This window comes from Arsenicicoccus dermatophilus, from assembly GCF_046267915.1.
In the GTDB taxonomy this organism is placed as follows: Bacteria; Actinomycetota; Actinomycetes; order Actinomycetales; family Dermatophilaceae; genus Arsenicicoccus; species Arsenicicoccus dermatophilus_A.
In genome coordinates this window covers 1,354,714-1,465,870 of the sequence record NZ_CP176520.1, presented here as the reverse complement: position 1 = coordinate 1,465,870, position 111,157 = coordinate 1,354,714, and the positions used below count along the sequence as shown (strand labels likewise).

108 protein-coding genes and 2 pseudogenes (1 of these 110 cut by a window edge) are annotated in these 111,157 nt (G+C 73.1%); 48 read left to right on the top strand and 62 right to left on the bottom strand.

The genetic code is table 11. The features are described from left to right. A protein-coding gene (gene dnaG / locus ACK2IS_RS07200) for a DNA primase (protein ID WP_409485460.1) crosses the window boundary here: on the bottom strand, positions 1-1,251 show its 5' portion. Its footprint begins 651 nt before the window's first position; only the first 1,251 of its 1,902 coding nucleotides appear in the window; the start codon lies at positions 1,249-1,251; the stop codon falls past the left edge of the window. A 109-nt stretch (positions 1,252-1,360) separates the two neighbouring features. Next, positions 1,361-2,605, bottom strand: coding sequence for a deoxyguanosinetriphosphate triphosphohydrolase (locus ACK2IS_RS07195; protein WP_409485459.1), 1,245 nt, complete (start codon positions 2,603-2,605; stop codon positions 1,361-1,363). Positions 2,606-2,699: 94 nt separating this feature from the next. On the opposite strand from ACK2IS_RS07195, the gene ACK2IS_RS07190 reads away from it, so the two are divergent. Next, complete coding sequence (locus ACK2IS_RS07190; protein WP_409485458.1) at positions 2,700-3,560, top strand: sulfurtransferase; 861 nt, start codon at positions 2,700-2,702, stop codon at positions 3,558-3,560. Between the two features lie 50 nt (positions 3,561-3,610). Here ACK2IS_RS07190 and dusB read toward each other — a convergent pair whose 3' ends face one another. From dusB to ACK2IS_RS07165, 5 genes are all read right to left on the bottom strand, one after another. Continuing rightward, a complete protein-coding gene (gene dusB / locus ACK2IS_RS07185; RefSeq protein ID WP_409485457.1) occupies positions 3,611-4,798 on the bottom strand; it encodes a tRNA dihydrouridine synthase DusB in 1,188 nt (395 codons plus the stop codon). Positions 4,799-4,808: 10 nt separating this feature from the next. Then, positions 4,809-5,471 carry a phosphatase PAP2 family protein gene (locus ACK2IS_RS07180; protein WP_409485456.1) on the bottom strand — a complete coding sequence of 221 codons (663 nt, stop codon included), beginning with the start codon at positions 5,469-5,471 and terminating at the stop codon, positions 4,809-4,811. 10 nt (positions 5,472-5,481) lie between these two features. Then, entirely contained in the window at positions 5,482-5,619 is a 138-nt protein-coding gene (locus ACK2IS_RS07175; RefSeq protein ID WP_409485455.1) for a hypothetical protein, read from the bottom strand. Between the two features lie 345 nt (positions 5,620-5,964). Continuing rightward, positions 5,965-7,095 (bottom strand): CE1758 family FMN-dependent luciferase-like monooxygenase, encoded by a 1,131-nt coding sequence (locus ACK2IS_RS07170; RefSeq protein WP_409485454.1) that lies wholly within the window; start codon positions 7,093-7,095, stop codon positions 5,965-5,967. Positions 7,096-7,241: 146 nt separating this feature from the next. After that, positions 7,242-7,502 (bottom strand): DUF2277 family protein, encoded by a 261-nt coding sequence (locus tag ACK2IS_RS07165; protein ID WP_409485453.1) that lies wholly within the window; start codon positions 7,500-7,502, stop codon positions 7,242-7,244. Between the two features lie 140 nt (positions 7,503-7,642). Here ACK2IS_RS07165 and ACK2IS_RS07160 point away from each other — a divergent pair, with 140 nt between their 5' ends. The 3 genes from ACK2IS_RS07160 to ACK2IS_RS07150 all read left to right on the top strand — a co-directional run bounded on the left by ACK2IS_RS07160 (position 7,643) and on the right by ACK2IS_RS07150 (position 10,741). After that, positions 7,643-7,939 carry a DUF6703 family protein gene (locus tag ACK2IS_RS07160; protein ID WP_409485452.1) on the top strand — a complete coding sequence of 99 codons (297 nt, stop codon included), beginning with the start codon at positions 7,643-7,645 and terminating at the stop codon, positions 7,937-7,939. Between the two features lie 118 nt (positions 7,940-8,057). Then, the gene (locus tag ACK2IS_RS07155; protein ID WP_409485451.1) at positions 8,058-9,560 is read left to right on the top strand and encodes a sodium:solute symporter family transporter; all 1,503 of its coding nucleotides are present in this window, start codon (positions 8,058-8,060) and stop codon (positions 9,558-9,560) included. After that, positions 9,557-10,741: an aminotransferase class I/II-fold pyridoxal phosphate-dependent enzyme gene (locus tag ACK2IS_RS07150; protein WP_409485450.1), complete on the top strand. Its 1,185-nt coding sequence runs from the start codon at positions 9,557-9,559 to the stop codon at positions 10,739-10,741. Before ACK2IS_RS07155 ends, ACK2IS_RS07150 begins: the two co-directional genes overlap by 4 nt. A 30-nt stretch (positions 10,742-10,771) precedes the next feature. Here ACK2IS_RS07150 and map read toward each other — a convergent pair whose 3' ends face one another. The 4 genes from map to recO all read right to left on the bottom strand — a co-directional run bounded on the left by map (position 10,772) and on the right by recO (position 14,775). After that, entirely contained in the window at positions 10,772-11,548 is a 777-nt protein-coding gene (gene map, locus ACK2IS_RS07145; RefSeq protein WP_409485449.1) for a type I methionyl aminopeptidase, read from the bottom strand. A 92-nt stretch (positions 11,549-11,640) separates the two neighbouring features. Continuing rightward, positions 11,641-13,065 (bottom strand): argininosuccinate synthase, encoded by a 1,425-nt coding sequence (gene argG, locus ACK2IS_RS07140; RefSeq protein WP_409485448.1) that lies wholly within the window; start codon positions 13,063-13,065, stop codon positions 11,641-11,643. 101 nt (positions 13,066-13,166) lie between these two features. Beyond that, entirely contained in the window at positions 13,167-13,982 is an 816-nt protein-coding gene (locus ACK2IS_RS07135; protein ID WP_409485447.1) for an isoprenyl transferase, read from the bottom strand. Between the two features lie 64 nt (positions 13,983-14,046). Further along, on the bottom strand, positions 14,047-14,775 hold the full coding sequence (gene recO, locus ACK2IS_RS07130; RefSeq protein WP_409485446.1) for a DNA repair protein RecO: 729 nt from the start codon (positions 14,773-14,775) through the stop codon (positions 14,047-14,049). Between the two features lie 143 nt (positions 14,776-14,918). On the opposite strand from recO, the gene ACK2IS_RS07125 reads away from it, so the two are divergent. Both ACK2IS_RS07125 and ACK2IS_RS07120 read left to right on the top strand, forming a co-directional pair. Beyond that, a complete protein-coding gene (locus ACK2IS_RS07125) occupies positions 14,919-15,545 on the top strand; it encodes an alpha-ketoglutarate-dependent dioxygenase AlkB (RefSeq protein ID WP_409485445.1) in 627 nt (208 codons plus the stop codon). A 167-nt stretch (positions 15,546-15,712) separates the two neighbouring features. Next, the gene (locus tag ACK2IS_RS07120) at positions 15,713-17,248 is read left to right on the top strand and encodes a cellulase family glycosylhydrolase (protein ID WP_409485444.1); all 1,536 of its coding nucleotides are present in this window, start codon (positions 15,713-15,715) and stop codon (positions 17,246-17,248) included. A gap of 477 nt (positions 17,249-17,725) precedes the next feature. Here ACK2IS_RS07120 and ACK2IS_RS07115 read toward each other — a convergent pair whose 3' ends face one another. Beyond that, positions 17,726-18,154, bottom strand: a complete 429-nt coding sequence (locus ACK2IS_RS07115) for an O-methyltransferase (protein ID WP_409485443.1) — start codon at positions 18,152-18,154, stop codon at positions 17,726-17,728. A gap of 54 nt (positions 18,155-18,208) precedes the next feature. Between ACK2IS_RS07115 and ACK2IS_RS07110 the strand changes: the two genes are divergently transcribed. Both ACK2IS_RS07110 and ACK2IS_RS07105 read left to right on the top strand, forming a co-directional pair. Beyond that, the gene (locus ACK2IS_RS07110) at positions 18,209-18,454 is read left to right on the top strand and encodes a ribbon-helix-helix protein, CopG family (protein ID WP_409485442.1); all 246 of its coding nucleotides are present in this window, start codon (positions 18,209-18,211) and stop codon (positions 18,452-18,454) included. Further along, positions 18,451-18,693: pseudogene (locus ACK2IS_RS07105) on the top strand (toxin). Before ACK2IS_RS07110 ends, ACK2IS_RS07105 begins: the two are co-directional and overlap by 4 nt. Positions 18,694-18,839: 146 nt before the next feature. Here ACK2IS_RS07105 and ACK2IS_RS07100 read toward each other — a convergent pair. The 4 genes from ACK2IS_RS07100 to leuA all read right to left on the bottom strand — a co-directional run bounded on the left by ACK2IS_RS07100 (position 18,840) and on the right by leuA (position 22,602). Then, positions 18,840-19,136 carry a class I SAM-dependent methyltransferase gene (locus tag ACK2IS_RS07100; RefSeq protein ID WP_409485441.1) on the bottom strand — a complete coding sequence of 99 codons (297 nt, stop codon included), beginning with the start codon at positions 19,134-19,136 and terminating at the stop codon, positions 18,840-18,842. A 128-nt stretch (positions 19,137-19,264) separates the two neighbouring features. After that, complete coding sequence (locus ACK2IS_RS07095) at positions 19,265-20,467, bottom strand: type II toxin-antitoxin system HipA family toxin (protein WP_409485440.1); 1,203 nt, start codon at positions 20,465-20,467, stop codon at positions 19,265-19,267. Continuing rightward, positions 20,464-20,775 carry a helix-turn-helix domain-containing protein gene (locus tag ACK2IS_RS07090; RefSeq protein ID WP_409485439.1) on the bottom strand — a complete coding sequence of 104 codons (312 nt, stop codon included), beginning with the start codon at positions 20,773-20,775 and terminating at the stop codon, positions 20,464-20,466. Before ACK2IS_RS07090 ends, ACK2IS_RS07095 begins: the two co-directional genes overlap by 4 nt. A 105-nt stretch (positions 20,776-20,880) precedes the next feature. Then, complete coding sequence (gene leuA, locus ACK2IS_RS07085) at positions 20,881-22,602, bottom strand: 2-isopropylmalate synthase (RefSeq protein ID WP_409485438.1); 1,722 nt, start codon at positions 22,600-22,602, stop codon at positions 20,881-20,883. 295 nt (positions 22,603-22,897) lie between these two features. Between leuA and ACK2IS_RS07080 the strand changes: the two genes are divergently transcribed. Beyond that, the gene (locus tag ACK2IS_RS07080; protein WP_409485437.1) at positions 22,898-24,076 is read left to right on the top strand and encodes a M4 family metallopeptidase; all 1,179 of its coding nucleotides are present in this window, start codon (positions 22,898-22,900) and stop codon (positions 24,074-24,076) included. A 27-nt stretch (positions 24,077-24,103) separates the two neighbouring features. Here the strand turns inward: ACK2IS_RS07080 and ACK2IS_RS07075 are convergent, their stop codons facing one another. The 3 genes from ACK2IS_RS07075 to ACK2IS_RS07065 are packed head-to-tail and all read right to left on the bottom strand — an operon-like array spanning position 24,104 to position 26,888. Further along, the gene (locus tag ACK2IS_RS07075) at positions 24,104-24,922 is read right to left on the bottom strand and encodes a hypothetical protein (protein ID WP_409485436.1); all 819 of its coding nucleotides are present in this window, start codon (positions 24,920-24,922) and stop codon (positions 24,104-24,106) included. Continuing rightward, positions 24,922-26,595, bottom strand: coding sequence for a hypothetical protein (locus tag ACK2IS_RS07070; RefSeq protein WP_409485435.1), 1,674 nt, complete (start codon positions 26,593-26,595; stop codon positions 24,922-24,924). The genes ACK2IS_RS07075 and ACK2IS_RS07070 overlap by 1 nt, the downstream gene beginning before the upstream one ends. Continuing rightward, on the bottom strand, positions 26,595-26,888 hold the full coding sequence (locus ACK2IS_RS07065) for a hypothetical protein (RefSeq protein WP_409485434.1): 294 nt from the start codon (positions 26,886-26,888) through the stop codon (positions 26,595-26,597). The genes ACK2IS_RS07070 and ACK2IS_RS07065 overlap by 1 nt, the downstream gene beginning before the upstream one ends. A 173-nt stretch (positions 26,889-27,061) precedes the next feature. Here ACK2IS_RS07065 and ACK2IS_RS07060 point away from each other — a divergent pair, with 173 nt between their 5' ends. Next, on the top strand, positions 27,062-27,523 hold the full coding sequence (locus ACK2IS_RS07060; protein WP_409485433.1) for a hypothetical protein: 462 nt from the start codon (positions 27,062-27,064) through the stop codon (positions 27,521-27,523). Between the two features lie 77 nt (positions 27,524-27,600). Here the strand turns inward: ACK2IS_RS07060 and era are convergent, their stop codons facing one another. From era to ACK2IS_RS07035, 5 genes are read right to left on the bottom strand one after another with little or no spacing between them, the layout of a single operon-like run. Beyond that, positions 27,601-28,515 (bottom strand): GTPase Era, encoded by a 915-nt coding sequence (gene era / locus ACK2IS_RS07055; protein ID WP_409485432.1) that lies wholly within the window; start codon positions 28,513-28,515, stop codon positions 27,601-27,603. Then, the gene (locus ACK2IS_RS07050; protein ID WP_409485431.1) at positions 28,512-29,885 is read right to left on the bottom strand and encodes a hemolysin family protein; all 1,374 of its coding nucleotides are present in this window, start codon (positions 29,883-29,885) and stop codon (positions 28,512-28,514) included. Before ACK2IS_RS07050 ends, era begins: the two co-directional genes overlap by 4 nt. Before the next feature lie 4 nt (positions 29,886-29,889). After that, positions 29,890-30,351 carry an rRNA maturation RNase YbeY gene (ybeY, locus tag ACK2IS_RS07045; RefSeq protein ID WP_409485430.1) on the bottom strand — a complete coding sequence of 154 codons (462 nt, stop codon included), beginning with the start codon at positions 30,349-30,351 and terminating at the stop codon, positions 29,890-29,892. Next, positions 30,348-31,481: a PhoH family protein gene (locus ACK2IS_RS07040; RefSeq protein ID WP_409485429.1), complete on the bottom strand. Its 1,134-nt coding sequence runs from the start codon at positions 31,479-31,481 to the stop codon at positions 30,348-30,350. The genes ybeY and ACK2IS_RS07040 overlap by 4 nt, the downstream gene beginning before the upstream one ends. A gap of 50 nt (positions 31,482-31,531) precedes the next feature. After that, positions 31,532-31,906 carry a histidine triad nucleotide-binding protein gene (locus ACK2IS_RS07035; RefSeq protein WP_409485428.1) on the bottom strand — a complete coding sequence of 125 codons (375 nt, stop codon included), beginning with the start codon at positions 31,904-31,906 and terminating at the stop codon, positions 31,532-31,534. Between the two features lie 133 nt (positions 31,907-32,039). Between ACK2IS_RS07035 and ACK2IS_RS07030 the strand changes: the two genes are divergently transcribed. After that, a complete protein-coding gene (locus ACK2IS_RS07030; protein ID WP_409485427.1) occupies positions 32,040-32,927 on the top strand; it encodes a Gmad2 immunoglobulin-like domain-containing protein in 888 nt (295 codons plus the stop codon). 20 nt (positions 32,928-32,947) lie between these two features. On the opposite strand, the gene ACK2IS_RS07025 is transcribed toward ACK2IS_RS07030, so the two are convergent. Then, a complete protein-coding gene (locus ACK2IS_RS07025; RefSeq protein ID WP_409485426.1) occupies positions 32,948-34,198 on the bottom strand; it encodes an MFS transporter in 1,251 nt (416 codons plus the stop codon). A gap of 150 nt (positions 34,199-34,348) precedes the next feature. Here ACK2IS_RS07025 and ACK2IS_RS07020 point away from each other — a divergent pair, with 150 nt between their 5' ends. Then, the gene (locus tag ACK2IS_RS07020) at positions 34,349-34,945 is read left to right on the top strand and encodes a transposase (RefSeq protein WP_409485425.1); all 597 of its coding nucleotides are present in this window, start codon (positions 34,349-34,351) and stop codon (positions 34,943-34,945) included. Positions 34,946-35,084: 139 nt separating this feature from the next. Then, positions 35,085-35,372 (top strand): annotated as a pseudogene (locus ACK2IS_RS07015) (integrase core domain-containing protein); the annotation flags it as partial. Between the two features lie 483 nt (positions 35,373-35,855). Here the strand turns inward: ACK2IS_RS07015 and ACK2IS_RS07010 are convergent. The 3 genes from ACK2IS_RS07010 to hrcA all read right to left on the bottom strand — a co-directional run bounded on the left by ACK2IS_RS07010 (position 35,856) and on the right by hrcA (position 38,850). Next, a complete protein-coding gene (locus ACK2IS_RS07010; protein ID WP_409485424.1) occupies positions 35,856-36,596 on the bottom strand; it encodes a 16S rRNA (uracil(1498)-N(3))-methyltransferase in 741 nt (246 codons plus the stop codon). Between the two features lies 1 nt (position 36,597). Then, a complete protein-coding gene (gene dnaJ, locus ACK2IS_RS07005; RefSeq protein WP_409485423.1) occupies positions 36,598-37,725 on the bottom strand; it encodes a molecular chaperone DnaJ in 1,128 nt (375 codons plus the stop codon). Between the two features lie 75 nt (positions 37,726-37,800). Further along, entirely contained in the window at positions 37,801-38,850 is a 1,050-nt protein-coding gene (gene hrcA / locus ACK2IS_RS07000) for a heat-inducible transcriptional repressor HrcA (protein WP_409485422.1), read from the bottom strand. A 148-nt stretch (positions 38,851-38,998) separates the two neighbouring features. Between hrcA and ACK2IS_RS06995 the strand changes: the two genes are divergently transcribed. From ACK2IS_RS06995 to nadC, 5 genes are all read left to right on the top strand, one after another. After that, the gene (locus ACK2IS_RS06995) at positions 38,999-39,880 is read left to right on the top strand and encodes a DUF3097 domain-containing protein (protein WP_409485421.1); all 882 of its coding nucleotides are present in this window, start codon (positions 38,999-39,001) and stop codon (positions 39,878-39,880) included. A gap of 3 nt (positions 39,881-39,883) precedes the next feature. Continuing rightward, the gene (locus tag ACK2IS_RS06990; RefSeq protein ID WP_409485420.1) at positions 39,884-40,927 is read left to right on the top strand and encodes an NUDIX hydrolase; all 1,044 of its coding nucleotides are present in this window, start codon (positions 39,884-39,886) and stop codon (positions 40,925-40,927) included. Between the two features lie 154 nt (positions 40,928-41,081). Then, complete coding sequence (gene nadA / locus ACK2IS_RS06985; protein WP_409485419.1) at positions 41,082-42,059, top strand: quinolinate synthase NadA; 978 nt, start codon at positions 41,082-41,084, stop codon at positions 42,057-42,059. Position 42,060: 1 nt separating this feature from the next. Then, entirely contained in the window at positions 42,061-43,593 is a 1,533-nt protein-coding gene (locus tag ACK2IS_RS06980; RefSeq protein ID WP_409485418.1) for an L-aspartate oxidase, read from the top strand. Continuing rightward, positions 43,590-44,435 carry a carboxylating nicotinate-nucleotide diphosphorylase gene (gene nadC, locus ACK2IS_RS06975; protein WP_409485417.1) on the top strand — a complete coding sequence of 282 codons (846 nt, stop codon included), beginning with the start codon at positions 43,590-43,592 and terminating at the stop codon, positions 44,433-44,435. Before ACK2IS_RS06980 ends, nadC begins: the two co-directional genes overlap by 4 nt. Positions 44,436-44,519: 84 nt before the next feature. Here nadC and ACK2IS_RS06970 read toward each other — a convergent pair whose 3' ends face one another. Further along, entirely contained in the window at positions 44,520-45,011 is a 492-nt protein-coding gene (locus ACK2IS_RS06970) for a DUF4870 domain-containing protein (protein ID WP_409485416.1), read from the bottom strand. Between the two features lie 174 nt (positions 45,012-45,185). Beyond that, the gene (gene hemW / locus ACK2IS_RS06965; RefSeq protein ID WP_409485415.1) at positions 45,186-46,412 is read right to left on the bottom strand and encodes a radical SAM family heme chaperone HemW; all 1,227 of its coding nucleotides are present in this window, start codon (positions 46,410-46,412) and stop codon (positions 45,186-45,188) included. A 255-nt stretch (positions 46,413-46,667) separates the two neighbouring features. Here hemW and ACK2IS_RS06960 point away from each other — a divergent pair, with 255 nt between their 5' ends. From ACK2IS_RS06960 to ACK2IS_RS06935, 6 genes are all read left to right on the top strand, one after another. Further along, positions 46,668-48,221 (top strand): peptide MFS transporter, encoded by a 1,554-nt coding sequence (locus tag ACK2IS_RS06960; protein WP_409485414.1) that lies wholly within the window; start codon positions 46,668-46,670, stop codon positions 48,219-48,221. A gap of 95 nt (positions 48,222-48,316) precedes the next feature. Continuing rightward, positions 48,317-48,721 (top strand): hypothetical protein, encoded by a 405-nt coding sequence (locus ACK2IS_RS06955; RefSeq protein ID WP_409485413.1) that lies wholly within the window; start codon positions 48,317-48,319, stop codon positions 48,719-48,721. A 6-nt stretch (positions 48,722-48,727) separates the two neighbouring features. Beyond that, on the top strand, positions 48,728-49,453 hold the full coding sequence (locus ACK2IS_RS06950; protein WP_409485412.1) for an ABC transporter ATP-binding protein: 726 nt from the start codon (positions 48,728-48,730) through the stop codon (positions 49,451-49,453). Beyond that, positions 49,450-50,757 carry a hypothetical protein gene (locus ACK2IS_RS06945; RefSeq protein WP_409485411.1) on the top strand — a complete coding sequence of 436 codons (1,308 nt, stop codon included), beginning with the start codon at positions 49,450-49,452 and terminating at the stop codon, positions 50,755-50,757. The genes ACK2IS_RS06950 and ACK2IS_RS06945 overlap by 4 nt, the downstream gene beginning before the upstream one ends. 110 nt (positions 50,758-50,867) lie before the next feature. Continuing rightward, positions 50,868-51,374 carry a hypothetical protein gene (locus ACK2IS_RS06940; RefSeq protein WP_409485410.1) on the top strand — a complete coding sequence of 169 codons (507 nt, stop codon included), beginning with the start codon at positions 50,868-50,870 and terminating at the stop codon, positions 51,372-51,374. A gap of 192 nt (positions 51,375-51,566) precedes the next feature. Next, positions 51,567-52,517: an endonuclease/exonuclease/phosphatase family protein gene (locus ACK2IS_RS06935; RefSeq protein WP_409485409.1), complete on the top strand. Its 951-nt coding sequence runs from the start codon at positions 51,567-51,569 to the stop codon at positions 52,515-52,517. Positions 52,518-52,526: 9 nt separating this feature from the next. On the opposite strand, the gene ACK2IS_RS06930 is transcribed toward ACK2IS_RS06935, so the two are convergent. Beyond that, positions 52,527-53,543 (bottom strand): YeiH family protein, encoded by a 1,017-nt coding sequence (locus ACK2IS_RS06930; RefSeq protein WP_409485408.1) that lies wholly within the window; start codon positions 53,541-53,543, stop codon positions 52,527-52,529. Positions 53,544-53,744: 201 nt separating this feature from the next. On the opposite strand from ACK2IS_RS06930, the gene ACK2IS_RS06925 reads away from it, so the two are divergent. Together ACK2IS_RS06925 and ACK2IS_RS06920 are read left to right on the top strand one after the other, a co-directional pair. Continuing rightward, the gene (locus ACK2IS_RS06925; RefSeq protein ID WP_409485407.1) at positions 53,745-54,599 is read left to right on the top strand and encodes a GNAT family N-acetyltransferase; all 855 of its coding nucleotides are present in this window, start codon (positions 53,745-53,747) and stop codon (positions 54,597-54,599) included. A gap of 36 nt (positions 54,600-54,635) precedes the next feature. Next, a complete protein-coding gene (locus ACK2IS_RS06920) occupies positions 54,636-55,625 on the top strand; it encodes a GNAT family N-acetyltransferase (RefSeq protein ID WP_409485406.1) in 990 nt (329 codons plus the stop codon). Between the two features lie 34 nt (positions 55,626-55,659). Here ACK2IS_RS06920 and ACK2IS_RS06915 read toward each other — a convergent pair whose 3' ends face one another. Next, the gene (locus tag ACK2IS_RS06915; RefSeq protein WP_409485405.1) at positions 55,660-56,025 is read right to left on the bottom strand and encodes a DUF4440 domain-containing protein; all 366 of its coding nucleotides are present in this window, start codon (positions 56,023-56,025) and stop codon (positions 55,660-55,662) included. Positions 56,026-56,230: 205 nt separating this feature from the next. On the opposite strand from ACK2IS_RS06915, the gene ACK2IS_RS06910 reads away from it, so the two are divergent. Further along, positions 56,231-56,602 (top strand): PadR family transcriptional regulator, encoded by a 372-nt coding sequence (locus ACK2IS_RS06910; protein ID WP_409485404.1) that lies wholly within the window; start codon positions 56,231-56,233, stop codon positions 56,600-56,602. Continuing rightward, positions 56,599-57,681: a hypothetical protein gene (locus ACK2IS_RS06905; protein WP_409485403.1), complete on the top strand. Its 1,083-nt coding sequence runs from the start codon at positions 56,599-56,601 to the stop codon at positions 57,679-57,681. Before ACK2IS_RS06910 ends, ACK2IS_RS06905 begins: the two co-directional genes overlap by 4 nt. A gap of 37 nt (positions 57,682-57,718) precedes the next feature. Here the strand turns inward: ACK2IS_RS06905 and ACK2IS_RS06900 are convergent, their stop codons facing one another. The 3 genes from ACK2IS_RS06900 to lepA all read right to left on the bottom strand — a co-directional run bounded on the left by ACK2IS_RS06900 (position 57,719) and on the right by lepA (position 61,176). Next, entirely contained in the window at positions 57,719-58,453 is a 735-nt protein-coding gene (locus ACK2IS_RS06900) for a DUF429 domain-containing protein (RefSeq protein ID WP_409485402.1), read from the bottom strand. Positions 58,454-58,549: 96 nt separating this feature from the next. Beyond that, positions 58,550-59,332 carry a tRNA (guanosine(46)-N7)-methyltransferase TrmB gene (gene trmB / locus ACK2IS_RS06895; protein WP_409485401.1) on the bottom strand — a complete coding sequence of 261 codons (783 nt, stop codon included), beginning with the start codon at positions 59,330-59,332 and terminating at the stop codon, positions 58,550-58,552. Then, positions 59,329-61,176, bottom strand: coding sequence for a translation elongation factor 4 (gene lepA, locus ACK2IS_RS06890; RefSeq protein WP_409485400.1), 1,848 nt, complete (start codon positions 61,174-61,176; stop codon positions 59,329-59,331). The genes trmB and lepA overlap by 4 nt, the downstream gene beginning before the upstream one ends. Positions 61,177-61,518: 342 nt before the next feature. On the opposite strand from lepA, the gene ACK2IS_RS06885 reads away from it, so the two are divergent. After that, complete coding sequence (locus ACK2IS_RS06885; protein ID WP_409485399.1) at positions 61,519-62,037, top strand: type II toxin-antitoxin system PemK/MazF family toxin; 519 nt, start codon at positions 61,519-61,521, stop codon at positions 62,035-62,037. 88 nt (positions 62,038-62,125) lie between these two features. Here ACK2IS_RS06885 and rpsT read toward each other — a convergent pair whose 3' ends face one another. Then, on the bottom strand, positions 62,126-62,389 hold the full coding sequence (gene rpsT, locus ACK2IS_RS06880; RefSeq protein ID WP_409485398.1) for a 30S ribosomal protein S20: 264 nt from the start codon (positions 62,387-62,389) through the stop codon (positions 62,126-62,128). A 310-nt stretch (positions 62,390-62,699) separates the two neighbouring features. Here rpsT and ACK2IS_RS06875 point away from each other — a divergent pair, with 310 nt between their 5' ends. Continuing rightward, complete coding sequence (locus ACK2IS_RS06875; RefSeq protein ID WP_409485397.1) at positions 62,700-63,110, top strand: dienelactone hydrolase family protein; 411 nt, start codon at positions 62,700-62,702, stop codon at positions 63,108-63,110. A 57-nt stretch (positions 63,111-63,167) separates the two neighbouring features. On the opposite strand, the gene holA is transcribed toward ACK2IS_RS06875, so the two are convergent. Next, positions 63,168-64,163, bottom strand: a complete 996-nt coding sequence (holA, locus tag ACK2IS_RS06870; RefSeq protein ID WP_409485396.1) for a DNA polymerase III subunit delta — start codon at positions 64,161-64,163, stop codon at positions 63,168-63,170. A 46-nt stretch (positions 64,164-64,209) separates the two neighbouring features. Beyond that, complete coding sequence (locus tag ACK2IS_RS06865; RefSeq protein WP_409485395.1) at positions 64,210-66,471, bottom strand: ATP-dependent DNA helicase; 2,262 nt, start codon at positions 66,469-66,471, stop codon at positions 64,210-64,212. A 300-nt stretch (positions 66,472-66,771) separates the two neighbouring features. On the opposite strand from ACK2IS_RS06865, the gene ACK2IS_RS06860 reads away from it, so the two are divergent. Together ACK2IS_RS06860 and ACK2IS_RS06855 are read left to right on the top strand one after the other, a co-directional pair. After that, positions 66,772-69,366: an AMP-binding protein gene (locus ACK2IS_RS06860; RefSeq protein ID WP_409485394.1), complete on the top strand. Its 2,595-nt coding sequence runs from the start codon at positions 66,772-66,774 to the stop codon at positions 69,364-69,366. Between the two features lie 216 nt (positions 69,367-69,582). Then, positions 69,583-70,506, top strand: a complete 924-nt coding sequence (locus ACK2IS_RS06855; RefSeq protein ID WP_409485393.1) for a GNAT family N-acetyltransferase — start codon at positions 69,583-69,585, stop codon at positions 70,504-70,506. 64 nt (positions 70,507-70,570) lie between these two features. Here the strand turns inward: ACK2IS_RS06855 and ACK2IS_RS06850 are convergent, their stop codons facing one another. From ACK2IS_RS06850 to ACK2IS_RS06840, 3 genes are read right to left on the bottom strand one after another with little or no spacing between them, the layout of a single operon-like run. Further along, positions 70,571-71,101, bottom strand: coding sequence for a hypothetical protein (locus ACK2IS_RS06850; protein WP_409485392.1), 531 nt, complete (start codon positions 71,099-71,101; stop codon positions 70,571-70,573). Further along, positions 71,098-72,207: a GNAT family N-acetyltransferase gene (locus ACK2IS_RS06845; protein WP_409485391.1), complete on the bottom strand. Its 1,110-nt coding sequence runs from the start codon at positions 72,205-72,207 to the stop codon at positions 71,098-71,100. The genes ACK2IS_RS06850 and ACK2IS_RS06845 overlap by 4 nt, the downstream gene beginning before the upstream one ends. Continuing rightward, positions 72,204-73,298, bottom strand: a complete 1,095-nt coding sequence (locus ACK2IS_RS06840; protein WP_409485390.1) for a GNAT family N-acetyltransferase — start codon at positions 73,296-73,298, stop codon at positions 72,204-72,206. Before ACK2IS_RS06840 ends, ACK2IS_RS06845 begins: the two co-directional genes overlap by 4 nt. A gap of 19 nt (positions 73,299-73,317) precedes the next feature. Between ACK2IS_RS06840 and ACK2IS_RS06835 the strand changes: the two genes are divergently transcribed. Beyond that, positions 73,318-73,812, top strand: a complete 495-nt coding sequence (locus ACK2IS_RS06835; protein WP_409485389.1) for a peptidase — start codon at positions 73,318-73,320, stop codon at positions 73,810-73,812. Positions 73,813-73,939: 127 nt separating this feature from the next. Here ACK2IS_RS06835 and hflX read toward each other — a convergent pair whose 3' ends face one another. The 4 genes from hflX to ACK2IS_RS06815 all read right to left on the bottom strand — a co-directional run bounded on the left by hflX (position 73,940) and on the right by ACK2IS_RS06815 (position 78,271). Then, entirely contained in the window at positions 73,940-75,415 is a 1,476-nt protein-coding gene (hflX, locus tag ACK2IS_RS06830; protein WP_409485388.1) for a GTPase HflX, read from the bottom strand. A gap of 145 nt (positions 75,416-75,560) precedes the next feature. Beyond that, positions 75,561-75,986: a hypothetical protein gene (locus tag ACK2IS_RS06825; protein ID WP_409485387.1), complete on the bottom strand. Its 426-nt coding sequence runs from the start codon at positions 75,984-75,986 to the stop codon at positions 75,561-75,563. Between the two features lie 24 nt (positions 75,987-76,010). Continuing rightward, the gene (locus ACK2IS_RS06820) at positions 76,011-76,496 is read right to left on the bottom strand and encodes a DUF1877 family protein (protein WP_409485386.1); all 486 of its coding nucleotides are present in this window, start codon (positions 76,494-76,496) and stop codon (positions 76,011-76,013) included. 215 nt (positions 76,497-76,711) lie between these two features. Then, the gene (locus ACK2IS_RS06815) at positions 76,712-78,271 is read right to left on the bottom strand and encodes an alkaline phosphatase D family protein (protein WP_409485385.1); all 1,560 of its coding nucleotides are present in this window, start codon (positions 78,269-78,271) and stop codon (positions 76,712-76,714) included. Positions 78,272-78,347: 76 nt separating this feature from the next. Between ACK2IS_RS06815 and ACK2IS_RS06810 the strand changes: the two genes are divergently transcribed. Together ACK2IS_RS06810 and ACK2IS_RS06805 are read left to right on the top strand one after the other, a co-directional pair. After that, positions 78,348-79,085, top strand: coding sequence for a histidine phosphatase family protein (locus tag ACK2IS_RS06810; protein WP_409485384.1), 738 nt, complete (start codon positions 78,348-78,350; stop codon positions 79,083-79,085). 65 nt (positions 79,086-79,150) lie between these two features. Next, positions 79,151-79,765 (top strand): class I SAM-dependent methyltransferase, encoded by a 615-nt coding sequence (locus ACK2IS_RS06805; RefSeq protein ID WP_409485383.1) that lies wholly within the window; start codon positions 79,151-79,153, stop codon positions 79,763-79,765. A 94-nt stretch (positions 79,766-79,859) separates the two neighbouring features. Here ACK2IS_RS06805 and ACK2IS_RS06800 read toward each other — a convergent pair whose 3' ends face one another. From ACK2IS_RS06800 to miaA, 5 genes are all read right to left on the bottom strand, one after another. Beyond that, positions 79,860-80,222: a hypothetical protein gene (locus ACK2IS_RS06800; protein WP_409485382.1), complete on the bottom strand. Its 363-nt coding sequence runs from the start codon at positions 80,220-80,222 to the stop codon at positions 79,860-79,862. Between the two features lie 263 nt (positions 80,223-80,485). Next, complete coding sequence (locus ACK2IS_RS06795; RefSeq protein WP_409485381.1) at positions 80,486-80,953, bottom strand: hypothetical protein; 468 nt, start codon at positions 80,951-80,953, stop codon at positions 80,486-80,488. Then, on the bottom strand, positions 80,950-81,507 hold the full coding sequence (locus tag ACK2IS_RS06790; protein WP_409485380.1) for a GTP-binding protein: 558 nt from the start codon (positions 81,505-81,507) through the stop codon (positions 80,950-80,952). Before ACK2IS_RS06790 ends, ACK2IS_RS06795 begins: the two co-directional genes overlap by 4 nt. Before the next feature lie 254 nt (positions 81,508-81,761). Beyond that, on the bottom strand, positions 81,762-82,643 hold the full coding sequence (gene dapF / locus ACK2IS_RS06785; RefSeq protein WP_409485379.1) for a diaminopimelate epimerase: 882 nt from the start codon (positions 82,641-82,643) through the stop codon (positions 81,762-81,764). Then, complete coding sequence (gene miaA / locus ACK2IS_RS06780; protein ID WP_409485378.1) at positions 82,640-83,611, bottom strand: tRNA (adenosine(37)-N6)-dimethylallyltransferase MiaA; 972 nt, start codon at positions 83,609-83,611, stop codon at positions 82,640-82,642. Before miaA ends, dapF begins: the two co-directional genes overlap by 4 nt. Positions 83,612-83,718: 107 nt before the next feature. On the opposite strand from miaA, the gene ACK2IS_RS06775 reads away from it, so the two are divergent. After that, on the top strand, positions 83,719-83,916 hold the full coding sequence (locus tag ACK2IS_RS06775) for an antitoxin (protein WP_409485377.1): 198 nt from the start codon (positions 83,719-83,721) through the stop codon (positions 83,914-83,916). A 153-nt stretch (positions 83,917-84,069) separates the two neighbouring features. After that, on the top strand, positions 84,070-84,273 hold the full coding sequence (locus tag ACK2IS_RS06770; RefSeq protein WP_409485376.1) for a hypothetical protein: 204 nt from the start codon (positions 84,070-84,072) through the stop codon (positions 84,271-84,273). A 93-nt stretch (positions 84,274-84,366) separates the two neighbouring features. Here ACK2IS_RS06770 and miaB read toward each other — a convergent pair whose 3' ends face one another. After that, positions 84,367-85,887: a tRNA (N6-isopentenyl adenosine(37)-C2)-methylthiotransferase MiaB gene (miaB, locus tag ACK2IS_RS06765; protein WP_409485375.1), complete on the bottom strand. Its 1,521-nt coding sequence runs from the start codon at positions 85,885-85,887 to the stop codon at positions 84,367-84,369. A 234-nt stretch (positions 85,888-86,121) separates the two neighbouring features. Between miaB and ACK2IS_RS06760 the strand changes: the two genes are divergently transcribed. Then, the gene (locus ACK2IS_RS06760; protein ID WP_409485647.1) at positions 86,122-87,291 is read left to right on the top strand and encodes an RtcB family protein; all 1,170 of its coding nucleotides are present in this window, start codon (positions 86,122-86,124) and stop codon (positions 87,289-87,291) included. A 151-nt stretch (positions 87,292-87,442) separates the two neighbouring features. Here the strand turns inward: ACK2IS_RS06760 and ACK2IS_RS06755 are convergent, their stop codons facing one another. Then, a complete protein-coding gene (locus ACK2IS_RS06755) occupies positions 87,443-88,681 on the bottom strand; it encodes a trypsin-like serine protease (protein WP_409485374.1) in 1,239 nt (412 codons plus the stop codon). Positions 88,682-88,965: 284 nt separating this feature from the next. Here ACK2IS_RS06755 and ACK2IS_RS06750 point away from each other — a divergent pair, with 284 nt between their 5' ends. Beyond that, complete coding sequence (locus ACK2IS_RS06750; RefSeq protein ID WP_409485373.1) at positions 88,966-89,340, top strand: YccF domain-containing protein; 375 nt, start codon at positions 88,966-88,968, stop codon at positions 89,338-89,340. A 43-nt stretch (positions 89,341-89,383) separates the two neighbouring features. Here the strand turns inward: ACK2IS_RS06750 and ACK2IS_RS06745 are convergent, their stop codons facing one another. The 4 genes from ACK2IS_RS06745 to ACK2IS_RS06730 form a co-directional block, all read right to left on the bottom strand. After that, positions 89,384-89,878 (bottom strand): regulatory protein RecX, encoded by a 495-nt coding sequence (locus ACK2IS_RS06745; protein ID WP_409485372.1) that lies wholly within the window; start codon positions 89,876-89,878, stop codon positions 89,384-89,386. A gap of 653 nt (positions 89,879-90,531) precedes the next feature. Then, positions 90,532-91,617, bottom strand: a complete 1,086-nt coding sequence (gene recA / locus ACK2IS_RS06740; protein ID WP_409485371.1) for a recombinase RecA — start codon at positions 91,615-91,617, stop codon at positions 90,532-90,534. Positions 91,618-91,874: 257 nt separating this feature from the next. Continuing rightward, positions 91,875-92,321, bottom strand: coding sequence for a deoxycytidylate deaminase (locus tag ACK2IS_RS06735; protein ID WP_409485370.1), 447 nt, complete (start codon positions 92,319-92,321; stop codon positions 91,875-91,877). Positions 92,322-92,331: 10 nt separating this feature from the next. Then, positions 92,332-92,568: a DUF3046 domain-containing protein gene (locus tag ACK2IS_RS06730; protein WP_409485369.1), complete on the bottom strand. Its 237-nt coding sequence runs from the start codon at positions 92,566-92,568 to the stop codon at positions 92,332-92,334. Positions 92,569-92,809: 241 nt separating this feature from the next. On the opposite strand from ACK2IS_RS06730, the gene ACK2IS_RS06725 reads away from it, so the two are divergent. The 5 genes from ACK2IS_RS06725 to ACK2IS_RS06705 all read left to right on the top strand — a co-directional run bounded on the left by ACK2IS_RS06725 (position 92,810) and on the right by ACK2IS_RS06705 (position 99,842). Then, complete coding sequence (locus tag ACK2IS_RS06725; RefSeq protein ID WP_409485368.1) at positions 92,810-93,109, top strand: WGxxGxxG family protein; 300 nt, start codon at positions 92,810-92,812, stop codon at positions 93,107-93,109. A gap of 51 nt (positions 93,110-93,160) precedes the next feature. After that, a complete protein-coding gene (locus tag ACK2IS_RS06720; protein ID WP_409485367.1) occupies positions 93,161-93,577 on the top strand; it encodes a WGxxGxxG family protein in 417 nt (138 codons plus the stop codon). Between the two features lie 112 nt (positions 93,578-93,689). Next, positions 93,690-98,558, top strand: a complete 4,869-nt coding sequence (locus tag ACK2IS_RS06715; RefSeq protein WP_409485366.1) for an ATP-dependent helicase — start codon at positions 93,690-93,692, stop codon at positions 98,556-98,558. Positions 98,559-98,622: 64 nt separating this feature from the next. Further along, positions 98,623-99,348: a class I SAM-dependent methyltransferase gene (locus tag ACK2IS_RS06710; RefSeq protein ID WP_409485365.1), complete on the top strand. Its 726-nt coding sequence runs from the start codon at positions 98,623-98,625 to the stop codon at positions 99,346-99,348. A gap of 92 nt (positions 99,349-99,440) precedes the next feature. Continuing rightward, positions 99,441-99,842 (top strand): VOC family protein, encoded by a 402-nt coding sequence (locus ACK2IS_RS06705; RefSeq protein WP_409485364.1) that lies wholly within the window; start codon positions 99,441-99,443, stop codon positions 99,840-99,842. Here the strand turns inward: ACK2IS_RS06705 and ACK2IS_RS06700 are convergent. Then, complete coding sequence (locus ACK2IS_RS06700) at positions 99,824-100,021, bottom strand: hypothetical protein (protein ID WP_409485363.1); 198 nt, start codon at positions 100,019-100,021, stop codon at positions 99,824-99,826. The two genes, ACK2IS_RS06705 and ACK2IS_RS06700, sit on opposite strands and share 19 nt — an antisense overlap. A 54-nt stretch (positions 100,022-100,075) precedes the next feature. On the opposite strand from ACK2IS_RS06700, the gene ACK2IS_RS06695 reads away from it, so the two are divergent. Continuing rightward, entirely contained in the window at positions 100,076-100,933 is an 858-nt protein-coding gene (locus ACK2IS_RS06695) for a DNA-formamidopyrimidine glycosylase family protein (RefSeq protein WP_409485362.1), read from the top strand. A gap of 49 nt (positions 100,934-100,982) precedes the next feature. Here the strand turns inward: ACK2IS_RS06695 and ACK2IS_RS06690 are convergent, their stop codons facing one another. The 4 genes from ACK2IS_RS06690 to rimO all read right to left on the bottom strand — a co-directional run bounded on the left by ACK2IS_RS06690 (position 100,983) and on the right by rimO (position 104,140). After that, positions 100,983-101,294 carry a helix-turn-helix domain-containing protein gene (locus ACK2IS_RS06690; RefSeq protein WP_409485361.1) on the bottom strand — a complete coding sequence of 104 codons (312 nt, stop codon included), beginning with the start codon at positions 101,292-101,294 and terminating at the stop codon, positions 100,983-100,985. Positions 101,295-101,392: 98 nt separating this feature from the next. Then, positions 101,393-101,956 carry a CinA family protein gene (locus ACK2IS_RS06685; RefSeq protein WP_409485360.1) on the bottom strand — a complete coding sequence of 188 codons (564 nt, stop codon included), beginning with the start codon at positions 101,954-101,956 and terminating at the stop codon, positions 101,393-101,395. Then, positions 101,949-102,545 (bottom strand): CDP-diacylglycerol--glycerol-3-phosphate 3-phosphatidyltransferase, encoded by a 597-nt coding sequence (pgsA, locus tag ACK2IS_RS06680; RefSeq protein WP_409485359.1) that lies wholly within the window; start codon positions 102,543-102,545, stop codon positions 101,949-101,951. The genes ACK2IS_RS06685 and pgsA overlap by 8 nt, the downstream gene beginning before the upstream one ends. Beyond that, positions 102,542-104,140, bottom strand: a complete 1,599-nt coding sequence (gene rimO / locus ACK2IS_RS06675) for a 30S ribosomal protein S12 methylthiotransferase RimO (protein ID WP_409485358.1) — start codon at positions 104,138-104,140, stop codon at positions 102,542-102,544. Before rimO ends, pgsA begins: the two co-directional genes overlap by 4 nt. 233 nt (positions 104,141-104,373) lie before the next feature. On the opposite strand from rimO, the gene ACK2IS_RS06670 reads away from it, so the two are divergent. Then, on the top strand, positions 104,374-105,861 hold the full coding sequence (locus ACK2IS_RS06670) for a basic amino acid/polyamine antiporter (protein ID WP_409485357.1): 1,488 nt from the start codon (positions 104,374-104,376) through the stop codon (positions 105,859-105,861). Positions 105,862-105,932: 71 nt separating this feature from the next. Here the strand turns inward: ACK2IS_RS06670 and ACK2IS_RS06665 are convergent, their stop codons facing one another. Further along, on the bottom strand, positions 105,933-108,647 hold the full coding sequence (locus ACK2IS_RS06665; RefSeq protein ID WP_409485356.1) for a DNA translocase FtsK: 2,715 nt from the start codon (positions 108,645-108,647) through the stop codon (positions 105,933-105,935). Between the two features lie 267 nt (positions 108,648-108,914). Between ACK2IS_RS06665 and ACK2IS_RS06660 the strand changes: the two genes are divergently transcribed. Then, complete coding sequence (locus ACK2IS_RS06660) at positions 108,915-110,168, top strand: glycosyltransferase family 4 protein (protein WP_409485355.1); 1,254 nt, start codon at positions 108,915-108,917, stop codon at positions 110,166-110,168. Continuing rightward, the gene (locus ACK2IS_RS06655) at positions 110,165-111,115 is read left to right on the top strand and encodes a DMT family transporter (protein WP_409485354.1); all 951 of its coding nucleotides are present in this window, start codon (positions 110,165-110,167) and stop codon (positions 111,113-111,115) included. Before ACK2IS_RS06660 ends, ACK2IS_RS06655 begins: the two co-directional genes overlap by 4 nt. The last annotated feature ends 42 nt before the right edge of the window (positions 111,116-111,157 follow it).

Sequence of the window (111,157 nt, the reverse complement as noted above, 5' to 3'; positions counted from 1 at the left end):
CGGGCGCAGGCCCTGGTCCCGGATGCTCGCGATGATCGGGGCCGCGGTGCGGGTCGCCATGACCCGACCCTCGGCGGTGCCGAGGTCGAAGCGGGCGATGGTCGTCCGCACCGCGAACTCGAACATCGGCACCGCGTCCTCGACCAGGTGGCGCACCGCCTCGTCGCCCCCGGACTGACGCAGCTCGTTGGGGTCCTGCCCCGCGTCGGCGACGGCCACGAAGGACTGGGAGGCCCACCGCTGGTCCTCGCCGAAGGCTCGCATGGCGGCCTTCTGGCCGGCGGCGTCCCCGTCGAAGGTGAAGATCACCTTGGCCGGCGACTGTCCGGCCTCGTCGCGCAGGATCCGGCGCAGCGTCTTGATGTGGTCGACGCCGAAGGACGTCCCGCAGGTCGCGACGGCGGTCTGGATGCCCGCCAGGTGGCAGGCCATCACGTCGGTGTAGCCCTCGACCACGACGGCCTGCCGGTCCCGCGCCATCGCCCGCTTGGCGAGGTCGAGACCGTAGAGCACCTGGGTCTTCTTGTAGATCGGGGTCTCCGCGGTGTTGAGGTACTTCGCCTCGATCCGGTCGTCGTCGAAGATCCGGCGGGCCCCGAAGCCCACGGTGTCCCCGGTGACGTCCCGGATCGGCCACACCACGCGCCCGCGGAAGCGGTCGTAGGGGCCCCGGCGGCCCTCGACCGCGAGCCCGGAGGTGACGATCTCCTCGTCGGTGAAGCCCTTGGACCGCAGGTGGCCGACCACCGCCTCCCCCGCGCGCGGCGCGTAGCCCACGCCGAAGATCCCGCAGTCCTTGCTCCCGAACCCCTTGGCCCGCAGGAAGTCCCGTCCCGGGCGAGCCTCGGGCAAGGAGAGCAGGGCCTCGGCATACAGCTCGGCCGCGACGCGGTTGGCCTCGACGAGCCGCTGGCGCCTGCCCGCCGGCTCACGCTGGGGAGCCTGCCCGTCCTCGTAGCGCAGCTGCACCCCCACCTGCCCGGCCAGCCGCTCGACCGCCTCGACGAAGGTCAGGTGGTCGACCTCCTGCACGAACCTGATGACGTCGCCGCCGACGCCGCAGCCGAAGCAGTGGTAGGCCCCTACCCCGGGGCGCACGGTGAACGACGGGGTCTTCTCGTCGTGGAAGGGGCACAGTCCCTTGAGCGAGCCCGGGCCGGCGCTGCGCAGCGAGACGTGCTCGCGCACCACGTCCTCGATCGAGGCTCGCTCCTTGACCAGCGCGACGTCCTCGGCCTTGATCAGCGCCACCGGCACCTCCCCTCGTCGCGGCCGAGTCTAGGACGTGTGCCGGGAAGGTCCCGCCCGCCGCACCGCCCGCCCCTGCCCGGCGCCGACCGACGCCCGGACCATGGCACGCTCAGCACCACGCCGCGTGCAGCGCCACCGCCCGGGCGTCGGTGAGGGAGGCGACCTGGTCCACCACGACGCGCAGCCGCTCCCCGTCGTCCCGGGCCGCGAGGTGGTCGGCCCACAGCTCCCGGTCGAGGCGCCCCTCGGGGTCCTGCTGGTAGGCCCGGACCAGCCCGTGCACGATCTCGCGCTCCTCGGCCATCAGGTCCACGCGGGCCCGGGTCGCCATCACGAAGTGAGCCGCCACCGCCTTGAGCACCGCGACCTCGGCGCGCACGTCCTCGGGGACCACCAGGCTCGCGGCGTAGCGCGTCAGCAGGCCGTCGCCGTAGCGCTGCCGGGTCGCCCGCTCGGCGGCTCCGGCGAAACGACCGACCAGGCGGGAGGTGAGGTCCTTGAGCCGGGCGAGGTCGCGCCGCGAGCCGCCGTCGAAGCTCGCGGGCACCAGGTGCGGCGTGACCAGCCGCCAGTAGGCCGACTCCAGCACGCCCGTCCTCAGGTCGGGGGCGTAGCGCTCGCGGGCGATCGGCAGCACCTGTCCCACGGCCTCCCCGGTGTGCAGCTCACGCACGTCCAGACCGCCCGACGCGATCGCGTCCTCCACGTCGTGGACGGAGTAGGCCACGTCGTCGGCCCAGTCCATCGTCTGCGCCTCCAGACAGCGACGGCCCGCGGGCGCGCCCTCGCGCACCCAGGCGAAGGCGTCCAGGTCGTCGGCGTAGACCCCGAACTTGCGGGTGGTAGCGGGATCGCCGCCGCGTGCCCAGGGATACTTCGTGGCCGCGTCCAGGCTGGCCCGGGTGAGGTTGAGGCCCGCCGACCGCTCGGTCCCGGGGTGGAAACGCTTGGCCTCCAGGCGCACCAGGAGTCGGAAGGTCTGGGCGTTGCCCTCGAAGCCCCCGACGTCCGCGGCGATCTCGTCGAGCGCGCTCTCGCCGTTGTGCCCGAAGGGTGGGTGCCCGAGGTCGTGCGCCAGGCAGGCGGTGTCGACCACGTCGGCGTTGCAGCCCAGCGCTCCGCCGAGCTCGCGCCCGATCTGGGCGACCTCCAGGGAGTGGGTCAGCCGGTTGCGCACGAAGTCGCTGCTGCCCGGCCGCACCACCTGGGTCTTGGCGGACAGCCGCCGCAGCGAGGCCGAGTGCACGAGCCGGGCCCGGTCGCGCGCGAAGTCGTCGCGGTCCCCGGACTTCTGGGCCGGGTCCTCGCGGACCCACCGGTGCCGGTCGCGGTCGGCATACCCGTCGCTGATCATCCCTGGCCCCTCGTCGCGCTCACGGTGCCTCTCCCCTCGTCTCGTGCGGACCCTAGCCAGGGGCTCTGACAGACCCCCTGGCTAGGGTGGAGCCATGACCGAGCCGGCTCACCCCCCGCTGATCACCGCCCCCGAGCTCGACCAGGCGCTGCACGCCCCCGAGGGCCACCGCCCCGTGGTGCTGGACGTGCGCTACCAGCTGGGCCGCACGGACGGACCCGAGCAGTTCCGCGCGGGCCACGTCCCCGGCGCGGCCTACCTCTGCCTGGACGACGTGCTCGCCGACCCGCACGTGCCCGGCGTGACCGGGCGCCACCCGCTGCCGAGCCGCGACCGGTTGCAGGCCGGCCTGCGCGCCGCCGGCGTCCGCGCCGACGCAACGGTCGTGGTCTACGACGACTGGCGCTCCATCGCCGCCGCGCGCGCCTGGTGGCTGCTGCGGCACGCGGGCCACCCCGCGGTGAGCGTCCTCGACGGCGGCTGGCGGGCCTGGCAGGACGCCGGGCTGCCCGTCGAGACCGGTGAGGTGACCCCGGAGCCGGGCGACGTCACGGTCGGCGAGCCGGCGCTGACCGTCGTCGACGCCGAGGGCGCGCGGCGGTATGCCGAGAGCGCGACCCTGCTGGACGCGCGCCCGGCCAACCGCTTCCGGGGCGAGGACGAGACCGTCGACCCCGTCGCGGGCCACGTCCCGGGCGCGCTGTCGCTGCCCGCGCTGGAGCTCGTCGACGAGGACGGCCGGTTCCTGCCGCGCGAGGAGCTGCTCGCGGCCTTCCACCGGCGCGACGTCCACGAGGGCGGCACCACCGCGGTCTACTGCGGGTCCGGGGTCCAGGCCTGCCACGTGGCGCTGGCCGCGGCCGCGGTGGGCATCTCGGACGATCTCGCGGTGTATGCCGGTTCGTGGTCGGACTACATCACCGACCCGAGCCGCCCGGTGGCGACCGGCGCGTGATCCCGGCGAGCCGCGGTCGGCTCGACGTCAGCGGGGGCTGCCCCGTGGTCTCAGCCCCCGCTGACGTCGAGCTCGGCCTCGGCGACCAGGCGCTGCTGCTGCTCGTCCAGCTCCGGCGAGTCCAGCCACCCGTCCGGCAGGGCGACCCGCCTGGGTGATCCCGCCCGCCCGCGCGGTCCCTCGGCGGCCGCGCCCGGCCAGGGTTGGATGGCATCCAGGGTGGCGACGAGCTCGTCGAGCGCGGCCAGGGAGTCGACCAGGGCGAGCCGGTGGCGCACGTCGTGCCCGGCGGGGAAACCCTTGAGGTACCACGCGACGTGCTTGCGGATGTCGCGGCAGGCCTTGCCCTCGTCGCCGTAGAACTCCGCCAGATAGCTCGCGTGCCGCCGCATCGTCACCCCCACCTCGCCGAGGGTCGGCGTCGCGCGATAGGTCACGCCCGCGAAGGCCGCCGCGAGGTCGGCGAACAGCCACGGCCGCCCCAGGCAGCCCCGGCCGACGACCACGCCGTCGCAGCCGGTCTCGCGGACCATCCGCACGGCGTCCTCGGCCGACCAGATGTCGCCGTTGCCGAGGACCGGGATGGTGGTGACGTGCTCCTTGAGCCGGGCGATGGTGGACCAGTCGGCCTGGCCGGAGTAGTGCTGGTCGGCGGTGCGGCCGTGCAGCGCGACGGCGGCGGCGCCCTCCTGCTCGGCGATCCGGCCGGCGGCCAGGTAGGTCGTGTGGTCCGCGTCGATGCCCACCCGCATCTTGACGGTGACCGGGATGTCGTGCGGCGCGGCCTCGCGCACCGCGGCGCGCACGATCGCCCGGAACCACTCGGACTTCCAGGGCAGCGCCGCGCCGCCGCCCTTGCGGGTGACCTTGGGCACCGGGCAGCCGAAGTTCATGTCGATGTGGTCGGCGCGGTCCTCGGTGGCGATGATCCGGGCGGCCTGGCCGACGGTGACCGGGTCGACGCCATACAGCTGGATCGCCCGCGGGGCCTCCCCCTCGTCCATCTCGATGAGCTTCATCGTCAGCGGGACGCGCTCGACGAGCGCGCGGGTGGTGATCATCTCCGAGACGAAGAGCTGGGTCGCGCCCGCGGCACCGGCGGCCGCGAGCCCGACGGCGCCGTGCTCGCGGCACAGCCGGCGGAAGGCGCGGTTGGTGATCCCGGCCATGGGGGCCAGGACGACGGGCGACTCGTAGGCGTGACGGCCGATCTGCAGCGGCGGGAGGACAGCGCTCATAGGCCGTCCATCATCTCAGGTGCTCAGGGGGTCGCAGGCGCGGTATGCCGAGGGCACGACGCACGGCCCCGGCGGTCCACGCGCCAAGCAGGGCGCCGACGACCACGTCGCTCGGGTGGTGCATCCCGCGGTAGACGCGGCTGACGCCGACCAAGACGGGCAGGCCACACCGGACGACGTGACCGAGCTCGCGGGAGCCGGGCACGTCGCGGCGGGCGAGGGCGTGGGCGACGGTCAGGTGCATCGCCGTCGTGGCGCCCGTGTGCCCGGAGGGATAGCTTGGCGTCGGCGCCGGCCGGTCCAGCCAGGGCACGTCCGGCCGCGCCCGACCGACGACGTGCGCGGCCGCGACGAAGCAGGCGGTCTCCACGCCGATCGCCGCGAGCGGGGCCGCCGCCTCGCGCCAGGAACCCGTCTCGCGCCGCAGCCAGGCGCCGAACACGATCGCCATGGCGATGGTGCAGGGGGTGTCGGCGTAGGTCGAGGGGACCCAGGTGGCCCGGTCCAGGGCGGGCGTGCGGTGGGCGACGCACCAGCGGTTGAGGGCGTCCTCCTGCGGCCAGCCGCCGAGCGGTCCCTGGACGACCCGGCCGGAGGCGGCGATCACCGCGGTGACCGCCGCTCCGGGGAGCACGACGTGACGGACCCAGGGCTGCAGCGGCGCGAGGTTCACGCCCTGGACCCTAGCCCTGGCCGGCGTGCCCGGCCAGCAGCTGCTCGAAGGGCGTGACCGGCGCGAGCGTGACCCCCGAGGAGCGAGGTGCGGGTCGGTCCTGCTCGCGCTCGGCGAAGCCCGCGACCGAGCCGGACTCGGCGACCACGAGGGCGGCGAGCTCGGAGGCGGCCCGCCGGACCCGACGAGCCAGGTCGGCACCGGCGTCGCCACCGAAGTCCTCGGTCGCGACGAAGACCCCCCGTCGGCACCACGATCAGACCGTCCGCCGCGGAGACCGTCTCCCGGGCGGCGTCCAGGGCGGGCGTGGACATCCCGGTGGTCATCAGGCGGGCGAGGTCGACCGCCAGCTCGCGCACCTCGACGACCTGGACCTCGGCGGCCTCGCCGCGGGCGCTCACCTGCGCCTGCACGGCCGCGGCGAGCTGGTCGGCGAGCAGCCGGGTGGACGAGGGGGTGGACAGTCCTGCGGTGACGACGGCGGTCCTTCTCGTCATACGGTCTGCTCCTCCCGGGTGCGCGCGTTGACCACCTGGTGGTGGGGCGGCTGCGGGCCGGCCGCGACCAGGGACTCGTGGGTGGGCGGCTCGCTCGGGACGCGCGCGGGACGACGGCGGTCCATCTCGGCGCGCAGCACCGGCGCGACCTCCCGCCCGAGGATCTCGACCTGCTCGAGCACGACCTCCAGGGGCAGCCCGGCGTGGTCCATCAGGAAGAGCTGGCGCTGGTAGTGGCCGGCGTAGTCCACCGAGGCGAGGGTGCGCTCGATCACCTGCTCCGGGGTGCCGACGACCAGGGGCGTGGTGGCGGTGAACTCCTCCAGGGAGGGGCCGTGGCCGTAGACCGGCGCGACGTCGAAGTAGGGCCGGAACCTGCGCCGGGCCGCGGCCTCGGTCCCGGCCATGAAGGCCTGGCCGCCGAGCCCCACGATCGCCTGGTCGGCCGAGCCGTGGCCGTGGTGCTCGAAGCGCTGCCGGTAGAGCGCCACCATCTGGGCGGTGTGCTCCGGGTCCCAGAAGATGTGGTTGTGGAAGAAGCCGTCGCCGTAGTACGCCGTCTGCTCGGCGATCTCGGGGCTGCGGATCGACCCGTGCCAGACGAAGGGCGGGGTGCCGTCCAACGGGGCCGGCGTCGAGGTGTAGCCGTGCAGCGGGGTCCGGAACTTCCCCTGCCAGTCGACGACCGGCTCCCGCCACAGCCGCCGCAGCAGGTGATAGCTCTCGACCGCCAGCGGGATCCCCTGGCGGATGTCCTTGCCGGACCACGGGTAGACCGGGCCGGTGTTGCCACGCCCCGTCATCAGATCCACCCGCCCGCCGGCCAGGTGCTGCAGGAAGGCGCAGTCCTCGGCGATCTTCACCGGATCGTTGGTGGTGATCAACGTGGTCGAGGTGGACAGCCGCAGCCGCTCGGTGCGGGCGGCGATGAACGCCAGGTGGGTCGTCGGGCTGGACGGCACGAACGGCGGGTTGTGGTGCTCGCCCGTGGCGAAGACGTCCAGCCCCACCTCCTCGACCTTGAGCGCGATCTGCGTCATCGCGTCGCTGCGCTCGTGCTCGCTCGGGATGTGTCCGGTCAGCGGGTCACGGGTCACGTCGCCAACGGTGAAGATGCCGATCTGCACGGTGGCCTCCTGACTAGTTAATTGAATCTTCAACTAGTCTGGCGCGCGGGCACTCGGAGGCATTCCCCCCGTCAGGATCGACCCCACCCGGATGCCCGATCGGCCCGCCCCGCGGGTGCAGGACAGGCCGATCGAGAGGTGTGTCGTCAGCCGGCGCGCACGACCCGGACGCTCGCCGGCTGCACCCGGGGGGCGGGCACCTCGACCACGGGCGTCTGCAGTTCGTCCATGAGCCGCTGCGTGGCGAGGGCGATCTGGAGCACCGTCGCCTCGAAGACCTCGCGGTGCTCGGCCGGCGGACGCGCGGCCCCGCTGACCACCCGCACGTACTGCAACGCTGCAGCACGGGCCTCGGGCGACGTGGAGTCGAGCTCCGCGTCGTGGAGGGCACGAAGTTGTCTGACCATGTGTCAAGACTGGCACAGGCATCACCACGAAAGGGTCGAATCCCACGAAAAAGTGTCAATCCGCCGGAACCGCCCGACCGGGCGCGGCGTCTGAGGCTGACCGTCCGGGCGCGACGCCACCCTCCCGGTAGGCTCGCGGGGTGTCCGATAAGCCCCCTGTCCTGCGCCGGTCCGTCGAGCGGGCGAGCGCGCCCGTCGCCCACGCCCTGGCGGGCCTGCCCTCCTGGGTCACGACCCTGGCCTGGGTCACGCTCCTGGTGCTCGCCGCGGTCGTGGGCGGACCCGTCGGCTGGGTGCTCCTCGGCCTGGCGGTCGCCTTCGTGGCCTGGCTGCTGTTCCTCGCCTGGCCCTATGCGTCCTTGAACGCCAAGCTGATTCGCGTGGCGGTGCTGCTGGTCGGGGTGGCGGTCGTGGTGGTGCGGCTGCTCCCCCGCTGACCACCGCAGGGGCTCGACCAGGGACTTCGTGATCTCGACACGTGACCCCGGAGGGCGTGGTCGGACCACCCAGGTCTACCCTGGGGGGAACCGAGCGGCACTCAGTGAGGAGTTCCCCATGTCCTTGCCGGCGTTGGACAACGCGGTCATCGCGGCCTACTTCCTGGTGATGATCGGGATCGGCGTCTGGTCGATGCGGATGGCCAACACCCGCGAGGACTACCTCGTCGCCGGGCGGCGGCTCTCCTTCCCGATGTTCTTCGCGTGCATGGCGGCGATGGCCGTCGGCGGCGCCGTCACGGTGGGCGGCACGGGCAAGGGCTACAAGGACGGCATCGCCGGCATGTGGGTCGGCGGCTCGCTCGGGATGGGCCTGATCCTGCTCGGGATGCTCATCAGCTCCAAGCTCAACCGCCTGCGCGCCCTGTCCATCAACGAGGTCATCGAGCGCAACTACGGCCCCACCGCGCGGGTCTTCGGCGCGGTGCTCACGATCATCTACACCGTGGCCCTGTCCGTCGTGCAGGTGGTCGCCATGGGGTCGATCCTGGCGGGCGTCCTCGGCATCGACACCCGGCTGGCGATGGTGTGCGCCGGCCTGGTCGTGGTCTTCTACACCTTCCTGGGCGGGATGTGGTCGGTGACCATGACCGACATCGTCCAGTTCGTCATCAAGACCCTCGGCATCATGCTGATCGCTCCGTTCTTCGTCCTGTCCGACTCCCGCGTGGGCGGACTCGGGGGTCTGATCGACAAGGTGCCCGCCTCGCACTGGGACCTGGGGTCCTACGGCTTCACCGGCACGTTGTACTGGATCCTGCTGTACGTGCCCGGCCTGGTCATCGGGCAGGACATCTGGCAGCGCGTCTTCACCGCCCGCAACGAGCGGATCGCGCGCACCGGCACCCTGGCGGCGGGCATCTACTCGATCCTGTACTCCTTCGCCGCCGTCCTGCTCGGCATGGCCGTCCTCGCGGCCGGCATCAAGGTCAGCAAGCCCGGGCTCGTCTTCGAGACCGGCGTGGTGAGCTTCCTGCCGACCGGCATCGCCGGGCTGCTGCTCGCGGCCGCGATGGCGGCCGCCATGTCGGTCGCGTCCGGCACCATCCTGGCGGCCTCCACGGTGGTCTACAACGACCTCTTCCTGCGCTTCGTCCGCGGCCAGAAGCACGCCGAGGTCGAGGAGGCCACCGTCGACGCGCAGGGGCGAACCCACGCCGCCCACGACGTGTGGATCAACCGCGCGATCGCCCTCGGCATCGGCGTCGTCATCATCGCCCTGGCCGTGGTCATCGAGGACATCTTCAAGGCGCTGGACCTGTCCTACGGATTCCTGTCGGGGTGCGTGTTCATCCCGGTCTTCGCCGCCTTCGTCCTCAAGCGGGTGAGCCCGCGGGCCGGGCTGGTGAGCCTGGCGCTCAGCTTCCTCGCCGTGTCGGCCACCATGATCTACGGCGCGACCAGCGGTGACCCGGACTTCTCCATCGGCGGCAACTACCCGATCATGATGGGCATGGCGGTCGGCCTGGTCAGCTATGTCGTGGTCCATCACCTGGACCACGACAAGATCGTCCCCAACGTCGACCCCGACCTCGCCGACGTCGAGGAGCTGCCCGCATGAGCCAGCCCGACCCGCAGCGGCTGCTGTCCTCGCGCTACCGCGGGGCCGCGTCCACCCCGATGAGCTCGGCGGTGGACCTGGCGAGCCGCTACGACGACGTCATCTCGTTCAGCCTCGGCGACCCCGACCTGACCACGGACGCGGGAGTCATCGACGCGGCGGCCGCCGACGCCAAGGCCGGCCACACGCACTACACCGACACCTACGGCGATCCCGAGCTGCGCGCCGCGGTCCAGCAGATGTATGCCGAGGAGTACGGCCACGAGCGGCCCCTGTCGGACCTGATGATCACCACGAGCGCCTGCCACGGCATGTGGCTCGCCCTGGAGTCGATCCTCGACGACGGCGACGAGGTCGTCATCCACGAGCCCTACTTCACGCCGTACCCGCACCAGATCCGGCTGGCCCGCGGGGTGCCGGTCGCCCTGCCGACCTACGCGCACGAGGACTGGCAGATCGCGCCGGACCGGCTCGAGGCCCGGATCACCCCGCGGACCCGCGCCGTGATCCTCAACTCCCCCACCAACCCCACGGGCGCGGTCTTCACCCGGGCGACCCTCGAGGCGGTCGCGCAGATCGCCCGCCGGCACGACCTGGTGGTCATCGCCGACGACATCTACCCGTTGTACTCCTACGACGAGCCGCACCTGCCGATCGTGACCCTGCCCGGCATGGCCGAGCGGACGATCGTGCTCGGCTCGTTCAGCAAGGACTACGTGATGACCGGGTGGCGCATCGGGTATGCCATCGCCCCGCCCGACGTGGTCCGCACCATGAAGGACGTCAACGAGAACGCCGTCTTCACCGCCCCCGCCATCTCCCAGCGCGCCGCGCTGCACGCCCTGCGACGGCGGCACGAGATCCAGCCGCCGATCAAGGCGCTGTACGCCGAGCGGATGGCCTACGCGTGGGAGCGGGTCCAGGCCACCCCGCACATGTCGGCGGTGCGCCCCCGCGGGTCGATCTACCTGTGGGTCGACGTGTCCGCCACCGGACTGCCGTGCGCCGAGGTGACCGCGCGGATGTTCGAGGAGGCGCACGTGCTGACGATCCCGGGCACGGCCTTCGGCGACTCCTGCGAGGGCTACCTGCGGCTGGCGATGACCGTGCCGGTGGAGCGCTGCGCCGAGGCCTTCGACCGGATCGGGCGGATGAGCATCTTCGGTGGGACCGGCGTCTGAGCCCGTCGGCCGTCCTCGGCGGCCGTGCCGTCAGGCCAGGTGGGACCGGTCGGTCAGCACGAGGGGGCCGTCGGGGGTGATCGCCACCGTGTGCTCGGCATGGGCGGTGCGGCTGCCGTCCGCGCTGCGCAGGGTCCAGCCGTCCGGGTCCTTGACCAGCCGGTCGGTGGTCGCCATCAGCCAGGGCTCGATGGCGACGACCAGCCCGGGACGCAGCACCAGGCCCCGGCCCGCCCGCCCGTCGTTGGGGACGTGCGGCTCGCCGTGCATGGTGCGACCCACCCCGTGCCCGCCGAACTGGGTGTTGACGGCATACCCGGCCTCCCGCGCGACCTGGCCGATCGTCGCGGACAGGTCACCGATCCGGTTGCCCACCTCGGCGACGTCGATGGCGGCCGCGAGCGCCCGCTCGCAGGTCTCGATCAGCCGAAGGTCCTGCGGGGCGGCCTGCCCCACCACGAAGGAGACGGCGCTGTCGGCGACCCAGCCGTCGACCTGCACGGCCAGGTCGAGGGAGACGAGGTCGCCGTCGCGCAGCCGGTAACGGTGCGGAAGGCCGTGCAGGACGGCGTCGTTGACGCTGGTGCAGATGTAGTGCCCGAAGGGCGAGCCGCCGAAGCTCGGGTGGTAGTCGACGTAGCAGGAGACCCCACCCCTCGCCTCGACGAGCTCACGCACCCGCGCGTCGACGTCGAGCAGGTCGGTGCCGACCGTCACCTCCGAGCGCAGGGTGTGCAGCACCTGCGCGACGAAGGCGCCGGCCGGGCGCATGGCCTGCACCTCGGCAGGGGTCTTGTACTCGATCACCGACCCACCATGGCAGAGACGGAGCGCGATCGCTCGATCACGCCCGGTCCGACCTCCGGAGCGAGTCGGCCGGCCCGCAGCGACGGGCAGCCTCAGTCGACCCCCAGCTCGATGGCGGCGTGGTCGAGGGACTCCACGTCCTCGTCCGGCTCGAGATAGGCGTGGTTGCGGGCGATCTGCTCGGCGCCACCGGGGGTGAGCTCGCCCATGAGGCGTCCCTGGGCGACCCCGAGCAGGCCCATCGCGGCATACTGCTCGAGCCTGGCGCGGGAGTCCGCGATGTCCAGGTTGCGCATCGTCAGCTGGCCGATCCGGTCCACGGGCCCGAACGCTGCCCCCTCGGTGCGCTCCATCGACAGCTTGTCCGGGTGGTAGGAGAAGCAGTCCCCGTCGGTGCGCAGGATCGAGTAGTCCTCGCCGCGGCGCAGCCGGACGGTGACCTCGCCGGACACCCCGGACCCGACCCACCGCTGCACCGACTCACGCAGCATCAGCGACTGCGGGTCGAGCCACCGGCCTTCGTACATCAGGCGGCCGAGGCGGCGCCCGAGCTCGTGGTAGGTCTCCAGGGTGTCCTCGTTGTGGATCGCGTTGAGCAGCCGCTCGTAGGCGATGTGGAGCAGCGCCATCCCGGGCGCCTCGTAGATCCCGCGCGACTTGGCCTCGATGACGCGGTTCTCGATCTGGTCGGACATCCCCAGCCCGTGACGCCCCCCGATCGCGTTGGCGGCGAGGACGAGATCGACGTCGCTGTCGAAGGTCTCGCCGTCGATGGCCACCGGGCGCCCGTGCCGGAAGGCCACCGTCACGTCCTCGGCGTCGATCTGCACCGCCGGGTCCCAGAACCTCACCCCCATGATCGGCTCGACCGACTCCAGCCCCACGTCCAGGTGCTCCAGGGTCTTGGCTTCGTGGGTCGCGCCCCAGATGTTGGCGTCGGTGGAGTAGGCCTTCTCCGTGGGGTCACGGTAGGGCAGGTCGCGGGCTCGCAGCCACTGCGACATCTCGTGCCGCCCGCCCAGCTCGTCGACGAACTCCGCGTCGAGCCAAGGCTTGTAGATCTTCAGCGCCGGGTTGGCGAGCAGCCCGTAGCGGTAGAACCGCTCGATGTCGTTGCCCTTGAAGGTCGACCCGTCGCCCCAGACGTTGACCTCGTCCTCGAGCATCGCCCGCACCAGCAGGGTGCCGGTCACGGCCCGACCGAGCGGGGTGGTGTTGAAGTAGTAGCGCCCCGCGGAGCGGATGTGGAAGGCGCCGCAGGTCAGAGCGGCCAACCCCTCCTCCACGAGCTGCGGTCGGCAGTCGACGAGGCGGGCGGCCTCGGCGCCGTAGGCCAGGGCGCGGCCGGGCACCCCGGCGATGTCGGGCTCGTCGGGCTGGCCGATGTCGGCGGTGTAGGTGAAGGGGATCGCACCCTTCTCGCGCATCCAGGCGACGGCGACCGAGGTGTCCAGTCCGCCGGAGAAGGCCAGTCCCACGCGCTGTCCGGCGGGGAGGGAGGTCAGAACCTTGGGCATAGGATCAGCATACAGATTTCTGCATGCCTATGCACATCGTGCGTATGCCGATCCACAGGTCGGCGCCCGCGGGAACCCTTGGGCCACCCCAGACTTGCCGATCAGGCCCCCTGGGTCTTGTCCACCGCCCCGCCATACCGCCGATCGCGCTCTGCATAGATCTGCACCGCGCGCCACAGGTCGCGGCGGTCGAAGTCGGGCCACAGGGTGTCCAGGAAGACCATCTCGGCATAGGCGCTCTGCCACAGCAGGAAGTTGCTCGTCCGCTGCTCCCCCGAGCTGCGCAGGAAGAGGTCCACGTCGGGCATGTCGGGATGGTCCAGGTGCCGGGCGATGGTGCGCTCGTCGATCCCCTTGCTGGACAGCCGCCCCTGCTCCACGAGCTCGGCGATGCGCCGCACGCTGTCGGCGATCTCGGCGCGCCCGCCGTAGTTGACGCAGAAGTACAGCGTGAGGACGGTGTTGTCGCGGGTGAGGTCCTGGGCGTGCTCGAGCTCCTTGACGACGCTCGACCACAGCCGCGGCCGGCGCCCCACCCAGCGCATCCGCACCCCCCACTCGGCGAGCTGGTCGCGGCGCCGGTGGATCACGTCACGGTTGAAGCCCATGAGGAAGCGCACCTCGTCCGGGCTGCGACGCCAGTTCTCGGTGGAGAAGGCATAGGCCGACAGGGTGGGGATGCCCATCTCGATCGCCCCGGCGACCACGTCGAGCAGGCTCGCCTCGCCCGCCTCGTGGCCCTTGGTGCGGGGCAGGCCACGCTGGTTGGCCCACCGGCCGTTGCCGTCCATCACCACGGCGACGTGTCGCGGCACCAGCGCCTGCGGTATGGCGGGCGGGCGCGCCCCGGACGGATGGGCGAAGGGGGCCTTGATCTCGCCTCGGTAGGGCTCGACCTGCGTGCGCCTGCGTGCCACGTGCTGCTCCTCGTCCTCGCTCGTCCCGTCGCGCCCGACCGTCGCCCGGGCCGCTGCGGGCCCATCATGCCCGCTGGACCAGCCGCAACGAACGCACACCCCGCTCCAGGTGCCACTGGACGAAGGCCGCGACCAGCCCGGCCCCCTCCCGGCGGTGGCGCACCTCGCTCGCGTCGGCGCGCCGCCAGTCGCCGTGCAGCAGCGCCGCCAGCAGCTCCATGGTCTGCGGCGACGGCGCCGCGGACCCCGGCGGCCGGCACTCGCGGCAGACCGCGCCGCCCGCCGCCAGGTTGAAGCCCCGGTGCGGCCCCTCGGCCCCGCAGCGGGCGCAGCCGTCGAAGCTCGGTTCCCACCCCGCCGTCGCCACCGCGCGCAGCAGGTAGGCGTCGAGCAGCAGTCCGTGGTCGTGCTCGCCGTTGGCCAGGCTGCGCAGCGCCCCCGCCAGGAGCAGGAACTGCTGCGGGTTGGCCTCGCCCTCGGTCGTCAGCTGGTCGGCGGTCTCCACCATGGCGCTCGCCGCGGTGTAGGCGTCGTAGTCGCGCATGATCGTCTCGGCATAGGCCCCGAGCGTCTCGACCTGGGTGACGGTGTCCAGCGAACGACCCTGGTAGAGCTGGACGTCCACCACCATGAAGGGCTCCAGGCGAGCCCCGAAGCGGGACTTCGTGCGCCGGACCCCCTTGGCCACGCCGCGGATCTTGCCGTGGCGCCGCGAGAGCATGGTGACGATCCGGTCCGCCTCACCCAGCTTGTGGGTGCGCAGGACGATCGCCTGATCCCGGTAGAGCGCCATCGCCCCATCGTCCCACCTCGCACCACCGCCCCTGCCCTCCCGCGCCGCGCCTCCCCCGCCGCCTCGGCTCGACCTGACCGGGGCCTGGCTCGTCGCCCGGATCGTCGAGGCGCGGACCCGTGGTCGCAGATAGCATCGAACACATGATCGGGATGCAGGGATCGCTGCTGGACCTCGGTGACGAGTGCGCTCCTGGGCCGCTCGCCGCGATCGCGCGCACCCCGCTCGCGCACGGCGCCTGGGTCGACCACCTGCCGGGGTGGCTGCAGGGCTCGCAGCAGCTCTTCGACCGGCTGGTCGAGGTGGTGCCCTGGCACGCCGAGCGACGGCAGATGTATGACGCGGAGGTGACCGTCCCCCGCCTGACCACGTACTACGGGACGGGTGAGCCGCTGCCCGATCCGACCCTGGTAGAGCTGCGGGACCGGCTCTCGCGGCACTACCTGCCCGAGCTGGGCGAGCCGCTGACCAGCGCGGGCCTGTGCCTCTATCGCGACGGCGCCGACTCGGTCGCCTGGCACGGCGACACCGTGGGACGCGGGTCGACCCAGGACACCGTCGTGGCGATCGTCTCGGTGGGGGCCGCCCGCACCCTGGCCCTGCGGCCCCGCGGCGGCGGGCCCACCGCGCACCGGTTCTCGCTCGGGCACGGCGACCTCGTGGTGATGGGCGGGTCCTGCCAGCGCACCTGGGAGCACGCCGTCCCCAAGACCTCCCAGGCGGTCGGGCCCCGGATCTCGATCCAGCTCCGGCCGCACGGGGTCCGCTGAGACGGGTCCGCCACCCGGAGGCCCACCGGGACGCAGCGCCATCGCGCATCCCGACCCGAGACACGACGAGCGACCGCGAATCACTGTGCGCAGACAGTGATCTCGGCAGGCGGATCATCTGGTGGCCACGACTTTCCTCCCGGCATACCTGTGAGTAGGGTCCCCCTATGACACGCCCGGCACCCCTTATCGCCCTGGGACTCGCCCTCGCCGCACCAGCCCTCCCGGCCGCGGCCGCCCCTGCGCAGACCCACACCCCGCAGACCGCGACCGGACCCGCCCGGCACCTGGTCTCCACCCGCGCCGGGGAGGTGGAGCGCTGGCAGTCCCACGGCCGCTGGATCGTCGACGGTCAGCGTCGGGTCGTGATCACCCACGGCGTCAACGAGGTGGAGAAGAACGCGCCCTACGCCCCCGACGCCGTCGGCTTCGGCGAGGAGGACGCGGCCTTCCTGCAGCAGCAGGGCTTCACGAGCGTGCGGCTCGGGGTGATCTGGTCCGGCGTGGAGCCGTCCCCGGGCAAGTACGACGACGCCTACCTGCAGCGGATCGAGCGGACCGTCGCCCTGCTGCACGCGCACGGCATCAGCAGCCTGCTCGACTTCCACCAGGACATGGTCAACCCGAAGTTCCAGGGCAACGGGTGGCCGGACTGGGCCGTGCTCGACAAGGGCGCCCCCAACATCGTCAAGGCCGGGTTCCCCGGCAACTACTTCCTCAACGAGGGCGTCAAGAACTCCTACGACTCGTTCTACGACGACGCCCCCGCCGCCGACGGCGTCGGCATCGCCACGCACTTCGCCAAGGCCTGGGGTCACACCGCGGCCCACTTCAAGGACGTCCCGGGGGTCATGGGCTACGACCTCTACAACGAGCCCTTCCCGGGCCACGGCTACCTCGAGTGCCTGGGGGCCAAGGGCTGTCCCAAGGCCGACGGGCGCCTGTCCGCGGTGCAGCAGAAGGCGGTCGACGCGATCCGGGCCGTCGACCCGCGCACCACCGTCTACTACGAGCCGATGCAGTTCTTCAACATCGCCAAGCCCACCCACGTGCGGCTCAAGGGCACCAACCTGGCCCTGTCCTTCCACGACTACTGCGTCAACCAGGCCACGATGCACCGCTACGCAGGCTGCGCCGGCCCGGACGCCACCGTCTTCGCCAACGCCGAGGCCCACGCCACGGCCACCGGGTCCGGCCTGCTCATGACCGAGTTCGGCGCGATCACGGCCCAGGACGTGCTGCGGGCCCAGACCGACCTCGCGGCCAAGAATCTCGTCGGCTGGCAGTACTGGGCCTACACCGGCGGTGACCCGACCACCGCGGGTCCGGGCAACGAGCAGGCCCTCGTCTTCGACCCGCGCAAGGACCCGACCGGGGACAACGTCGACTGGAAGAAGCTCGACGCCATCGCCGTCATCCACCCCGACCGGGTCGCCGGACGCCCCTCGGCCTACGGCTACGACCGCGACAAGGGGATCTTCACGATGACCTGGTCCGCGGTCCGGCCCGACGAGACCGTCGCCGGACCGCAGGACGAGACGACCGTGGTGGTGCCCGAGCGGATCCGGGCGGCGGGCTACACCGTCGAGGCGACCGGGGCGAAGGTGACCTCCCGGCCGGGCGACGCGGTGGTGCGACTGCACCTCGAGCCCGGCGTCAAGGACGCGCGCGTGACGATCACGCGCACCAAGGCCACCCGCTGACCGCGGGCACAGCCCGCACCGGCGGGTGCTGAGGCCGTATGGCGGGAGAAGCGTGGGGGCGTTCGTCTCCCGTCATACGGTCTCGATCTCACAGGGCCGGCGGCAGGGTGGCCGCCACACGGGATCACCCGGCCGCGCGAGCACCACGCGATCCTCGCGCAGAACCTCGCGTGGTTTGCTCACTGGCTGCTCGGCGACGACCTGGACCTCATGCCCGGCCTCGACGGCTGACCCGGGCCGCCACGACCCAGTATGCCGGAGCGCGGCGACTGACAGGTTGATCGGCGACTGACCGATTGCGTGACGACTGACAGGTTGCGTGGCCGCTGCCCTGCGGCAACCGGCCAACGGCCCCGCGCCCGGACAGTCGGCACGGATCGCGTCACCCGCGCCGCTGCCCGAAGGCCTCCGCCGCGCCGATGCCCTGGGCGGTCGCGGCCGGCATACCGCCAGGCGACGCCCCGGGTCACCGACCCGTCAGCGAGATCCTCGGACCCTCGTCGCCAGGAGCAACCCGGCCCCCGTGGGTGCCGTCGCCACCGCGAAGTCGGGGTCCGCGCCCACGAGCGCGATGAAGTCCCGGACCTCCTCGGCGTGGGAGATGACGTTGTCGACGACGAGGGTGCCCCGCCCGGTGAGGCTACGGCGCAGATCGGGCCAGTAGCCGACGTAGGCCGGTCGCTCGGCGTCCAGGAAGATCAGGTCGATCGATGCCGTGGGCAACGCGGCAAGATGGGCGCCGGCATCTGTGGTCACGAGCCGGACGACCTCGTCCAGACCGGCCCGGCCGAGGGTCTCGGCGGCGGCCGCGGTCCGCTGCGGATCGTGTGTGAGCGGGGTCGGCGTCGTTGTAGAGAACCCACAAGACGCCGACCGCGCGGAGTACGGCCATGATCTCGCGGTCATGTCGAGTTGCGGGAGTTCGTTCCCACGGTCGCGATTTTCGTTTACGATTTTGTCATGCGTGAGGACGAGATCACCGACGAGCAGGTCCAGGCCTGGGCCGACGAGGCCGAGGCGGGCTACGACGCGGGGGCCTTGAAGCGTCGTGGGCGCGGTCGCCCGGGGCGAGGAGCAGAGCCCATGCAGGTCGTTGCCGTCCGGTTGAGTACTGACGAGGTGAAGGCACTGGACACCATCGCCGCCCGCGACCAGGTGAGCCGTTCCGAGGTGATCCGTCGGGCGCTGGCCGAGTTCGCGGCGTGAAGATCCATCCCAGCGCCCTCAAGCACGGGGTCGAAGAGGAGGACGCGATCTAGGCTGCCCACTGGGCGCAGTGGATCGAACCGCTGGAGGCTGACGACTGGCCCCATCGCGACCTCCGGCTGGGCTTCGACACCGCGGGTCGGCTGCTCGAGACCGTGGTTCTCACCTTCGAGAGCGGCAACGAGCTGGTCATCCACGCGATGCCGGCGCGCAAGCAGTACTGGGACCTGCTCCCCTAAGAACCGGATCTGCCGCTGGTGGCGAGCTGACGCGCGATACCCGCGGCGCCCACCGCCTTGTAGCAGTACCCCAATCACGGCCCCGTGACTCAGCGGCGCCGGACCGAAAGGTCTGCCTCTTGGGCAGGCGCGGGGCTGTGCTGGCTTTACGGACAGCCGCCTACGTCACCGTCTCGCCCCGGGCGGAAGGGATCGTTGTCGACGCTGGTCAGGTGGGTGCCGAGGTCTCGGGCGCAGTCGGCGAGCCAACAGGTCGAGTACCCGTTGGAGGTGCCGAGCTCCAGGATGGTCCGCGGTCCGGCAGCCCTGGTGACGACGGCGAGGAGCTCCGCCGAGTCGGGCTTGAGGTTGCGCCAGCGTGCCAGGCGGTCGCTGCGGACCCGGTCGGGCTCCACGCAGTCGCGGTAGAAGTCGTCGTGGAAGGTGCGCAGTCGGGCATCCACGGATGTCACGGTAGAGCCGGTGTGCGCGGTCGGCCCGGACTGGGCGCGCTCGTCGCGCGAGTCCCCGCAGGGATCTCGCACGCGGGTCGACGGGTGGTGCGTCTCCTGGCGACAGCCGGGTGCCCGGGTCAATCTGCCCTGGCGAAGGCCGGTGCCATCCGGGCGCGCTCCCGCTCGCCGATGCCGTATGCCGCCGCTGCGCGGTCCCACCCCAGCACCGCGTCCCGCACCTCGCCGAGCACCGTCTCGGCCTCGTCGCGTCCCAGCCGGAAGTAGCCCGCGACGTCCAGCGCGGCCTGCGTCGACCCGCCGTCTCCCAGGTCGGCCACGTCCGTCGCGAACTCCGCCGCGAAGGGTGTCGGGTTGAGGTCGAAGGCCGGGGCGAGCGCCCAGCCCGTGCGCTCGCGCAGGAAGCCGTGGTTGCGCAGGTGGTTGTCGGTGTTGCCGACGAGGATGCCGAAGGCGCACCGCCGCCACAGCTCGCGCAGGTCCTGGACGGGCCGGGGTGACACCTCCTCGACCACCTCGGCGAGGTCGAGCCAGGTGGCCCGGTCGCCGTCGGCGGCCTCGAGCATCGTCATGGCCGAGACATAGCCCACCCGCCGGTCGCCGCGCCGGTCGAACCGCTCGACCACGAGCACGTCCTGTCCGGCGACGGGGATCAGCCGGCTGGGCGGCACGGTGATGCCGGCCGCGGCCGCCAGGTCGAGGGTGACCTTCTCCCAGGCCATGACGTTCCAGTCGTCGTGCAGCGCGGCCGGGAACTTGGCGATACCCACTGCCCCGCCGGGCAGCCTCACGTGGGCCTTGGGACGGGCCCCGCCGAGAGACGAGCCGGCCCCGACGAGCCGTCGCAGGTCGGACAGGTCGGCCTCGTCGGCCAGCACCCGGTCCGCGAGGGACAGCAGCACGCCGAGCTCGGTGAGGACCGGGACCCCCTCCTCGGCGGCAGCCTCGAAGCCGTCATCGGCGAGGCGATAGCGCAGGGCGCCTTGCCGCAGGTCGTCGCGCACCCCGAGGAGGAGGTCGAGCTCTCCCGGCTGGCGTGGGGTCTCGCCGGAGGCCCGGGCCGCCTCGGCGAGGGTGCGCCGCACCAGCGTCCTGCCCCACCGGTCCGGGGCCGAGTCCGCCAGCGCGCCGAAGAGTCGCCCGTGGGAGTGGAAGGCGCCGGCGCGCAGGGGCAGTGCAGGGTCGATCGGGTAGGCGTCCGGCCGCGCGAGGTAGTCGTCGGCATACGCGAAGGAGAAGGACTGTGCCCCACGGCCGGCGTGTGCGTGCAGGGTGCCGACCCGCGTGTCCCGCGCAGCGGACAGCCACACCTCGACGCTCATGACGCCGCCCCCCGCCGCCGTCCTCGGGTGGGCAGGAGCTCCTCGGCGCGCAGGCGACCGATGTCGCTGCGCAGAGGGTCGACCGAGGCGACGAGGTCGTCGAGCACCCCGAGGGCGCGGGCGACCCGGAGCGTGGCCTCCAGCGCGGCGCCCTGCCCGGACTCGATCCGCTTGACGGTGCTGGTCGACACCCCCGCGCGGTCGGCCACCTGCTCGATCGTCAGGCCCTGCAGGGTGCGCCAGCCACGCAGCGAACCACCGATCCGGGCCAGCGCCCGCAGGACGGGGCGGGGCGTGGGGGTCGTCATACGTCGATCCTAGTCGATGGGTCAGATCTGATCCTTTTACCTGGATAACAGATCAGATCTGAGCCATCAGATCATCCACGCCGGAGAGGTCGGACCCCGCGGAGGTCACCGCAGCGCGCGGTTGACCGCCGACACGACCGCCTCGATGGAGGAGCGGACGATGTTCTCGTGCAGGCCGACACCCCACAGGACGCGCTCGCCGACCGCGCACTCGACATAGGACGCCGCCCGGGCGGACTCGCCGGAGCCCATCGCGTGCTCGGCGTAGTCCAGCACCCGCACGTCCACGCCGTGGTCGCCCAGCGCCGACACGAAGGCCGCGATCGGGCCGTTGCCGTGCCCCTCGAGGAGGACCTCGTGGCCGGCGTCGTCGAGCCGGAAGCGCCACGCTCCCCGTCCCTGCTCGTCGCCCTCGTCGCCACGAACCCCCTTGAGCACGAAGCGCCCCCAGTGCCGCTCGGTGGGCAGGTACTCGTCGGCGAAGATCTCCCACAGGGCGTCGGGGGTGACCTCGCCGCCCTGCGTGTCGGTGCGCTGCTGCACGACTCCGCTGAACTCCACCTGCAGCCGGCGGGGCAGGTCCAGCCCGCGCTCGGACTTGAGGATGTAGGCCACGCCGCCCTTGCCGGACTGCGAGTTCACCCGCACCACGGCCTCGTACGACCGGCCGACGTCGTGCGGGTCGATCGGCAGGTAGGGCACACCCCACACGAGGTCGTCCACGCCGCAGGACTTCTCGGCCGCCTCGCGCGCCATCCACTCGAAGCCCTTCTTGATCGCGTCCTGGTGTGACCCGGAGAAGGCCGTGAACACCAGGTCCCCGCCGTACGGATGCCGCTCGTGCACCGGCAGCTGGTTGCAGTGCTCGACCACGGACCGGATCCCCGCCATGTCGGTGAAGTCGATCTGCGGGTCGATGCCCTGGCTGGCGAGGTTCATGCCCAGGGTGACCAGGCAGACGTTGCCGGTGCGCTCGCCGTTGCCGAACAGGCAGCCCTCGATCCGGTCGGCACCCGCGAGACAGCCGAGCTCGGCCGCTGCGACGCCGCTGCCCCGGTCGTTGTGCGGGTGCAGCGAGACCACCAGGCAGTCACGGCGATCCAGGTGTCGGCACATCCACTCCACCGAGTCGGCGTAGGTGTTGGGGGTCGCCATCTCCACCGTCGCGGGCAGGTTGACGATCATCTTGTGGTCGGGGCTCGGGTCGATGACCTCGATGACCTCGTTGCAGACCCGGGCCGCGAACTCCAGCTCGGTGCCGGTGTAGGACTCCGGCGAGTACTCGTAGTAGATCGTGGTCTCGGGCAGGGTCTCCTCGAGCTTCTTGCACAGCCGGGCGCCCTGCAGCGCGATGTCCACGATGCCGTCCTGGTCCAGCCCGAAGACCACCTTGCGCTGCAGCACCGACGTGGAGTTGTAGAAGTGCACGATCGCCTGCCGCGCACCCCGCAGCGCGTCGTAGGTCCGCTCGACGAGGTGGTCGCGGCACTGGGTGAGCACCTGGATGGTCACGTCGTCCGGGACGTGGCCGCCCTCGATCAGCTGGCGGCAGAAGTCGAAGTCGGTCTGGCTGGCGCTGGGGAAACCGACCTCGATCTCCTTGTAGCCCATGGCCACCAGCAGCTGGAACATCCGCAGCTTGCGCTCCGGGCTCATCGGGTCGATGAGGGCCTGGTTGCCGTCGCGCAGGTCGACCGCGCACCACCGCGGCGCCTGGGTCATCACCCGGTCGGGCCAGGTGCGGTCAGGCAGGTCGACCTGGATCTGCTCGTGGAAGGGACGGTACTTGCGGACCGGCATCGGGCTGGGCTGCTGCGGGTGGATCATGCTGTCTCGCCTCTGGGTTCGTCGGACTGGGTGCGGGTCGTCGGGGCGACGACCGGGCAGGACGACCTCCGCGGCGAGGAGCGGCCGTCGTCAGCAGGCCTCGCCGCGGCAGGGAAGGAGCAGCGCTCCGGTCCGCATGTCCACGTCACCGACCGTATGGCGATGCTTTCGCCGAGTCCATCTGCCACGCGGGCTTCCCGCATGGTGGGACGGGGTGCGCCCGGCGGACGGCCCGGGCGAGGCATGACGCGCTCCACCCAGGGCGGCCAGGGGACCGAAGGGTCACACTGGGCGCATGACGACGCGCCCCGTCCCCCCAGGCTTCCCGCGCTGCGGCATCGTCCCGCCGCACCTGCTGCGCCGGATCGCCGCCGACGCCCCCGAGCGGGGCGCCGCGGAGGCCGCCCGCCGCACGATGGCGCTGGACGCCAGCGTGCGGGGCGCCCGGGTGGTCCGCACCTCCCGCCCGGAGCCGCGCCTGCCCGGGGCGATGGGGCTGCGGGAGGGGCGGCACACGCCGAGGACCCCTGGCGCACCGGTCCCCTCCCCGACCCCACCGGCCCCGACCCCGCCTGAGCCGCACCCAGTCCGGGAGATCCACGACGCCGCCCACCTGACCCGGCTGCCTGGCCGGGTGGTGCGCAAGGAGGGCGGCCGGGCCGCCGAGGACGAGTCGGTCGACGAGGCCTACGACGGGCTCGGCGACACCCACCGGCTGCTCGCCGAGGTCTACGGGCGCGACTCGCTGGACGGGCACGGGCTGCACCTGGTCGCGAGCGTGCACTACGACCGCGACTACGACAACGCCTTCTGGGACGGTCAGCAGATGGTCTTCGGCGACGGGGACGGGGTCTACTTCGCCTCGTTCACCGACTGCGTGGAGGTCATCGGGCACGAGCTGACCCACGGGCTCACGCAGTTCACCGCCGGGCTGACCTACGTCGCCCAGTCCGGGGCGCTCAACGAGTCGATCTCGGACGTCTTCGGCGTGCTCACCAAGCAGCACGCCCTCGGGCAGACGGCGGCGGAGGCCGACTGGCTGATCGGCGCGGGCCTGTTCACCGCCAAGGTCCGGGGGATCGCCCTGCGCTCGATGAAGGCACCTGGCACGGCCTACGACGACCCGCACCTGGGCAAGGACCCGCAGCCCGCGAGCATGTCCGGCTACCAGGACCTGTCGCACGACGACGCCGGTGACAACGGTGGCGTCCACGTCAACTCCGGCATCCCCAACCGCGCGTTCCACCTCGTCGCGGACGCGCTGGGCGGCCACGCCTGGGAGCGCGCCGGTCAGATCTGGTGGGACACGCTGCTCGGCGTGAACGGTCCTGCGCTGCCGAAGGACTGCGACTTCGCGACCTTCGCCCGGCACACGCTGACGGCGGCGACCGAGCGGTATGGCGCGCGCTCGCGCGAGGTCGACGCGGTCACCGAGGCCTGGCGCACGGTCGAGGTGACCCCGGCCCGCCCCTGACCGGCCTCAGCGCCGCCCTGACCCGCCTCAGCCCCGGCCGAGCCACCGGCCCATCCGGCGCCCGACCGGCACCCGATCCAGCTCCCGCGCGATCTCGTCGAGGTCCCCGCTCAGCTGGGCCAGCCCCGCGCGGTAGTGCGCCGCGAACCGCTCGTCCTCCTGCGGGACCACCGCAGCCACCTGGGTCACCAGCCGCCGGACCTGTCCGAAGGACGCCCGGTCGAGCCGCAGGTGGGCATACCCGTCGACGTCCTCCAGGTGCTGCACCACCCGCCCGGTCAGCAGCGGCGGGCAGGCGCGTGCCGCCAGCTCGGTGCGGGTGGCGGGCGCCAGTCGGCTGCTGCACGACCGCAGGGCGTCCAGATAGCTCGTCTCCCCCAGCCAGGTGCGCGCGAGGACGAGCAACGACTCGTCCTCCACCCGCGTCAGCTGCACGCCCGCGGCGGCGAGCCCGCAGATCAGGACCTGCAGGGTCACGGCCCAGGCGCCTTCGGCATGGTGGCGGTGCACGAGGTCGGCATACGACCGGTCGAGCCGGGGCGAGAACCTCTCGACGAGCCGGGTGAGCCGCCCGTCGGGCTCGCGCAGACCGGCGACCAGCGGGGCGCCCCGCCTCCCGAGGATCCCGGGCTCGCGCTCGGCCACGTGGGTGGGGCGCAGCTGGCTGGCGAGCACCGTTACCTCACGCAAGTCCCGGCGCAGGTCGGCGGCGTCCTGCGGGAGGGCGCCGAGCCCGTCGACGAGGGCGAGGTGGTCGATCTCGTCGCACACGTCGAGGAGGGTCTCCAGCTCGCGCCCGTCCAGGGTCACGGCCAGGTCGTCGTCGCGGTGGGCGAGCAGCTGCATCAGTGGTCCTTGTCGTGGAGGTGGTCGGTCGGCAACGGCGCCACGAGGACGGACTGCCGCAGGGCGTCGGGGATCTGCAGGGTGTGCGGCCCGGAGGGCGGGGCGGGCGGGTGCGGTGCGGGCAGCGGTGTGCCCATGGCCTTCAGGAGGGGGTGGTCGGCCGCCTGGGCGACGTGGGCGCCGACGAGGTGCTCGGGACGATAGACCGCCTCGTAGCGGTTCCAGGCCTCGTTGCGGGCGAGGTAGAAGGCCTCCTGGTCGGCCAGGGCGGGGGTCGCGGTGCGTGGCCCGTCCGCCGGCCCGCGCTTCGTCACGTCCTCCTTCGCCAGCTTCTCCAGGTAGTGCTCCTTGGTCACCCGGAAGGTCGTGCCCCCGTCGCTGTCCCGGGGATTGGTGATGACGAGGTGGTCGTCGGCGGGCTCGACGGTGATCGACCGGTCCTCGGCCAGGTGCACGGTCGGCTGCGTGTGCCGGGTGTCCTCGACGCGGCGCAGCAGCTCGTCGCTGGACCGGATCTCGGGCATGTCCGGGATCACCCAGCGGTTCTTGCGGGTGTCCCGGCCGAGGACGTGCTTGTCGTACGAGTGGCCCTCGGCGATGCTCCGCCAGAGCCGGCCCTCCTCGCGCGCCGCCTGCCGCTCCAGGCTGCTGAACATGTCGTGCGCGGCCCGCTTGGCGGCGAGGGCGTCCTTCATCACGGTCGACCCGGCCCCGAGCCCGGTAGGGCGGGCCCCGTCGAGATAGCCATAGCTCACGGCGGTGGCGAGCCGGGCCCAGGTGGTGGCCGGCGAGTGCTGCACCGGGATGTCCATGACGTATGGCGTCCCGTCCAGGCTCTCCATCGGCGCGGCCTCGTGCGCCCACTCGTAGGGATGCTCGAAGACCCACCGGGCGAGCTCGTCGTCCTGCGTGGCCAGCAGGACGTCGCGGGCGAGCATCCCCGCGTCGTTGTGGGTGCCGTAGTCGTCGACGGCGTCCGCGAACGCATCGTCCGTCTGGTAGCGCTGCCGCGCGCCCTTGGTCATCGGGCCGACGCCCCACTTGCGCACGTGCTCGGCCACGGTGCCGACCACCTGACGGGCCCGCACCCGCAGGTCCTCGTCGTGAGCCTGGCTGCCCCCGAGCAGCCGGTCCGGCGTCACCGACGGGGCAAGGCCGGGGACGCACTGCGCCCGCACGGTGCCGTCGCCGACACCCTGCAGGGTCACCGCGAGTCGGTGGTCGACGTCCTCGGCCAGGGCGATCAGGGTCGTCAGGTCCGCGCTGAACCGCTGCCGGGTGGTCTCCCGCTCGGCGGGCGACCAGGCATCGGTCGCGGCCTCGGCGCCGGTCCGCAGGTCGACCACCTCGCCGTCGCCCACGAAGGCGAAACCCGCTGAGGCCACGTCGGTCTCGATGCGGCGCAGGTCCGCGGCCACCTGGTCGAGCCGGGCCGCAGCGGCGTCCAGCGCGACCTCGGCGGCCAGCAGCTCGTCGACCCGCTCGCCGATCGCCGCCCGCGCCGAGACCAGCGCCTCGGTCGCGGCGGCGGAGGCCCCGCCGTGCCAGCCGGCGACCTGGCTCCCCAGCCGATCCCGTAGGCCGGTCAGCTGCTCGCCCCTGGCCGCGACCCCGGCGGCCACCTGCCGCACCCCGTCCGGGGACCACCGGCGCAGTGTCTCCAGCGAGGCCATCAGCGTCCACCACCCAGAGCAGCGGTCGCCTCGGCCTCGCACGCCGCGTAGCCGCCCGCAGCCACGCAGAGGCCGGACGCCAGGGACCCGACCCGCCCGGCCACCGCGGTGGTGCGGGCGTCGAGCAGGGCCCCGAGGTCGCCCGCAGCCACACCGGCGAGGCTGCCGGGCAGGGCGCCGGCGACCTCGTCCAGGACGGTGGCCACGCGAGCGGCGGCGAGCTCGTCGGCCAGGGTCCGTGCCGCACGCCCGCTCGCGTCCACCGCGTCGGTGCTCACGCCGTACGCCGTCATGGCCACCTCCCAGGTCAGCGCCCTCCGACGGGGCGGTGACAGCCAGGCTAGGCCGCCGTCAGGAGGTGGCCGTCAGCCCATCCACAGGCCCTGCAAGAGCTCTTGCACCGTCCACAGGCGAGCCGGTCGGAAACTCGCTCGCCGCGGCGCGGCGCACCTGTCAGCCTGCCGACGTGACGCGACACGAACACGTGGAGCTGATGACCGAGTGGGGACTTCGCTTCCCGGTGTGGGGAATCAGCACCGACATCGACCTGATGGGACCTCTCGAGCCGGAGGAGCTCGGCCTCTCCCCCGGTCTCGCGGCTCGCCTGGAGGCGTGGCAGACCTGGTGGACGACCCTCGCCGACTTCGGCCTGGACCAGCCCGAGCCCCAGGACCTGCGCGAACGACTCGCCCTGCGGCGCGAGTGGGCTGCGTGGCGACGGGTGGGACACGAGCTGGCCCGGCAGGTCCGGGCCGAGCTGCCCGGCGTCACCGTGGACCACCCGCCGGTCCGCCGTCGGAGCGTGCGCGGGACCCTCTGGGGCATCGGGTCGTGGGCCCGGCACACGATGCTGCAATGGCTGGGGCGCAGGTGCACCTGCCACCGGGGGCCGGGCTCGCACGCGGAGGACGCCACCGGTGGTGCGTGAGCGTCGACCGCTGGAGCCGGTCCGTGATCTGTCTCGTGCTGCAGCCCGAGGCAGATCGGGAAGGGTGCTGAGCGTGGTCAGAAACCGAGGCGTTGCAGCTGCTTGGGGTCGCGCTGCCAGTCCTTGGCCACCTTGACGTGCAGGTCGAGGTAGACCCGCTGCCCGAGGAGCGCCTCGATCTGGGTGCGCGCGGCGGTGCCGACCTCGCGCAGCCGGGAGCCACCACGGCCGATGATGATGGCCTTCTGGGAGGGGCGCTCGACGAAGACGTTGACGCGCACGTCGATCATCGGCTTGTCGTCGGGCCGGTCCTCGCGGGGCACCATCTCCTCGACGACGACGGCCAGCGAGTGCGGCAGCTCGTCGCGCACGCCCTCGAGGGCGGCCTCGCGCACGAGCTCGGCGATCATCACCTCGTCGGACTCGTCGGACAGGTGGCCCTCGGGATAGAGCGGCGGCGACTCGGGCAGGTGCGACACCAGGATCCGCGCGACGTCGTCGACCTGGTCACCCGCAGTCGCCGAGCACGGCACGATCTCGGTCCAGGCCCCGAGCTGGTCCACGGTGATGAGGTGCTCGGCGAGCCGCTGCCGGTCGACCTTGTCGATCTTGGTGACCAGCGCGACGACGGGGGTGCGTCGTGCCCGCTGCAGCTCGGCGAGCTCGGCCGCGATGAACTGGTCGCCAGGCCCGGGCCGCTGGTCGGCGGGCAGGCAGAAGCCGACCACGTCCACGTCCAGCAGGGTCTCGCGGACCAGGTCGTTGAGCCGCTGGCCGAGGAGGGTGCGCGGCTTGTGCAGGCCGGGGGTGTCGACCAGGACCAGCTGGCCGCCCTCGACGTTGGCGATGCCGCGGATGGTGTGCCGCGTGGTCTGCGGCTTGCTGCTCGTGATCGCGACCTTCTGGCCGACGAGGGCGTTGGTGAGCGTGGACTTGCCGGCGTTGGGCCGGCCCACCAGACAGGCGAACCCGGCGCGGAAGGGGATGCTCATGCGTGCTCCTCGACGTGACGGGTGGCTCCGTGACCCTCGTGACCCGCGCCGTCACCAGCAGGGTCGGCGTGCTCACGCGAGCGCTCAGCCTCCCACACCTCGACCGGCGACGTGGTCTGCGGCAGCCGGCGCACGACGACCGTCGCGATCCGGTGCCGGCGTCCGGCGGGCTTCTCCGCCACCAGCTCCAGACCGAGGAGCTGCACCGTGCACCCGGGGATCGGCACCCGCCCGGAGAGCTTGGCGATCAGGCCGCCGACGGTGTCCACGTCGTCCTCCTCGAGGGCGACGTCGAACTGCGTGGCGAAGTCGTCGACGTGCATGGTGGCCGGGATCCGCACCGTGCCGTCGGCCAGCTCCTCGACACCCTGGGCCTCGCGGTCGTGCTCGTCCGCGATCTCCCCGACGATCTCCTCCAGGACGTCCTCGATGGTGACCAGACCCGCGGTGCCGCCGTACTCGTCCACGACGACCGCCAGGTGCACCTGGTCCTTCTGCATCTCGCGCAGCAGGTCGTCGATGGGCTTGCTGTCGGGGACGAAGGCCATGGGACGCATGACCTCCTCGACGGGCAGCGCCCGAGCGCCGTCGTCGTCGTTGACCCGGCGTGCCACGTCCTTGAAGTAGAGCAGCCCCAGCACGTCGTCGGAGTCCTCGCCCACCACCGGGATCCGCGAGAAGCCCGAGCGCAGGAAGAGCGACATCGCCTTGCCGAGGGTCTTGTCGTGCTCCAGGGTCACCATGTCGGTGCGCGGCACCATCACCTCACGGGCCACGGTGTCGCCCAGCTCGAAGACCGAGTGGATCATCTCCCGCTCGTCGTGCTCGATCACGTCGCTCTCGGTGGCGATGTCCACGAGGTCGCGCAACTCCGCCTCGGAGGCGAAGGGCCCGTCCTGATAACCCTTGCCAGGGGTGACGGCGTTGCCCAGCACGACCATCAGGCGGGTGATCGGTCCCAGGACGCGGCGCAGCCAGACCAGGGCCGGTGCGGCGACGAGCGCCACCGTGCCGGCGTGCTGCCGCCCGAGGGTGCGCGGGGAGACCCCGGTCAGCACGAAGGACGCCACCACCATCAGCGCGATGCTGAGCAGCAGCGGACGCACCGGTCCGTCGACGTGCTCGCCGATGGCGACGGTGATCAGTACGGCCGTGGTGGACTCGGCCACCACCCGCAGGAAGGTCGCCGCCGCGATGTAGCCGGGCTTGTCGGCCACGACCTTGGCCAGGGCCCTTGACCCGGGGCGGCCCTCGGCGACCAGCTCCTCGCCGGTGTGGTGCGACAGCCGCTGCACGGCCGCCTCGACCAGGGCGAGGAAGAATGACAGGAGCAGGGCGAGCAGGGCCCCGACGATCAGCTGGGTGGTCACGGCCTCAGGCCCCGGCCCGACCGCCGAGGTAGCCGCGCAGCAGCCGGCCCTGCAGCTCGAACATCTCCCGCTCCTCGTCCGGCTCGGCGTGGTCGTAGCCGAGCAGGTGCAGCAGCCCGTGGGTGGTCAGCAGCAGCAGCTCCTCCTGGGTGGAGTGGCCCGCCGTCACCGCCTGACGCTCCGCGACCGAGGGGCACAGCACGATGTCGCCGAGGACCCCCTCCTGCAGCCGCTCGCCCTCACGGCCGGGCCGCAGCTCGTCCATCGGGAAGCTCATCACGTCGGTGGGACCCTCGAGATCCATCCACTGCACGTGCAGCCGCTCCATGGCGGCCTCGTCGACCAGGGTGATCGCCAGGTCGGCGCCGCGGTGGACGCGCATCGCGGCATACACGAACTGGGCCAGCGACACCAGGACGCGCTCGTCGACGCGGTGGTCGGTCTCGTTGTGGACGTCGATGCTCATCGGTGGCGGCCTTGCTCCTGGTCGGTATGGCGACGCGGCTCGTCCCGGAGCCGGGGCAGGCCCCGCCCCTGCGGGGCCTCGCTCCGGGCGTGCCGCGCCTCGTCCCACTCGCCGTAGGCCGCGACGATCTCGCCGACCAGGCGGTGGCGGACGACGTCCTGCGGGGTGAGCTCGGCGAAGTGGATGTCCTCCACCCCGTCGAGGATGTCGCGGACGACCCGCAGCCCGGACTGGGTGCCGCCGGGCAGGTCGACCTGGGTGACGTCGCCGGTGACGACGATCCGGGAGCCGAAGCCGAGCCGGGTGAGGAACATCTTCATCTGCTCGGGAGAGGTGTTCTGCGCCTCGTCCAGGATGATGAAGGCGTCGTTGAGGGTGCGACCGCGCATGTAGGCCAGCGGGGCCACCTCGATCGTCCCGCCCGCCATGAGGCGCGGGATCATCTCCGGGTCGAGCATGTCGTGCAGCGCGTCGTAGAGCGGCCGCAGGTAGGGGTCGATCTTGTCGGTGAGGGTGCCTGGCAGGAAGCCGAGCCGCTCCCCTGCCTCGACGGCCGGCCGGGTCAGGATGATCCGGGTGATCTCCTTGGCCTGCAGCGCGGCGACGGCCTTGGCCATCGCGAGGTAGGTCTTGCCGGTGCCGGCCGGGCCGATGCCGAAGACGATGGTGTGGCTGTCGATGGCGTCGACGTACTGCTTCTGCCCCAGCGTCTTGGGCCGGATGGTGCGGCCGCGGGCGGAGATGATGTTGGTGGTCAGCACGTCGGCCGGGCGCACGCTCGCCTGGCTGCGGATCATCGCGATGGACCGCTCGACGGCATCCTTGTTGATCGGCGAGCCCTGCTCGACTACCGCCAGCAGCTCGCCGACCAGGTCCTCGACGATCGCGGCGTCCGAGGACGACCCCTCGAGGCGGATCTGGTTGCCCCGCACGTGGATCTGCAGCTGCGGGAAGGCCCGCTCGACGGTGCGCAGCAGCTCGTCGTTGGGCCCGAGCAGGCTCAGCATCGGCACCGAGGGCGGGATCACGATCGTGTGCTGCCAGGCCTCGCGCGAGGAGGCGTCCGGAGGGGTGGTGGGTGGCTCGAGACCCGCCAGGGCTTGCCGCAGGGCTGGGGTGTGGTCTGTCATCGTCCGATCAGTCTAGAGGGCGGCGTGCCCGGCGGCCGGGAGGACGTCGGTCAGCCGGGCGGCCACTGCAGGGAGCGACCGCCGAGCACGTGCAGGTGCAGGTGGCCGACGCTCTGCTGGGCGTCGCGGCCGGTGTTGGCGACGAGGCGGTAGCCGCTGTCGGCGATCCCCTCGAGCCGGGCGACCTCGCCGGCGGCGAGCACGACCTCGGCCATCAGGGCGGCGTCGGCCCGGGTGGCCGCGACGGCATCGGCGTGGTGGGCCTTGGGGATCACCAGCACGTGGGTCGGGGCCTGCGGCTGGATGTCACGGAAGGCGAGGGTGGTCTCGGTCTCGTGCACGACGTCGCCCGGGATCTCGCCCGCCACGATCTTGCAGAAGAGGCACGCAGGGTCACGATTTGATGCCTTTTGGTGATCGCTCATGTCCTCACCCTAGCGAGGCCGCGCCGTCCAGTCGTCCGAGGCCTCCATCGCCTCTCCCCCGGTGCGCGCCGCCGGGCGGACAGCGGGTGACGGGAGGGGGCGACCAGCGAGATCCCCTGGGGTGGAGGGCGACATGGACATCACGACGACGAGGCGAGCGCTCGCGGCCGCGGCCTGCGCGCTGGCCCTGGGCGGGGTCCCCGCGCTGTCCGCGCAGGCGGTACCGGCGCCCGCTCAGGCTGCACCCGCGCGGTCCGCTGCGGTGACCGCGGCCGCGCCGGCCCTGCCGGTCTACTTCGTGGACCAGGACGGCACCACCTCGCGGGACGCGCGCGGCCGCGCGGTGCCGACGCTGCGTCTCTACCGGGAGTATGTCGCCGCGTCGGCCGGCCTGCGCACGGTCGCGGCCCGGGCGGAGGCCGCCGCGAACGCCGCGACGATCGAGGCCGGGCGTCGCGGCCACGTCAACGCCTGGGGCGAGCGGGTCGTCACCGACGTCCAGGTGCAGCGGGACCGCATCGTGGTCGCCCTCGACGGGCCGACGCGCGCCGTGGACGCCGAGACGGCGCGGGTCGCGGTGGCGCCGGTGGTGTGGACGGTGACAGCGACGGTCGGCAAGGACCTGCCGGCGACCTTCCGCTCGCGCGACGGCAAGGTCGTGGGCCCGGTGATGGCGGGCGGCATGCATCGTCGTGCCTCCGGCCTGGCCCAGCTCAAGGAGCTCGCAGCCGTGTGGGTGGACTCCCCCGGCGCCGGCCAGGTCGTGCCCGCGAGCAAGCCCGTCACCGTCAGCGGGAGCGCCTGCTCGCCCGAGGCGAACGTCGCCTGGCGGTTGACGCGCGGCACGAGCGAGCGCCCCGGCTTCACCACGGCGTCGATCGCGTGCCCGACCCGCGGGTCCTGGCGCGTCGGCCTCGGGAATCTGGCGAGGGGTACCTACCGCTTCGAGGCGTGGGCGCCGGGCTCCGGGGAGGGCCAGGCGCCCGTCGGCCGCGTGGTCCGCACCTTCACCGTCCGCTGAGGCGCACCGCCTGTGGCCGCTCAGCCGCCCGTCTCGGCTGCCGCGGGCCGCGTGCGACTGGTCATCACCGCTGCGACCGCAAGCCACAGCAAGGTTGCCAGGACGAGGCCAGTGCGCGGGTCGTCCTGCACCCCGAGGGCGTAGGCGACGGGCATCCCCAGCACCGTCCCGAGCGCCGCACCCGTGTACGACCAGGACATGACTCGCGCGTACTGCTGGCCGCGGAAGACGTGCTGCCGGGTCGTCTCGAGCGCCACGTTGCGCAGCCGTCCTAGGGTCACGTTCAGCAGGACGAAGGTCCCTGCCAGCAGGAGGGAGGGCCCGACCGCCCAGATCGCCAGGGCGAGCCCGGCGACGTTGGCGGCGGAGGCGAGCGCCGCGCACGGCAGCACCTTCGTGGGCCCGAGCCACCGGGTGGCGGGGCGTGCCGCGAGCGGTCCGATCACCCCGGCGATCCCGAAGGCGAGCAGCAGGACCGTCATGGCACGGCTCGGGTCGATGCCTGACGAGCGGGCTCCCCAGATGATGACCAGGTGCCCGCTGAGGCAGCCGGTGAAGGCCAGCACCACGGCGAGCAGCGGGCTCGACGGGCCGGAGCGCAGCAGGTCGTGGGCGAACTGCCGCCACGGCATGCGCTCCCCGGTGGAGGCGAACTCGGCGGGGTCCTCATCCACCACCGCCCGCATCGGGAAGGTGCGGCGTGCCCGCAGCCGGAAGGCCATGCCGCCGAGCGTGAGGGCGACGTTCCCCATCAGCAGGGCGGTCACGCTCACCCCTGCCAGGAGCGCCCCCAGCGGGGACGCGACCATGGCCACACCCCCCATCCAGGCGTGCAGGGAGGCGTTGAGGTCGAGGGCCTGGTCTGGGTCCTCCTGCGCGACCACCGCCCCGTAGAACTCGTCCGCGATGTCCACCACGGGCAGGGTCAGGGAGGACAGCACCAGGTAGCCGAGCAGCACGGGCACCGCCCACGCGGGTCGCACCGCGATCAGACCTGCCGCGATCAGGCTCCCGACGACTTCGACACCGTCCTCGGCCAGCAGGGCCAGGTCGGGTGGATACCGCTGGAGCAGGCGGGCGTAGAGAGGCAGAGCGAAGTCGATGACCTTGTCAACCGCGGTGAGCCAGACTACGGCGAGGACTGGGATCGTGGACATGGCGGCGAACCCGTCGACGCCGCCCTCCACAAGCCGGTTGCCGAGGACGGAGATCGCCAGCCCGGCCACCATGAGCTGGCGCGCTCGACGTAGCGGCTTACCGCGACGCGACACAATTGACGCTTCTTTTTCGCTGGGGTTCATGCAATCGAATCGTGGCCCAACACTTCCCACTGATACTCCTCTTCTGGGTCCAAATCGGGAAAAACAGCCGAGGCAATGACTCGCTCGCCCACTGCCGAAAGACGGTAAGGTGCTGGCGCATTGGAGCGCAGCCAAGTCACGAGCTCAACCCATTCAGGGCCAAAGAGAGCCTCCGGCATCCCGTCAAGGATTTTACCGAGGTACAACAAGCGAAAAGCACATCGTGCACGATGCTCCGGAGGAAGCAATGGCTCAGCGCCCAACTCCCGCGCCCGCGACCTTACCCGCACGATCCGCGACCTGGAGCAAGAGCTCGAAGAACTCACGCTCGAACACGCACCCGCACTCCTGGCCATCCCTGGCTGCGCCACCCTGACCGCCGCCAAGATCCTCGGTGAGACCGCCGGCATCGAGCGCTTCACCAGCAGCGACGCGTTCGCCAGTTACAACGGCACCGCGCCCCTGCCGGTCTGGTCATCGAACGTGCCCCGTCACAGACTGTCTCGAACCGGGAACCGGCAACTGAACACCGCGATCCACCGCATCGCCCTCACCCAGGCCCGCCACCACCAACCCGCCAAGGACCTCATCAAGCGCCGCGTCGAGAGCGGCAAATCCGGCCGCGAAGCCCTGCGCGTCCTCAAGCGCCACCTCTCCAGGACCATCTACCAAGCCCTACGAACCGACCAACGAGCTCAGCTCTACCTCGCCGCTTGACAGAGGAGCTAGCGACAATCCCCGTACACGTTGAACAACCGGCCCCGCAAGGTCCTCGGATGGAAGACACCCGCAGAAGCGCTCGGCGAGCACTCACGATCGCTGGATCAAGCCGGTGTTGCCACGACCGGTTGAACCCACCCAGTTTCGTGCCCGAACCTACGTGTCCGCGCTGACAGCGCACGGCCTGACCGGGTCGATGGGGCGGGTCGGGACGAGCGCGGACAACGCCGCCATGGAGTCGTTCTTCGCCCTGCTGCAGAAGAACGTCCTCAACCAGCAGCGGTGGGCTACCCGTGACCAGCTACGCCTGGCCATCGTCACCTGGATCGAGAAGACCTACCACCGCCGACGCCGGCAGCGAGCCCTCGGCAAGCTCACCCCCATCGAGTTTGAGACCATCAACCAGACCGCTCACGCGGCCTGAAACACCACACCACCACCATCAACCAGAACAACCGCAATCCCTGGTGCTCCCCAGCGGGCCCGAGCGCCCGGCACGACATACGCGCCGCCCGAGAACACCACCTGCCCCAGACCCTCGCGCCCGACTCACCGGCCAGGGTGTCCTCGTCCTCGCGGCCAAGGGATACACCGGTATCGGAGCCCGGAGTCACCCCCATCCGTGCCGTCCACCGCCACCCCACGACCGGCCTGTTCCAACACCGCACCCTCTCGGTCAACGAGAAAGCCGTCAACGCCCCCCAAGCCTGCCTCCGCGCCCGAGGCGAACACACCAACACCCAGCTGAAGACCTGGCGAGTCCTACGCCGCCACCACGGACTCCCACACCGCCCCACCACCATCACCACCGCCGTCTGCATGCCCATCACCACAGGTCAGAACTCCAGATGTAGAACGCTCCTGGGCTGCTGCCGCGTGTCGTGCTCGTCTCGTCCGCCTCTGGCGCTCACCAACGGGCGCGGGCGAGCAGGACGGCCAGCGCGGCCGGCCCTGCGGACGAGGAGCGGAGCACGTGCGGCCCGAGGCGCACCACGTGGGCGCCCGCCTCGGCGAGGGTGGCGAGCTCGTCCGGCGAGATGCCGCCCTCCGGGCCGACGACGACCAGCACCTCGCCCGCGGCCGGCAGCTCGACCTCGTTGACGGAGGTGGTGGCGTCCTCGTGGAGCACGAGCGCGCACGTCGCCGCCGCCACCCGGCTCGCGAGCTGCCGGCTGGTGACGTGCTCCCCCACCACCGGGGTGCGCGTGCGCCGGGACTGCTTGGTGGCGGCGGTGACGACCTGCTGCCACTTGCGGTGGGCCTTGGCGGCGCGGCCGCCGCGCCACTGCACGATCGAGCGGGCGGCGCCCCAGGGCACGACCTCGTCGACGCCGAGCTCGGTGGCGGCCTCGATGGCCTGGTCGTCGCGGTCGCCCTTGGCCAGGGCCTGGACGAGGACGAAGCGGGGGTCGGGCGCCTCGGTGCGGCATACGGACGTGACGGACACCGTCAGCTCGCCGGACCCGACCTGGTGCACCGTGCCCTGGACCTGCAGTCCGCTGCCGTCGGAGAGCAGCACCTCCTCCCCCGGCTGGAGCCGCAGGGAGCCCGCGGCGTGGCGCCCCTCGGCGCCGTCGACCACCACCGAGCCGCCCGCCGTGATCCCGTCGAGGGAGCCCGGCGCGAGCAGGAAGAGCGGCGCGGTCATGTCAGCGGAAGGCGTCGCGGAGCTTGCCGAGCAGCCCCTTGTCCATGGACGTGAGGTGGGCCTCGGGGGCCTCCTCGCCGCGCAGGCCGGCGAGCTCGCGCAGCAGCTCCTCCTGGCGGGCGTCCAGGCGGGTCGGGGTGAGGACGTTGAGGTGGACGACCAGGTCGCCGCGGCCGGTGCCGCGCAGGTGGGTGACGCCCAGGCCGTCTAGGGTCACCGTGTCGGCGGACTGGGTGCCCCGGCGCACCTCGACGTCCTGGGGGCCGTCGAAGGTGTCGAGCGCGATCGTGGTGCCCAGGGCGGCCGCGGTCATCGGGACGTCGAGGGTGCAGTGCAGGTCGTCGCCGTGGCGCTGGAAGGTCGGGTGCGGCGTCACCACGATCTCGACGTAGACGTCGCCGGGCTGGCCGCCGCCGGGACCGACCTCGCCCTCGCCGCGCAGCTGGATGCGGGTGCCGGTGTCGACGCCGCCAGGCACCTTGATGGTGACCGTGCGGCGGGTGCGCACGCGGCCCTCCCCGGAGCACTCGAAGCAGGGATGCGGCAGGACGGTGCCGAAGCCCTGGCAGACCCCGCACGGGCGGGTCGTCATGATCTGGCCGAGGAAGGAGCGCTGGACCTGCTGCACCTCGCCGCGTCCTTGGCAGGCCGAGCAGGTCTCGGGGGTGGTGCCGGGCTGGCAGCAGCCGCCGTGGCAGGTGGTGCACTCCACCGCCGTGTCGAGGGTGAGCTCCTCGGCGTCGCCGAAGACCGCGGTCCGCAGGTCGATGTCGGCGCGGACCAGGGCGTCCTGGCCGCGGCGGGTGCGGCTGCGGGGACCGCGTGAGCCGGGCCCTCCGGCGGCACCGGCACCGAAGAACTGGTCCATGATGTCGCTGAAGGTGAAGCCCGCGCCGTAGCCCGCCGAGCCGGCCTGCGCGTAGGGATCGGCCCCCATGTCGAAGGCGCGCTTCTTGTCCGGGTCGCCGAGCACGTCGTAGGCGCGGGAGACCCTCTTGAACTCCTCCTCGGCCTCCGGTCCGGGATTGACGTCCGGGTGCAGCTTGCGCGCGAGCCGGCGGTAGGCCTTCTTGATCTCCTCGGCGCTGGCGCCGCGGTCGACCCCGAGGTCGGCGTAGTAGTCGTTCACGAATGTCCTTGGCGTCGTAGGTGGTCGAGGGACAGGCAGAGCAGACGGTCAGGTATGCCGGGAAGGCTCACGGGCTCACCCGCCGAGCTGGCGGCTGACGTAGGCCGCGACGGCGCGCACCGCGGCCATCGTCGTGGGGTAGTCCATCCGGGTCGGCCCCACCACGCCGAGGCCGGCGACGTGGTCCGGGCCTGCGCCGTACCCGGTGGAGACCACCGAGGTGGACACCAGCCCGGCGTGGGAGAGCTCGTGGCCGATCCGGACGCTGACGACGTCGGCGTCGGAGGGTCGGACCGGGTCGGCGTGCATGGCGTCGAGCAGGCCCAGCAGCACGACGTGCTCCTCCAGGGCCTCCAGGACCGGGCCGAGCGCCAGCGGGAAGTCGCCGCCGGCGCGGGCCAGGTGGCTGGTGCCGGCGACCACCACGCGCTCCTCGCGCTCCTCGACGACCATCTCGGACAGGGCCCGGGTCACGGCCTCGACGGCGGGGCGGTCGGCAGGGGCGAAGCTGTCGGGCAGGGAGCTCAGCCCGGCCGCCACCTCCGCGAAGGGGCGGCCCGCGGCCAGGGTGTTGAGCGAGCCCCGCAGGGTGAAGACGAGTCCCTCGCCCTCCCCCTGGTCGAGGTCCCGGCCGGCGTCCACGACCCGCTGCTCGACCCGGCCGGTGGTGACGATGAGCACCACCATGAGGCGGGGGCCGCCGATGGGGACCAGCTCGATGTGGCGCACGCAGGAGCGGGTGAGTGAGGGGTACTGCATCACCGCGACCTGCTGGGTCAGCCCGGACAGCAGCCGGACGGTCCGGTCGACCACGTCGTCGAGGTCGACGGCGCCGGTGAGGAACTCGCGGATCGCGGCCCGCTCGGCCGGGGACAGGGGCTTGATCTCGGAGAGCTGGTCCACGAAGAGCCGGTAGCCGGCGTCGGTGGGGATGCGCCCGGCGCTGGTGTGCGGGGCCGCGATCAGCCCCTCCTCCTCCAGGGCCGCCATGTCGTTGCGCACCGTGGCGGCCGAGACACCCAGGGCGTGCCGCTCCAGCAGCGACCGGGAGCCCACCGGCTCGGAGGTCGCCACATAGTCCTGCACGATGGCGCGCAGCACCTGGAGCCGTCGCGTCTGGCTCATGCGTCGCACCTCCTGCCCTCGGCTGGCACTCTCCTGCTCCGAGTGCCAATTCTACGCCCGGTCGCGCGCCCCCACGAACTCCCGCCCCTGCGAGGGCTAGCCTGCAGCCCGGCACCCGCCCGGACGCACCGACCCGCAGGAGGATCTCGTGGCCGACCGCTACGGCACCGACCCGCTCGCCGGCGACTGGCGCACCCCGCCGCGCGGCCGTTCCCGGGAGGTGCCCGCCACCCTCGGCCTGGTGGTCGAGGACGTCCAGTCGGGGTGGTGCGGCGCGGTCGTGCGGGTGGAGAAGGCCGGGGGCGTCCACGTCGTGCACCTGGAGGACCGCGGCGGTCGGGTGCGCGGCTTCGAGATGGGCCCGGGATTCTGGGTCGACGGGGCCCCCGTGACGCTCGTGCCGGACCGCAGCCAGGCCCAGGCCCGGCTGCGCGAGGTGCGGCAGGCCGCCTCGCGCACCGCCTCCGGCTCCCGCGCCGTGCCGGGCCTGCCGGCCAAGGTCGCCGGCGGGTCGCGGATCTTCGTCGAGGGCCGGCACGACGCCGAGCTGGTCGAGCGGGTCTGGGGCGACGACCTGCGCGTCGAGGGCGTCGTGGTGGAGCTGCTGGACGGCGTCGACGACCTGCGGGCCGCGATCGAGGACTTCGCGCCGGACCGGGACCGCCGGATGGGCGTGCTCGTCGACCACCTCGTGCCCGGCACCAAGGAGGCCCGGATCGTCGAGGACGCCCGGCGCACACCGCGGTACGCGTCATACGTCAAGATCCTCGGCCACCCCTACGTCGACGTCTGGCAGTCGGTCAAGCCCGCCCGCCTCGGGCTGGAGCGGTGGCCGGTGATCCCCCGAGGCACCTCCTGGAAGCACGGCATCTGCGCCCACCTGGGCTGGCCGCACGAGTCGCAGGCCGACATCGCCCGAGCCTGGAAGCAGATCCTGGGCACCGTGCGGACCTACGCCGACCTGGAGCCGACGTTGCTGGCCGCCGTCGAGGAGCTGATCGACTTCGTGACCGTGCCGCTGGAGGACTAGCAGGTGGACCAGAGCGTCAACGCCGCGACCGAGGGGGACGCCGTCCGTGCCCCGGGGACTGCCGTCCGTGCCCCGGGGGCTGCCGCCGGGGGACTCGTCGCCGAGCTGGTGGCCGTGGTCGTCGCCGTTGCCGCCGAACGACCGGGTGTGCTCACGGTGGACGGCGGCGCCGAGGGCGGGACCATCGTGCCGGCCTTGCCCGCCGGCCCCCTGCAGGCGGGTGAGCGTTCCCTGCAGGCGGGCCTGCGCAGCTGGGTGACCTCCCGGACCGGGCGACGCCTGGGGTATGTCGAGCAGCTCTACACCTTCGCGGACGCCGATCGCGGGCTCGACGACACGATTCACCGGATCTCCATCTCCTACCTCGGCCTGACCACGAGGGGCGACGGGCCGGGCGGGCGGCGGGGCGCCGACGGGGCCACCGACGCCGGCACCTGGGCGGGGATCTACGACTACCTGCCGTGGGAGGACCAGCGCGCCGGCACCCGCCTGGTCGACGAGGTGGTGGCGCCGCAGCTGACGCACTGGGTGGGCGCGGCGCGCACCGAGACGACCCGGTCCGAGCGGCGGCAGCGGTGCGACGCGGCCTTCGGGCGGGGCGGGCGCGCCTGGCTGCCCGAGGGGACCCTGCAGCGCTACGAGCTGCTCTACGAGGTGGGGCTGCTGCCCGAGTCGGGGGCGGACTGGCGGCTGCCCGCGGACGACCTGGTGCCCGGCGCCCGGATGATCGGCGACCACCGGCGGATCCTCGCCACCGGGCTGGCCCGGCTCCGCGCCAAGATCCAGTACCGCCCGGTCGTCTTCGAGCTCATGGCACCGGAGTTCACGCTCGGCGAGCTGCAGGGGTGCGTGGAGGCCCTCGCCGGGCAGCACCTGCACAAGCAGAACTTCCGCCGGCTGGTGGAGCAGCAGGCCCTGGTCGAGGAGACCGGGTCGATGTCGTCCGGGACCGGCGGTCGCCCCGCCAAGACCTACCGCTTCCGTCGCAGCGTGCTTCTCGAGCGTCAGGCGGCGGGCACCAAGCTCCCGGCCCGTTCTCCCCGCTGACACCTACCTACCGCCGGTGGTCGGATCCGCCTGCTCGGCGCGCCCAGGCGGATCCGACCACCGGCGGTAGGTCTTGTGGTTGACAGGCCCTGCCCGGGGGTTATGCTCACGTTCAGCATCACGATATGCTCACGTTGAGCCTTAGGGGATCCGCATGACGCTCCAGCTGCCCGACACCGCTGCGCTCTACGAGCGGGTCAAGCACCACGTGCCGCCCGTCGAGTGGGCCGCGATGACCGACGACGTCGAGGCGATCTGGCGCCTCAAGGCCGAGCGGGACGCCGTGGTCCTCGCGCACAACTACATGACCCCGGAGATCTTCGGCGGGGTCGCCGACATCACCGGCGACTCCCTGGCCCTCGCCCGCGAGGCGCAGGACGTCCAGGCCCAGGTCGTCGTCCTCGCCGGCGTGCACTTCATGGCCGAGACCGCCAAGCTGCTCAACCCGGCACGCACGGTGCTCATCCCCGACCTGCGGGCGGGCTGCTCGCTGGCCGAGTCGATCACCGCCGCGGACGTGCGGGCCCTGCGCGCCGCGCACCCCGGCGTACCGGTCGTGACCTATGTCAACACCTCCGCGGCGGTCAAGGCCGAGTCCGACGTCTGCTGCACCTCCGGCAACGCCGTCGCGATCATCGAGTCCCTCGGCGTCGACCGGGTGATCATGATCCCGGACCGCCACCTCGCCGCCAACGTCGCCCGCCTCACCGGGGTCGAGGTGATCACCCACCCCGGCGCCTGCGAGGTGCACGAGCGGTTCACCCCCGAGGACATCCGCCAGATCCGCGCCGACCACCCCGGCGTCGTCGTCATGGCGCACCCGGAGTGCCCGACCGAGGTCGTGGACGAGGCGGACCTGGCCGGGTCCACGGCCGACATGAGCCGCTTCGTCGCCGAGCGGCGGCCCCGTCAGGTCGCGCTGATCACCGAGTGCTCGATGTCGGACAACGTCGCCGCCGACCACCCCGACGTGGGCTTCGTGCGGCCGTGCAACCTGTGCCCCCACATGAAGCGCAACACCCTCTCGGCGATCCGCCGCTCCTTGGAGACGATGACCCACGAGGTCACGGTCCCCGAGGACGTCGCGGACCGGGCGCGCGCCGCGGTCGAGCGCATGCTGGCGGTGCGCTGACATGCCGCCCGTCACGTATGACGGCAGCCCGGTCGTCGTCGGGGCCGGGCTGGCCGGGCTGCTCACCGCGGTCCGGCTCGCCCCCTCCCCCGTCACCGTGCTGTCCGCCGGGCCTCTCGGCGCCCAGACCTCCACCGCGTGGGCGCAGGGTGGTCTGGCCGCCGCGGTCGGCCCGGACGACGACCCGCAGCGGCACGCCCGGGACACCATCGCCGCGGGCGCCGGCCTGTGCGACCCGGACGTCGTGCGGGCGATCACGGGGGCCGGTCCCGCGGCCGTCGCCGAGCTGCTCGACCTGGGGGCCCGCCTGGACCACGACGACGCCGGCGCGCTCGTCCTCGGCCTGGAGGGCGCGCACTCCCGGCGCCGCATCGTGCACGCCCACGGCGACGGCACCGGCGCCGAGCTGCAGCGCACCGCGCTGGCCGCGGCCCGCGCGCTGCCGTCGGTGACCCTGCTCGCGGACACCCGCGCGGTGCGGCTGCTCACCGACGCCCGCGGCGTCTGCGGGGTGCTCGTCGACGGACCCGTCGGGCGACGCGTGATCGCCACCCGCCAGGTGGTCCTGGCGACCGGCGGGATCGGTGGCCTGTACGCCCACACCACCAACCCCCTCGGCTCCCGGGGGCAGGGCCTGGCGCTCGCCGCGCGCGCCGGCGCGATCCTGCGCGACGTCGAGCTGGTGCAGTTCCACCCCACCGCCCTCGACGTCGGGCTCGACCCGATGCCGTTGGTGTCCGAGGCCGTTCGCGGCGAGGGCGCGCTCCTCGTCGACGAGACCGGCGCCCACGTGATCGCGGACCCGCTCGCCGCGCGCGACGTGGTGTCGCGTGCCGCGTGGGCCGCTCTCGGGGCGGGGCACCAGGTGCTCCTCGACGCCCGCGCGACCCTGGGCGACCGCTTCGCGCAGCGCTTCCCCGCCATCGCCGAGCACTGCCGCGCCGCGGGCCTGGACCCCGCCCGCGACCTGCTGCCGGTCCGTCCGGCCGCGCACTACCACATGGGCGGGATCGCCGTGGATCTCGCCGGCCGCACCACCGTCCCTGGGCTGCACGCCGTCGGCGAGTGCGCGTCCACCGGCCTGCACGGCGCCAACCGGCTCGCCAGCAACTCCCTGCTCGAGGCCGTCGTCTGCTCCCGCTGGGTGGCCGCCGAGCTCACCCGCGCCGCGGCGGATCTCGCCCCGATGCCGGCGCTGGAGGACCTGGCGGCCCGGGCGTCCGCCCTGGCCGAGGTGCCGGCCGCACCCGACCCGGCCACCCTCGCGCTCGTCCGGCATACCGTCGAGGGGTGCGCCGGGGTCCTGCGCGACGCGACCGGGCTGAGGTCGGCGCTGGACCTGCTGGCCCCGCTCGCCGCCCACGACGACGCGGCCCTGGTCGGGGCCCTCCTGTGCTCAGGGGCCCTGCGGCGGCGGGAGTCCCGCGGCGGCCACACCCGCACCGACGCGCCCGTCACGGTCGCCCCGCGCCACACCCGGCTGACCCAGGACCACGTCCTGGCGGCCGTCACCACCGAGAGGATCGCCTCATGAGGACCCTGCCCGACGTCATGCTCGAGCCGCTCGTCCGGGCCGCGCTGCTCGAGGACCTGGGCCGCGCCGGCGACCTGACGACCGACGCGATCATCCCCGCCGACGCCACGGCCACCGTGCGCCTCGTCGCCCGCGACCCCGGCGTCGTCGCCGGCACCGACCTGGCCCGCCTTGCCTGGACCCTGCTCGACCCGCGCGTCCAGGTCCGCATCGACCGCCCGGACGGCTCCCGGGTCACCCCCGGCGAGGTGATCGGCGAGGCCACCGGCCCCGCCCGCGCCCTGCTGACCGGAGAGCGCGTCGGTCTCAACCTCCTCGGCCACCTGTCCGGCATCGCCACCGCGACCGCGCGCCTGGCCGACGCCATCGCCCACACGTCCGCGAGCGTCTGCTGCACCCGCAAGACCACCCCCGTGCTGCGCGCGGTCGAGAAGGCCGCGGTGCGGGCAGGTGGCGGCAGCAACCACCGCTTCGGGCTGGACGACGCGGTCCTGATCAAGGACAACCACGTCGCCGTCGCCGGATCGGTGACCGCGGCCGTGCGGCTGGCCCGCGCCGAGGTCGGCCACCTGGTCAAGATCGAGTGCGAGGTGGACACCCTCGACCAGCTTCACGAGCTGCTGGCCGTCGGCGCCGACGCGGTGCTGCTCGACAACATGACGCCCGCGCAGCTGCGCGAGGCCGTCGCCCTCGTCGACGGACGGATGGTCACCGAGGCGTCCGGGCGCGTCGACGAGACCACGATCGTGCCGATCGCCGAGGCCGGGGTGGACCTGGTCTCGGTCGGTCGGCTCACCCACAGCGCGGCGGTCCTGGACATCGGGCTGGACCACGTCGGCTGAGGTGCCGACACGTCGAGCGGGGCCCGGCCGGGTGGCCGGGCCCCGCGCGGGTGCCCCCGCCGATGGCCGGCGCGTCCGCTCAGGTCACTTCAGGAAGCGGATGGTCATCGGGTAGCGGTAGTCCTCGCCGCCGGCGACCTTGATCGCCGCCAGCACGTGGAACGCCAGCGCGACCAACGGGATCACCGGGACCACCCAGATCAGCACGAAGCCGACGAGCACCAGCATCAGCAGCAGGCTCACCAGGGTCGCGGCGAGCGTGGCCAGCCACACGGTGATCTGGAAGTTCAGCGCGTCGTAGCAGTGCTTCTTGACCCGCGGGCTGCGGCCGCCGCCCGCGAGGAGCACGATCAGCGGGCCCATCCAGGTCATCCCGCCGAGCAGGACGGCAGCGACCGGGCTCCAGTGCGCCGCAGCCGTCAGCTGCTGCTCGACCTTGGGGCTCATGGACGATGGGGCGTATGCCGACGCGGGCTGACCGTACGCCGGGGCGCCGTATGCCGGCGCAGGCCGGCCGTACGCCGGGGCACCGGGGGCCGGGTCGTGGATGGGGGTCTCGTCGCGGTGATCGCTCATGTCGTGCTCCTGGTCGTGAGTGGGTTCGCTGCTCTGACGCCATCGTCCCCGGTGCGGATCCCCCGGCGATCCCGGAGGCGCCCCTGACCCGGCCCTGATCCGACCCTGAGCGAGCACCTGGTCCGGTCCGCAGCTGGACCCTCATCGAACGAGGCGCCCGTGCGCCGGGGCCGGTCAGACGGCGAGCAGGCGCCGCACCACGGTGTCGGCGAGCAACCGGCCGCGACGGGTCAGCACCAGGGTCCGGTCGCGCACCGCCGCGGTGCCGTCGACCAGCCCGTCGGCCACCAGCCCCGCGACGGCGTGCTGCCCGTCGTCGTCCAGCTCGTCGACCGGCAGACCGGCCGCGACCCGGATCCCCAGCAGAACGCTCTCGTCATACCGCTGCTCGGCGGTCAGGATCTCGCGGGCCGCGGCGGGCGACCGGCCCGCCGCGAGCCGGGCGGCGTAGGCGCTGGGGTGCTTGACGTTCCACCAGCGCACGCCGCCGACGTGGCTGTGCGCCCCGGGGCCCGCCCCCCACCAGTCGCCGTCGTCCCAGTAGCCGAGGTTGTGCCGGCACTGCTTGTCCTCCGAGCGGGCCCAGTTGGACACCTCGTACCACCCGTACCCGGCGGCCGTGAGCAGCTGGTCGGCGAGCTCGTACTTCTCCGCCTCGTCGTCGTCGCTCGGCGTCGCCAGCTCGCCGCGACGCACCTGGGCCGCCATCTTCGTCCCGTCCTCCACGACCAGCGCGTAGGCCGAGACATGGTCGGGCCCGAGCTCGATCGCCGACTCCAGCGAGGTCCGCCAGTCGGCCAGGGACTCGCCGGGCGTGCCGTAGATCAGGTCGAGGGACACGTCCAGTCCGTGCTGCCGAGCGCCGCGGACGGCGCGCTCGACGTTGCGCGGGTCGTGGGTGCGGTCCAGGGTGGCGAGCACGTGCGGGACCGCCGACTGCATGCCCAGGCTGACCCGGGTGAACCCGCGCGCCGCGATCCAGTCGAGGTAGTGCTCGTCGACGGTGTCCGGGTTGGCCTCGGTGGTGATCTCGACCTCGCCGGCGTAGCCGAAGCGCTCCCCGATGCCCTCGACGATCCGGGCGAGGTCCTCGGCGGGGAGCATCGTGGGCGTCCCGCCGCCGAGGAACACCGTCTCCACCGCGGGGGCGTCGCTGCCGAGCACCCGTCGGGCCAGGTCGAGCTCGGCGAGCACGGTGTCGGCGTACGACGCCACGCTGCTGCCCGGGGCCCCCAGCTCGGGCAGGGTGTAGGTGTTGAAGTCGCAGTAGCCGCAGCGGGTCCGGCAGAAGGGGACGTGCACGTAGACGCCGAAGGGCCCGAGACCGAGCCGGTCGAGCGCCTCGCTCGGCAGGGAGCCGTCGGCGGGGGCGGGCAGTCCGTCAGGCAGTGCGCTCGGCATGGGGCTCATTGTGTATGACGGGCGCGCCCACCCGGTCACGCGGCCGGGCGCCCGGGCGCGCCTCCCCCGAGGCCCCCGGGACCGCGGCACCGGGGTCGCCCGGCGCCGCGGCAGCACAGCCGCACCCGGCGGGTTCGACGGGGACCCCTGGATACCCGCGGGTAGCAACCCTCTAGGGTCGGGCTGGCCCACCAGGCCACCCCGTCGACGGGACGGTCACCCTCCGTCCCGCCATCACCGAGAGGACACGACGACGTGACCAGCACCAAGGAGCCCCCCGCCCCCGCGCCGAGCCGCTGGCGGCCTGCCAGCGTGCGGACCGGACCCTCGGCCGAGGACGTCGGCCTGATGGGCCAGCCCCGAGGTCTGCCCTGGATGCTCCAGGTGGAGATGTGGGAGCGGTTCAGCTGGTTCGGGATGCGGGCGATCCTGCTCTACTTCATCACCGACACCTTCGCCCACGGCGGGCTGGGCCTGGACAAGAACACCGGCCAGGTCGTCCTGGCGACCTACCAGGCCGCCGTGTGCTTCCTCACCATCCCCGGCGGCATCTTCGCCGACCGGATCGCCGGCCCCTGGCGGTCGACGCTCTACGGCGGGATGGTGATCATGGCCGGCCACGTGCTGCTGGCGGTCCCCACCGTCGCCACGTCGTGGACCGGCCTGTTCCTGATCGCCTTCGGCACGGGCTTCATCAAGCCCAACCTGTCCACGATCGTGGGCGGGCTCTACGACGAGCACGACCCGCGCCGGGAGGCCGGGTTCCAGCTGTTCTACATGTCGATCAACTTCGGGTCGCTGTTCTCCCCGCTGGTGACCGGCTTCCTCAAGGACCGCTACGGCTACCACGTCGGCTTCATCGCCGCCGCGATCGGGATGGCCTTCGGGCTGGCGGCCTTCGCGTACGGCCGCGGCCGGCTGTCCCAGTTCGCCTACGACGTGCCCAACCCGCTCGGCCCCGGCGAGGGCCGTCGGCTGCTCCTGGGCGCTGCGGGATTCGTCGTGCTGGTGGTGCTGCTGACTCTGGGCTACCAGCCGATCTTCGGCGGTCTCGCCGAGGCCATCGCGTATGTCGTCTTCACGGTCGCCACCCTGGCGTCCATCGGCTACTTCGTGATGATGTTCCGCAGCCGCCAGGTCACCGCCCACGAGCGCGAGCACCTGTGGGCCTTCCTGCCGCTGTGGCTGGGCAACGTGCTGTTCACGATCATCTTCGAGCAGGCCTCGGGCAAGATGGCGACCTTCGCCAAGGACAACACCGACGGCTCGCTCGGCATCGGCTCCTGGGCCCTCAGCCCGGAGGCCTACCAGTCGATCAACCCCGCCGCCGTGCTGATCATGGCGCCGGCGCTGGGGTGGTTCTTCATGCGCCGCGCCGGCCGCTTCCCGAGCACGGCGATGAAGTTCGCGATGGCGGTCGCCATCATCGGCTTCTCCGCCCTGATGATGGGGTACGGCTTCCAGCAGTGGCCCGGCGGGCAGCGGCTGTCACCGTTCTGGTACCTCGGTCTCGTGTTCCTCGTGCAGACCGTGGCCGAGCTGTTCATGAACCCCGTCGGCCTGGCGGCCACCACCTCGCTCGCGCCCCGGCAGTTCGCCTCGCAGGCGATGACCCTGTGGCTGCTGGCGGCCGCGACGGGCCAGGGCTGCGCCGCCGTGATCATCGACCAGACCCGCGAGCTGGGCGATGCCACCTACTACTACGGCCTCGGTGCCGTGACCATGGTGATGGCGGTCCTGCTCGCCCTGATCGCGCCGTGGACCCAGTCCAAGATGTCCGACGTGGGCCGGGGGGCCACCACCCACTGACCGCCCCTGTCCCGCAATCAGCCCACCCGCCCCGTAGGGTCGACAGCTTGGGCAGATGATTCGCCCTAAGTTGCGTCTACAGAAGAAGATTCATCATGATCTCTCGTACCATCCGCGGAGCCGCACTGGCTCTGGCCCTCGTAGCAACTCCGGCGACAGCGTTTGCCATCGGCATCTCCAGCGGCGATGGATCCGGAGAGCAGCATGTGACTCAGCGGTTCAACAACGGAGCCAAGGTCAGCGGCACCATCAAGTCGGCCAAGGGCTCCAAGGTCTACTACCGGGGGCTGGTGGACTGGGGGAAGTGGCAGTGCAGCAACACCGATATCGGTCGGTACACCCCCATGGTGACCTCCAAGAAGGCCGTCACCACCGGAGGGACCATCAGCGGTGGGTTCCCTGGCCCGATCTGCGGGGGCAACGTGAAGCCCAAGGCCTCGATCTGCCGCGACATCAACCTCCTTCCCGATGCCTGTTCGGCCTGGTCGGCGCGGTTCTGATCTGTCATGACGCATGATCCCGCGGTCCGTCTGGACCATCTCGTGGTCCGTCTCGGGCGCCGTACCGTGCTCGAGGACGTCTCGTGCGAGCTGGACCGCGGGATCACCGCCTTCGTCGGGCCGAACGGCGCCGGGAAGTCCACGCTGCTGCGCACCATGGCGGGGGCCCTGCCACCGTGCGACGGCGAGGTCGCCGGCCTGGGAGAGCATCCGTATGCCGACGAGGCATCTCGTCGACGGTTCTGCGCCAGGGTGGGGTGGATGCCCCAGTCCGCGGGTGTGCCCCCGCGCTTCACCGTCAGACGGCTGGTGGAGCACTCGGCGTGGATCAAGGCCATGGATCGGGCTGCTGTGCCCTCGGCCGTGGCCCGAGCCATGGAGGTCGCTCAGGTCACCCACCTGGCAGAACGGCCGCTGGCGCGCATGTCTGGCGGGGAGCGCCAACGATCCGTGCTGGCGGCGTGCCTGGTCAACGACCCAGGGCTGCTCGTCCTGGACGAGCCGACGGTCGGCCTGGACCCAGGCCAGCGAGAGACCTTCCAGCAGGCCGTGCGGGTCATCGGCCGGTCCGCGACCGTGGTCCTGTCCACGCACATCCTCGAGGACGTGTTCGGCGTGGCGGACCGGGTCGTCGGGATGCGCGCGGGACGGATCGACCTGGACCGCCCCATGAGCGAGGACCCGTCCCTGCGTGCAGACGTCATGGCGTTGTTCCGCGAGGTGCCCGCATGACCCTGGCAGGGATCCCCGCGTCCCGACCAAGGGTCTTCCTCGCGGGCATGTTCCTGCTGGTCCTTGCCCTTGATGCCGTCACCGCCATCACGTCGGCAGCCGACTGGTGGGGCTGGTTCCCCACCGCGATCCACACGATCCAGAACTTCAACCAGCCCGCCGACATCGCGGTCGCCGTCGCGGCGGCCGTCCTGGCCGGCACGACCCGGCGATACGGCCTGGGCCCGTGGGGCGCCACTGCAGCCCGCGGACGCGCTCCCCAGCTCGGCGCCGTCGTCGCCGCGGCCGTCTTGCCCGCGCTGGTAGCGCACTGCCTGATGGGGACGGTGGTGCTGTGCCTGGCCATCCACCGCGGTGGATGGGCGGGTGCTGGATGGTGGGCGATCCTGGCGGTAGCCACCGGACCGGCCTTGAGCGCCCTGTGGGCCGTCATCGGGTGCGCGCTCGGGCTCCATGTCCCCCGGGCCATCGCCACCGCACTCGCGGCGATCGCACCTTTCGCCCTCTGCGCGGTGCTGGACATCTACCTCACCGACAGCCCCGCCGGAGTCCTGACCTATGCCAGCTCGGGAACGTTCAGCGACGTCCGACCCACCCATACCACCCTGGGGGCGCGACTCGTGGCCACCACCGCCGTCATGGCCTGGGCCTGGACCGTCCTGGCCCGTCGCAGAGCCCGCACCCGGTCGGCATGCGCAACCGCGGCCAGCCTCGCGCTGGCAGTCGCCTTCGTGGCCGGCTACTCCTTCACCGACATCCCCGGCGCCGGTGACCAGCAGTGTTCCGGCACCGCGCCCCGCATCTGCCTACCCGTCCGCGTCGCGGCCGCACGCACCTCCTACACCGCGATGATCACCCCCGCGTGGAACGAGCTGCCTGGGCCGCTGCGCCGAGCAACCATCAACGCCGACGGCGAGCCACAGCCGAACGCCATCAACACCAGCATCACCGACGGCGTCAACGCCGCCAGCCTGCTCCCCGAACGACTGGCCTCCATCGCAGCCCTCGGCCAGGCCGCATGGCCTGAACCGACAGGGTGCACACCGACCCCCGCCGATGCTCACGCTCCTCTCGTCTTCCAGATCTGGTGGCAACAGCGCTTCGCCATACCCACCGACGGATCAGGCCCGATGGGCACCAACCTGCAAGCCGCTCCGGACTACCCCCAGGCCTCGAAAGAAGCCCAGCACTTGAACCAGATGACCACCCGGCAACGAGACACGTGGGTCAGCCAGCGCATCGGGCACGCCCACCAGACCGCCCCCGGCAAGCCGTGCCCACCCATCACGACCATCAAGCCCTGATGCGCCACGCCCTCGCCGACCAGAGGCACGCCCTCCGGCTCGCAGCAGACGGATGGCGCCTCACCCGCAGACACCTGGCAGCCCTGGCCGCAGGCTGGGCAGCAGTAGCCGTGGCGACCCGTCTCGGCGTGCCGCCCATCGACCCCTCGAGGTACGTCGTCCCCCGACCGATGGAAAGCCTCGCCACCGTCACCCTGGTCATCCCCGTGGCCATCACCACGGCGATGCTCCCCGCCCGGGTGCCCTGGCTGACCGCCGTCCCCGGCCGGGACCTACGCGCATACCGAGCAGCCCTGCTCGTGGGGATCCTCGCGGCCCAGCTCCCCGCGGTCGCTCTCGTCGCACACGCAGGAGAGCTACCCATCACGCAGGTCGCCGCCGCCTGGCTGTTCCTGACATCCCTCGGGGTCCTGACCACCACCGTCCACGCACGGCTGGCCGGCCTCGTGCCGGCCCTGACCATCCTCACGTTCAGCCAGGCCTCCGAGTTGCCCCCGTTCGCCTGGAACATCTTCTACAACCTCGACCGCCAACCCACGCTGCTCGCCCTCGACGCTCTACTCCTGCCCCTCGCGGCAGCCGCCTACATCCACCGCGGAGCGCACAGGACCAGCTGAAGAACCACACCGTGAGGGAGCAAGAAGGGGCCTACCGACCCAGTTCTGCACCATGTGTCGTGCCGATCATCGGCAGCGACCGCACGAGCGTCTGCCGCATCGACCGGTAGGGACCAGGACCGCCGCACGATCACCGGCACAGACTGCCTCAGCTCCACGCCTGTCCCGGGGCCCGGCGGCTACGGTGGCCCCGTGCCCTCCCCCGGTCGTGGACGCCTCCACCTGCTCGGGCCGTTGCTCGGGGCGGTCGCCCTCGTCGGCGAGCACCTCGACCTGGCCGGGCCGCTGCCGATCCTGCAGCCCGTGCTGCCGCTGGTCGCGCTCGTCGGGGTGGCCTGGACCGTGCTCGCCCTGCTGCACCGTCGGTGGGTCTCGGCGCTCGTCTGCCTCGCGCTCGCCGCCGCTCTCGTCCAGCCGCTGCTGCCGCACGCACGGCAGCGCCCTGAGCAGCCCGGGGACCTGCGCGTCCTGGCGCTCAACACCGAGCTGGGATCTGCCGACGCGACCGAGGTGGTCGCGGCCGTCCGACGGACCGGCCCCGACGCGCTCGTGCTCACCGAGGCCACCCCCGCCCTGTGGCAGCGGCTGCACGACGCCGGGCTCGCCGCCCTGCTCCCCCACGCGTCCGGCCAGGTCGAGCCCGGCAGCCGGGGCACCCTGGTCGCGACCCGGGCACCGCACGACTGCGTCGAGGGGGTCGTCGTCTGCAGTCAGGTCACCCGCTCACCGGGTCACGGCGCGGGCCCGGCCGAGTCACCGGCCGTGCGGCTGGCGGGCGGCGTCGTGCTCAAGGGCGTGCACCCCTTCGCCCCGCTGCCGGGGACCACCGGGCGGTGGCGCTCCGAGCTCGGCGCGCTCGTGGGCTGGGCCGACCGGCATACCGGACCATGGGTGATGGCGGGCGACCTCAACGCCGGGCGGGTGCACCCGGTCTTCCGACGGCTGACGCGCGGCACCACCGTCCTGCCGGACGACCACCACCTGTGGCTGCGCACCTGGCCGCACGAGGGGTGGCCCTACCCGCCCTTCGTGGCGCTGGACCACGTGATCGCGCGGGGCTACGAGCCGGTGGCGTCGGGCACGGTCGCGGTCTCGGGCACCGACCACCTCGGCGTCTGGGCGGTCCTGCGTCCCGCCGGTTGACGCCGGGCCTCAGCGGACGAGCAGCACGCCGCCGAGGGCGATGAGCGCGACGCACAGGGTCGAGGCGGCGGCGAGGTAGAAGGGCGCCGCACCCACCGTGGCGATCGTCCGCAGCCGCACCCCGCATCCGAGCGCGAACATCGCGGCCGTCAGCAGGATCGTCTGCAGCAGCTTGGCCCAGCCCAGCACGTCGGCCGGGACCGGCAGGAAGGACCGCACCAGCACCATCGCGAGGAAGCCGAGCACGAAGACCGGCACCAGCGGCGGGAGCGACCCGGTGACCTCCTGGCCGGCGAGCGCCCGGCGGCGCTGCCAGGAGATGGTGGCCATGACGGGGGCGAGCATCAGGACACGGGCCAGCTTGACGATCACGGCGACGGTGAGGGCACCGCCGCCGATGGCGCCGCCCGCGGCGACGACCTGGGCGACCTCGTGGATCGACGCCCCCGCGAACAGCCCCGCCGTGTGGTGGTCGAGGCCCATCACGGTGACCAGCAGCGGCACCAGCGGGATCATCAGGGTGCCGCACAGCACGACGAGCGCGATCGCGGTGGCGACGTCCTCCTCCTCGGCGTCGATCACCCCGTCGACCGCGGCGACCGCGGCGGCCCCGCAGATCGAGAAGCCGCACGCGACGAGCAGCCGCAGCCCGGGCCCGATGCCCAGCGCCCGCCCGATCGCGAGCGTGGCGAGGATGCCGCCGACGACCACGGCGACCACCACCGCGATCATCCCGATCCCCAGGCCGGCGATGTCATGCAGCATCACCTGCAGCCCGAGCAGCACGATGCCCAGGCGCAGCAGCTTCTTGGAGGCGACCTGCAGCCCGGGTGCGGTCGAGGTGGGCAGCGTGACGGTGTTGGCCAGCACCGCGCCGAGGAGTATGGCGATCAGCAGCGGCGAGGCCGTCGCCACCCAGTGGTTGACCGCCATGGCCACCGCGACCGCGCAGGCGGCGAGCAGGAGGCCGGGCGCCATACGGCTGAGCAGGCCGGACCGGGGCTGAGCAGGTGCGTCGGCGTTCACCCCTCCAGGGTCCCACGCCACCGCCCTCGTCCCGCCGCGTCCCCGGCACACCCCTCCTGCTGACCTGCGCTCGGAGCTCAGCTCACACGCCTTCCGGGCCCCCTTCCGTGTCCTTCCCGACCTCGCAGCTCAGGACGTGCCCGGTGCGAGCGCGACCCGATGCGCTGGCGGCGTCGCCACCACCCTTGGGACAGTAGGGTCATGCACCCCCACGTGTCCGTGACCGAGACCGCCGACGCCGCAGCCTTCCTGCGCGCGGCCGCCACCGTGATCGAGACGCAGCCGGTGATCCACTCGGTGATCGCCACCAACGCGCTGCGGCTCGCGTCGGCCCCCGCCGCGGGTGACGCGCGGTTCTACCTCCTGCACCGGCACGACCGTCTCGTGGCCGCGGCGATGCACACCCCGCCCCACCCACCGCACCTGGCCTTCACGGACCCCGAGTGCGCCGTCGCGCTCGCCGACCACCTGGACGTGCACGGCCGCGTCGTCACCGGGGTCGGCGGGCTGCGTGACGGGGCCCTGGCCTTCGCCGAGCACTGGTGCGCCGAGCGGGATCTCGAGCCGCAGGTGCACGTCGACCTGGGGATCTACGACCTGCCCGTCGAGCCCGCGCTCCCCTGGCCGGTCGACGGGTCGATGCGGGTCGCCGAACCGCAGGACCGCGAGCTCGTCGAGGGGTGGATGCGGGACTTCCGGGACGAGGTGTCGGTCGACGACGCCCGCCCCGAGATCGACGCGCGACAGCCCCTCGAGGACGGCCGGATCGGGCTGTGGCTGGCGGGCGACGTGCCCGTGGCGATGTGCGCGTCCTCGGTGCCCGCGGGCGGGGTGACGCGCCTCTCCTGGGTGTGGACTCCGCCGGAGCACCGCGGCCACGGCTACGCGAGCGCGGTGGTCGCCCGCTGGTCGCGCCGGGAGCAGGAGCGCGGCCACCGGTGCCTGCTCTACACCGACCTCGCCAACCCGACGAGCAACGCGATCTACCAAGCGCTCGGCTACCGCCGGATCGGGGACAGCGTCACGCTGCGCTTCGAGGGGCCGCCGTCCTGCTGAGCGGTTGCACAGGCGGGCTGTGGCACAGTGGGCCGCATGCGCAGCGCCGCCAAGGGAATCACCGTCTCCCGCACCGCTGTCGCCGACGACTTCCGGCAGCTGTCCGCGACGCGGATCTCCGCCGCCCCCGTCATCCACTCGGTCATCGCCACGACCCTCGCGCACGCCCTGGAGGCTCCGCACGACTACCCCCGGGCGTCGTGGTACTGGGCCAGGCGCGACGGGCGGGTCACGGCGCTGGCCATGCACACCCCGCCACGTCCCTTCCACGTCGCCACCGTCGACCCCCATGTCTCCCGAGCCCTGGCCCGGCGCGCGATGATCGACCAGCTGGAGATTCCCCTGGTGGGCGGGCTGATCCCGGGGGCGTTGGCCTTCGCCGAGACGCTGGCCTTCGAGCGCGGCAGTCACATCCGGGTGGTGCGGCGCGAGGGCATGCACGACCTGCCCGGCCTTCCCCGTATGCCGAGCGGCGTGCCCGGCGCCCTGCGTCCCGCCGCCGGCACGGACCTGCCGATGCTGCAGACCTGGGCGGCGGCATACCTCGACGACACCCGCACGCCGGCCCCCGCCCGCTTCCCGCTGGAGAAGTGGGTGGAGCGCGGGGGCATGCAGCTGTGGGAGGTCGACGGCGAGCCGGTCTCGATGGCCCACGCGTCCCGCCCGCACGGCGGGGTGTCGCGGGTGTCCTGGGTGTACACGCCGCCGGAGCACCGCGGCCACGGGTATGCCGCGGCGACCGCCGCGCAGGTGAGCCTGCGGCAGCGCCGCGCCGGCCACCGGTGCCTGCTCTACACCGACCTGGACCACCCGGAGTCCTCACGGCTCTACCACCGCATCGGCTTCCGCAAGGTCGGCGACTCCTGCGTGCTGCGGCTGGAGGCCGTGCGCGCGACCGAGCCGACGCCCCCGCCCGAGCCGCCCCGGACCGGCGCGCCCCGCCGTGGTGGGACGCTCGGCGGCACCCTGGGCTCGCTCGGCGGCGCGCTGCGGTCCACGACCCAGCGCCGCCGCCAGGTGGACTGACTGCGCTTTGCCCGCCCGCGAACGAGGGCGCCGGTCAGGGCAGGGGCGTGCCCTGGTGATAGACCTGCCGCCACCCGTCGCAGGTGTGCCGCCACAGGGAGGTGCGTCGTGCCCGGCGTCCGTCCCGGTCGGACTCCCAGAACACCTGGATGACGTCGTCGGACAGGGCGCGTGCGTGCAGGTCCTGGATGGCGATGGGTGCGGCGTCCTGCTTGCTCGTCTCCTGGGCCAGCAGGTCGAGGATCGTCCTGAGATCCCATCGGCGACCTGAGGCCCCGATCTCCAGGAAGTCGGGGGCCAGCAGCTCGACCAGCCGTTCCGGATTTCCCCGCGTGGCGGGTGACTGGAGCTCACGCTCGAGCCGGAGGACGTGGTCGAGGTCCGATCGATGGGCTGCCATGGCGCCCGAGTCTGCCGAGGAGGAAGGACCCAGTCCAGCGGTTTCGACCGGCGGGCCGCTTCTCTCCTGCGCGCTCCTGGAGACCCTCGACGGGCCCGGCGTGCCGCGCGGACGCCGACGTGGCCTGTCGATCTCTCGCGGTGCCCCCTGCACCGCGGGCGGGCCGTGCTTGACTCCCAACTAGATACGTGGCGTACTTAGATACGTGAAGGACGTGGACGCGAGGTGGCCCCAGGCCTGGGTGCGGGCGGTGCTCGAGCCGGCCCTCCTGACGGTCCTGGCCACGGGACCGGCGCACGGCTACGCCCTGGCCGAGGCGCTGGCCGATGCCGGCTTCGGGCGGCTGCGGGGAGGGTCGCTCTATCCGGTCCTGGCGCGGCTCGAGGAGGCCGGCCACGTGACGACGACCTGGCAGGAGGGTGCGGGGGGTCCGGGACGACGGACCTACGCCATCACGGCCAAGGGGCACGCCCGGCGAGCCCAGGAGCTGGCCGAGATCACCGCCCTGGTCCACGTCCTGCACGACTGGGAGTCCGCGACGGGGGATCCGGACCCAGACGCGAAGGAGGAGCCATGAGGGGCGACCAGGAGGAGCAGGGCGTGCAGCACCGGTCCGGGGCGAGCGCCCAGCCGGCCAGGTTCCGCGCGGTGCGGGGCCGTGCCGCGGACGAGGACTGGGCCGGCGAGGCGTGGTTGGCGCTGGTCCTGCGCGGCCACGTGGGGGTGGAGGCCGCCGACCACGCCCTCGGCGAGGTGCTCGAGCTCGTCCGCAGCAGCGGGGAGGGCCCGGAGGAGCTCTACGGGCCACCCGACCGGTGGGCCGAGGACACGCTGCGGCAGTGGGCGGCCGAGGGGTCCGACGCGATCCAGGACCCGCCCACCCGCTGGCGTGACCTGCCGCAGGTGGCCGCGGTCACGGCAGTCGGTGTGACCCTGGTCTGCGCCCTCGTGTGCGTGCTCCGGACCGAGTGGACGATCGACTGGACCCTGGCCTGGGTACTGCTCCCCTTCCTGGGGTCGCTGGTCAGCCTCGGCGCCATCACGACGTGGGAGAGCGCCGTGGCGCGGTGGTCCACCACCTGGGGCGCCGCGGCTGTCCTGGGGGTCATCGCGGCCGGGTCGCTGGGCATCGCCGCGCTCTTCGCAGTCACCGATGCGCACCCGCTCGCCCACGCCTCGATCGGCTGGCACCTCCCCCTGGCCGCCGCCTACGCCGCCCTGGCGTGGGTCCTGGGGCGCGTCATACCTGATCCCGGTCCCGAGCAGACCCGCCCGCTCACGGACGAGGCGTGGGCCCACGACCTCGCCCGGATCCTGCGCACCCGCGGCGACCTCCCCGAGCCCCAGGTCGGCCGCGTCCTCGAGGACGCCCGCGCCCACGCCCAGCAGACCGGCGCCCCGCTCGTGGAGGAGTTCGGGAGCCCGGCGGCGTATGCCGCGCAGGTCTCCCCGCGCCCGATCGTGCGGGCCCGGCGGTCGGCGATCTTTCAGACCGGGGTGCTGGCCCTGTGCGCCTGGCTGGCGAGCGAGCAGCTCGTGGACGCGTCGCACCCGTGGCCGGCCCGCGTCTGCTTCTGGCTCGCCCTGGCCTGCCTGGCGTTCCTCGCGATCCGGACGTGGTGGCAGGTGCTCCCCCGGGGCCGGACCCACCGCTGACACGTCACTCGGCCAGGCCGCGTCGTCGCGCCCGGGATCAGCCCGCGAGCGCGGCCAGCGAGTCGGCGAGGGGTAGGTGGATCCAGCCCTCGACCTGGGCGGGGACCTCGGACGGGGCGGGGTGGGTCAGCCCGAGCGCGGCGGCCCGCGCGACCAGCGCACACACCACGGCGTCCATCGCGTCATCACTCGCCGCCATCAGCGCCCGGTGCTCCCCCAGCTCGACAACCGGGCAGGCAGCCGCCAGGTCCGCCACGAGGGCCGCTCGCACGGCCGCGTCGTCCTTGTAGCCCCGCGACACCAGGCCCCAGGTCGACAGCGCGGCCGCGGGATAGACCTCGGCGACCGGCCCGCTCCCGTCCCGCGGGCAGCGGACTCCGGCGGCGACGAGTCGCGCCTCGAGCCCGGTCCAGCGCAGCGCCGGGAGCGCGATCTTGTCGGTCGAGACGCTGAGCGGCAGCCGCCCCGTCCGCTCACGCACCCACAGGTCCGTATGCCGGAACTGCACCGCGCGCCGCTCGGCCGGCCACGGCTCGGGCGAGGCGACGAGCGCCCCCGCCGCGTGGGCCACCACGAGCTCGACGAAGGCCGCCGGCCACCCGAAGGGCACGTCCACGCCCGCCTTGTCGGCGCTCGCCAGGGCGGTCACGGCGGTGTCGTCGTCGACGCCCAGCTGCAGCCGCTCCAGACGCGCCCCGCCCGCCTCCCACCGGATCGCGGCGACGGCGGTCTTGGGCGGGGCGGAGGCCAGGTCCAGGCCGACGGTGAGCATGCCCCGACCCTACGGCGGCACGGACCTTCGCCGATCGGGCGCCGCCCCGCACCGCGGCGACGAGGCCCGCCGACGGCGAGGTCAGCGGCGGTCAGGTCAGCAGCGACGATAGGTGAGGTCGGTGATCGGCCGCCCGGCCGCGACCCCGCGCCGCTCGAAGCGGGTCATCGGCCGCACCGCGAAGCGCTCGTCCGGCCCGCCCTCGAAGTCCGGGTGCTCGTCGAGCACCTGCTGCATCCATGCCGCGTAGTCGGGCCAGTCGGTGGCCAGGCGCCATACGCCGCCCGGCTCGAGGACGCGGGCGACGAGCGTCGCGAAGGCCGGCTGCACGATGCGGCGCTTGTGGTGCCGCGTCTTGGGCCAGGGGTCGGGGAAGAAGGTCCACACCTCACGCACCGACCCGGCCGGCAGGAGGGTCTCGAACACCGGCACCGCGTCGGCCTCCAGCAGCCGCACGTTGCGCAGGTCGCGGGAGCCGACCTTGCGGAGCATGTCGTACAACCCCGGCCGGTAGACCTCCAGCGACAGCAGGTCGTGGTCGGGCAGCTGCTCGCCGCCCGCCGTCGTGGCGTCGCCGGACCCGGCGCCCACCTCGACGACCAGCGGGGCCCGCCGCCCGAAGACCGCCACCGGGTCCAGCCGCGCGTCCGGGTGCACGTCCGAGCGGTTCGTCGACCGGGGGAGGTCGAGCAGCCAGCGGTCGCCATACCGCTCGATCGCCCGCGCGTCCTTGTCCTGGAGCCGCTGGTCGACCCGCGCGAAGCTCACCATCCGGCGCACCCCCTCGCCGGTGACGGGCTCGGCGATGCCGACGGTGTATGTCGTCCGTCGCGCGGGCTGGTCGGGCGCCGTCCCGTCCGGGGAAGGCTGCTCGGTCACTTCTTGCCCTTGCCCTTGGTCTCGCCGTCGTTGGACAGCGCCGCGATGAAGGCCTCCTGGGGCACCTCGACGCGACCGACCATCTTCATCCGCTTCTTGCCCTCCTTCTGCTTCTCGAGCAGCTTGCGCTTGCGGCTGATGTCGCCGCCGTAGCACTTGGCGAGCACGTCCTTGCGGATCGCGCGGATGGTCTCGCGGGCGATGACGCGCGAGCCGATGGCGGCCTGGATCGGCACCTCGAACTGCTGCCGCGGGATGAGCTCGCGCAGCTTGGTCGCCATCATCACGCCGTAGGAGTAGGCCGCGTCCTTGTGGACGATCGAGCTGAACGCGTCGACCTGCTCGCCCTGCAGCAGGATGTCGACCTTGACCAGGTCGGCCACCTGGTCGCCGTCGGGCTCGTAGTCCAGGGAGGCGTAGCCGCGGGTCTTGGACTTCAGCTGGTCGAAGAAGTCGAACACGATCTCGGCGAGCGGGAGGGTGTAGCGCATCTCGACGCGCTCCTCGGACAGGTAGTCCATCCCGCGCAGGGTGCCGCGCTTGGCCTGGCACAGCTCCATGATCGAGCCGATGAACTCGCTCGGCGCCAGGATGGTCGCCCGCACCACGGGCTCGCGGACCTCCGCGATCTTGCCGTCGGGGAACTCGCTGGGGTTGGTGACCTCCACGACCCGCTTGTCGTCGAGGGTCACCTCGTACTCCACGTTGGGCAGCGTCGAGATCAGGTCCAGCCCGAACTCGCGCTCCAGGCGCTCGCGCACGATCTCCAGGTGCAGCATGCCGAGGAAGCCGACCCGGAAGCCGAAGCCCAGCGCCGCCGAGGTCTCCGGCTCGTAGACCAGCGCCGCGTCGTTGAGCTTGAGCTTGTCGAGCGCGTCGCGCAGCAGCGGGTAGTCCGTGCCGTCGATCGGGTAGAGCCCGGAGAAGACCATCGGCCGCGGGTCGCGGTAGCCGCCGAGCGCCTCCTCGGCGGGCTTGGCCATGTTGGTGATCGTGTCGCCGACGCGGGACTGGCGCACGTCCTTCACGCCGGTGATGAGATAGCCCACCTCGCCGACGCCCAGGCCCTTGGACGGCATCGGCTCCGGGGAGATCACGCCGATCTCCAGCAGCTCGTGGGTCGCCCGCGTGGACATCATCTGGATCCGCTCGCGGGGGTTGAGGTTGCCGTCGACGACCCGGACATAGGTCACGACGCCGCGGTAGGTGTCGTAGACCGAGTCGAAGATCATGGCGCGGGCGGGCTTGTCGGCGTCGCCCACGGGAGCGGGCAGCAGCCGGACGATCTGGTCCAGGAGCTCCTCGACGCCGACCCCGGTCTTGCCGGACACCTTGAGCACGTCGGACTCGTCGCAGCCGATCAGGCCGGCGAGCTCGGCGGCATACTTCTCCGGCTGCGCGGCCGGCAGGTCGATCTTGTTGAGCACCGGGATGATCGTCAGGTCGTTCTCCATCGCGAGATAGAGATTGGCGAGGGTCTGCGCCTCGATGCCCTGGGCCGCGTCGACCAGCAGGACCGCGCCCTCGCAGGCCGCGAGCGAGCGGGACACCTCGTAGGTGAAGTCCACGTGCCCGGGGGTGTCGATCATGTTGAGGCAGTAGGTCGCCCCGTCCAGCTCCCAGGGCATGCGCACGGCCTGCGACTTGATGGTGATGCCGCGCTCGCGCTCGATGTCCATCCGGTCGAGGTACTGCGCGCGCATCAGGCGCTCCTCGACGACGCCGGTCTTCTGCAGCATCCGGTCGGCCAGCGTCGACTTGCCGTGGTCGATGTGCGCGATGATGCAGAAGTTGCGGATCAGCTCCGGTGGCGTCGCGTGGGGCGTGAGCGCGGTGCGGGCCATGGGAGACACGATGCGGTTACCTCGTCTGGGGTGGCGGACTCGTCAGCGGCCCAGTCTCCCACACGAGCACGAGCCGGTATGACGACCCGCACGCCCCTCACCCCGCGCCCGACCGGCGGTCGAGGTGGGCGCCGGCGGGTGCGGTCGCCGGGCGACGTCGGCAGGCGTTAGCGTCCCATCATGGCACCACTCCCCCAGCGCCTCGTCCGGGCGCTCCGACGGCTCGTGCTCACCCCTGCGCTGGACCGGCTCCGCGCCGGACGCCGACGCGACCCTGGCGGGCCCCGACACGACGCAGATCGGCACGGCCCTCGGCCCCGGCCCGCGGCCGAGACATTCCCCGTGGCCGAGACACCCCCCGCGGCTGCGGTCGCCGACCAGGGCCGGGCCCGGCTGCCCCGGTCCCGCCAGGCCTGGGAGCCCGGCGGCGCGACCCGGCACGCCACGAGCCGCGGCAGCTACGCCGGGGACTTCCGGGGCGTGCCGAGCCTGAGCTATGCCCCCATCCCCGACGACCGAGCCGACCCCGGCGAGGTCGTCTGGGCGTGGGTCCCCTTCGAGGAGGACCACTCCCGCGGCAAGGACCGACCCGCCCTGGTGATCGGCCGGCACGAGGGCCTGCTCCTGGCGCTGCCGATGACGAGCAAGGACCACGACCGGGACCTGGCCCAGGAGGCCTCCGTCGGGCGGCACTGGTGCGACGTGGGCAGCGGGGCCTGGGACGGGCGCGGGCGCCCCAGCGAGGTCCGCGTCGACCGGATCCTGCAGCTCGACCCGGGCACCGTGCGACGGATCGGCGCGGTCCTGCCGCAGGAACGCTTCGAGCGGGTCGCCGACCAGGTGCGCACGCACGCGCGCTGACCGCGCCGCCCGGTCGGCACACCGCCACCGGACGCGCGAAGGGCCGCCACCCCAGGGGGTGGCGGCCCTTCGCCGTGGTGCCGGTCGCTCAGCCGAGCTTGGCGGCGGCCTTGGCCATCGCCGACTTCTTGTTGGCGGCCTGGTTCTTGTGGATCACGCCCTTGCTGACGGCCTTGTCCAGCTTGCGGGAGGCCTCCTGCAGCGCAGTGGTGCTCTCCTCGACATCGCCGGCCTCGACCGCGGCACGGAACTTGCGGATGTAGGTACGCAGCTCGCTCTTGTACGCCTTGTTGCGCTCGGTGCGGGCGTTGTTGGTCTTGATCCGCTTGATCTGGGACTTGATGTTTGCCACGAGAATCCTTCTGGAAGGTCGACTATCTGCCGTTGAGGGCGGCAGCCGTCCTCGGGACCGGGCGTGGGGCACCCGTGGGATGAGGAGCGGCTGGGTGGTGCTGCATGCGCGCACGACCTGAGCGCGCACGCAAGGATCAACGTTACCAGAGCCAGAGACGCCTCTGGTCGGGCCCGGCGGCATCTACGACTTCGCCGACCGCCTGCGCGCGGCCGGCCACGACGTCCGCATCGTCGACCACACCGACGGCCGCACCTTCGACGACTACGCGTCCGCGCTGGCCGAGGCCGACAGGCACGACCGGCAGACCATGATCGGGCACGCCCTCGAGCTCGCCCAGGAGGACCTGCCCGCCGGCCTGGTGGTGGCGGGCTTCTCCGTGGGGACGGCGACGGCCGAGCACGGGGCGCTGCACATGCAGGCACGGGCCGCGATCCTGGTCGCCGGCGCCTCGCCCACGAGCGCGTGGGGCGAGGGCACGACCTGGCCCGGCGACTGCCCGGTCCAGATCCACGCCAAGGAGCAGGACGAGTTCCTGACCGACGACGAGCGCGAGGAGGCGGCGGGCTCGCTGCGGGCGGGCGGCGCCGAGGTCGCGGTCTTCACGTATGCCGGGAGGGGTCACCTGTTCAACGACAAGGACCTCGCCGACGAGTACGACGCCGAGGCGACCGACCTGATGATGCGGCGGGTCGTGGAGCTGCTCGAGCAGGTCGACTGACGGCGTCCGTCGCCCGGCCGGGTGACCGCTCGCCCGCCCTCGCGGCCGGGCGACGCCTCAGCCGTGCTCGCGCGCGATGGTGAGGATCGCCCGCTCCACGGCATATACCGGGTCGCGACCACCGCCCTTGACGTCGTGGTCCGCCTGCGCGACCGCCTGGATGCACCGCCCCAGCGCCTCCGCGTCCCAGCCGGCCAGGTCCCGGCGCGCGCGGTCGATCTGCCAGGGCGCCATCCCGAGCGAGGACGCGAGCTGCCCGGACGGCCCCCGCCCGGCGGACCCGACCTTGACGAGCTGGCGCAGCTTGAGCGCCAGGACGGCGACGATCGGGACCGGGTTGTCCCCGCTCGCGATGGCGTGCCGCAGCAGCCGCAGCGCCTCCGGGGCGTTGCCCGCCACCGCGGCGTCGGCCACCTTGAATCCCGTCGCCTCCACCCGACCCGCGTAGTAGGTCCCGACCACGTCCTCGTCGATCGTGCCGGTGGTGTCCTGCACCAGCTGGGCGCACGCGGACGCGAGCTCGCCGGTGTCCTTGCCGACGGCCTCCACCAGGGCCCGCACCGCGTCGGGGGTGGCCTTGCGCCGGGCCGCGCGGAACTCGTTGGTGACGAAGGCCGCCTTGTCCGCGTCGGTCTTGATGGCCGGGCAGTCGACGACCCGCGCCCCGGCCTTCCTGAGGCAGTCCAGCACCTTCTTGCCGCGGTTGCCGCCGCGGTGGGTGACCACGAGCCACACGTCGTCCACGGGCGGGGCGCCGAGGTGGGCGAGCAGGTCGGTCTGCAGCGCGTCGGTGGCCTCCTCCAGGTCGCGGACGACGATGGCCTTGGCGTTGCCGAACAGGCTGGGGCTCGCGTGCATCGCGATCTCGCCACCCTCGTAGGACCCGCCCCGCACGGTGATCGTCTCCAGGTCCGGGTGCAGCCCGGCGAGCTCGCCGAGCGTGGCCCGCAGCGCCCGGTCCGCGAGCACGGTCTCCGGGCCGGCGATCAGCACGTACGGCGGGATGCGCGAGGCGGGGGTGGCGGTCACGGCATACACCTTGCCACGAGCCACCGACCGACCCCCGGGACGTCGGCGCCCTCGGCAGCCGACCGGCGCGTCACCCCAGGTCGAAGCCGGCCTGCGGCTGCAGCGACAGGCGCAGCGCGGCCAGCCGGGCCTCGACGACCTCGGGCGCCAGCTCGAAGTGGTCGGCGAGCTCGTCCAGGCCCAGGCCGGCGTCGACGCCCTCGCGCAGCTCGGCGTCCTCGTCGTCGGTCCACGGGTGGCCGGAGGTCACGGCCGACCGGGTCGACGGCGGGGCCGGGTGCGGGTCGGCCGACGGGCGCGGGGTGGCGGCCACGGCGTCGGTCGTCACCTCTCCCGTCAGCGAGCGCAGGCCGGGCTCCAGGACCGGTGTCACGGGCGGTGCGGTCTCGTCGAGGCGGCGCAGCGCCTGGAGCACCAGCTCGCGGTCGGTGGTGGGCCAGAAGGGCGGGAGGGACTTCTGCAGGAAGCCGGCATACCGCGCCGTCATCATCCGGGGGTCGAGGAAGGCCACCACCCCACGGTCGTCGGCCCGCCGGATCAGCCGCCCGGCGCCCTGCGCGAGCCGCAGCGCGGCGTGGGTCGCCGAGACGGCCATGAAGCCGTTGCCGCCCATCCGCCCGATCGCCTGGGTGCGCGCGGAGGCGAGCGGGTCGTCGGGCCGTGGGAAGGGGATCCGGTCGATGACGACCAGCTGGCAGGAGGACCCGGGGACGTCGACGCCCTGCCACAGGGTGAGCGTGCCGAGCAGCGCGGTGTGCGGCTCGCGTGCGAACTGCCGCACCAGCGTGGTGATCTGGTCCTCCCCCTGGCACAGGACCTGGATCGGTGTCCCGTCCGCCGCGAACCGCTCGCGCAGCGCCTCCGTGGCCGCCTGCGCCGCCCGCATCGAGGAGAAGAGCCCCAGCGCCCGCCCGCCGGAGGCCCGCACGAGCGCCTCGATCTCGTCCAGCGTCTCCGGGGCGGCCCCGTCGCGGCCGGGCGGCGGCAGGTGGCGGGCGACGTAGGCGATGGCCTGCCGGGGGTAGTCGAACGGCGAGCCCACGTCGAGCCCGGTGTAGGCCGGTGCACCGCTGCCGCGCAGCCCGAGCGTCCCGGCGACGGCGTCGAAGCTGCCGCCCAGCTCCAGGGTCGCCGAGGTCATCACCACGGTCCGCTCGCCGAAGACGTGCTCACGCAGGTCCATCGCGACGCTCATCGGCGCCACCCGCAGCACGCCCCCGCGGCGCGGGTCCTTGCCCAGCCACACCACGTCGAGCTCGCGCCCCTCCAGGATCCGCTCGGCGGTGTCGAAGACCTCGCCGACGGCGGCCTGGGCGACCTTGCGGGCGCCGGCGTCGGCGTCCTCCTCGCCCTTGTCGGGCTTGAGGTCGGACTGCACCGCGCGGGCCACGTCGCGCACCCGCATCAGGGCCTGGACGAGCGACTGCGGCGGGTCGTCGATCTTCCCCTCCTCCAGGGCGTCGAGGACCTCGCCGAGGATGTCTCCCGCCTCGGCGAGCACGGGGGCGTCGTCGGACAGCCGGTTGGCGCGCCGCGAGGCGGTCGCCACGATGCCGGCGGACAGCTCGTCGGTGACCGTCGCGGTCACCCGGTCGACCAGCTCGTGCGCCTCGTCGACGACCAGGACGTCGTGCTCGGGCAGCATCACCCGACCCTCGAAGGCGTCGATCGCCATGAACGAGTGGTTGGTGACGACGACGTCGACCTCCTTGGCCGCCTCGCGCGCCTGCTCCACGAAGCACTCCGCCCGTTGCGGGCAGCGCGTCCCCAGGCACTCGCGGGCGCTCACGCTCACCTGCCGCCAGGCCCGCTCGGAGACCCCCGGCACCAGCTCGTCCCGGTCGCCGGAGGCGGTCTGCTCGGCCCAGCTGCGCAGCCGCAGCACCTCCTGCCCGAGACGTCCGGCCTGCGCGTCGACGGCTCCCACGCCGAGCAGCGTGCTCTCGTCGTCGTCGGGCATCCCGCCGTCGAGCTTGTGCCGGCAGACATAGTTGCGACGACCCTTGACCAGCGCGTATGTCGGGCGCCGCCCCGCCAGCGGGGTGACCGCCTCGGCGAGCCGGGGCAGGTCGCGGTCCACGATCTGGGCCTGCAGCGCCAGGGTCGCCGTCGCCACGACCACCGGATGATCGCTGTCCAGGGCGTGCAGCAGGCTGGGCACGAGGTAGGCGAGCGACTTGCCGGTGCCCGTGCCGGCCTGGACGAGCAGGTGCTCGTCGCGCTCGATGGCGTCCGAGACCGCCCGGGCCATGGCCACCTGCCCGGGCCGGGTGCTGCCACCCACTCCCCCGACGGCGGCGGTGAGATAGCGGTCCAGGTCTGGGTGCGGCACGCGCTCACCCTAGGACACGCCTGCGACATACCCCCGGATCACCGCGGGCGCCTCCGTGCGCAGCCCCGGTGACGGCGGGGACCCGGGCGGCGCTCCTTCGCTGGGGCGGACGGACGCGGACGGCTGAGCACGTCTCACCCCGAGTGAGGATCGGTGACGGTCCGAGCGTGCCCCCGGGCTCGGCTACTCCGATCGGAGCGCGCATCCGGCAAGCCCCCTGACGAGACCGTCGCACGCCCGTAGCGTGACCATCGAGGTGCGCCGACGGCCGGCGCCCTGAGGCCTGGGGGGATCTCGCTGATGACGCAGGAGCAGGACGACTCGCCCGCCACCGAGGGTGGCGGGTGGACGGAGCTGGCCGAGGTCGACATCGCCGAGGGGGTGATCCCTCGGCTGCGCCAGGTGGTGCTCGCCCGACCGGACGCGCCGGCCGTGTCCGACGAGCAGGAGCAGCTCAGCAACGCCGAGCTCGCCCGCCGGGCCGCGGGGACGCTGCTCCTGCTGCGCCGCCGGCTCGCCGACCTGGACCCCGCGCCGACCGCGCGTGGTCCCGAGTCCTTCGGCGGGCACGAGCCCGTGGCCATGTGCTGCGGCCACACCGTGGACGCCGTCGCCACCCTGGTCGCGGTGATCGCCTCCGGGCACCCGGTGCTGGTCCTCGACCCGCGGACCCCCGGGCCCCGGCTGGCCCAGCTCGTGGAGCAGGCGGGCGCCCGCCTGGTCCTGGTCGACGCCGACAACGAGCCCCTGGTGTCCGAGGTCGGCGGGGTGGCGGTGCCATTGGGCGAGGGCGAGCCCACCGACCCCGCCGTCCTGTGGGACAACCCGCCTGCCGCCTCGGCCGTGGCCTGCCTGGCCTTCACGTCGGGGTCGACCGGCGCGCCCAAGCCGGTCGCCAACGACCACCGCCTGCTCGTCCGCGACGCCTGGAACTCCTCGATCGCCACCCACTGCTACTCCTCGGAGGACACGATCGCGCACACCCTGCCGATCGCCTTCCACGCGGGCCTGACCACCACCGTGCACGGACTGCTCGTGGGTGCCCCGATGCGGCTCTACGACACCCGCAGCCGCGGGATCGCCGCGCTGCCCGCCTTCGTCGCCGAGCACGGCTGCACGCTGATGATCACCAGCCCGGCGATCCTGCGGGCCCTCGTGGCCGCCGCGCCGGACCCGGCCCACCTGCGGACCCTGCGCAACCTGACGGTCGCCGGGGAGCCGTCGTACGGCCGGGACGTCGAGGCGGTCCGCGCCCTGCTGCCTGCCGAGTGCTTCGTCCGCAACCGCTACGGCTCCTCCGAGACCGGTCTGATCGCGGAGTACGTCGTCACCCCCGGCCACCCGCCGCTGGACGGGCCGCTGCCCATCGGTCGCGGGGTCGGCTGGACCGTCCTGTCCGTCGTCCCGGACCCCGAGGGGGACCCGGCAATCGGTCGGCTGAGCGTCACCGCGCCGGACGTCGCGCTCGGCTACTGGGGCCTGCCCGAGGCCACCGGGTCGGCCTTCACCAGCAACCCCGACGGCACCCGGACCTACCTCACCAGCGACCTCGGACGGCGTCGCGCCGACGGGGTCCTGGAGATCGTCGGCCGTTGCGACCACAGCGTCAAGATCCGCGGTTACCTCGTCGACCCCGGGGAGGTGGACGCCGCCCTGTCCACCATCGACTCGATCCGCGAGTCCGTGGTCGTCAGCGGGCCCCGCCCGACCGACGGTCGGCCCCGGCTCGTCGCCTACGTCGTCCCCCAGGACACCTCCTTGGCGCAGGACGAGCCGATCGTGCCCGACCCGCACCTCGCCTCGACCTGGCGACAGGCGCTGCGCGCCCACCTGCCCGCCCACATGGTCCCGGAGGCCTTCGTGCTCGTGGCCGCGCTGCCCCGCAACGACCGCGGCAAGCTCGACCGGTCCGCGCTGCCCGCCGTGCCCGCCGTCGACCCCGGACCACAGCGGACCTCCCGATGGGAGCAGCTGGTCGCCGAGCAGTGGGCGGCGGCCCTGGAGCAGGAGGTGGTCATCGAGCCGGAGTCCGACTTCTTCGGCCTGGGCGGCGACTCGCTCGCGGCGGAGGCGCTCATGGCTCGGCTGGTGTCCGAGCTCGGTATCGCCCCGGACCGCGCCAAGACCTCGGTGCTCGCGCAGGCCCCGACGCTGTCGGAGTTCGCCGCCGCCATCCGCGAGGAGCGGAGCGAGCCGGACCCCTGCGTGATCACCCTCGTGCGGGACGACGGGGCCGGCAGACGGCCGATCTTCTTCGTCGCCGGGGCGGGCGGCATCGGGATCGCCTTGCGGCCAATCGCCCTTCGTCTGGACGGCCGCCCGGCCTACGCCCTGCAGAACCCCGTCCTCGAGGGTCGCGGGCTGCCCTCGATGACCGTCCGAGGTCTGGCGCGGCGCTACCTCAAGGCCGTGCGGGCGATCCAGCCCGAGGGGCCCTACCACCTGGCCGGCCACTCCTTCGGCGGGATCGTCGGCTACGAGATGTGCCGGCAGCTGCACGCCGCCGGGCAGCAGTCCCGGCTGGTGATCCTGGACTCCTTCCCCCCGGACCCGGCGCTCCAGCCCGCTCCCGTCGAGGGCACCTCCCCCGTCGATCGGGTCAAGTCCGTCGTGCGGGTCCTGCGGGCCTCGCTCAAGGCCAGCGCCGGCGCGACCGACGCCTGGCGCTTCGCGGTGCACGCGGACAGCATGGCCCGGGCCTACGCCCCTCCGCCCTGGCACGGCCCCACCCTCGTCGTCCTCGCCCAGAGCCCGGAGAAGGACCAGCGCAGCCGGTGGGCACCTCACCTGACGGGGGCCTGGGAGCAGGTCGAGATCGCGGGCGACCACTTCACGTTGCTGCGCGAGCCCTGGGCCGCGGAGGTGGCCGAGCACCTCCGGCGCCATCTGGGGTGAGCTCCGCGGGACCGGTCCCGGGCGCGACGGCGAAGCCCTGGTGAACGATTCGGCGCCGACAGGTCGTTCCGGACCGGACCAGCTCCCCAGGCCGGCTCCCTGATCAGCCGATTGGCACGACCACACGACCGAACCGGCATGGCCGAGCACCCTCTCGACGGACAGGGCATGACCGCATGACGAGACGAGTGATCGACAGCGCGTTAGGTTGACGCCATGACACCGCGTCCGCGCCTGTGCCAGACCGCCTTGGACACCACCGACGTCCGAGGCCTTGCAGAGTTCTACCGCGAGCTCCTGGGGCTCGTCTACCGTCCTGGTGACGAACCACCGATGAACGGCGGCCCCGACGACGCCGACTGGCTCGTCCTGCGGACCCCGGAGGGGGCACCGGCCCTCGCCTTCCAGAGGGTCTGCGAGCTGACGCCCACGACCTGGCCGTCCGCGCAGGTCCCGATGCAGCTGCACATCGACATGACCGTCCCCTGCCTGGACGCCCTCGCCGAGACGCGCCGCCGGGCCGAGTCCCTCGGCGCGCGCCTGATCGTGGACCGCGCCGACGACGAGGACGAGCCGCTCCACGTCTTCGCCGACCCGGCGGGACATCCCTTCTGCGTCTTCGTGACCCCCGTGGAGCGTCGCCAGCTGGCGACCCTCGCGGTGGACGACCAGCTGTACGTCGTCGCCCGCGCCCAGCGGCGCGACGTGCCCACCATCGTCGAGCTGCTGCGCGACGACGTCATCGGCTCCTCCCACGAGGGCGAGGACCTGACGCCCTGCTACGAGGCCTTCGAGCGGATCGACGCGGACCCGGCCCACGAGCTGGCGGTGCTGCTGGACGACCGGGAGCGCATCGTCGCCACCCTGCAGCTCACCCTGCTGCCGGGCCTGGCGCGCCAGGGGGCGACCCGGCTGCAGATCGAGGCGGTGCGGGTGGCACCCCACCTGCGCTCCACCGGGGTGGGGACGGCGTTGTTCGACTGGGCGCACCGCTGGGGGCGTCACCACGGCGCGAGCGTGGCCCAGCTCACCAATGACGTCCGGCGCGAGGACGCCCGCCGCTTCTACGACCGGCTCGGCTACGAGACCAGCCACCACGGGCTCGAGCTGGGCCAGGTCAGCGCCCCTGACCCGCGCTGAAGGCATGCCGGGGGGCACCGCGCCCAGCCCGGGAGCGCCCCGGCGTCGGACCGCGGGCGGCCGGTCACAGCCGCCAGTAGTCGTAGGCCCCGGACGCACCCAGGCTCGCGAGGTAGCCCTCCGGCGAGCTCGGGTCGAGCCAGACGGTCCGGCCGCCGATCGGCGGGTGCTCCCCCACCGGGCGGTAGCTCGTGGTCAGGAGCACCAGCTCGACCGGACCGTGCCAGTCGGCCTGCTCCCCCGGGCGGTCAGGGGTCTGCAGCAGCAGGGACAGTCGCTTGTCGGCCTCCAGCAGCGGCAGGAGCGCCCGGTCACCGGGGTCGGTCAGGTCGAGGGCACCGCGCTCGACCGCGAGGGCGGTGCGGCGCTGCTGCTCGGCGGCCGCGGTCTCGGCGGCGTGCCGCACCAGGGCGTCGGCCCGCTCCTGCTCGCCCAGGGCCTCCCACCCGTCGACGAGCTCGGCGAGCACCTCGTCGGCCGTGTCGGCATACACCGTGCTGCCGTCCCGCAGCGTCAGCACGTGCGACCACTCGGACCCGTCCGACCGGGTGGGGACGTAGCCGCAGCAGCCGGCATGGTGGTTGCGGAACCTCATGCGCCGGCCTCGGTCCCGTGCGTTCGCCGCCACTGCTCGGCGGTGATCTCGTAGACCACCTCGCCCTGGTCGGCGCCCGGCAGCGGGTCGTCGAAGGCCCGGACGTCGGTGCGGACGTGGCTCATGCCGAGCTTGCGCATCACCCCGCGGGAGGCGACGTTGACGGCCATCGTCTCGGCATACACCCGCTGCAGGCCGACGGTCTCGAAGCCGTGCCGGAGCAGGGCCTGCGCCCCCTCCGTCGCGAGTCCCTGGCGCCAGTGGCGCCGCTCGAGCCGCCACCCGATCTCGGCGGAGTCGGGGTCGACGGTCACCCAGGGGTCGTGGTCGCTGCGGCCGAGGTCCCACCAGCCGAGGAAGTCGTCCCCGGCGAAGCCCACCCACCAGCCGAGCCCCACCGCGTCGGCGACGGTCTCGGTGCACCGCGGCGTCCAGTAGGCGTCGATCTCCTGCGGGGTGCGGGCCCGGCCGAGCAGGTGGCGCATCACCTCGGGATCGGAGTCCAGCCGGTGCAGCAACGGCAGGTGCTCGATCGTCATGGGGCGCAGCTCGATCCGCTCGGTCCGCAGCACCGGGCGGCCGCGGCCGGGGGTCACCTCGCGGACCATGGCCACGCGCGGCCAGGCGTCCAGCCCGAGCTCGCGCTCGTGGTCGCGCACGGCCCGCAGCTCGCTGCCCCACTCGGCCTCGGGCAGCGTCCGCCAGCCGAGACGGGCGTAGTAGGGGGCATTCCACGGGACGCCGCTGTAGGTCGTCAGGCTCAGCCGGTGCAGGCCCTGGCGGCGGGCCCACTGCTCGGCCGCCTCCAGGAGGCGGGCGCCGATGCGCTGGCCCGAGTGACGGGGGTGGACGCTCAGCTGGGCGACGTGCGCGTCCCCGTCGACGACGGCGAGCTGGACGAATCCCAGCGGCTCGTCATGCTCGTCGCAGGCCACGAGCAGGCGGCCGGCCGCCTGGTCCTCGGCGTAGGCCTCCGGCGGCGGGGCGGGCATGTCGGCGACCAGGTGCATCCCGGCGCGGCGGAAGTGGGCCGACCCGGACTGGTCCAGGGCAGGCAGCAGAGCGAGCTCGTCGGCGCGGGCCTCGCGGATGTCGGTGATGCTCACAGGGATCCTTCGGGTATGACGGCGCGGGCGTCGTTGCCACGCACCATCCAGACACTGTCACGGTAGTCCTGCTCCCCGACCCGGATCGCACGGGGGACCCGCCCCACCTCGACCCACCCCATCGAGGCGTAGAAGCGCCCCAGGCCCGAGCCGCTGCGGTAGGTCAGGTCGAGGGTCTCCAGCCCAGGCAGGTCCCGGGCCACCGCGTGCAGCCCCGCGAGCGCCACCCGGCCCAGGTTGCGACCCTGCCAGGCGGGGTCGACCATGAACCTCTTGAGCGTGGCCGTGTGCCGGAAGAGCCTGCCCTCGCGGCGGATCCACCAGCCGAAGCCGAGCAGCCGCTCCTCGTGGTCGCGCAGCACCGCCAGGGTGCGGACCTCGTCGTCGGTGCTCGCGAGGGTGTCGTCGAGCAGCGCCGCGACCTGCTCGCGGGGCGAGTCCCGGGTGAAGCCGACCGAGCCGCCCGCGGCGTTGACGGCGCACCACAGGTCGAGCATCTGGTCCCGCAGCGCAGAGGTGGGTGCGTGGTCCGCGCCGCGGACCACGGTGGTCCGGGGCAGCCAGAAGGCCCGCGACGGCCCGACCTGCGGCGGGTCGGAGGGGATCTCGTGGGGCTCGCCACGCACCAGCCCGGCCGCCTCCGCGGTCCGCTGGGAGGCGGCGTTGGTGTCGCGGGCGACGGCACGCACCTGGTGGGTCGGCAGCCACTCGGCGGCCCAGGCGACCGCGGCCCGGACGGCCTCGCGGCCCAGCCCGGCGCCGTGCGCCTGCGGCGTGAGGCGGTAGTAGAGGTTCGCCATACCGCCGTCCGCGACCCGCACCCCGGCGAAGCCGAGCGGGCGCCCGGACTCCCGGTCCTCGACCAGCCAGTAGTGCACGCCGAGGTCCTGCCAGCCCTCGACCCAGGTCTGCAGGGCCACCAGGTGGGCCGTCGGATCGGTCGAGATCGCCCACGGCGCGTGGGCGTACGTCGCCGGGTCGGAGTGCAGCGCGCGGTGGAAGTCCCGGTCCTGCAGGGTGGGCGGTCGCAGCCGCAGCCGCCGGGTCTGCACGGTGGTGGGGGCGGCGGCAGGCACGAGGCGCGAGGTCATGGCACTAGCATGCCGACCCATGACCCGACCGGCCCGCGTCCCCCTCCCCGCCGGTGAGGTGGCCTTCGAGATCACCGACGCGGCCTGGGAGATGATCGCCGTCCTCGGCGGGCACCTGCATGCGTATGTCGGTGGCGAGGGCTGCCGGGCGCGGTCCTTGGCGTTCACCACCGACGAGCCGCGTGGCGCGGTCGAGTGCGAGCTGCCGCAGGAGTCGGTGTGGGACACCGTCGACTGGGAGGATCGCGAGTGGACCGAGGAGGCGCTCGCGGCGCTGGCCGCACGCCCCGAGAGCACCCGGGTGACCGTGAGCGCCGAGCTGGCGCCGCTGCTGGCGGGCGCGGTGCTGGACTTCGGGGACTACCTCGCGATGGAGCGGTTCGTGTGGTCCCGGCTGCCGAGCGCGGTCAAGGACGACCGGCGGTGCACCTGCCTGCGGTCCTTCGGGGCGCCGCGGGGCAGGCGGGCCACCTGCCTGGACGACGCCCGGCAGGGGCTCACGCGGCCGGGCTGAGCGGCCAGCCGGCAGCGCCGAGGGTGACCCCGACCGGGAGCCCCGGGGATCGACCCCGGGGCCGCCGCTGACCGCGGCGAGGCGCCACCGTGGTGCCGGGCGGCGCGCCGTCCGCAGCCGGGTCGGGTCAGGAGGAGGCGCGGCTCACGGCATACGCCTGGAGCTCGCCCGCCAGCTTGGGGTGGACGAGGGCGTGGACGAGGGTGCCGTCGCCGGTGTGCTCCTCGGCCTCGATCTCACCCTCCGCGTGGAGGCGGCTGACCAGGTCACCCCGGTCGTAGGGCAGCAGCACCGCGACCGGGATCTCGGGCTGCGGGAGCTCGTCGGCGATCAGCTGCCGCAGCTCCTCGATGCCCGCCCCCGTGCGCGCGGACACCACGATCGAGTGCTTCTCGTTGGTGCGCAGCCGCATCAGGGTCTCGGGGTCGGCCGCGTCGGCCTTGTTGACCACCACGATCTCCTTGAGCCGGTCGCCCCCGACCTCGGCGAGCACCTGACGGACCGCGGAGATCTGGCCCTCGGGGTCGGGGTGGGAGCCGTCCACGACGTGGAGCAGCAGGTCGGAGTCACCGACCTCCTCCAGCGTGGAGCGGAAGGCCTCGACCAGCTGGTGCGGCAGCGCCCGCACGAAGCCGACGGTGTCGGCCAGCGTGTAGGGGTGCCCGTCCGGCGTCTGCGCGCGACGGACCGTCGGGTCCAGGGTGGCGAAGAGCTGGTTCTCGACGAGGACGCCCGCGCCGGTCAGGCGGTTGAGCAGGGAGGACTTGCCGGCGTTGGTGTAGCCGGCGATCGCGACGCTGGGCACCTCGTTGGCCCGACGGCTCGACCGCTTGGCGTCGCGGCCGGTCTTCATCTTGACGATGTCCCGCTTGAGCTGGCTGATCTTGGTGTTGATCCGGCGCCGGTCCAGCTCGATCTTGGTCTCGCCGGGGCCGCGGGAGCCGATGCCGACACCACCGGCGGCCTGGCCACCGGCCTGCCGGGACATCGACTCGCCCCAGCCGCGCAGGCGCGGCAGGAGGTACTGCAACTGGGCCAGCTCGACCTGCGCCTTGCCCTCCCGGGACTTGGCGTGCTGGGCGAAGATGTCCAGGATCAGCGCGGTCCGGTCGATGACCTTGACCTTGACCACGTCCTCCAGCGCGCGGCGCTGGCTCGGAGTCAGCTCGCCGTCGCAGATCACGGTGTCCGCACCCTCGGCGCGGACGATCTCGGCGAGCTCCTGGGCCTTGCCGGATCCGAGGAAGGTGCCCGGGTCGGGGCGCATCCGACGCTGGATGACGCCGTCGAGCACCGTCGAGCCGGCGGTCTCGGCCAGGGCGGCGAGCTCGCGGATGGAGTTCTCCGCGTCCTCGGCCGAGCCCTCGGTCCACACCCCGGCGAGCACCACGCGCTCCAGGCGGAGCTGGCGGTACTCGACCTCGGTGACGTCCTCGAGCTCGGTGGACAGCCCACCGACGCGGCGCAGCGCTGCGCGCTCCTCGCGGTCGAGCTGCTCACCGTCATACGTCTGCTCGTCGTCGAGCCATGGAGAGTCGACCTGGTCGTCCGCGAGCGCCTCGGCGCGGGTCCGGAAGAGGTCGAAGCGTGAAGTAGAAGTCATATCCCCTCAAGGGTCGCACGCGCCCGCCCGGGCGGGCGAACCATTTGCGTCAACGCCGGCGGCGCCCGTCGTATGCCGGAGCGACGTCTCGTCGGCATCGGACGCGGGCGCCGCCGGCCGCACGGCCGCCGCACGGCCCCGACGGTCACCCCTCCAGGTCGGCGACGAGCGCGGCGATCGCCCGGTCGTGCTCGGCCCGGTCGAACCGGAAGGCGATCTCGGGGACCGGGTCGTCGAGGCAGCCCTCGGTCAGGTCGTCCCACACGACCTCGTCGGTGCCGGCCCGGATCCGCACCCGCACGGGGTCGCAGCCCTCGCAGGTGCAGGTGCACTCCCTGATCGCCACCCGGCCGTCGTCCTCCGCGCGCTCACCACGGAGGGCGGCGAGCAGACCCTGCGGGCTGACGCCGATCCGCTCGTCGCGCGGGTTCTCCGTCAGCAGGCGGGCCAGCAGCTCGTCCGGCGTGCGACCGTCGAGCAGGACGTCCACGACCTCGATCGTCGGGCCTCCGTCCGGCACGACCGCCTCCCCCAGCCGCAGGTCGAGCCGGCGGATCCGGACAGTTCTCATCGATGTGCCTCCTCGCGCTCGTCCTCACCCGAGGACATGACCGACGTGGTAGCTGCCCCGGGCAGCGGCTTCGTAGAACGCCACCAGCACGGGCAGGGAGGTCTCGATCTGCGCCCTGGCGCTGCGCACGTCCCAGCAGTCGGGATAGAGCACCGAGTCCTTCAGCGGCTCCGGGTCCAGCCTTCCCGGCAGGGGCTCGGCCAGCGCGGACCGCAACGCTGCTGCGGTCTCGCGGACCCGAGACGGGGGCAGCAGCACCACAAGGTTGTCGCCTCCCTCGTCGGCGGCGAGGACGTCGTCGCTCATCAGCGCCTCCGACAGAGGGGACCCGGTGGGTACATCCGAGGCGGTCAGCGCCCAGTGCAGCAGGTGCCAGGCCTTGTCGACGGACTCGGTGCGTCCTGGCGCGGCATACAGTTCGTCGAGGAGCTCCCACAGCACCTCAGGCCGGCGTCGCACCGCCTGCGCCTGGGCGTCGTCGAGCTGGACGGCATTCCAGTAGATCCCCACGACGACGAGCCTAGGGCCACCGCGCACGCCGGCGGCGCTCGTCGTGAGCCGGACCGCCCCGATCGACCGTCGAGGTGCGGCGCCGCAGCGGGCGCAGCCGCGGGGCCACGCTCGAGGATGCCGGCCCCAGCCGCCGGGGAGGCCTTCACCGGGGTGACGCCGAGCCCCTGAGGTGGGGCTCGGCGCCTGCCCAGGCCGGGACTGGGGCCGCCGGGTCAGCAGGGGGCGGGCTGCAGGTCCTTGGTCCAGAGCACGTCGCCGAGGCCGTTGCGCAGGCTCACCGAGAAGGTGCCGGCGCGGTCGATCTCGACATACCCGAAGAACATCGCCTTCTGATCACGCGGCGACTGGTTCTGGTAGCGCGGGAGCCCTTGGAAGAGCACCTGCGGACCGAAGGTCGCGTCCATCGTGCTCGGGCCGAACCCGCCCGCCGAGATCGGGCCGGCGACGAACTCGTAGAAGCCGTCGAAGTCGGTGAACCTCGCCTTGGCCGGGTCGTAGTAGTGCGCCGCGCAGTAGTGCACGTCCGCGGTGAGCCACACGACGTTGCGGATCGTGCGGCGCTTGATCTCGCTCAGCAGGTAGGCGATCTCCAGCTCGCGACCCAGCGGCGCGCCCTGCTCGCCGTTGGCGATGGCCTCGATGTTCTTGCCGTCCGGGACGACGATGCCGATCGGCATGTCCGCCGCGACGACCTTCCAGGTCGCCCGCGAGCGCTGCAGCGAGTCGAGGAGCCACTCCACCTGCCGGGTGCCGAGGAAGGCCGTGCGGTGCGTCTCCAGGCCAGGGGTGTTGGCGTCGCGGTAGGTGCGCATGTCCAGGCAGAAGACGTCCAGGTGGGAGCCGCGCTCGACGGTGCGGTACAGCTGCGGGGCGCGGCCCAGGTCGTGCAGCCCCCGCCCGTGGCGGTCCGCGATCGGCAGGAACTCGAAGAACGCCTGGCGGGCGCGGGTCGCGAGGACGTCGACGCGCTTCTCCTGGGTGTAGCGCGCGTCGTCGAGGACCTGGCCCGGGTACCAGTTGTTGTGGGTCTCGTGGTCGTCCCACTGGCTGATGACCGGCACGTCGGCAGACATCCCGCGGATGTTGGCGTCCATGAGGTTGTAGCGGTAGCGCCCGCGGAACTCGTCGAGCGTCTCGGCGACCTTGGCGACCTGGGGGGTGACGACGTTGCGCCACACCTGGCCGTCGGGCTCGACGACGCGCTCGGTGATCGGGCCGTCGGCGTAGATGTTGTCGCCGGAGTGGATCAAGAAGTCGGGGCGCAGCTGGTGCATCGCGCGGTAGGCCACCATCCCGCCGAGGTCGGGGTTGATCCCCCAGCCCTGTCCGGCCGTGTCGCCCGTCCACACGAAGGACTGCGGCGCGTCGTGCACCGGCGCGGTCGAGAAGTGGCCGACGCCCACGTCGCCACGGTGACCGTCGAGGTCCTCGAACTGCACGCGGTACTCGTAGTCGCGGCCCGGGGCCAGGCCCGTGAGCTCGAGCTTGGCGGTCAGGTCGGACCTGGGGGTGGCCCACGGCCCGGCGAGCTCGCGCCAGGAGCCGCGTCGGCCACCGGAGGTGACCCGCACGACCATGCGGCCGGGACGGTCCGAGCGCGACCAGATCATGGCCGAGCGGGAGGTGACGTCACCGGACTGCACGCCGCTCGGCAGGACCCCGCGCGGACGCAGGAGAGCCGGGGCGCCGGAGGCGGTGGACTGGCCGAGGGCGACGAGACCGGCACCGCCGAGGGCGCCGGTCAGCAGGGAGCGACGAGAGACCGTGGACATGCCTGCCACTGTGCGGGTCTCGCGTGAACACGGGGGGGCGGCACGGGTGAACGCGCGGAGGCGTGAGGATGGCACCATGCGCCGCCTCGTCCTCGTCCGGCATGCCGAGTCCACCAACAACGACCTCTACGCCCGCACCGGCGCCCGCGTCGGACGGGTGCCCGATCCGTTGCTCAGCCCGTATGGCGAGAAGCAGGCCGAGCTGCTCGCAGCCGCGCTGGCCGACGACCACCGCCTGGCCGACGCGCCGCTGTGGGTGTCGCCCACGGCGCGCGCGGTGCAGACGGGAGCGGCGCTGGCGCGCGCAGGCGTCGGCGACCCGGGACCACGAGGCGCGACGCTGGTCCTCGTGCCCGACCTCGTCGAGGGCGGCGGGATCTATCGACGGGTCGAGGACGGCCGGCTGCGCTCGGACGACCGGGTGGCCGTGGCGGGCCGCCCGCTCGCCGAGCTGTCCGAGCTCGCGGTCGGGGTGGCGGTCCGCTGGGTCGACGACGAGGCAGCCGCGTGGGGTGGGGGTCTCGAGGACTACGACGCGATCCCGGCCCGGGCGGCGCGGCTGGTGGAGCGGGTCCGGGCGAGCGACGCGCGGACGATCGTGGCTGTCGCCCACGAGTGGCTCGCCCAGCACCTGATCCGGGCGGCCCTGGGGCTGCCGGAGGGCAACGCCGCCTGCGACCGGGGCTGGTTCGGCATACCCAACGCCAGCGTGACCGAGATCGTCCTGAAGGAGCGGACCGCCACCCTGGCGCGCCTCGGCGACGTCCACCACCTCGGAGAGCTGGTCGCCCGGGCGCCCGAGCGCTGGGTGTGACGAGCGGGCCCGCCGCACCAGCCGCCTGCTGTCCTGAGCTGAGTGGGGTGGCTACGCTTCGTGCGATGAGCGAGCAGGAGCACTACTTCACGTCCAGCGCGCCGGCCGGCGAGGCCGAGCGACGCTCGATCCGGATCCGCCTGGTGGGGCACACCGTGGACGTGGAGACCGCTCGGGGCACGTTCTCCCCCGACGGTCTGGACAAGGGGACGGCGGTGCTGCTCTCGCAGGCTCCCCCGCCGCCCGCCACCGGCACCTTCCTCGACCTGGGCTGCGGCTGGGGCCCGGTGAGCCTCGCGCTGGGGCTCCTGTCCCCCGGCGCGACCGTCCACGCCGTCGACGTCAACGAGCGCGCCCTGGACCTCGCCCGCCGCAACGCCGCGGCGCTGAGGCTCGACGGCGTCCGGGTCCTGCGCGCCGAGGAGGTCCCTGGCGACGTCGGCTACGACCTCATCTGGTCCAACCCGCCGATCCGCGTGGGCAAGCAGGTCCTGCACGAGCTGATGCGCACCTGGTTGCCACGCCTGGTGCCCGGCGGCGAGGCCTATCTGGTGGTGCAGCGCAACCTCGGCTCGGACTCGCTGCAGCGGTGGCTCGTCGACGAGCTGGCGGACCTGCAGGTGAGCCGGCACGCGAGTGCCAAGGCCTTCCGCGTGCTGAAGGTGGCTCGTCCTGACTGAGTCCGCCGCGGGGCGGGCCACAGACACCGCAGGGGGTCTCGTTGATGGGACGAGACCCCCCGCGGTGCGACCCAGCCGGTGGGACCGACCAGGATCAGATCCCGTTCTTGGCGAAGACCTGCTTGACCGTGGTGCGGATCAGGGCGAGGTTGGTCTTGTCCTTCTCCGCGGCGAGGTACAGGAAGGTCTCGTCGTTGATCGTCTTGATCAGGTGAAGCTGGTCACCCAGGGTCAGGAGCATGTCCTCGAGCTCGCTCTCGATGCCCAGGGCGCGCATGGTCTTGTACTTGCCCTTGACCATCTCGGAGTTGTAGGCGCTCGCGACCTCGAGATCGAAGTTGGGGCGGTCGCTGCGGGCTGCCAGGGTCATGCCGCTGGACAGGTCGACGATCGAGGCGCCCATGAATCCGTTGATGTCCGCTGCGACCTGATCGATGATGGCGTTGTAGTCAGCCATGATTGCTCCTTCTGAGCCGGGTGGCTCTGACGTGCCTTTCGGCTCCGGGTTGTCCGGTCCTGTTCCTCCTGGTGCCCGCAGATCGGGCGACGCCGTGCCATGGCCAGGACCGTGGAGCCGGGCAGGCGGTTCGGGGGGTGGCGCGACGAGCTGCCCCGGGGTGCGGGCAGGCTGCGCTGCAGGGGCGATGCCGACGTTCCACCAGCGTGCCAGTCGGCCACGAAGCGGAGCGGTCTCGCCCCCCTCGTGGCCTGGAGCTCGTGTCATGCGTGACCTTCCAGGTAGCGCCTGATGTCCTCGCCCACCGATCGGGTGGCGACCAGGAGCACCCCGAGGCTGACGTCCCGTGCCGCGACGACCAGGAGGAGCTGCCCGAGGTGGGCCACGTCCAGGCGCTGCAGCACGCACTGGAAGTCCGCGCCGCCGATGTTGACCATGGTGGAGCTGAGATCCTGGCCCGGGCTCATGGCCTCCCGGTGCGCTGCCGCGACCGCGAACACCGAGCTGCTCAGGGCGGCGAGCTTGCCGACCTGGCTGACGTCCACCCCCACCGCCGCGATGTTGAGACCGTCACCGGTGCAGGCCATCGCCCCGACGAGGGTCGGCAGCGCGTCGCACAGTCGCTCCAGGCGAGGAGAGATGGCGGCGCCGAGCAGGTGCGACCAGGCATCCCAGTCCTCGCGCAGCTCAGGGGCGACGCCGGGGAGACTTCCAGGCGCTTGCGGGGTCATCCTTCCTCCAGCTTGAGCAGAGCGGTACGGACCACCTGGCGGACGTCCTCGGGGTCACGAGGGTCGGCCGCGACCAGGCGGATGCCGGGGTCGAACTCGTCCAGCAGACCGCGGAAGTCCTCGAGCTCGAAAGAGCTGTCCGGCATCTCGAGCCGGGTGACCGCCACGGTCAGTCGCCGGAGCACGTCGGGGACGCCGCGGGAGATGTACTCGATCCACTCCCGCGCCTCGCCGAGCGCGTAGTCATTCTGCCCGTAGAGCCACAGCACCACGGCACAACGGGAGTGAAGAGCACCCTTTCGCGTGAGGTCGAACCTCGCCTGCCCGGGGGTGCCGTAGATGGCCACCGACCCCAGATCCTCGCTGGCCCACTCGCCGTAGTCGATGCCGACGGTCGTGGTGCGCTTGGGCGTCGTCGGCATCGCCGGTGCCTCGTTCCACGGCACCTCCGTGCTGGCAGCGTCGATGGTCGAGCTCACGCGCACGGCAGTCGTCTTGCCGACCCCCAGGGGGCCGCAGAAGGCCACCTCGTGCTGAACGGTGGAGCCGATCACGGCTTCAGGGCGCCCGGGCGGCCTCTGAGCAGCTTGCTCCGGCACGCAGACCTCCAAGTATCCAGACCGCAGAGAGCACCTCGCAGCCCTCTCCCCCGCGCACAGGTTGCGCGCGCGGCGGACCTACCGTAGGGCATGGTGGGACCCGCCCTCGACCCCGGTCACCCGGTCTGCGTGATAATGCGCCGGAGCAGGACTGCGCGCGGCAGGTCCGTCACCCCGAGTCATTGGTCTGACCGCCAGACGGTGGTCCGTCAGAGGTGGACGACCCCGTCCGCGACCAGCACCGCCGGCCCGCTGAGCTCTACCCGGCCCCCTGGCAGCGGGCGCACGTGCACGGTGCCGCCCGGGACGTCCACCCGCCATACGTCACCGGTCCCACGCACCCCGGCCCACCACCGGACGGCCAGCGCCGCCGCCGCCGCACCGGTCCCGCAGGAGCGGGTCTCCCCCACGCCGCGCTCGTGCACCCGCATCCGCAGGTGCCCCTCGCCGAGTGCGCTGACGAACTCCACGTTGGTGCCCTCCGGCGGAGCCGGCTGGACGTGCGGGGCGCGGGTCAGGTCCAGGCCGTCGAGCTCGCGACCGTCCGGTAGCACCACCACGGTGTGCGGGTTGCCCAGGTCGAGCGACAGCGCCGGCACCGCCTCGTGGTCGTCCACCTTGACCAGGGCGTCCGAGCCGTCCCGCGCGGCGACGTCGGGCTCGGCGAGGCGCCAGGGTCCCAGGTCGACGGCATACACCTCCTGCCCGTCCGGACCGGTCGACACCCGCACCCGCTTGGTCCCCGCCCGCGTCGCGATCGCGAGCTCCGCCGCCTGCTCCAGACCCTCGCGTCGCAGGTAGGCCGCGAAGACGCGGGTCCCGTTGCCGCACATCTGCGCGACCGAGCCGTCGGCGTTGCGGTAGTCCATGAACCAGCGCGCCTCCGCGGCCTGGTCCATGACCTCGGGAACACCTGCCAGCGCGGTCGGCACCACCCGGATCACCCCGTCACCACCGAGCCCCGCCCGCCGATCCGCCAGGCGGGCCACCTCGCTGGGGGCCAGGGCGATCGAGCCGTCCGGGTCGGGGACGAGGACGAAGTCGTTCTCGGTCCCATGACCCTTGGTGAAGCGCAGCGCGCGAGTCGTCATGAGACCCAGTCTCTCCTGAGCGCCGCGATGCCGTCGAGCAGGTCCGCGTGCACCTGCGCGTGCAGGTCGGCGACGGGCCGCCCGCCGGTCAGGACCGAGGTCGTGTCGTGCCAGCGGATCCGGGGGTCGGGGCGGAACCACGCCTCCTGGCGCCGGGCGAGCCGGCGGGTCAGCGCGGTCGTCTCCTCCTGGGCCTGCCGCTCGTCCAGCCGGCCGTCGAGCTGGCCGAGGGCCTGGGCGTAGCCGATCGCCCGGGCCGCGGTGCGCCCCTCGCGCAGACCCCCCGCCTCCAGGGCCTGCACCTCGTCGAGCAGACCCTGCTCCCACATCCGCGCGACGCGGGCGGCGAGCCGCTCGTCCAGCACGGCGCGGTCGGCGCGCAGCCCGATCATCACGGTCGGGACGCGGTGGGCGCGCTCGGGCATGCCGGCGCTGAAGGGTCGCCCGGTCAGCTCGATCACCTCCAGGGCCCGCACCACGCGACGGGCGTTGGTCGGCAGGATGTGCTCGGCGGCGACCGGGTCCAGGAGGCGCAGCCGCTCGACGAGCGCAGGCAGCCCCCGTTCCGCGACCTCCTGCTGCAGCCGGGCGCGGACGACCGGGTCCGTCGGCGGTATGTCGAGCAGGTCCAGCGCCGCCCGCACGTAGAGCCCCGAGCCGCCCACGAGCACCGGGACCGCCCCGCGCGCCCGCACGGCATCGAGGTCCCGCCGCGCCTCGCGCTGGTAGGCCGCCACGCTCGCCTCGTCGACGACGTCCAGGACGTCGAGCTGGTGGTGCGGGATCCCGCGCCGCTCGGCCGGCGTGAGCTTGGCGGTGCCCACGTCCATCCCGCGATAGAGCTGCATGGCGTCGGCATTGACCACCTCGCCGCCGAGCCGCCGGGCGAGCTCCACCCCGACGTCGGACTTTCCCGTGGCGGTGGCGCCGACCACGGCCACCACGGGGGGTGCTGCGGGGTCCGTCATACCCCGATCCTCCCAGAAGGGATGTGCAAACCCGGACCGAGTGCGCCATGGTGGTGCCGAGACCGCCCCCGGCGGTCCACCTGTCCCCGAGCGGAAGGAGTTGCCGCATGAGCATGTTCGACAACCTGAAGGACAAGGCCACCGAGGCCGTGGAGCAGCACCCCGACAAGGTGGAGCAGTTCTCCGACCAGGGCATCGAGCGAGCCGGCGACGTGCTCGACTCGCGCACCGGCGGGGAGCACTCCGACAAGATCGACATGGCGCAGCGCGCCGCCGACGAGCGGATCGGCGACAACAGCCAGTGACGATCCTGGGGTGAGGCCCACCGCCTCCCCACCGATGTCCGACAGGTCGAGGCCGTCGTCCCCGAGGGGGCGGCGGCCTCGCCGCATCACCCCAATCCCCGGGGCGTCCGCCTAGGGTGAAGGCCCAGTCCCGCACCGACGAAGGAGATCGCCATGACCCAGATGTCCGACGAGCAGCTGCCCGAGGGCGCCCGCGCCGCGCAGGAGGCCGCCGTCGAGGCCGCTCCCGGCCTGACCGACCTGGAGCACGCCTCCGCCGACGACGCGCACGGCCAGATGAACGAGGCCGGGATCACCGGCTCCAAGGACGCCGGGACCGGCACCGGCGCCGTGACCGACAGCGGCATGCCCGGCTGAGCCGACCCCGCACCACCCCGAGAGGCCACCGCCGATCGTCGGCGGTGGCCTCTCGGGCGTCGTCCCCGGGCCTGCCTCGCGGCCGTACGGCGGTCAGCCGCACCCACCGGCGCCGCAGGCCCCCGCGGACGCCACCGTCGGCTCGGGTCGCCCGATCGACGGCATGCCCAGCGCCACGGCGGGCTTGCCCGGCACCGGAGCGTCCTGCAGCGCGGCCCAGGCGTCACCGCCCTTGGTACGTCGCACGCGATAGGTCCCGCCCGACAGGGCGCCGTCCGCGACCAGGTGGTGCGGCGCGCCATAGGTCACGTCGACCTCGACCACGTCGCCCGGCCGAGCGCGCTCGGCGCCCTCCGGCACCGCGAGGTGGACCAGTCGGTTGTCCTTGGCCCGCCCCGACATCCGGGCCGTCTCGGTGTCCTTGCGGCCCTCGAAGGGCGCCATCAGCACCTCGACCGTGCGCCCCTCCTGGAGGCGGTTCTCCTCCCAGGAGATCTGGTCCTGCAGCTGCACGAGCCGGTCGAAGCGCTCCTGCACCACGGCCTTGGGCACCTGGTCGGCCATGGTCGCGGCCGGGGTGCCGGGGCGGACGGAGTACTGGAAGGTGAACGCCGACGAGAACCGGCTCGCCGCGACCACCCGCATGGTCTCCGCGAAGTCCGCGTCGGTCTCCCCCGGGAAGCCCACGATGATGTCGGTGGTGATCGCGGCGTGCGGGATGCGCGCCCGGACCCGGTCCAGGATGTCCAGGAACCGCTCCGAGCGGTAGGACCGGCGCATCTGCCGGAGCACCCGGTCCGAGCCGGACTGCAGCGGCATGTGCAGGCTCGGCATGACGTTGGGCGTCTCGGCCATCGCGTCGATCACGTCGTCGGTGAACGCCGCCGGGTGGGGGCTGGTGAAGCGCACCCGCTCCAGACCCTCGACCTGGCCCATCGCGCGCAGCAGCTTGGCGAAGGCCCCGCGGTCGCCGAACTGCACGCCGTAGGAGTTGACGTTCTGCCCCAGCAGGGTGATCTCCACGACCCCCTGCTCCACCAGCGCGCGCGCCTCGGCCAGGATGTCGCCGGGGCGCCGGTCCTGCTCCTTGCCCCGCAGGCTCGGGACGATGCAGAAGGTGCAGGTGTTGTTGCAGCCCACCGAGATCGACACCCAGCCGGCGTAGGCCGAGTCGCGGCGCGTCGGCAGCGTCGACGGGAAGCGCTCCAGCGACTCCAGGATCTCCACCTGTGCCTGCCGGTTGTGCCGGGCCCGGTCGAGCAGGGCGGGCAACGACCCGATGTTGTGGGTGCCGAAGACCACGTCGACCCAGGGAGCCTTCCGGACGATCGTGTCGCGGTCCTTCTGGGCCATGCACCCGCCGACGGCGATCTGCAGGTCGGGGTTGCGCAGCTTGGCCGGGCGCAGCTGACCGAGGTTGCCGTAGAGCTTGTTGTCGGCGTTCTCCCGCACGGCGCAGGTGTTGAAGACCACCACGTCCGCGGTCTCGGGGCGCCGGTCGACGGGCAGGCTCGCGAGGTCGACGTAACCGGCGGTCTCGAGCAGACCCGCCAGGCGCTCGGAGTCGTGAACGTTCATCTGGCACCCGTGGGTGCGCACGTCGTAGGTCTTCATCGTGCAGACCAGGATAGGCGAGCGCCGGCGCCGGATCGGCATACCGGCGTCTCGTCCGGCGCCGCACGAACGCCGCAGCGTGCCCCTGGTGCGGAGCGACGGGGGTGATGGCGGGGGCGGGGCGTGGGTGAACCGACATACGTCGGGGTAAACGGGATGAGCAACCGGTTTGTCACCGGGCAGGCTCTGCGGCGGTCGCCGATCCGGGCGGCCCCTGCAGAGAAGAGAAAGGCCATGGAGAAGATCACCGAGCGGCTCTTCAGCTGGGCGTCCCAGCTCGACGACGGCGCCCGCGAGCAGGCGATCGTCAGCTCGACGATGCCGTTCATCCACCCGCACATCGCGCTCATGCCCGACGCCCACCTGGGCCTCGGCGCCACGGTCGGGTCCGTCATCCCCACGGTCGGCGCGGTCATGCCCGCCGCCGTGGGCGTGGACATCGGGTGCGGCATGATCGCCCTGCACACCCAGCTGACCGCCGATGACCTCCCCGCGGACAGGCGGCCGCTGCGGCTCGACATCGAGCGCGCCGTGCCCGCGTCCAAGGGCGGCATCAACAAGCTGGTCGCCCATGAGCACACCCAGGCTCGCGTCGTGCAGCTGGAGGCGGAGGCGGAGCGCGACGGGGTCGACCCGGACTCCTACACCGGGCAGTGGCGGAGGCAGCTGGGCTCCCTGGGCTCCGGCAACCACTTCATCGAGCTGTGCCTCGACGAGTCCGACGAGGTCTGGATCTTCCTGCACTCGGGGTCGCGCGGCGTCGGCAACAAGATCGCCCAGCGCCACATCAAGGTCGCCCAGGAGTGGTGCCGGCGGGCCTACATCTCGCTCCCCCACCGGGACCTGGCCTACCTCGTGGAGGGCACCGACGAGTTCTGGGCCTACATCCGCGCGATGCGCTGGGCGCAGTCCTTCGCCCTGCTCAACCGCGAGGAGATGATGGACCGGGTCGTCTCCTGCGTCGCCCGGTGGCTCGACCGCGAGGTGGAGCAGTGCGAGCTGGTCAACACCCACCACAACTACACCGAGCAGGAGACGCACTTCGGCCGGCAGGTGTGGGTGTCGCGCAAGGGCGCCATCTCGGCGCGGGCGGGTGAGACCGGTCTGATCCCGGGCTCCATGGGGACGGCGTCGTATGTCGTACGCGGGCTCGGCAACCCGGTGGCGCTCCACTCCAGCCCCCACGGGGCCGGACGGGCGCACTCGCGCACCCGCGCTCGGCAGCTGTTCTCCCAGGAGCAGCTGCGGGAGGCCATGGCCGGCATCGAGTTCCGTGACAACGCCGCGCTGATCGACGAGATCCCGGCTGCCTACAAGCCGATCGACCAGGTCATGGCCGACTCGCAGGACCTGGTCGAGGTGCGCCACACCCTGCGTCAGGTCGTCAGCGTCAAGGGCGACTAGGTCGTCGTCGCCGGCTGCGTCCTGCGGTTGCCCGACACCCGGTCGCCGGCGGTCGCGCCGAGGTCAGGACCTTCGCGAGCCAGGTCGCCGTCGGCCGCGGCACCCGCAGGAGGCGGGGGCCGCGGCCGTCAGGTCCGGGGTGCTGCGGCGGTCAGCTGATCCGCAGGGTGACGCCGCTGAAGGCGGAGAACCCGAGCAGGGAGACCCGGTAGCGCGCCACGGAGCGCTGGGACGGGAAGGTGCAGCTCTCCGCGTTGCCGTACCGGTAGGGACGGCAGTCGTAGTCGGTCGTGGTGGGGAAGGACACGTCGCCCTTCTTGACGTAGAGGTCGACGTCGCCGGTCCCGCCGGAGGTCGCGATCGTCGCGCTGCGGCCCGCCGGGATCTCCACGACGGCGTCGACGCGCGCGCCCCGCCCGCCGGACAGGCCGGTGCGGGTGTCACCGGGCCGCATCACGACCGGGCCAGGGGCGCTGGGGGGCATCGTGGTCGGCGTAGCCGTAGGGGTGGACGTCGGCGTCGCGGTCGGCGTGGCCGTCGTCGTCGGCGTGGCGGTCTGGGTCGGGGCCGGGGTGCTGGTCGGCGCGGCCGTCGGCGCGCTCGTCGGCGTGGCCGTGGGGGTAGACGTCGGCGCCGGCACCGGGATCGAGGTGCCGGCGTTCTCGTTGATCCACTGGGCGATCGCCGAGGCGCTGGTGTAGATCGACCCGCCCTGTCCGCAGTCGCTCGGGCCGCGGCTGGTGACGCCGAGGAGGGTCCACCGACCGTTGACCTTCTGCAGGGCCGGGCTGCCGGAGTCGCCCACGCAGGCCCCGCTCGCACCGGTGGAGGTGGCGACGCAGAACTCCGAGTCACCCTTGATGCCGCCGTCCGAGCACTGGGCGTTGTCGACCACCTTGAGGTCGAGCTCCTGGAGGGTCTTGGGGCTCTGGTGGTCGGTCCCGGACATGGCGCCCCAGCCGACGAGACGGGCATCGGTTCCGACGGGCGGCAGGGCAGCGATCGGGGCCACCGGGGAGGACGCGTCGGTCTGCAGCTTCATCAGCGCAACGTCGAGGGTGGGGTGCTTGATCCAGGAGACGGGCTTGACGCTCTCGCCACCGGTCGACCAGTCCTTGGAGCCGATGCGGACCCAGGACTTCTCCAGCCGGGAGCCGATCGTGCAGTGCTTGGCGGTGAGGACCCAGCCGGGGGCGATCAGCGCGCCGCCGCACTCGTTGGAGAACTCTCCCCACACGACGTTCCAGGGATAGGTCTCCGTGGCGTCGCGGCCGCCGACGATCGACGGGTTCACGGGGGTGGGGTCCGTCACGGCGGGGCTCGCCGCGGCCGTGCCGCCGGAGAGGGCCGCGGTGGCGGCGAGGCCCGCCACGAGAAGTCGGGTGCGCATTCTTACCTCACAGGGGGGTGGGTCACCCGTTGATGCCCACGGGTGCGATGGACCGACGATAGGCCGGTCGGGTGAAGTTGTCAGCACCCGCCACCACTCCACGGCACACGCGTCCCTCGTCCCGCCCGCTGCGTGGACGGACGGTGAACTCCCGCTCACCTGCGTGGCAGCCCACGCCGGGGCGCCGTCCCGGGCACACGGCACCGGCGCGCCGAACCGGGGCCGGAACCTTCGGCCCGGAGGCGTCGTCGCATGGGCACCGCCCCTGGCCGACCGGAGGACTCGTGCGCACCCTGCTCAACCTGATCTGGTTCGTCTTCTGCGGCGTGTGGCTGTGGGCGACCTACCTGCTGGCAGGCGTGATCGCCTGCGTCTTCGTCGTCACGATCCCGATCGGGGTCGCGTCCTTCCGGATGGCGAGCTATGCGCTGTGGCCTTTCGGACGCACCCTGGTCCCCACCGAGGACGCGGGCCCGGTCTCCGGCCTCGCCAACCTGGTGTGGTTCCTGATCGCCGGGTGGTGGCTGGCGCTCGGCCACCTGGTCACCGCCGTCGCCCAGGCGCTGACGATCATCGGGATCCCCCTGGCGATCGCCAACATCAAGCTCATCCCGGTGACCCTCTTCCCCTACGGCAAAGAGATCGTGGACGCGCCCTAACCGGCGCGCCGGTCCCGCGCCCCCGCCCGGCCGGGCCGCAGGATCAGTCGCGCCGGTGCTCGGGAGCCTCGGCGATGGCGTCGCGGATGACCGCGTAGGCGACGTCTCCGGAGTAACCCTTGCGCGCAAGCATCCCCGCCAGACGCCGCGTCTGGACGTCGGCGCCGAGCCCGCCCATGGTGCGGAGCTTCTTGTCCACGAGCCGGCGGGCGACCCGGCGCTCCTCGTCCGGGTCGATCTCCTCCAGCGCAGCCTCGGCCAGCTCCTGGTCGATGCCCTTGGTCCGCAGCTCGTGGGCCAGGGCGCGCCGCGCCAGCCCCTTGGTCGCCTGCCGGGTGCGGACGAGCATGCCGGCGTAGGCCTCGTCGTCGACGAGCCCGACCTCCGTCATCCGGTCCAGCAGCCGCTCGATGACGTCCTCGGGGCAGTCGCGCTGCCGCAGCCTGGTCGCGAGCTGGGCCCTGCTGCGCGGGGCCATGGCCAGCTGCCGCAGCACGATCTGCCGGGCCACGTCCTCGTGGTCGGGCTCGGGGTCCACGGCGGCCGCGCCGCTGATCGGCGGCTCCTGCCCGGCCCGGCCGCGCCTGGCGCCTCGGCCACGACGGCCATCGGATCCCCTCTCGGCGCCCGGCGGACCGTCCGTGGTCGCGGAGCGCTCCGCACCGGGGGCGCCGCGGCGCCCGGCCGACGGTCGGCCACGCCCTCCGCCGGCGGGCGCGCCGCTGGGAGCGGGCGGGCCGGGTCGGACACCGCCATGGAGGTCCTCCCAGGTCGCAGGGGCGACGTCGACCGTCAGGAAGTCGGGCACGCCGGGGCGAGGGTGTCCGGCGGGCACCTCGGCCCGCCGGGACGGGGTGGACGCAGGACGGGGCACCGGATCCGACCTCGCGCCGGGCACCGGCCCGGTAGCAGGCGCCGGCTCTCCCCAGGACGGATCGGCAGCGGCGGGCGCCGGCGGCGAGGCCGTGGAGTCCCTCGGTGCCTGCTCCGGGGGAATCCCGGACTCGGCCAGCCGGAGCACCTCCCGGGCGCGTGCCAGCCGATCGGGCGCCACGGGCGTCGGCTCGGATCCGTCCGGTCGTGTCGGTGCCGGGGACGGCGAACCCGCCCGCGGTGCGTCCGCGGGCGGGTCGTCGTCCCACGACGCCGCCCCCTGCCAAGAGGTGCCGGTGGGGTCGTGCGGCATACGGCTCAGAACTCGACGGGCGGCTCGGCCGCGGCGACCTCGGTGACCGGGGCGTCGGCCGGCTTGATGATGCCGAGCTTCTCCTTGATCTTGCGCTCGATCTCGTCCGCGACCTGCGGGTGCTCCTTGAGGTGCTGCCGGGCGTTCTCCTTGCCCTGGCCGAGCTGGTCGCCCTCGTAGGTGTACCAGGCGCCCGCCTTGCGGACGAAGCCCTGCTCGACACCCATGTCGATCAGGCCGCCCTCGCGGGAGATGCCCTCGCCGTAGATGATGTCGAACTCGGCCTGCTTGAACGGCGGGCTCACCTTGTTCTTGACCACCTTGACGCGGGTGCGGTTGCCGACCGCGTCGGAGCCGTCCTTGAGGGTCTCGATCCGCCGCACGTCCAGGCGCACCGAGGCGTAGAACTTCAGCGCCTTTCCACCCGTGGTCGTCTCCGGCGAGCCGAACATGACGCCGATCTTCTCGCGGAGCTGGTTGATGAAGATGGCGGTCGTGCCGCTCTGGGAGAGGGCACCGGTGATCTTGCGCAGGGCCTGGCTCATCAGGCGGGCCTGCAGACCCACGTGGCTGTCACCCATCTCGCCCTCGATCTCGGCCCGGGGCACGAGCGCGGCGACGGAGTCGATGACGATGATGTCCAGCGCACCCGAGCGGATCAGCATGTCCGCGATCTCCAGCGCCTGCTCACCCGTGTCGGGCTGGGAGACGAGGAGCGCGTCGGTGTCGACGCCGAGCTTCTTGGCATAGTCCGGGTCGAGGGCGTGCTCGGCGTCGATGAAGGCTGCGATGCCGCCCGCGCGCTGGGCGCTCGCCACCGCGTGCAGCGCCACCGTGGTCTTTCCGGAGGACTCGGGGCCGTAGACCTCGATGACCCGCCCGCGCGGCAGTCCGCCCACGCCGAGGGCCACGTCGAGGGCGATCGACCCGGTCGGGATCACCTGGATCGGGGGCCGCTGGTCGTCACCCAGGCGCATGACCGCGCCCTTGCCGTGCGACTTCTCGATCTGGCCGAGAACCGCGGACAGCGCCTGGAACTTCGCGTCCTGCGGGTCCGCGCTCGCGGACTTGGAGGTCTTGCTCTGGGTCATGGTCGCCATGGTGTGTCCTTGGGTCTCGTGGTCGGGTCGCGCCCACCGGCGACCCGCGACGGAATGTCTCGGGTCAGACGCTAGGTGCCACCACTGACAGACCCTCCCTGGGCCCGGCGGGCCTGTGGAGAGCGCTGCACGGGGTGCGGCACCTGTGGACCAACCTACCGAACATTCGTTCGAGAGCGAGCCGTGACACGCCACCCGGCCCTCGCGGCGCCGACGCGCGACCGGTGCGCGGGCCGGCGAGCCCTCGCTCACACGGGCAGCGGGCGGGACAGGTCGTCGGCGACCAGCGTGCCGTCCGGGGCCCGGTGCAGGGCGCGCAGCACCCCGGCACCGGCGAGCAGCTTGCGGCAGGTCGGGCACGGTCGCGCCGTGACGTAGGCCGTCGACCCCCGGCAGTCCGCGCGGGCGTAGAGGAGCGCGTTGGCCTCGGCGTGCACGGCGACGCACCGCCCGGGACCGGCGTCGTAGTCGGTGAACTCGCGCGCCTCGTCGTACGAGAGCAGGCCTCGGGGGCAGTGTCCGTCCAGGCAGCCCGGATGCCCCGAGGGGGCGCCGTTGTAGCCCGTCGAGATGACGCGTCGGTCCCCGGACACGATGACGGCACCGACCTGACGGCGGCGGCAGTCCGCGCGGGCCGAGACCGCGGCCGCGATCCCCATGAAGTAGTCGTCCCAGTCCGGACGGGAGGTGTGCACCGGGACCACCTCAGTCGACCCGTCCGTCGCGCCGCAGCGGCCGGTCCTTGCCCAGCCGACGGGACTCGGGGATGCCGACGCTGTCGCACAGGGCCAGCCACACCGCCCGGGGATCCTGGCCGGCCGCCACCGCCTCGTCCACGGTGCGGCCGCCGAGGGCTGCCAGATGGTGGTCGGCCGCGACGGATCCGGCATAGGCCTCGCCGAACTCGTCCACCATCAGTCGCCGGAGCTCAGAGATCCGCATGGCGTACACCCTCTCCCGGCAGGTCACAAGGCTGCAACGACACCCTCTTTCGGCCTAACGCGGTGATCACTCTCCGAGACCGTCGCGCAGGCCTCTGACCTGGGAGTATGTATGGACTAACCATAAAGCCCCCGAGGATACTGTGACGTGCATCACGTCGTGTCGCCTCGCTTCCGGGGTTTGCGAGGGGCACACGATGGGGCATCTCGTTCCTCGAACGACGCCCTCCGAAAGGAACACCATGCGTCCCATCATGATCCGCATCGGCACGGCCGCGGCGATCGGCGCGGCCGGTCTCGGCCTGAGCACCGGCTCGGCCCAGGCGATGACCCCGGCACACAGCGTCACCGCCGCTGTCGTGGCCGAGGACAACGTCCCCGACAGCCAGGAGGCTGACGACGACACCGGCAACTGGGGTCTCGCCGGTCTGCTCGGCGCTCTCGGCCTGGCCGGTCTCGTCCGCGGCAAGAAGGCCGTCGACGACCGTCGCCACACCGCCACCTCGCGCAGCGGCGCCACCAGCGCCACCGCCCGCCACTGAACCTGACTGCACCAGTCACCCACCGACTTCAGCTCGACGAGAGGAATCCTCATGCGCAAGCTCCTGACCACGACCGCCGTCGCCGCGACCTTCGTGCTGGCCCCCGCCGCCGCCGCCAACGCCGACACCGCGACGCCCACCCCCACCACCAGCACCAAGGTGACGACCACCACCACGACCACCGAGTCCGACAAGACCGGCCTGTGGGGTCTCCTGGGCCTGCTCGGCCTGGCCGGCCTCATGCCCAAGAAGCGCAAGGAGGAGCACGTGGTCGAGCGCCACGACGTCCGCCCCGCCCACACCGAGCGCATCGCGCCGGACCACGACACCAAGGTCACCCGCGGCCACGTCTCCGAGCGGGAGAACCTGGCGACCGACGCCCGTACCACCGACACCACCCGTGCGACCGGGCTGCGCGACGACCTGCGCGACGGTGACCTGGACGGTCACAACGACCGCCGCAGCTGAGCACCTGGCAGCCGAACCACACCTCGACGGACCGCCCCCGCCCCCTTCCTGAGGCCGGGGCGGTCCGTCGCTCCCGGGGCATGTCGGCACCGGGTGGCAGGCTGGGCCCATCATGACCACCGACGTCCTCGACCGTTTCTCCCCCGCCACCCAGGCGTGGTTCCGCAGCACCTTCGCCGCGCCCACCGCCGCCCAGGCCGGGGCCTGGGACGCCGTCTCGGGGGGCCGGCACACCCTGGTGGTCGCCCCCACCGGGTCGGGCAAGACCCTCTCGGCGTTCCTGTGGGCCCTGGACCAGGTGGCCTCCCAGCCCCTTCCCGAGGAGCCGCTGCGTCGCTGCCGGGTGCTCTACGTGTCCCCCATGAAGGCGCTCGCCGTGGACGTCGAGCGCAACCTGCGGTCCCCCCTCGTGGGGATCGGCCACGCCGCCGACCGCCTCGGCCTCCCCCGTCCGGACGTGACGGTGGCGGTCCGCTCGGGGGACACCCCTACGGCCGACCGGCGCGCCTTCCAGCGCCGCCCCACCGACGTGCTCATCACCACGCCCGAGTCGTTGTTCCTGATGCTCACCTCCCAGGCGAGGGAGTCCTTGCGCGGGGTGGAGACCGTCATCCTGGACGAGGTCCACGCCGTGGCCGGCACCAAGCGCGGCGCCCACCTGGCCCTCACCCTGGAGCGCCTCGACGCGCTCCTGGACCGGCCCGCGACGAGGGTCGGGCTCAGCGCCACGGTGCGCCCGGTCGAGGAGGTCGCCCGCTTCCTCGCCGGCGGCCGGCCGGTCACCGTCGTGCAGCCGCCGTCCACCAAGGAGTGGGACCTGAAGGTGGTCGTCCCCGTCCCCGACCTGGGTGACCTGGGGGCGGCCGAGGTCGACCTGGACGGGCCCGGCGAGGTCGACCCCCGGCGGGCCTCCTCGGTGTGGCCGCACGTCGAGGAGCGCATCGTCGACCTGGTGGCGCAGCAACGCTCCACGCTGGTCTTCGCCAACTCCCGTCGCCTGGCCGAGCGGCTGACCGCCCGGCTCAACGAGGTCTGGGAGGAGCGTCTCGAGGAGGAGGCGGGCGGGTCCGAGCAAACGGGACCGACGGACCTGCTCGCCGAGCCGCCCGAGCCCGTCGGACGGCCGCCGAGGGACCTGACCGCCCCCGCCGCCGACGGGCTCCCGGCGCCCTCCCGGCTCACGAGCGGCGCGACTCCTGCCCACCTCGTGGGCCAGGCCGGGCGCAGCAGAGGGGCCGCGCCCGTCCTCGCGCGCGCGCACCACGGATCGGTCAGCAAGGATCACCGCAAGGAGATCGAGGAGGCGCTCAAGGCCGGGAGGCTGCCCGCGGTCGTCGCGACGAGCTCGCTGGAGCTGGGCATCGACATGGGCGCCGTCGACCTCGTCGTGCAGGTGGAGTCCCCGCCCTCGGTCGCGAGCGGCCTGCAGCGCGTCGGCCGGGCCGGTCACCAGGTCGGGGCGGTGTCCCGAGGCGTCTTCTTCCCCAAGCACCGCGGCGACCTCGTCCAGACCGCCGTGGTCATCGACCGGATGCGTTCCGGGGGCATCGAGTCGCTGCGGATCCCCGCCAACCCGGTCGACGTGCTCGCCCAGCAGGTGGTCGCCATGTGCTCCGTCGACGACTGGACGGTCGACGACCTGGAGACGCTGGTGCGCCGGGCTGCGCCATACGCCTCGCTGCCCCGCACGGTCCTCGAGGCCACGCTGGACATGCTGTCCGGCCGCTATCCGAGCGACGACTTCGCCGAGCTGCGACCCCGCATCGTCTGGGAGCGCACCACCGACACGCTCACCGGCCGGCCAGGGGCCCAGCGGCTGGCCGTGACGAGCGGCGGCACCATCCCCGACCGTGGCCTGTATGCCGTGATGCTCGCCTCCGGCGACGGCCCGGGGCGACGGGTGGGCGAGCTCGACGAGGAGATGGTCTACGAGTCCCGGGTGGGTGACGTGTTCACCCTCGGGTCCACGGCCTGGCGGATCGAGGACATCACCCACGACCGGGTCCTCGTCACCCCGGCTCCCGGACAACCGGGGCGGCTGCCCTTCTGGAAGGGTGACCAGCCGGGCCGCCCCGCCGAGCTGGGGGCCGCGGTCGGCGCCTACGTGCGCGAGCTGGTCGGGCTGCCCGGCGACGACGCGCGCCACCGCCTCGCCGAGGACGGGCTGGACGAGTGGGCCGCCGACAACCTGCTGGGCTACCTCGGCGAGCAGCGCCAGGCGACCCAGGCCGTGCCGGACGACCGCACGATCGTGGTGGAGCGCTTCCGGGACGAGATCGGCGACTGGCGGATCGCCGTCCACTCGCCGTACGGCCGGCAGGTCCACGCCCCCTGGGCCCTGGCGGTCGCCGCCCGCTTCCGCGAGCGGTACGGCTACGACGTGCAGGCCATGAACGCCGACGACGGGATCATCCTGCGGGTGCCGGACCTGGACCCCTATGGCGACGAGGAGGAGTCCGGGGCGCGCCGGGACTGGGCGCGCGAGCTGCAGGAGCTGGTGCTGCTCGACCCCGAGGAGGTGCGGGAGATCGTCACCCAGGAGATCGGCGGGTCGGCGGTGTTCGCCGCCCGCTTCCGCGAGTGCGCGGCGCGGGCCCTGCTCCTGCCCCGCCGCAACCCCGGCAAGCGGCAGGCGCTGTGGCAGCAGCGGCAGCGCTCGGCCCAGCTGCTGGAGGTGGCGAGCCGCTACCCGAGCTTCCCGATCGTCCTGGAAGCGGTGCGGGAGTGCCTGCAGGACGTCTTCGACGTGCCCGGCCTCGTCGAGCTGATGACCCGGGTCCGGTCCCGCGAGGTGCGGGTGCTCGACGTGGAGACGCCCTCGCCGTCGCCGTTCGCCCGCAGCCTGCTGTTCGGCTACGTCGCGCAGTACCTCTACGAGGGTGACTCCCCGCTCGCCGAGCGCCGGGCCGCGGCCCTGTCGTTGGACGCGGGCCTGCTCTCGGACCTGCTGGGCACCGACGCGGGCGCAGCCCTGCGCGACCTCCTGGACCCCGAGGTCATCGCCGCGACCGAGGCCGATCTGCAACGGCTGTCGCCGGACCGTCGCTGCCGTGACACCGAGGCCGTCGCCGACCTGCTGCGGGTGGTGGGCCCGCTCACCACCGCCGAGGTGGCCGCCCGCTGCGAGCGTGCGGAAGGAGCCGAGCCGGACCTGACCGCGACGGACGCGTGGCTGCGCGAGCTGGCCGACGCCCGGCGGGTGATCGCGGTCCGGATCGCCGACCGCGAGTGCTGGGCCGTGGTGGAGGACGCCGGCCGGCTGCGGGACGCCCTGGGGTGCGCCATCCCCGTGGGGGTCGCAGACGCACTGCTCACCAGCGGGGACGACCCCCTGGCCGGCCTGGTGCACCGCTACGCCCGCACCCACGGTCCGTTCACGGCCCAGGCCCTGGCCGAGACCTTCGGGATCGGCGTCTCGGTGGCGGTGCACGCGCTGACCCGGCTCGTGAGCAGCGGCCAGGTCGTCGAGGGCGAGCTGCTGCCCGAGCAGCTCGGCGGACGCGGTCAGGAGTATGCCGACGCCGGCGTCCTGCGACTGCTGCGACGGCGATCGCTGGCTGCGCTGCGGGCCGAGGTGGAACCGGTTCCCCCTGCTGACCTCGCGCGATTCGTCCCGGCCTGGCACGGGATCGGTGACCGGTCCCATGGGCTCGACGCGGTGGTGCGGGCGGTCGAGCAGCTGTCCGGCGCCCGGCTGCCCGCGAGCGCGCTGGAGACGCTGGTGCTGCCGGCGCGGGTGCCGGACTACGCCCCGGCCATGCTCGACGAGCTGGCCGCGGCGGGCGAGGTGGTGTGGCAGGGCCACGGCTCGACCGCGGGCGACGACGGCTGGGTCTCGCTGCATCTCGCCGACGCGGCCCCGCTCACCCTCGCGCCGCCCGACCGGGGTGCCACGCTCACGCCCGAGCAGCAGGAGCTGCTGTCGGTCCTGGAGGCCGGCGGGGCTCACTTCCTCGCCTCGCTGGCCGGCGCGACGGACCGGTCCGTGACGCCGGGCCTGGTCGACGACCTGTGGGCGCTGGTGTGGGCGGGCCACGTCAGCGGCGACACCCTCGCCCCGCTGAGGGGCCTGCTCTCCGGGGGCCGGTCGGCGCACAAGGCGCGGCCGGCCGCCCGCACCACCGGACGCTCCCGGCGCGGCACCCTCGGGTCGCTGCGCGGCCGCAGCGGCCTGGCCCGGCCCACGAGCGCCGTCGTCGCCGTCACCGACCCTCGCGGTGTGGGGCGCTGGAGCCTGCTGCCCCAGGTCGACGCAGACCCCACGGTGCGGGCCTGGGCCGCTGCGGAGCTGCTGCTGGACCGCTACGGCGTGGTCACCCGGGGCAGCGCCGTCGCGGAGGATGTGGCGGGAGGGTTCGCCGCGGTCTACAAGGTGCTGGCCGCCGCCGAGGAGACCGGCCGGGTCCGGCGCGGCTACTTCGTGGAGGGTCTGGGGGGGTCGCAGTTCGCGACGACCGGTGCCGTGGACCGCCTGCGGGCCTCCAGCCGCCCCCTGGACGAGACCGCCGCGGCCCCGGCGATGCCCGCGAGTCCGCTGGCGCACCTGGGCACCTCGTGGTCGGTCTCGGCCCAGCGCACGGCGACGACCCGGCAACCGTCCGGGCCCGAGGGTCTGGTGCTCGCGGCGACCGACCCGGCCAACGTCTACGGCTCCTCCTTGCCCTGGCCCGAGCGGGCCGACGACGCAGGGGGCCATCGCCCGGCCCGCAAGGCCGGTGCCCTCGTGGTCCTCGTCGAGGGCCGGTTGGTGCTGTACGTCGAGCGCGGTGGCAAGACCCTCCTGTCGTTCACCGAGTCCGGCGACGACCTGGGGGCTGCCGCCCGGGCCCTGGCGGCAGCGGTCCACCGCGGCGCACTCGGCAGGCTCAGCGTCGAGAAGGCCGACGGGGCCGACCTGCTCGGCTCGGGTCACCCGCTCGTCCAGGCCCTCGCTGACGCGGGTTTCCACCACACGCCGCGCGGTCTGCGGCTGCGCCGCTGAGCCACCGCCCACCCGTGCCGGAAACCCGGTGGCCGTGGGGCGGCCGGCGTCCTAGCGTCGGCGGGTGCCCGATCCTCTGTTCGCGGACCCGCGTCTCGCCCCGCTCTACGACACCTTCGAAGGCGACCGGACCGACCTGGCGCCATACCTCGCGCTGATGCACGAGCTGGGGGCCCGGACCGTGCTCGACATCGGGTGCGGGACCGGGACCTTCGCGGTGCTGGCCGCCGCGGTCGGGGCCCGGGTCACGGGCGTCGATCCCGCCGTGGCCTCGCTGGAGGTGGCCCGCGGCAAGCCGGGCGCCGACCGGGTCACCTGGCACGCCGGCACGGTCACGACGGCCCCGCCGGCCCGGGTCGACCTGGCGCTGATGACCGGGAACGTCGCGCAGGTCTTCCTGGACGACGCACAGTGGCTGAAGACCCTGGCGGCGGTCCGGGACCGGCTCGCCCCGCACGGGCGGTTCGCCTTCGAGACCCGGCGGCCCGAGGCTCGCGCCTGGGAGGGGTGGGCGGCCCCCTTCGAGGCCAGCTGGACGGTGACCGGCGTCGGTCTGGTGCGGCAGCGACGCGAGCTCCTCGACGTGACGCTGCCGCTCGTGCGGTTCCGTTGGCGCTACGAGCTCGCCGGGGGCGAGCGGATCGACTCGGACTCGACCGTGCGCTTCCGCGACGACGAGGAGAACCGCCATCTGCTGCGGCAAGCCGGGCTGAGCGTGGTCGCGTGTCGGGAGGCCGCGGACCGGCCCGGCCAGGAGCGGGTCTACCTCACCCGCTCCGTCGACGGCTGACGTCTGCCCCCGGGTGCGTTCGCCCGCGCCGCTCGTCCCGGCCGGACGCGTCCCCATTGCGGGGCCACGAGGCACATGTGCACCCTGGACGCATGAGTGCGCCGACGCCCTACGTCCTCTTCCCGGGCACCTGCCGGGAGGCCATGACGACCTACCACCGGATCTTCGGCGGGGAGCTCGTCCTGCACACCCGCGCCGACGTGCAGCGCACCGACGAGCCCCTCGACGCGATCGGTCACGGGATGCTGCGCGGGCCCGCGACGATCTACGGTGCCGACGTCGCCGAGGGCGAGCAGCCCGTCCGCGCCGAGGGCCTGATGCTCGCACTCCTCGGGGCGGGTGACGCCGAGGGCGCGCACCGGTGGTTCCGCGAGCTCGCAGCGGGCGGGGAGGTCGTGGACGAGCTGCAGGAGCGACAGTGGGGTGCCTGGGACGGCCAGGTGCGCGACCGCTTCGGCCTGCTGTGGCTCGTCGGCTACGAGCCGACGGCCTGACCCTCCCACGGCCTCCCCCGGCTCAGGACGTCCCGGACCATGGCCTGGCGGTCGGTGAGGACGGTGGGGTCGCACCCGTCGAGGTGGTCGTCCTCGTGGGGCCGGTCGAGCGGGTGGGAGGGCTGCTCGCGCCCGAAGCGGGCACCGTCCAGCTCGTCCTGCGGCCCGAAAGTCGGCACACGACCAGGCTCGCAGACGGCGGACACGGCCACCACCCGTGGCAGGATCACCGCATGCCCGAGGGAGATGCCGTATGGCGCACCGCACGCCGCCTGCACCGCGGGCTGGCCGGGCACGTGGTCACCGACTGCGACCTGCGCTGGCCCTCCCTCGCCACCTCCGACCTGCGGGGTCGCACCACGCTCGAGGTGGTGTCGCGGGGCAAGCACCTGCTGCACCGGCTGGACGGCGGTCTCACCCTGCACAGCCACCTGCGGATGGAGGGCTCCTGGCGGGTGCACGACCCCGCCGCCCTGACCCTGCGGCAGCTGCGCAACCCGGACGTGCGGGCGGTGCTCGGCTGCGCGACCGCCACGGCGCTCGGCCTGCGGCTCGGGATGATGGACCTGGTCCGCACCGGCGACGAGCCGCGACTGGTGGGGCATCTGGGCCCTGACCTGCTGGGTGCCGACTGGGACCCGGACCGCGTGGTCGCCAACCTGCTCGCGGATGCCGACCGGCACGTCGGCGCCGCGCTGCTCGACCAGCGCAACCTGGCCGGGGTCGGGACGATGTGGGACGCCGAGGTGCTCTTCCTGGAGCGGGTGTGGCCGTGGACGCCGGTGGGCGCTCTGGGCGCGGACGGGCTCCGGGCGATCGTCACGCACGTGCAGCGACTCGTCGACGGGAGCAAGGAACGGCGCTGGTCGGTCTCGACCGGCATCGACGCGCCGGGGCAGGAGCTGTGGGCCCACGGGCGGGCCGGGCGCGAGTGTCGCCGCTGCCACGGGACGATCCGGCTCAGCACGATCGGCGAACCGCCCCAGGACCGGGCGATGTTCTACTGCCCCACCTGCCAGGGCGGCCTCGGGCCGGACGACGACGGGCGGCGGCAGCGACCCATGGGTGAACGGGGCCGCGAGCGTCGGTGAGGCGCGCGACCTCGAAGGCCGGTGCGGCGGCGAGTCGGTCGGGGTGCGGTCAGGCCGCAGGACGGTCGGCGATGACCGTCTCGCGGGCCGCGGGGCCCACCGGCAGGGTGACCGGCGCGGTCATCCGCTCGGTCTCGGACACGCGGACCGACAGGTGGCTCAGCAGCTCGGACAGCGGCAGCCCGAGCGCCGCGCAGATGGAGAAGAGCAGCTCGGAGGAGGCTTCCTTCTCACCGCGCTCCACCTCGGAGAGATAGCCGAGGGAGACCTTGGCGTCGGCCGAGACGTCGCGCAGGGTCCGGCCCAGGTGACGGCGCCGGTCCCGCAGGACCTGACCCAGCTCACGGCGCAGCAGGATCACCAGAAGCCCCTCTCGTCAGGTCGTGGTCGACGGTTGGTTCCCACCATAGCGGTCGACCCCCGTGGGCGGCGCGCAGGCACGCGTCGTGATGACCAGGCTCACCCGGCCGGCGGACGGGGCGGAACGCTCCTGGACGGGGCGTCCCACGAGTCGACCGAGGACCGGCGTGGGCCTGCCGGACGCAGGCCTGCCGGGGCCGTCGACACCACGGCGTGGGCGAGCGCGACCACCTCGCGGACGGCACCCGTCCGCACCGCCGCACGGTCCCCGCGCAGGGCCAGCCGTCGGGTCGTGACCTGGTCGCCCAGCGCCACGGCGATCCACACCGTCCCCACGGGCTGCCCGTCGGCGCGGTCCGGACCCGCCACCCCGGTCGTGGCCAGCCCCACGTCGGCGGAGCAGGCGTGCCGCACCCCGAGCGCCATGAGGCGGGCGACCTCCTCGGACACGGCACCCCGCTCGGCGAGCAGGTCGGCCGGGACGCCGAGCAGGTCCGTCTTGACGGCATACGCGTAGGACACGACGCCGCCGCGCACGGTCCGCGAGGCACCGGGCACGTCGACCAGCGCCGCGCACACCAGGCCCCCGGTGAGCGACTCGGCGGCGGCGACGGTCAGCCCCCGCGCCTCCAGGGCTCCCAGCAGGCGGGGGGCGTCAGCCACGCCGACCCTCGGCCCGCAGCCGCCTCGCCGCGAGGACGTAGTCGACCCCGGTCACCACGGTGACCGCCAGGGCCGCGGCCATGACGGCCCCGGCGAGCCACAGCCACCAGCCGGGACCGGGCACGAGGTACATCCCCAGCGCGATCGCCTGGAGCATCGTCTTGAGCTTGCCGCCGCGGCTGGCCGCCATCACGCCATACCTCTTGACGACGAAGCGCATCACCGTGATCCCGAGCTCGCGCACCAGGATCACGACCGTCACCCACCACCACAGCAGCCCGAGCAGCGACAGGCAGACCAGGCCCGCACCCATGAGCGCCTTGTCCGCGATCGGGTCCGCCAGCTTCCCGAAGTCCGTGATCAGCCCCCGGGACCGGGCGATGTCTCCGTCGACCTTGTCGGTGAGGGAGGCGAGCAGGAAGACCGCGAAGGCCCACCACCGGTCGGACACGTCGGTGCCGTGGTGGCGCATCAGCAACCACACGAAGACCGGCACGAGCAGGATCCGCAGCACCGTCAGGGCGTTGGCGACGTTCCACGCGCTGACCTGACGGGTCGGCTGCTCGGCGGGCGTATGCCGGGAGCTCATCGCGGCTCACCTGCCGGTGCGGGGTCCACGGCGCCGGTCGGCTCGGCCACGAGGTCCACCCCCTCGGTGGCCACGACGACCGCCGTGACGATGTCGCCCACCCGCGGGAGCTCGTCGTGCGCCGCGTAGGTCAGCAGCGTCACCCCGTCGACGTCCGGCCCCTGGAAGGGCGCCCGGCCGACGACCTCGGCCCCGTCCCCCAGCGCCTCGTCGCGGTCGATCTCCTCCACCAGCACCTGCACGGTGTCGCCGATCCGGTCCTCCGCGCGTTGGGCCATGAGCTCGGCGACCAGGGCCTGCACCCGGCAGACCCGCTCGGCGACGACGTCCTCCTCGACCTTGTCGACGTAGGTCTCGGCCTCGGTGCCGTCCTCGTCGGAGTAGCCGAACACCCCGACCACGTCCAGGCGCGCCTCGGTCAGGAAGCGCTCCAGCTCGGCCACGTCCTGCTCGGTCTCGCCGGGGAAGCCGACGATCACGTTGGAGCGGATGCCCGCGTCGGGGCGGATCGCCCGGATCTGCTCGATCAGGGCGAGGAAGGACTCGGTCGACCCGAACCGCCGCATCCGGCGCAGCAGCGGCTCGCTGGCGTGCTGGAAGGAGATGTCGAAGTACGGCACCACGGTGGGCACGGCGAGCAGGGTCTCGATCAGGCCGGGCCGGATCTCGGCGGGCTGCAGGTAGGACACCCGGATCCGGGGCAGCCGGTCGATCTCGCCGAGCGACTCCACGAGGGACTCCAGCAGCCGCAGGTCCCCCAGGTCCTTGCCGTACGACGTGGAGTTCTCCGAGACCAGGAAGACCTCGCGCACGCCCTGGTCGACCAGCCAGCGGGCCTCGGCGAGCACGTCGGCGGGCCGCCGCGACACGAAGGACCCGCGGAAGGCCGGGATGGCGCAGAAGGCGCACCGCCGGTCGCAGCCCGAGGCGATCTTGAGCGGCGCCCAGGGGCGGCCGTCCAGGCGGCGGCGCACCACCCGGGGGCCGGCCGGCGGCGCGATCCCCTCGGGCAGGTCGGGCACCTGGGGCACCCCGGCGTCCGGCAGCCCCTCGGCGACCGACGCAAGGGCGACCGCCGTGGCGCCGACGGGGGCCTCGGCGCCGTGGCCGGGCAGCGCGACCCTCGGGGCCGCGTCCTGCCGCGCCGCGGGTGACAGCGGCAGCAGGCGCCGCCGGTCGCCGGGGACGTGCGCCTCGGGCGAGGCGCCGGCGAGGATGGCGCGCAAGTGACCGGACATGTCGGTGTAGGAGTCGAAGCCAAGCACCGCGTCGGCCTCCGGCAGCTGCGCCGCCAGGTCCTTGCCGTAGCGCTCCGCCAGGCAGCCCACCGCGACGACCTTGCGGGTGCGGCCCTGCTCCTTGAGGTCGGAGGCCTCCAGCAGCGCGTCGATCGAGTCCTTCTTGGCCTGCTCCACGAAGCCGCAGGTGTTGACCACGGCCACGTCCGCGTCGGCCGCGTCCTCGACCAGCGTCCAGCCACCATCGGCCAGCCGGCCGGCGAGCTCCTCGGAGTCCACCTCGTTGCGGGCGCAGCCGAGCGTGACGACGGCGACGGTGCGGGACTGGTGCTCGTGCTCGGTCGCCGGTGAGGTCATGCGGACAACCCTAGTTGCCCCACGGTTGAATGGCGTCATGTCCGCTCCGGAGCGTGACCCCCCGCGGCCCGCGACACCCGTCGGCCCGGCGCCCGGCGCCGGACGCCGCGGGTCCTGGGCGCCGTCACCCGATGGGCCGAACACCCCGGGACGAGGGCCGGGGCGGCCACGGCAGGGCCGTTGCGCCTCCTTATCGTGGAGCCGTCCCATACCCGATCTAGGTGGTGCCGACGATGTCACCCTCCAGCCCGGCGGTCCCCGACCGCGACCCCGCCCGCTCCACCGACCAGGCCGTCGACGCCGACCACAACCTGGGCCTGTGGCCCCTGGTGGGGCTGATCATCGGTTCGATGATCGGGGCCGGCATCTTCCACCTGCCCGCCCAGATGGCCGGGACAGCCGCCCCCGGCCCCAACCTGATCGGCTGGGGCATCTTCGGCACCGGCATGCTCGTGCTGGCCCTGGTGTTCCAGAACCTCGGCCGTCGCGCCCCCACCGTCGACGGCGGGGTCTACGGCTTCGCCAAGGACGGGTTCGGCGACTACGTCGGCTTCACCTCGGCCTGGGGCTACTGGTTCTCCACGTGGACCGGCTCGGTGGGCTACCTGGTGCTGCTGTTCTCCACGCTCGGGCGTTACCTGTCACCGTTCAAGGACGGGCAGACCTGGCAGGCCATCCTCGGCGCCTCCGTCGTGCTGTGGCTGGTCCACGGCCTGATCCTCGCGGGCATCCGGCAGGCGACCTTCATCAACGCCGTCGTCTCGGCCTGCAAGGTCATCCCGCTGGTCGTCTTCCTGGTCCTCGGCGTGATCGCCTGGCGCCGCGACGTCTTCACGGCGGACGTGTGGGGTCACGGGGTGCAGGTCGAGGGGGCCGGCCTGGGGTCGGTCGGCGCGCAGGTCAACGGCATGATGCTGCTCGCGGTGTGGTACTTCCTCGGGATCGAGGGCGCGTCGGTCTACGCCGCGCGGGCCCGGGACCGCGCCGACGCCGCCAGGGCCACGATGATCGGCTTCCTCACCGTGCTGACCCTGCTCGTCGGCGTCAACGTGCTGTCCTACGGCATCGTGCGTCAGGCCGAGCTCGCGGGCTACCCCGAGCCCTCGCTGGCCGGGGTGCTGCGGGACGCGGTCGGCCCCTGGGGCGAGCACTTCATCACCGTCGCCATCGTGATCTCCCTGGTCGGGGCCTACATGTCCTGGATGCTCCTCAGCTCGGAGATCCTGATGTACCCCGCCCACGACGGCGTCCTGCCCCGTGTCTTCGGCAAGGAGAACTCCCACGGCGTACCCGTCACCGGCCTGTGGCTGACCAGCCTGTGCATGCAGGCCATGCTGCTGATGGGCAACACCTACACCAAGCTCACGCTCCTCGCCGGAGCCATGGTGCTCCTCCCCTACTTCTGGACCGCGGCGTACCAGGTGCTCATCGCCGTCCGGGACCACCGGGGCGACAGCGCCGGGACCCGCGCCCGGGAGATCCTCCTCGGCGTGCTGGCCGTGCTCTTCGCGGTCTACCTGATCTACTTCGCGGCCGGGCTGCCCTACCTGCTCGTCGCGTGCATCGCGTTCTTCCTCGGCACGATCCTGTACGTCTGGGCCCGACGCGAGCGGGGCCTGGCACTGTTCTCCCGGGCCGAGTGGGTGGTCTTCGCCGTGGTCACGGTCGCGGCGGTCGTCGGCGCCTGGCAGCTCGCCCACGGCCAGATCGCGGTCAGCTGACCCCTGCGCCCGAACGACGAGGCCCCGGTCACCACCTCGGTGGTGACCGGGGCCTGCGACATGCACCGGGATCAGAAGCCCCCGCCGCCCGCACGGCCCTGCTGGGTGAGCTCCCAGGCGTCCTCGGACTCCGGCTCGTCGGCCGCGTCGCCGACGTAGCCCTCGGCCATCGCACCGCTCGCCCCGGCATAGGGGTCGGCAGCGGGGGCGGCCGCCACCGGGGGCGGCGGGTCGTCGCCGCGCATCAGCGCCAACGTGGCCGGCAGGTCGTCGGGCTTGACGAGCACGTCGCGGGCCTTGGAGCCCTCGGACGGGCCGACCACGCCGCGGGACTCGAGCAGGTCCATCAGCCGCCCGGCCTTGGCGAAGCCGACGCGCAGCTTGCGCTGCAGCATCGAGGTGGAGCCGAACTGCGAGGTGACGATCAGCTCGGTCGCCTGCAGCAGCAGCTCCAGGTCGTCGCCGATGTCGTCGTCGATCTGCTTCTGCGAGGCCTGGACCGTGACGTCCTCGCGGTAGGACGGCTTCAGCTGGTCGGTGACCCGCTTGACGACCTCGTGGATCTCGGACTCGGTGACCCAGGCGCCCTGGACGCGCATCGGCTTGCTCGCGCCCATCGGCAGGAAGAGCGCGTCGCCCTGACCGATGAGCTTCTCGGCGCCGGGCTGGTCCAGGACCACGCGGGAGTCGGCGAGCGAGGAGGTCGCGAAGGCCATCCGCGAGGGGACGTTGGCCTTGATCAGGCCGGTGACCACGTCCACGGAGGGTCGCTGCGTGGCGAGCACCAGGTGGATACCGGCGGCGCGGGCCAGCTGGGTGATCCGGACGATCGACTCCTCGACGTCGCGCGGGGCGACCATCATCAGGTCGGCGAGCTCGTCGACGATCACCAGCAGGTAGGGATACGGCTGCAGCACCCGCTCCGAGCCCGCCATCGGCGTGACCTGGCCGGCCTTGACGGCCTTGTTGAAGTCGTCGACGTGCTTGAAGCCGAAGTTCGCCAGGTCGTCATACCTCTGGTCCATCTCCCGCACCACCCACTGCAGGGCCTCGGCGGCCTTCTTGGGGTTGGTGATGATCGGGGTGATCAGGTGCGGGATGCCGTCGTACGCCGTGAGCTCCACGCGCTTGGGGTCGACCAGGATCATCCGCACCTCGTCCGGCGTGGACCGCATCAGGATCGAGGTGATCATCGAGTTGACGAAGCTGGACTTGCCCGCGCCGGTGGCCCCGGCGACGAGCAGGTGCGGCATCTTGGCGAGGTTGGCGATGACGTAGCCGCCCTCGACGTCCTTGCCGACGCCCATGACCATCGGGTGGGTGTTGTTGCGGGCCACCTGGCTGCGCAGGACGTCGCCGAGGCAGACGTTCTCGCGGTCGGTGTTGGGGATCTCCACGCCGATCGCGGACTTGCCGGGGATCGGCGACAGGATGCGGACGTCGGCGCTGGCCACGGCGTACGCGATGTTCTTGGACAGCGCGGTGATCCGCTCGACCTTGACGCCGGGCCCGAGCTCGACGACATAGCGCGTGACCGTCGGGCCGCGGGTGAAGCCCGTGACCTGGGCGTCGATGTCGAACTGCTCCAGCACCCCGGTGAGCGCCTCGACCACCCGGTCGTTGGCGGCCGAGCGCTCCTTGTGCGGCGGGCCGGGCTTGAGGATCGCGTCCTCGGGCAGGTGATAGGTGATGTCCCCGGCCAGGGCGAGCTGCTCGACGCGGGCCGGGAGCGGCTCGGTGGGCGGGGCCTCCAGGACCGGCTTGGACGGGACCTGGGCGGCAGGCATCGCCTTGGTCGACCCGGTCGTATGCCGGTCGCTGCGCTCCGCGTCCGTGGGCTGGGCGCCCTGCGCGACGGCGTTGGCCTTGGCCCGCAGCAGCGCGGCGGCCTCGGCTCCCACGGGGCGCTTCTGACCGGGCCGCGGCCCGGTGGCGGTCTCGCGTCCCGTGGGCTCGACGACCGCGGCCTGCTTGTACGCCTCGTCACCCTCCCGCTCGTCCAGCTCGACCCCGAAGCGGCGCCGGCGGCGCGCGGGGCTGTCTGGGTCGTCGTGGTCGGGGCCGAGGAAGAGCCGCAGGTAGCCCTCCTTCAGCCGGGTGCCGAGCAGGTGCGGCGGGGTGGCGGTGATGATCAGCAGGGAGAGGGAGGCCAGCGCCCCGAGGACGGCGAGGGCCCCGCCACCGCCGAGCGCCGAGGCGAGCGGATTTCCGGCGAGGAACCCGAAGATGCCGCCCGCGGCCTGCAGGGCGTCGGGTCGGGCCTGGTCGGGCAGGCCCTTGACGACGTGCGCGATGCCGCACGCCGCGACGAGGAACAGCACCGTCCCGATGGCCATCCGGCTGGTGGCCTGCGGCTGGTCGGGCGCCCGCATCAGCCGCACCCCGAAGGCCAGCAGCAGCAGGGGCAGGACCAGGGCCAGGCAGCCGAAGGTGCCGGCCACGACCGAGTGGACGGCCAGGCCCGCCCAGCCGGGCAGCCCCCACCACTCCCGGGCGGCGACGAGGATCGCCAGGGCGACCAGCAGCAGCCCGGAGCCGTCACGGCGGTGCTCGGGCTCGACGGTCTCGGGGGTGGCGGCGACGCTGCGCACCCCGCCGCCCACCGCGTGGGCGACCCCCATCCACGTGCTGCGGATGGCCCGCGCCGGCAGCGGCGCGCCGCCGTCGCGGGCCTTGGCGGGTGCCGGACGCCGCGTGGCTCCGCCCGAGGACTTCGCGGGACGGGTCGAACCCCCTCGGCTCGTCGAGCTCGAGCGAGTGGTGCTGGAAGAGCCACGGGTCGCCATGCTGCGCACGGTACGGGACCGGCCTGCCGACGCCACGCGGCACACGCGGGCGGGTGACCAGTCTGTGACCGACCTGCACGTTCACGCCGCGCCACGGTCACCCGGATGACCCCTTGACGGGGCCACTCGGGTGGAACGACACGCCTCCTCAAGAGGCCCGCGTATCGTGGAGGTGCGGCATGATCGCCGAACGGACGCCTCGGCGTCACCGGGGACCCGCCCCCGTCACGGCACGGCAAGGTACGGCGGGCAGGACAAGGACACGAGATGAAGATCGCTCACGTCACCGACTTCTACCTTCCCCGCCTCGGCGGGATCGAGATGCAGGTCGCTGAGCTCACGGGGCGCCAGCGGGCGGCCGGGCACGAGGTCGTGGTCATCACGAGCTCTCCCTCCGACAAGGACGGCCCGGACTCGGGCGACCCCTACTCCGCGGCCCACACGGCACCCGGCATCCCCTTCGGTCCGGACCGGGTGGTCCGGCTGACCGACGACCTGCGCATCCACGACGCCAGCCACCCGGCGGCGTGGTCCCGCGGCCGCCGCGAGGTGCTGGAGGGCGGCTTCGACCTGGTGCACTGCCATGTCGGCGTCGGCAGCCCCCTGGGCTTCTTCGTCGCTCGCGCCGCGGCCCGGGCAGGCATCCCCACCGTGGTCACGGTGCACTCCCTGTGGGCCTGGGCGATCGGCCTGTTCCGGCTGTGCGACCTGATCTGGCGCTGGACCGAGCTGCCCATCGTGTGGACCGCCGTGAGCGACACCGCCGCCCGCCACGTCCGTCGCGTCCTGCCCGACGGCGCCACCGTGCACGTCGTCCCCAACGGCGTCGACCCGGGCCGGTGGACACGCCGCACCGGCTATCCCGACCGCGACGGCGAGATCACCGTGGCGGCGGTCATGCGCCTGAGCACCCGCAAGCGCCCGTTGCCCTTGCTGCGGATGCTGCGCGAGGCCCAGGACCGGGTCGGCTCGCGCGCCCTGATCCGGCTGCAGGTCGCCGGGTGCGGTCCGCGCCAGCACGCCATGGAGCGCTACCTGCGCCGGCACGGCCTCGCCGACCAGGTCACCCTGCACGGCCGGCTCGACCGCGACGGCGTGCGCGCCATGCTCGAGGCGAGCGACGCCTTCGTCGCGCCCGCCAACCTCGAGTCCTTCGGCCTGGCCGCGCTGGAGGCACGTTGCGCCGGACTGCCCATCGTCGCCAAGGCCTCCGGCGGCCTGCCGGAGTTCATCGCGCACGGGCGCGAGGGGCTGATCTGCGAGACCGACGGCGACATGACGGTGGCGCTGGAGCGCTTGGCCCGCGACCGTGATCTCCTGCACGACCTTCAGGACTACAACCGCAACCACGAGGCCCGCGTCGTCTGGCCACACACGCTGACCCTGATGGCCGCGGTCTACGAGGACGCGGGCATCCCGGAGGTCTCGCTGCTCCCGGACGTCGACCTGAGCGAGCTCGCCGACGTGCGCCACGAGCAGACGGTCGACGCACCGGCCCGCCGCACCCGAGGGCGACGATGACCTCCGTCGTGCTGCTCGCCGTGGCAGCGACCTTCGTCTTCGCGATGAGCACGGTGCTCAAGCACCGCAGCGCCGAGACCATGGCCCCCACGAGCGAGGGTCGCGGCGTGCGCCGCGCCGGCAGCTATGTGGTCGCCATGGTGAGCAATCCCTGGTGGCTCGGTGGGCTGCTGTGCGACGGCGGCGCGATCGTCCTGCAGGTCCTGGCGCTCAACAAGGGCGCCATCTCCGTGGTGCAGCCGATGCTGACGCTCGCGCTCGTGTTCTCCCTGGTGCTCAACGCCCTGCTCCTGCGTCAGCGGCCGTCGGGCCGCGAGATCGGCCTCGCGCTGGCGCTGGTCGCCGGCCTGGTGCTGTTCCTGTGGGCCTCCGGGGCCGTCGGGCCGCACGGCCCTGCCGCCAAGGGCGCCAAGATCCCGGCCATCGCCGTCGGTGTCGTCGCGACCGTGCTGGTCGCCGGGTGCGTGACCGTCGCCCGCCGAGTGGGACCTCGGCGCAAGGCCGCCCTGCTCGGCACGGCCGTCGCCGCCGTCTTCGCCTGCACCGCGGCCCTGATCAAGACCTGCACCCACATCGTCGAGCGCGGCGTCCCCGACCTGCTGATGTCCTGGCAGCTGTGGACCCTGCTCGTGGTCGGCGGCCTGGGTCTGGTCCTCAACCAGATGGCCTTCCAGGCCGGACCGCTCGTCTCGAGCCTGCCGGTCATCGCCAGCCTCGACCCGCTCTTCAGCCTGGCCATCGGCCGGGCGGTGTACGACGAGCGCCTGAACAGCGCCCCGAAGGACCTCGTGCTCGAGGGGATCGGTCTGACGATCCTGCTGGGCTCGGTCTTCGCCCTGAGCGTGATCTCCGCCCGGCACCAGCAGGAGGAGCAGGACGAGGCGGCCCTGGCCGAGAGCGCCCGGAACGCCGATCCGGGCGGAGCCACCTGCGCCACCCGGGCCTGACCGCCCCCGGTGGTCCCCGACGCCCCCGGTGGTCCCCGACGC

Bases quoted from the DNA above. Each gene is read 5' to 3' on its own strand.
- ACK2IS_RS07195 (WP_409485459.1), bottom strand. From the start codon at position 2,605: ATGATCAGCGACGGGTATGCCGACCGCGACCGGCACCGGTGGGTCCGC.
- ACK2IS_RS07190 (WP_409485458.1), top strand. From the start codon at position 2,700: ATGACCGAGCCGGCTCACCCCCCGCTGATCACCGCCCCCGAGCTCGAC.
- dusB (WP_409485457.1), bottom strand. From the start codon at position 4,798: ATGAGCGCTGTCCTCCCGCCGCTGCAGATCGGCCGTCACGCCTACGAG.
- ACK2IS_RS07165 (WP_409485453.1), bottom strand. From the start codon at position 7,502: ATGGTCAGACAACTTCGTGCCCTCCACGACGCGGAGCTCGACTCCACG.
- ACK2IS_RS07155 (WP_409485451.1), top strand. From the start codon at position 8,058: ATGTCCTTGCCGGCGTTGGACAACGCGGTCATCGCGGCCTACTTCCTG.
- ACK2IS_RS07150 (WP_409485450.1), top strand. From the start codon at position 9,557: ATGAGCCAGCCCGACCCGCAGCGGCTGCTGTCCTCGCGCTACCGCGGG.
- argG (WP_409485448.1), bottom strand. From the start codon at position 13,065: ATGCCCAAGGTTCTGACCTCCCTCCCCGCCGGACAGCGCGTGGGACTG.
- recO (WP_409485446.1), bottom strand. From the start codon at position 14,775: ATGGCGCTCTACCGGGATCAGGCGATCGTCCTGCGCACCCACAAGCTG.
- ACK2IS_RS07125 (WP_409485445.1), top strand. From the start codon at position 14,919: ATGATCGGGATGCAGGGATCGCTGCTGGACCTCGGTGACGAGTGCGCT.
- ACK2IS_RS07120 (WP_409485444.1), top strand. From the start codon at position 15,713: ATGACACGCCCGGCACCCCTTATCGCCCTGGGACTCGCCCTCGCCGCA.
- ACK2IS_RS07115 (WP_409485443.1), bottom strand. From the start codon at position 18,154: ATGACCGCGAGATCATGGCCGTACTCCGCGCGGTCGGCGTCTTGTGGG.
- ACK2IS_RS07110 (WP_409485442.1), top strand. From the start codon at position 18,209: ATGCGTGAGGACGAGATCACCGACGAGCAGGTCCAGGCCTGGGCCGAC.
- ACK2IS_RS07095 (WP_409485440.1), bottom strand. From the start codon at position 20,467: ATGAGCGTCGAGGTGTGGCTGTCCGCTGCGCGGGACACGCGGGTCGGC.
- ACK2IS_RS07090 (WP_409485439.1), bottom strand. From the start codon at position 20,775: ATGACGACCCCCACGCCCCGCCCCGTCCTGCGGGCGCTGGCCCGGATC.
- leuA (WP_409485438.1), bottom strand. From the start codon at position 22,602: ATGATCCACCCGCAGCAGCCCAGCCCGATGCCGGTCCGCAAGTACCGT.
- ACK2IS_RS07080 (WP_409485437.1), top strand. From the start codon at position 22,898: ATGACGACGCGCCCCGTCCCCCCAGGCTTCCCGCGCTGCGGCATCGTC.
- ACK2IS_RS07075 (WP_409485436.1), bottom strand. From the start codon at position 24,922: ATGCAGCTGCTCGCCCACCGCGACGACGACCTGGCCGTGACCCTGGAC.
- ACK2IS_RS07070 (WP_409485435.1), bottom strand. From the start codon at position 26,595: ATGGCCTCGCTGGAGACACTGCGCCGGTGGTCCCCGGACGGGGTGCGG.
- ACK2IS_RS07065 (WP_409485434.1), bottom strand. From the start codon at position 26,888: ATGACGGCGTACGGCGTGAGCACCGACGCGGTGGACGCGAGCGGGCGT.
- era (WP_409485432.1), bottom strand. From the start codon at position 28,515: ATGAGCATCCCCTTCCGCGCCGGGTTCGCCTGTCTGGTGGGCCGGCCC.
- ybeY (WP_409485430.1), bottom strand. From the start codon at position 30,351: ATGAGCATCGACGTCCACAACGAGACCGACCACCGCGTCGACGAGCGC.
- ACK2IS_RS07040 (WP_409485429.1), bottom strand. From the start codon at position 31,481: ATGACAGACCACACCCCAGCCCTGCGGCAAGCCCTGGCGGGTCTCGAG.
- ACK2IS_RS07035 (WP_409485428.1), bottom strand. From the start codon at position 31,906: ATGAGCGATCACCAAAAGGCATCAAATCGTGACCCTGCGTGCCTCTTC.
- ACK2IS_RS07030 (WP_409485427.1), top strand. From the start codon at position 32,040: ATGGACATCACGACGACGAGGCGAGCGCTCGCGGCCGCGGCCTGCGCG.
- ACK2IS_RS07010 (WP_409485424.1), bottom strand. From the start codon at position 36,596: ATGACCGCGCCGCTCTTCCTGCTCGCGCCGGGCTCCCTCGACGGGATC.
- hrcA (WP_409485422.1), bottom strand. From the start codon at position 38,850: ATGAGCCAGACGCGACGGCTCCAGGTGCTGCGCGCCATCGTGCAGGAC.
- nadA (WP_409485419.1), top strand. From the start codon at position 41,082: ATGACGCTCCAGCTGCCCGACACCGCTGCGCTCTACGAGCGGGTCAAG.
- ACK2IS_RS06980 (WP_409485418.1), top strand. From the start codon at position 42,061: ATGCCGCCCGTCACGTATGACGGCAGCCCGGTCGTCGTCGGGGCCGGG.
- nadC (WP_409485417.1), top strand. From the start codon at position 43,590: ATGAGGACCCTGCCCGACGTCATGCTCGAGCCGCTCGTCCGGGCCGCG.
- ACK2IS_RS06970 (WP_409485416.1), bottom strand. From the start codon at position 45,011: ATGAGCGATCACCGCGACGAGACCCCCATCCACGACCCGGCCCCCGGT.
- hemW (WP_409485415.1), bottom strand. From the start codon at position 46,412: ATGCCGAGCGCACTGCCTGACGGACTGCCCGCCCCCGCCGACGGCTCC.
- ACK2IS_RS06955 (WP_409485413.1), top strand. From the start codon at position 48,317: ATGATCTCTCGTACCATCCGCGGAGCCGCACTGGCTCTGGCCCTCGTA.
- ACK2IS_RS06950 (WP_409485412.1), top strand. From the start codon at position 48,728: ATGACGCATGATCCCGCGGTCCGTCTGGACCATCTCGTGGTCCGTCTC.
- ACK2IS_RS06945 (WP_409485411.1), top strand. From the start codon at position 49,450: ATGACCCTGGCAGGGATCCCCGCGTCCCGACCAAGGGTCTTCCTCGCG.
- ACK2IS_RS06925 (WP_409485407.1), top strand. From the start codon at position 53,745: ATGCACCCCCACGTGTCCGTGACCGAGACCGCCGACGCCGCAGCCTTC.
- ACK2IS_RS06920 (WP_409485406.1), top strand. From the start codon at position 54,636: ATGCGCAGCGCCGCCAAGGGAATCACCGTCTCCCGCACCGCTGTCGCC.
- ACK2IS_RS06915 (WP_409485405.1), bottom strand. From the start codon at position 56,025: ATGGCAGCCCATCGATCGGACCTCGACCACGTCCTCCGGCTCGAGCGT.
- ACK2IS_RS06905 (WP_409485403.1), top strand. From the start codon at position 56,599: ATGAGGGGCGACCAGGAGGAGCAGGGCGTGCAGCACCGGTCCGGGGCG.
- ACK2IS_RS06900 (WP_409485402.1), bottom strand. From the start codon at position 58,453: ATGCTCACCGTCGGCCTGGACCTGGCCTCCGCCCCGCCCAAGACCGCC.
- lepA (WP_409485400.1), bottom strand. From the start codon at position 61,176: ATGGCCCGCACCGCGCTCACGCCCCACGCGACGCCACCGGAGCTGATC.
- ACK2IS_RS06875 (WP_409485397.1), top strand. From the start codon at position 62,700: ATGATCGGGCACGCCCTCGAGCTCGCCCAGGAGGACCTGCCCGCCGGC.
- ACK2IS_RS06860 (WP_409485394.1), top strand. From the start codon at position 66,772: ATGACGCAGGAGCAGGACGACTCGCCCGCCACCGAGGGTGGCGGGTGG.
- ACK2IS_RS06855 (WP_409485393.1), top strand. From the start codon at position 69,583: ATGACACCGCGTCCGCGCCTGTGCCAGACCGCCTTGGACACCACCGAC.
- ACK2IS_RS06850 (WP_409485392.1), bottom strand. From the start codon at position 71,101: ATGAGGTTCCGCAACCACCATGCCGGCTGCTGCGGCTACGTCCCCACC.
- ACK2IS_RS06840 (WP_409485390.1), bottom strand. From the start codon at position 73,298: ATGACCTCGCGCCTCGTGCCTGCCGCCGCCCCCACCACCGTGCAGACC.
- ACK2IS_RS06835 (WP_409485389.1), top strand. From the start codon at position 73,318: ATGACCCGACCGGCCCGCGTCCCCCTCCCCGCCGGTGAGGTGGCCTTC.
- hflX (WP_409485388.1), bottom strand. From the start codon at position 75,415: ATGACTTCTACTTCACGCTTCGACCTCTTCCGGACCCGCGCCGAGGCG.
- ACK2IS_RS06825 (WP_409485387.1), bottom strand. From the start codon at position 75,986: ATGAGAACTGTCCGGATCCGCCGGCTCGACCTGCGGCTGGGGGAGGCG.
- ACK2IS_RS06815 (WP_409485385.1), bottom strand. From the start codon at position 78,271: ATGTCCACGGTCTCTCGTCGCTCCCTGCTGACCGGCGCCCTCGGCGGT.
- ACK2IS_RS06810 (WP_409485384.1), top strand. From the start codon at position 78,348: ATGCGCCGCCTCGTCCTCGTCCGGCATGCCGAGTCCACCAACAACGAC.
- ACK2IS_RS06805 (WP_409485383.1), top strand. From the start codon at position 79,151: ATGAGCGAGCAGGAGCACTACTTCACGTCCAGCGCGCCGGCCGGCGAG.
- ACK2IS_RS06800 (WP_409485382.1), bottom strand. From the start codon at position 80,222: ATGGCTGACTACAACGCCATCATCGATCAGGTCGCAGCGGACATCAAC.
- ACK2IS_RS06795 (WP_409485381.1), bottom strand. From the start codon at position 80,953: ATGACCCCGCAAGCGCCTGGAAGTCTCCCCGGCGTCGCCCCTGAGCTG.
- dapF (WP_409485379.1), bottom strand. From the start codon at position 82,643: ATGACGACTCGCGCGCTGCGCTTCACCAAGGGTCATGGGACCGAGAAC.
- miaA (WP_409485378.1), bottom strand. From the start codon at position 83,611: ATGACGGACCCCGCAGCACCCCCCGTGGTGGCCGTGGTCGGCGCCACC.
- ACK2IS_RS06775 (WP_409485377.1), top strand. From the start codon at position 83,719: ATGAGCATGTTCGACAACCTGAAGGACAAGGCCACCGAGGCCGTGGAG.
- ACK2IS_RS06770 (WP_409485376.1), top strand. From the start codon at position 84,070: ATGACCCAGATGTCCGACGAGCAGCTGCCCGAGGGCGCCCGCGCCGCG.
- miaB (WP_409485375.1), bottom strand. From the start codon at position 85,887: ATGAAGACCTACGACGTGCGCACCCACGGGTGCCAGATGAACGTTCAC.
- ACK2IS_RS06760 (WP_409485647.1), top strand. From the start codon at position 86,122: ATGGAGAAGATCACCGAGCGGCTCTTCAGCTGGGCGTCCCAGCTCGAC.
- ACK2IS_RS06755 (WP_409485374.1), bottom strand. From the start codon at position 88,681: ATGCGCACCCGACTTCTCGTGGCGGGCCTCGCCGCCACCGCGGCCCTC.
- recA (WP_409485371.1), bottom strand. From the start codon at position 91,617: ATGACCCAGAGCAAGACCTCCAAGTCCGCGAGCGCGGACCCGCAGGAC.
- ACK2IS_RS06730 (WP_409485369.1), bottom strand. From the start codon at position 92,568: ATGCGGATCTCTGAGCTCCGGCGACTGATGGTGGACGAGTTCGGCGAG.
- ACK2IS_RS06725 (WP_409485368.1), top strand. From the start codon at position 92,810: ATGCGTCCCATCATGATCCGCATCGGCACGGCCGCGGCGATCGGCGCG.
- ACK2IS_RS06720 (WP_409485367.1), top strand. From the start codon at position 93,161: ATGCGCAAGCTCCTGACCACGACCGCCGTCGCCGCGACCTTCGTGCTG.
- ACK2IS_RS06715 (WP_409485366.1), top strand. From the start codon at position 93,690: ATGACCACCGACGTCCTCGACCGTTTCTCCCCCGCCACCCAGGCGTGG.
- ACK2IS_RS06705 (WP_409485364.1), top strand. From the start codon at position 99,441: ATGAGTGCGCCGACGCCCTACGTCCTCTTCCCGGGCACCTGCCGGGAG.
- ACK2IS_RS06695 (WP_409485362.1), top strand. From the start codon at position 100,076: ATGCCCGAGGGAGATGCCGTATGGCGCACCGCACGCCGCCTGCACCGC.
- pgsA (WP_409485359.1), bottom strand. From the start codon at position 102,545: ATGAGCTCCCGGCATACGCCCGCCGAGCAGCCGACCCGTCAGGTCAGC.
- rimO (WP_409485358.1), bottom strand. From the start codon at position 104,140: ATGACCTCACCGGCGACCGAGCACGAGCACCAGTCCCGCACCGTCGCC.
- ACK2IS_RS06670 (WP_409485357.1), top strand. From the start codon at position 104,374: ATGTCACCCTCCAGCCCGGCGGTCCCCGACCGCGACCCCGCCCGCTCC.
- ACK2IS_RS06665 (WP_409485356.1), bottom strand. From the start codon at position 108,647: ATGGCGACCCGTGGCTCTTCCAGCACCACTCGCTCGAGCTCGACGAGC.
- ACK2IS_RS06660 (WP_409485355.1), top strand. From the start codon at position 108,915: ATGAAGATCGCTCACGTCACCGACTTCTACCTTCCCCGCCTCGGCGGG.
- ACK2IS_RS06655 (WP_409485354.1), top strand. From the start codon at position 110,165: ATGACCTCCGTCGTGCTGCTCGCCGTGGCAGCGACCTTCGTCTTCGCG.